General features: G+C 66.8%; 104 protein-coding genes (1 of these 104 running past the window's edge). 66 read left to right on the top strand and 38 right to left on the bottom strand.

Going from position 1 to position 111670, the window contains the following annotated elements:
- Nucleotides 1-50 precede the first annotated feature (50 nt).
- Together AC5P5M_RS16665 and AC5P5M_RS16660 are read right to left on the bottom strand one after the other, a co-directional pair.
- Complete coding sequence (locus AC5P5M_RS16665; protein WP_193396593.1) at nt 51-1766, bottom strand: M28 family metallopeptidase; 1716 nt, start codon at nt 1764-1766, stop codon at nt 51-53.
- 76 nt (nt 1767-1842) lie between these two features.
- Nucleotides 1843-2505, bottom strand: coding sequence for a DUF4097 family beta strand repeat-containing protein (locus AC5P5M_RS16660; protein ID WP_495206165.1), 663 nt, complete (start codon nt 2503-2505; stop codon nt 1843-1845).
- 50 nt (nt 2506-2555) lie between these two features.
- Between AC5P5M_RS16660 and AC5P5M_RS16655 the strand changes: the two genes are divergently transcribed.
- Together AC5P5M_RS16655 and AC5P5M_RS16650 are read left to right on the top strand one after the other, a co-directional pair.
- On the top strand, nt 2556-3899 hold the full coding sequence (locus tag AC5P5M_RS16655; RefSeq protein ID WP_495206167.1) for a murein hydrolase activator EnvC family protein: 1344 nt from the start codon (nt 2556-2558) through the stop codon (nt 3897-3899).
- A gap of 108 nt (nt 3900-4007) precedes the next feature.
- Entirely contained in the window at nt 4008-5432 is a 1425-nt protein-coding gene (locus AC5P5M_RS16650; protein WP_053520205.1) for a S41 family peptidase, read from the top strand.
- 39 nt (nt 5433-5471) lie between these two features.
- Here AC5P5M_RS16650 and AC5P5M_RS16645 read toward each other — a convergent pair whose 3' ends face one another.
- Complete coding sequence (locus AC5P5M_RS16645) at nt 5472-6164, bottom strand: rhomboid family intramembrane serine protease (RefSeq protein ID WP_053520204.1); 693 nt, start codon at nt 6162-6164, stop codon at nt 5472-5474.
- A gap of 226 nt (nt 6165-6390) precedes the next feature.
- Between AC5P5M_RS16645 and AC5P5M_RS16640 the strand changes: the two genes are divergently transcribed.
- Both AC5P5M_RS16640 and pnuC read left to right on the top strand, forming a co-directional pair.
- Nucleotides 6391-7812, top strand: coding sequence for an outer membrane protein transport protein (locus AC5P5M_RS16640; RefSeq protein WP_065175449.1), 1422 nt, complete (start codon nt 6391-6393; stop codon nt 7810-7812).
- A 105-nt stretch (nt 7813-7917) separates the two neighbouring features.
- The gene (pnuC, locus tag AC5P5M_RS16635) at nt 7918-8517 is read left to right on the top strand and encodes a nicotinamide riboside transporter PnuC (protein ID WP_065175455.1); all 600 of its coding nucleotides are present in this window, start codon (nt 7918-7920) and stop codon (nt 8515-8517) included.
- A 118-nt stretch (nt 8518-8635) separates the two neighbouring features.
- On the opposite strand, the gene putA is transcribed toward pnuC, so the two are convergent.
- Nucleotides 8636-11854, bottom strand: a complete 3219-nt coding sequence (putA, locus tag AC5P5M_RS16630) for a bifunctional proline dehydrogenase/L-glutamate gamma-semialdehyde dehydrogenase PutA (protein WP_053520202.1) — start codon at nt 11852-11854, stop codon at nt 8636-8638.
- A 273-nt stretch (nt 11855-12127) separates the two neighbouring features.
- Between putA and AC5P5M_RS16625 the strand changes: the two genes are divergently transcribed.
- From AC5P5M_RS16625 to AC5P5M_RS16600, 6 genes are read left to right on the top strand one after another with little or no spacing between them, the layout of a single operon-like run.
- On the top strand, nt 12128-12604 hold the full coding sequence (locus tag AC5P5M_RS16625; RefSeq protein ID WP_065182572.1) for a DUF2244 domain-containing protein: 477 nt from the start codon (nt 12128-12130) through the stop codon (nt 12602-12604).
- 11 nt (nt 12605-12615) lie between these two features.
- Nucleotides 12616-13563 carry a cytochrome c oxidase subunit II gene (coxB, locus tag AC5P5M_RS16620; protein ID WP_053519495.1) on the top strand — a complete coding sequence of 316 codons (948 nt, stop codon included), beginning with the start codon at nt 12616-12618 and terminating at the stop codon, nt 13561-13563.
- Between the two features lie 59 nt (nt 13564-13622).
- Entirely contained in the window at nt 13623-15230 is a 1608-nt protein-coding gene (gene ctaD / locus AC5P5M_RS16615) for a cytochrome c oxidase subunit I (RefSeq protein WP_053519494.1), read from the top strand.
- Nucleotides 15231-15238: 8 nt separating this feature from the next.
- Nucleotides 15239-15445 (top strand): hypothetical protein, encoded by a 207-nt coding sequence (locus AC5P5M_RS16610; protein ID WP_065182571.1) that lies wholly within the window; start codon nt 15239-15241, stop codon nt 15443-15445.
- Nucleotides 15442-16032, top strand: coding sequence for a cytochrome c oxidase assembly protein (locus AC5P5M_RS16605; protein ID WP_495206164.1), 591 nt, complete (start codon nt 15442-15444; stop codon nt 16030-16032). The genes AC5P5M_RS16610 and AC5P5M_RS16605 overlap by 4 nt, the downstream gene beginning before the upstream one ends.
- A 13-nt stretch (nt 16033-16045) precedes the next feature.
- A complete protein-coding gene (locus AC5P5M_RS16600) occupies nt 16046-16921 on the top strand; it encodes a cytochrome c oxidase subunit 3 (protein ID WP_197600599.1) in 876 nt (291 codons plus the stop codon).
- Nucleotides 16922-16942: 21 nt separating this feature from the next.
- On the opposite strand, the gene AC5P5M_RS16595 is transcribed toward AC5P5M_RS16600, so the two are convergent.
- Nucleotides 16943-17161 (bottom strand): twin transmembrane helix small protein, encoded by a 219-nt coding sequence (locus AC5P5M_RS16595; RefSeq protein ID WP_008264755.1) that lies wholly within the window; start codon nt 17159-17161, stop codon nt 16943-16945.
- A 57-nt stretch (nt 17162-17218) separates the two neighbouring features.
- Between AC5P5M_RS16595 and AC5P5M_RS16590 the strand changes: the two genes are divergently transcribed.
- The 5 genes from AC5P5M_RS16590 (at nt 17219) to AC5P5M_RS16570 (ending at nt 21578) form a co-directional block, all read left to right on the top strand.
- Nucleotides 17219-17932 carry an SURF1 family protein gene (locus AC5P5M_RS16590; RefSeq protein ID WP_197600600.1) on the top strand — a complete coding sequence of 238 codons (714 nt, stop codon included), beginning with the start codon at nt 17219-17221 and terminating at the stop codon, nt 17930-17932.
- Nucleotides 17933-17989: 57 nt separating this feature from the next.
- Nucleotides 17990-18559, top strand: coding sequence for a redox-active disulfide-containing membrane protein (locus AC5P5M_RS16585; protein ID WP_053519489.1), 570 nt, complete (start codon nt 17990-17992; stop codon nt 18557-18559).
- 10 nt (nt 18560-18569) lie between these two features.
- Nucleotides 18570-19733 (top strand): COX15/CtaA family protein, encoded by a 1164-nt coding sequence (locus AC5P5M_RS16580; protein ID WP_053519488.1) that lies wholly within the window; start codon nt 18570-18572, stop codon nt 19731-19733.
- Between the two features lie 4 nt (nt 19734-19737).
- Nucleotides 19738-20631: a heme o synthase gene (gene cyoE, locus AC5P5M_RS16575; RefSeq protein WP_053519487.1), complete on the top strand. Its 894-nt coding sequence runs from the start codon at nt 19738-19740 to the stop codon at nt 20629-20631.
- Between the two features lie 140 nt (nt 20632-20771).
- Nucleotides 20772-21578 carry a TraB/GumN family protein gene (locus tag AC5P5M_RS16570; RefSeq protein ID WP_253119761.1) on the top strand — a complete coding sequence of 269 codons (807 nt, stop codon included), beginning with the start codon at nt 20772-20774 and terminating at the stop codon, nt 21576-21578.
- A gap of 48 nt (nt 21579-21626) precedes the next feature.
- On the opposite strand, the gene AC5P5M_RS16565 is transcribed toward AC5P5M_RS16570, so the two are convergent.
- The 4 genes from AC5P5M_RS16565 to AC5P5M_RS16550 are packed head-to-tail and all read right to left on the bottom strand — an operon-like array spanning nt 21627 to nt 25881.
- On the bottom strand, nt 21627-22598 hold the full coding sequence (locus AC5P5M_RS16565) for a bile acid:sodium symporter family protein (RefSeq protein ID WP_053519485.1): 972 nt from the start codon (nt 22596-22598) through the stop codon (nt 21627-21629).
- Nucleotides 22599-22626: 28 nt separating this feature from the next.
- Nucleotides 22627-23127, bottom strand: coding sequence for a protein tyrosine phosphatase family protein (locus AC5P5M_RS16560; RefSeq protein WP_279942707.1), 501 nt, complete (start codon nt 23125-23127; stop codon nt 22627-22629).
- 27 nt (nt 23128-23154) lie between these two features.
- Nucleotides 23155-24894, bottom strand: coding sequence for a DNA primase (gene dnaG / locus AC5P5M_RS16555; protein ID WP_053519483.1), 1740 nt, complete (start codon nt 24892-24894; stop codon nt 23155-23157).
- A 60-nt stretch (nt 24895-24954) separates the two neighbouring features.
- Nucleotides 24955-25881: a YihY/virulence factor BrkB family protein gene (locus AC5P5M_RS16550; RefSeq protein ID WP_414487774.1), complete on the bottom strand. Its 927-nt coding sequence runs from the start codon at nt 25879-25881 to the stop codon at nt 24955-24957.
- A gap of 212 nt (nt 25882-26093) precedes the next feature.
- Between AC5P5M_RS16550 and AC5P5M_RS16545 the strand changes: the two genes are divergently transcribed.
- Complete coding sequence (locus tag AC5P5M_RS16545) at nt 26094-27032, top strand: hypothetical protein (RefSeq protein ID WP_495206163.1); 939 nt, start codon at nt 26094-26096, stop codon at nt 27030-27032.
- Between the two features lie 78 nt (nt 27033-27110).
- On the opposite strand, the gene AC5P5M_RS16540 is transcribed toward AC5P5M_RS16545, so the two are convergent.
- Together AC5P5M_RS16540 and rpsU are read right to left on the bottom strand one after the other, a co-directional pair.
- Complete coding sequence (locus AC5P5M_RS16540) at nt 27111-27557, bottom strand: GatB/YqeY domain-containing protein (protein WP_065175438.1); 447 nt, start codon at nt 27555-27557, stop codon at nt 27111-27113.
- Nucleotides 27558-27690: 133 nt separating this feature from the next.
- A complete protein-coding gene (gene rpsU, locus AC5P5M_RS16535) occupies nt 27691-27906 on the bottom strand; it encodes a 30S ribosomal protein S21 (protein WP_002808376.1) in 216 nt (71 codons plus the stop codon).
- Nucleotides 27907-28073: 167 nt separating this feature from the next.
- Between rpsU and tsaD the strand changes: the two genes are divergently transcribed.
- The 5 genes from tsaD to AC5P5M_RS16510 all read left to right on the top strand — a co-directional run bounded on the left by tsaD (nt 28074) and on the right by AC5P5M_RS16510 (nt 33894).
- The gene (gene tsaD / locus AC5P5M_RS16530) at nt 28074-29099 is read left to right on the top strand and encodes a tRNA (adenosine(37)-N6)-threonylcarbamoyltransferase complex transferase subunit TsaD (RefSeq protein ID WP_053519480.1); all 1026 of its coding nucleotides are present in this window, start codon (nt 28074-28076) and stop codon (nt 29097-29099) included.
- 124 nt (nt 29100-29223) lie between these two features.
- On the top strand, nt 29224-29577 hold the full coding sequence (gene folB, locus AC5P5M_RS16525) for a dihydroneopterin aldolase (protein ID WP_053519479.1): 354 nt from the start codon (nt 29224-29226) through the stop codon (nt 29575-29577).
- A gap of 65 nt (nt 29578-29642) precedes the next feature.
- On the top strand, nt 29643-30914 hold the full coding sequence (locus tag AC5P5M_RS16520; RefSeq protein ID WP_065175436.1) for a mechanosensitive ion channel family protein: 1272 nt from the start codon (nt 29643-29645) through the stop codon (nt 30912-30914).
- A 128-nt stretch (nt 30915-31042) separates the two neighbouring features.
- The gene (locus tag AC5P5M_RS16515) at nt 31043-33217 is read left to right on the top strand and encodes a glycoside hydrolase family 3 N-terminal domain-containing protein (RefSeq protein ID WP_495206162.1); all 2175 of its coding nucleotides are present in this window, start codon (nt 31043-31045) and stop codon (nt 33215-33217) included.
- A 161-nt stretch (nt 33218-33378) separates the two neighbouring features.
- Complete coding sequence (locus tag AC5P5M_RS16510; protein WP_445393909.1) at nt 33379-33894, top strand: hypothetical protein; 516 nt, start codon at nt 33379-33381, stop codon at nt 33892-33894.
- A gap of 45 nt (nt 33895-33939) precedes the next feature.
- Here the strand turns inward: AC5P5M_RS16510 and AC5P5M_RS16505 are convergent, their stop codons facing one another.
- Entirely contained in the window at nt 33940-35124 is a 1185-nt protein-coding gene (locus AC5P5M_RS16505; protein ID WP_164151070.1) for a PQQ-dependent sugar dehydrogenase, read from the bottom strand.
- Between the two features lie 169 nt (nt 35125-35293).
- Here AC5P5M_RS16505 and yiaA point away from each other — a divergent pair, with 169 nt between their 5' ends.
- Entirely contained in the window at nt 35294-35743 is a 450-nt protein-coding gene (yiaA, locus tag AC5P5M_RS16500) for an inner membrane protein YiaA (RefSeq protein ID WP_053519474.1), read from the top strand.
- Nucleotides 35744-35833: 90 nt separating this feature from the next.
- Here yiaA and AC5P5M_RS16495 read toward each other — a convergent pair whose 3' ends face one another.
- The 6 genes from AC5P5M_RS16495 to AC5P5M_RS16470 all read right to left on the bottom strand — a co-directional run bounded on the left by AC5P5M_RS16495 (nt 35834) and on the right by AC5P5M_RS16470 (nt 41847).
- Entirely contained in the window at nt 35834-36178 is a 345-nt protein-coding gene (locus tag AC5P5M_RS16495) for a hypothetical protein (RefSeq protein WP_053519473.1), read from the bottom strand.
- A 111-nt stretch (nt 36179-36289) separates the two neighbouring features.
- Complete coding sequence (locus AC5P5M_RS16490; RefSeq protein ID WP_065175432.1) at nt 36290-37588, bottom strand: APC family permease; 1299 nt, start codon at nt 37586-37588, stop codon at nt 36290-36292.
- Nucleotides 37585-38361: a L,D-transpeptidase family protein gene (locus AC5P5M_RS16485; protein WP_128988080.1), complete on the bottom strand. Its 777-nt coding sequence runs from the start codon at nt 38359-38361 to the stop codon at nt 37585-37587. The genes AC5P5M_RS16490 and AC5P5M_RS16485 overlap by 4 nt, the downstream gene beginning before the upstream one ends.
- A 27-nt stretch (nt 38362-38388) precedes the next feature.
- On the bottom strand, nt 38389-39234 hold the full coding sequence (locus AC5P5M_RS16480) for a MurR/RpiR family transcriptional regulator (RefSeq protein WP_065175430.1): 846 nt from the start codon (nt 39232-39234) through the stop codon (nt 38389-38391).
- Between the two features lie 73 nt (nt 39235-39307).
- Nucleotides 39308-40414 carry a dipeptide epimerase gene (locus tag AC5P5M_RS16475; protein WP_065182564.1) on the bottom strand — a complete coding sequence of 369 codons (1107 nt, stop codon included), beginning with the start codon at nt 40412-40414 and terminating at the stop codon, nt 39308-39310.
- Complete coding sequence (locus tag AC5P5M_RS16470) at nt 40411-41847, bottom strand: SH3 domain-containing protein (protein WP_495206161.1); 1437 nt, start codon at nt 41845-41847, stop codon at nt 40411-40413. Before AC5P5M_RS16470 ends, AC5P5M_RS16475 begins: the two co-directional genes overlap by 4 nt.
- 132 nt (nt 41848-41979) lie before the next feature.
- Between AC5P5M_RS16470 and AC5P5M_RS16465 the strand changes: the two genes are divergently transcribed.
- The 9 genes from AC5P5M_RS16465 to hglS all read left to right on the top strand — a co-directional run bounded on the left by AC5P5M_RS16465 (nt 41980) and on the right by hglS (nt 52654).
- The gene (locus AC5P5M_RS16465) at nt 41980-43440 is read left to right on the top strand and encodes a transglutaminase-like domain-containing protein (protein ID WP_495206160.1); all 1461 of its coding nucleotides are present in this window, start codon (nt 41980-41982) and stop codon (nt 43438-43440) included.
- Nucleotides 43441-43491: 51 nt separating this feature from the next.
- Nucleotides 43492-46491, top strand: a complete 3000-nt coding sequence (locus tag AC5P5M_RS16460) for a TonB-dependent receptor (protein WP_495206159.1) — start codon at nt 43492-43494, stop codon at nt 46489-46491.
- A gap of 58 nt (nt 46492-46549) precedes the next feature.
- Complete coding sequence (locus AC5P5M_RS16455; protein WP_495206158.1) at nt 46550-48100, top strand: serine hydrolase domain-containing protein; 1551 nt, start codon at nt 46550-46552, stop codon at nt 48098-48100.
- Nucleotides 48033-48746 (top strand): M15 family metallopeptidase, encoded by a 714-nt coding sequence (locus AC5P5M_RS16450; RefSeq protein WP_414487766.1) that lies wholly within the window; start codon nt 48033-48035, stop codon nt 48744-48746. The genes AC5P5M_RS16455 and AC5P5M_RS16450 overlap by 68 nt, the downstream gene beginning before the upstream one ends.
- Nucleotides 48747-48817: 71 nt before the next feature.
- Nucleotides 48818-49189 (top strand): hypothetical protein, encoded by a 372-nt coding sequence (locus tag AC5P5M_RS16445; RefSeq protein ID WP_414487765.1) that lies wholly within the window; start codon nt 48818-48820, stop codon nt 49187-49189.
- A gap of 227 nt (nt 49190-49416) precedes the next feature.
- Nucleotides 49417-49824 carry an EF-hand domain-containing protein gene (locus AC5P5M_RS16440; RefSeq protein WP_065175425.1) on the top strand — a complete coding sequence of 136 codons (408 nt, stop codon included), beginning with the start codon at nt 49417-49419 and terminating at the stop codon, nt 49822-49824.
- Between the two features lie 95 nt (nt 49825-49919).
- Entirely contained in the window at nt 49920-50672 is a 753-nt protein-coding gene (locus AC5P5M_RS16435; protein WP_495206157.1) for an HAD family hydrolase, read from the top strand.
- Between the two features lie 31 nt (nt 50673-50703).
- A complete protein-coding gene (locus AC5P5M_RS16430; RefSeq protein WP_053519656.1) occupies nt 50704-51192 on the top strand; it encodes a hypothetical protein in 489 nt (162 codons plus the stop codon).
- Nucleotides 51193-51292: 100 nt separating this feature from the next.
- Nucleotides 51293-52654, top strand: coding sequence for a 2-oxoadipate dioxygenase/decarboxylase HglS (gene hglS, locus AC5P5M_RS16425; RefSeq protein WP_111186630.1), 1362 nt, complete (start codon nt 51293-51295; stop codon nt 52652-52654).
- Nucleotides 52655-52761: 107 nt separating this feature from the next.
- On the opposite strand, the gene scpC is transcribed toward hglS, so the two are convergent.
- Entirely contained in the window at nt 52762-54276 is a 1515-nt protein-coding gene (scpC, locus tag AC5P5M_RS16420; protein ID WP_128988074.1) for a succinyl-CoA:acetate CoA-transferase ScpC, read from the bottom strand.
- A 318-nt stretch (nt 54277-54594) separates the two neighbouring features.
- On the opposite strand from scpC, the gene glnE reads away from it, so the two are divergent.
- Entirely contained in the window at nt 54595-57390 is a 2796-nt protein-coding gene (gene glnE / locus AC5P5M_RS16415; protein ID WP_495206156.1) for a bifunctional [glutamate--ammonia ligase]-adenylyl-L-tyrosine phosphorylase/[glutamate--ammonia-ligase] adenylyltransferase, read from the top strand.
- A 111-nt stretch (nt 57391-57501) separates the two neighbouring features.
- On the opposite strand, the gene AC5P5M_RS16410 is transcribed toward glnE, so the two are convergent.
- Together AC5P5M_RS16410 and AC5P5M_RS16405 are read right to left on the bottom strand one after the other, a co-directional pair.
- A complete protein-coding gene (locus AC5P5M_RS16410) occupies nt 57502-58068 on the bottom strand; it encodes a queuosine precursor transporter (RefSeq protein WP_053520117.1) in 567 nt (188 codons plus the stop codon).
- Nucleotides 58069-58169: 101 nt separating this feature from the next.
- On the bottom strand, nt 58170-59129 hold the full coding sequence (locus AC5P5M_RS16405; RefSeq protein WP_459062684.1) for a mitochondrial fission ELM1 family protein: 960 nt from the start codon (nt 59127-59129) through the stop codon (nt 58170-58172).
- A 126-nt stretch (nt 59130-59255) separates the two neighbouring features.
- Here AC5P5M_RS16405 and AC5P5M_RS16400 point away from each other — a divergent pair, with 126 nt between their 5' ends.
- Both AC5P5M_RS16400 and AC5P5M_RS16395 read left to right on the top strand, forming a co-directional pair.
- Entirely contained in the window at nt 59256-59846 is a 591-nt protein-coding gene (locus AC5P5M_RS16400) for a malonic semialdehyde reductase (protein WP_053520115.1), read from the top strand.
- An 85-nt stretch (nt 59847-59931) separates the two neighbouring features.
- Nucleotides 59932-60642 (top strand): YceI family protein, encoded by a 711-nt coding sequence (locus AC5P5M_RS16395; protein ID WP_074902043.1) that lies wholly within the window; start codon nt 59932-59934, stop codon nt 60640-60642.
- 103 nt (nt 60643-60745) lie between these two features.
- On the opposite strand, the gene AC5P5M_RS16390 is transcribed toward AC5P5M_RS16395, so the two are convergent.
- Nucleotides 60746-61147 (bottom strand): hypothetical protein, encoded by a 402-nt coding sequence (locus AC5P5M_RS16390; protein ID WP_111186627.1) that lies wholly within the window; start codon nt 61145-61147, stop codon nt 60746-60748.
- A gap of 181 nt (nt 61148-61328) precedes the next feature.
- Here AC5P5M_RS16390 and AC5P5M_RS16385 point away from each other — a divergent pair, with 181 nt between their 5' ends.
- Nucleotides 61329-62153 (top strand): hypothetical protein, encoded by an 825-nt coding sequence (locus tag AC5P5M_RS16385; RefSeq protein ID WP_495206155.1) that lies wholly within the window; start codon nt 61329-61331, stop codon nt 62151-62153.
- A 16-nt stretch (nt 62154-62169) separates the two neighbouring features.
- Here the strand turns inward: AC5P5M_RS16385 and AC5P5M_RS16380 are convergent, their stop codons facing one another.
- Nucleotides 62170-62967, bottom strand: a complete 798-nt coding sequence (locus AC5P5M_RS16380; protein WP_053520112.1) for a siderophore-interacting protein — start codon at nt 62965-62967, stop codon at nt 62170-62172.
- 59 nt (nt 62968-63026) lie between these two features.
- A complete protein-coding gene (locus AC5P5M_RS16375) occupies nt 63027-63584 on the bottom strand; it encodes a PadR family transcriptional regulator (RefSeq protein ID WP_053520111.1) in 558 nt (185 codons plus the stop codon).
- A 573-nt stretch (nt 63585-64157) separates the two neighbouring features.
- On the opposite strand from AC5P5M_RS16375, the gene aceE reads away from it, so the two are divergent.
- The 3 genes from aceE (at nt 64158) to AC5P5M_RS16360 (ending at nt 69167) form a co-directional block, all read left to right on the top strand.
- Nucleotides 64158-66845 carry a pyruvate dehydrogenase (acetyl-transferring), homodimeric type gene (gene aceE / locus AC5P5M_RS16370; protein WP_065175416.1) on the top strand — a complete coding sequence of 896 codons (2688 nt, stop codon included), beginning with the start codon at nt 64158-64160 and terminating at the stop codon, nt 66843-66845.
- Between the two features lie 356 nt (nt 66846-67201).
- Entirely contained in the window at nt 67202-68287 is a 1086-nt protein-coding gene (locus AC5P5M_RS16365) for an AAA family ATPase (RefSeq protein WP_495206154.1), read from the top strand.
- The gene (locus AC5P5M_RS16360; RefSeq protein ID WP_495206153.1) at nt 68256-69167 is read left to right on the top strand and encodes a hypothetical protein; all 912 of its coding nucleotides are present in this window, start codon (nt 68256-68258) and stop codon (nt 69165-69167) included. The genes AC5P5M_RS16365 and AC5P5M_RS16360 overlap by 32 nt, the downstream gene beginning before the upstream one ends.
- A gap of 201 nt (nt 69168-69368) precedes the next feature.
- On the opposite strand, the gene AC5P5M_RS16355 is transcribed toward AC5P5M_RS16360, so the two are convergent.
- Entirely contained in the window at nt 69369-69680 is a 312-nt protein-coding gene (locus AC5P5M_RS16355) for a hypothetical protein (RefSeq protein ID WP_495206152.1), read from the bottom strand.
- Nucleotides 69681-70378: 698 nt separating this feature from the next.
- Between AC5P5M_RS16355 and AC5P5M_RS16350 the strand changes: the two genes are divergently transcribed.
- The 3 genes from AC5P5M_RS16350 to AC5P5M_RS16340 all read left to right on the top strand — a co-directional run bounded on the left by AC5P5M_RS16350 (nt 70379) and on the right by AC5P5M_RS16340 (nt 73219).
- The gene (locus AC5P5M_RS16350; protein ID WP_495206151.1) at nt 70379-71518 is read left to right on the top strand and encodes a YncE family protein; all 1140 of its coding nucleotides are present in this window, start codon (nt 70379-70381) and stop codon (nt 71516-71518) included.
- A gap of 147 nt (nt 71519-71665) precedes the next feature.
- Nucleotides 71666-72580 (top strand): HNH endonuclease, encoded by a 915-nt coding sequence (locus tag AC5P5M_RS16345; protein ID WP_414487754.1) that lies wholly within the window; start codon nt 71666-71668, stop codon nt 72578-72580.
- 45 nt (nt 72581-72625) lie between these two features.
- Entirely contained in the window at nt 72626-73219 is a 594-nt protein-coding gene (locus tag AC5P5M_RS16340; RefSeq protein ID WP_414487753.1) for a hypothetical protein, read from the top strand.
- A gap of 60 nt (nt 73220-73279) precedes the next feature.
- On the opposite strand, the gene AC5P5M_RS16335 is transcribed toward AC5P5M_RS16340, so the two are convergent.
- On the bottom strand, nt 73280-73756 hold the full coding sequence (locus tag AC5P5M_RS16335) for a nuclear transport factor 2 family protein (protein WP_180875815.1): 477 nt from the start codon (nt 73754-73756) through the stop codon (nt 73280-73282).
- A 219-nt stretch (nt 73757-73975) separates the two neighbouring features.
- On the opposite strand from AC5P5M_RS16335, the gene AC5P5M_RS16330 reads away from it, so the two are divergent.
- Together AC5P5M_RS16330 and AC5P5M_RS16325 are read left to right on the top strand one after the other, a co-directional pair.
- Nucleotides 73976-74788, top strand: coding sequence for an alpha/beta fold hydrolase (locus tag AC5P5M_RS16330; protein WP_495206150.1), 813 nt, complete (start codon nt 73976-73978; stop codon nt 74786-74788).
- Between the two features lie 20 nt (nt 74789-74808).
- On the top strand, nt 74809-74979 hold the full coding sequence (locus AC5P5M_RS16325) for a hypothetical protein (protein WP_164972344.1): 171 nt from the start codon (nt 74809-74811) through the stop codon (nt 74977-74979).
- Here AC5P5M_RS16325 and AC5P5M_RS16320 read toward each other — a convergent pair.
- Nucleotides 74976-75680 carry a hypothetical protein gene (locus tag AC5P5M_RS16320; protein WP_495206149.1) on the bottom strand — a complete coding sequence of 235 codons (705 nt, stop codon included), beginning with the start codon at nt 75678-75680 and terminating at the stop codon, nt 74976-74978. The two genes, AC5P5M_RS16325 and AC5P5M_RS16320, sit on opposite strands and share 4 nt — an antisense overlap.
- A 178-nt stretch (nt 75681-75858) precedes the next feature.
- Between AC5P5M_RS16320 and AC5P5M_RS16315 the strand changes: the two genes are divergently transcribed.
- Together AC5P5M_RS16315 and AC5P5M_RS16310 are read left to right on the top strand one after the other, a co-directional pair.
- The gene (locus AC5P5M_RS16315; protein ID WP_227255455.1) at nt 75859-76455 is read left to right on the top strand and encodes a hypothetical protein; all 597 of its coding nucleotides are present in this window, start codon (nt 75859-75861) and stop codon (nt 76453-76455) included.
- 54 nt (nt 76456-76509) lie between these two features.
- The gene (locus AC5P5M_RS16310) at nt 76510-77478 is read left to right on the top strand and encodes a polysaccharide deacetylase family protein (RefSeq protein WP_193396614.1); all 969 of its coding nucleotides are present in this window, start codon (nt 76510-76512) and stop codon (nt 77476-77478) included.
- Between the two features lie 3 nt (nt 77479-77481).
- Here the strand turns inward: AC5P5M_RS16310 and AC5P5M_RS16305 are convergent, their stop codons facing one another.
- Both AC5P5M_RS16305 and AC5P5M_RS16300 read right to left on the bottom strand, forming a co-directional pair.
- Nucleotides 77482-78324 carry a class I SAM-dependent methyltransferase gene (locus AC5P5M_RS16305; RefSeq protein WP_495206166.1) on the bottom strand — a complete coding sequence of 281 codons (843 nt, stop codon included), beginning with the start codon at nt 78322-78324 and terminating at the stop codon, nt 77482-77484.
- Between the two features lie 561 nt (nt 78325-78885).
- Nucleotides 78886-79302, bottom strand: coding sequence for a hypothetical protein (locus tag AC5P5M_RS16300; protein ID WP_197600626.1), 417 nt, complete (start codon nt 79300-79302; stop codon nt 78886-78888).
- A gap of 85 nt (nt 79303-79387) precedes the next feature.
- On the opposite strand from AC5P5M_RS16300, the gene AC5P5M_RS16295 reads away from it, so the two are divergent.
- Nucleotides 79388-79672, top strand: a complete 285-nt coding sequence (locus tag AC5P5M_RS16295) for a hypothetical protein (protein WP_312555000.1) — start codon at nt 79388-79390, stop codon at nt 79670-79672.
- Between the two features lie 24 nt (nt 79673-79696).
- On the opposite strand, the gene dmeF is transcribed toward AC5P5M_RS16295, so the two are convergent.
- On the bottom strand, nt 79697-80671 hold the full coding sequence (dmeF, locus tag AC5P5M_RS16290; protein ID WP_053518816.1) for a CDF family Co(II)/Ni(II) efflux transporter DmeF: 975 nt from the start codon (nt 80669-80671) through the stop codon (nt 79697-79699).
- Between the two features lie 51 nt (nt 80672-80722).
- On the opposite strand from dmeF, the gene AC5P5M_RS16285 reads away from it, so the two are divergent.
- Nucleotides 80723-81007, top strand: coding sequence for a metal-sensing transcriptional repressor (locus tag AC5P5M_RS16285; protein ID WP_049417302.1), 285 nt, complete (start codon nt 80723-80725; stop codon nt 81005-81007).
- A 24-nt stretch (nt 81008-81031) separates the two neighbouring features.
- Here AC5P5M_RS16285 and AC5P5M_RS16280 read toward each other — a convergent pair whose 3' ends face one another.
- Nucleotides 81032-81409: a MerC domain-containing protein gene (locus AC5P5M_RS16280; RefSeq protein ID WP_164151030.1), complete on the bottom strand. Its 378-nt coding sequence runs from the start codon at nt 81407-81409 to the stop codon at nt 81032-81034.
- A 67-nt stretch (nt 81410-81476) separates the two neighbouring features.
- On the opposite strand from AC5P5M_RS16280, the gene AC5P5M_RS16275 reads away from it, so the two are divergent.
- The gene (locus tag AC5P5M_RS16275) at nt 81477-82802 is read left to right on the top strand and encodes a GTP-binding protein (protein WP_495206148.1); all 1326 of its coding nucleotides are present in this window, start codon (nt 81477-81479) and stop codon (nt 82800-82802) included.
- Between the two features lie 10 nt (nt 82803-82812).
- Here AC5P5M_RS16275 and AC5P5M_RS16270 read toward each other — a convergent pair whose 3' ends face one another.
- The gene (locus tag AC5P5M_RS16270; RefSeq protein ID WP_065182546.1) at nt 82813-84423 is read right to left on the bottom strand and encodes an ATP-binding cassette domain-containing protein; all 1611 of its coding nucleotides are present in this window, start codon (nt 84421-84423) and stop codon (nt 82813-82815) included.
- A 163-nt stretch (nt 84424-84586) separates the two neighbouring features.
- A complete protein-coding gene (locus AC5P5M_RS16265) occupies nt 84587-85486 on the bottom strand; it encodes a LysR family transcriptional regulator (protein ID WP_495206147.1) in 900 nt (299 codons plus the stop codon).
- 197 nt (nt 85487-85683) lie between these two features.
- Between AC5P5M_RS16265 and AC5P5M_RS16260 the strand changes: the two genes are divergently transcribed.
- Both AC5P5M_RS16260 and AC5P5M_RS16255 read left to right on the top strand, forming a co-directional pair.
- Entirely contained in the window at nt 85684-86862 is a 1179-nt protein-coding gene (locus AC5P5M_RS16260; protein ID WP_180875805.1) for a serine hydrolase domain-containing protein, read from the top strand.
- Nucleotides 86859-88043: an MFS transporter gene (locus AC5P5M_RS16255; RefSeq protein WP_262218507.1), complete on the top strand. Its 1185-nt coding sequence runs from the start codon at nt 86859-86861 to the stop codon at nt 88041-88043. The genes AC5P5M_RS16260 and AC5P5M_RS16255 overlap by 4 nt, the downstream gene beginning before the upstream one ends.
- Nucleotides 88044-88046: 3 nt before the next feature.
- Here AC5P5M_RS16255 and AC5P5M_RS16250 read toward each other — a convergent pair whose 3' ends face one another.
- Nucleotides 88047-89663 carry an EAL domain-containing protein gene (locus AC5P5M_RS16250; RefSeq protein ID WP_065182542.1) on the bottom strand — a complete coding sequence of 539 codons (1617 nt, stop codon included), beginning with the start codon at nt 89661-89663 and terminating at the stop codon, nt 88047-88049.
- Nucleotides 89664-89889: 226 nt separating this feature from the next.
- On the opposite strand from AC5P5M_RS16250, the gene cycA reads away from it, so the two are divergent.
- The 4 genes from cycA to AC5P5M_RS16230 all read left to right on the top strand — a co-directional run bounded on the left by cycA (nt 89890) and on the right by AC5P5M_RS16230 (nt 95675).
- On the top strand, nt 89890-91263 hold the full coding sequence (cycA, locus tag AC5P5M_RS16245) for a D-serine/D-alanine/glycine transporter (protein ID WP_164151019.1): 1374 nt from the start codon (nt 89890-89892) through the stop codon (nt 91261-91263).
- 61 nt (nt 91264-91324) lie between these two features.
- The gene (locus tag AC5P5M_RS16240; protein WP_197571260.1) at nt 91325-92101 is read left to right on the top strand and encodes a transglycosylase SLT domain-containing protein; all 777 of its coding nucleotides are present in this window, start codon (nt 91325-91327) and stop codon (nt 92099-92101) included.
- Between the two features lie 133 nt (nt 92102-92234).
- Entirely contained in the window at nt 92235-93587 is a 1353-nt protein-coding gene (locus AC5P5M_RS16235; RefSeq protein ID WP_495206146.1) for a hypothetical protein, read from the top strand.
- Between the two features lie 9 nt (nt 93588-93596).
- Nucleotides 93597-95675 carry a gluconolaconase gene (locus tag AC5P5M_RS16230; protein WP_495206145.1) on the top strand — a complete coding sequence of 693 codons (2079 nt, stop codon included), beginning with the start codon at nt 93597-93599 and terminating at the stop codon, nt 95673-95675.
- Here AC5P5M_RS16230 and AC5P5M_RS16225 read toward each other — a convergent pair.
- Nucleotides 95653-96057 (bottom strand): YciI family protein, encoded by a 405-nt coding sequence (locus AC5P5M_RS16225; RefSeq protein ID WP_065175397.1) that lies wholly within the window; start codon nt 96055-96057, stop codon nt 95653-95655. The genes AC5P5M_RS16230 and AC5P5M_RS16225 overlap by 23 nt on opposite strands.
- Nucleotides 96058-96238: 181 nt before the next feature.
- Between AC5P5M_RS16225 and AC5P5M_RS16220 the strand changes: the two genes are divergently transcribed.
- From AC5P5M_RS16220 to AC5P5M_RS16180, 9 genes are all read left to right on the top strand, one after another.
- Nucleotides 96239-96652 carry a YciI family protein gene (locus tag AC5P5M_RS16220; RefSeq protein WP_053518842.1) on the top strand — a complete coding sequence of 138 codons (414 nt, stop codon included), beginning with the start codon at nt 96239-96241 and terminating at the stop codon, nt 96650-96652.
- 51 nt (nt 96653-96703) lie between these two features.
- Entirely contained in the window at nt 96704-97126 is a 423-nt protein-coding gene (locus AC5P5M_RS16215; protein ID WP_164151011.1) for a VOC family protein, read from the top strand.
- Between the two features lie 38 nt (nt 97127-97164).
- Nucleotides 97165-97575 (top strand): VOC family protein, encoded by a 411-nt coding sequence (locus tag AC5P5M_RS16210; RefSeq protein ID WP_065175394.1) that lies wholly within the window; start codon nt 97165-97167, stop codon nt 97573-97575.
- Nucleotides 97576-97605: 30 nt separating this feature from the next.
- Complete coding sequence (locus tag AC5P5M_RS16205; RefSeq protein WP_053518847.1) at nt 97606-97962, top strand: DUF1428 domain-containing protein; 357 nt, start codon at nt 97606-97608, stop codon at nt 97960-97962.
- 45 nt (nt 97963-98007) lie between these two features.
- Nucleotides 98008-99276, top strand: coding sequence for an RNA polymerase sigma factor (locus AC5P5M_RS16200; RefSeq protein WP_065175393.1), 1269 nt, complete (start codon nt 98008-98010; stop codon nt 99274-99276).
- A gap of 54 nt (nt 99277-99330) precedes the next feature.
- Nucleotides 99331-100980 carry a M28 family metallopeptidase gene (locus tag AC5P5M_RS16195; protein WP_053518851.1) on the top strand — a complete coding sequence of 550 codons (1650 nt, stop codon included), beginning with the start codon at nt 99331-99333 and terminating at the stop codon, nt 100978-100980.
- Nucleotides 100981-101140: 160 nt separating this feature from the next.
- Complete coding sequence (locus AC5P5M_RS16190; protein WP_053518853.1) at nt 101141-102403, top strand: sensor histidine kinase; 1263 nt, start codon at nt 101141-101143, stop codon at nt 102401-102403.
- Nucleotides 102393-103160 carry a LytR/AlgR family response regulator transcription factor gene (locus AC5P5M_RS16185; RefSeq protein ID WP_053518856.1) on the top strand — a complete coding sequence of 256 codons (768 nt, stop codon included), beginning with the start codon at nt 102393-102395 and terminating at the stop codon, nt 103158-103160. Before AC5P5M_RS16190 ends, AC5P5M_RS16185 begins: the two co-directional genes overlap by 11 nt.
- Before the next feature lie 32 nt (nt 103161-103192).
- Nucleotides 103193-103537: a hypothetical protein gene (locus tag AC5P5M_RS16180; protein ID WP_053518860.1), complete on the top strand. Its 345-nt coding sequence runs from the start codon at nt 103193-103195 to the stop codon at nt 103535-103537.
- Between the two features lie 39 nt (nt 103538-103576).
- On the opposite strand, the gene AC5P5M_RS16175 is transcribed toward AC5P5M_RS16180, so the two are convergent.
- A complete protein-coding gene (locus AC5P5M_RS16175; protein ID WP_053518857.1) occupies nt 103577-104191 on the bottom strand; it encodes a hypothetical protein in 615 nt (204 codons plus the stop codon).
- Nucleotides 104192-104522: 331 nt separating this feature from the next.
- Nucleotides 104523-106634, bottom strand: coding sequence for a M13 family metallopeptidase (locus AC5P5M_RS16170; protein ID WP_065175391.1), 2112 nt, complete (start codon nt 106632-106634; stop codon nt 104523-104525).
- Between the two features lie 287 nt (nt 106635-106921).
- Here AC5P5M_RS16170 and AC5P5M_RS16165 point away from each other — a divergent pair, with 287 nt between their 5' ends.
- Nucleotides 106922-109873 (top strand): bifunctional diguanylate cyclase/phosphodiesterase, encoded by a 2952-nt coding sequence (locus AC5P5M_RS16165; RefSeq protein ID WP_231108686.1) that lies wholly within the window; start codon nt 106922-106924, stop codon nt 109871-109873.
- A 66-nt stretch (nt 109874-109939) separates the two neighbouring features.
- Here AC5P5M_RS16165 and AC5P5M_RS16160 read toward each other — a convergent pair whose 3' ends face one another.
- Nucleotides 109940-110821: a LysR family transcriptional regulator gene (locus tag AC5P5M_RS16160; protein ID WP_495206144.1), complete on the bottom strand. Its 882-nt coding sequence runs from the start codon at nt 110819-110821 to the stop codon at nt 109940-109942.
- 95 nt (nt 110822-110916) lie between these two features.
- On the opposite strand from AC5P5M_RS16160, the gene AC5P5M_RS16155 reads away from it, so the two are divergent.
- Nucleotides 110917-111327: a DoxX family protein gene (locus AC5P5M_RS16155; RefSeq protein ID WP_053520277.1), complete on the top strand. Its 411-nt coding sequence runs from the start codon at nt 110917-110919 to the stop codon at nt 111325-111327.
- A gap of 31 nt (nt 111328-111358) precedes the next feature.
- Nucleotides 111359-111670: the 5' end (the start) of a dioxygenase family protein gene (locus AC5P5M_RS16150; RefSeq protein WP_197600637.1), read on the top strand. It continues 477 nt past the right edge of the window; 312 of the gene's 789 nt are visible here — the first part of the coding sequence; its start codon is at nt 111359-111361; its stop codon lies beyond the right edge, outside the window.

Below are 111670 nucleotides of genomic sequence, written 5' to 3'. Positions count from 1 at the left end.
GTAGGGCGCCGCTCTGACCTCGATAGCGTTCAGTCGAGCATGGCGCGACGTTAGCGGGCCGGGGTCTTGGCCTTCATCATCGTGTCGCGGGCGGCTTTGAAGGGATTGCCTTCATACCAGTTCGGCCAGCGGTCGCCACCGGCAAGCTCCTTGCCGACGCCGTACATCAGCTGCAGGTCTTCGACAGTGCCGTCCAGCTTCCAGCTCGCCGCATCGAACTCATCCTTCGGGCCATGGTAGCGGTTGGCGCCGTAGTCGGCTGCTGCCTTGCGGCCGGCTTCCACCCCACCTTCGCGCAGATCTTCGCCACCGTCGGCGTACAGCGCCGGGACGCCTGCCTTGGCGAAATTGAAGTGGTCGGAACGGAAGTAGAAGCCACTCTGTACCGAGCTTTCGCCGTGCAGGGTGCGTCCCTGGGCCGCCGCCAGCGGCTTGAGGATGTCTTCCAGCTCGGAGCTGCCGAAGCCGGTCACCGTCACGTCCTTGGCGCGGCCGGCCACGGACATGGCGTCGATGTTGATGACGCCGGCGATCCTGTCCAGCGGGAACGTCGGATGCGCAACGTAGTACTTGGAGCCGAGCAGGCCGGATTCTTCCAGGGTCACGGCAAGGAACACCACCGAACGCTCCGGCTTCGGATCCTGGTGGGCCATCGCTTCGGCGACTTCCAGGATGCCTGCCACGCCGGTCGCATTGTCGATCGCACCGTTGTAGATGTTGTCGCCTTCCTCGCCCTCGTGCTTGCCCAGGTGATCCCAATGGGCCATGTACAGCACGGCCTCATCGGCACGCTTGGTGCCCGGCAGGACGCCGACCACGTTGCGCGACTGCTTCTGTGCGATACGGCTCTTGAGGTCGACGGATGCGGTGGCTTTCAGCGGCACCGGCTTGAAGCCGCGCTTGCTGGCGTCCTTGTAGGCCTGGTCAAGGTCCAGGCCCGCGGCGGCGAACAGTGAGCGTGCGGCGTCGGCGCTCAGCCAGCCCTGCACCGGGATGCGTGCTTCCGGATCGTCCTTGGCCGGCAGGTCGTACTGCGGTCCGGCCCAGGAGTTCTTCACCACGTCCCAGCCGTAGGAGGCGCCGGCCGTGTCGTGCACGATCAGGGCAGCAGCGGCGCCCTTGCGTGCGGCCTCCTCGAACTTGTAGGTCCAGCGGCCGTAATAGGTCATGCGCTTGCCGTCGAACAGGGTTTCGTCATCGACGTGGAACCCCGGGTCGTTGACGAACATGACGACCGTCTTGCCCTTCCAGTCCTGGCCGGCATAGTCGTTCCACTTCTGTTCCGGTGCATCGACACCGTAGCCGACGAACACCAGGTCGCTGGCATCGATGCTGATCTCGGCCTGGCCGGTACGCGTGCCGACCACCATGTCAGTGCCGAACTTCAGTTCGGTGGTCTTGCCGCCCTGGTTGATCTTCAGCACGGTGGACTCATCGGCCGTCGTTTCGGTCATCGGCACGTCCTGGAACCAGCTGTCGCCATTGCCCGGCTGCAGGCCGATACGCTGCATCTGGTCGCGGATGTAGTTGACCGTCAGCTCTTCGCCCTTGCTGCCCGGTGCTCGCCCTTCGAACTCGTCGGAGGCCAGGGTCTTGACCATCTCGGCGAAATCGGTGGCATTGATCTCCGGCGAGAACGCATGGCCCGCGGTCGCGGTGGACGGGGCGGTACTGTCGGTGCCGGCGCTCGGCGCCGGGGAGTCATTGCCTTTGCAGGCACTGAGCGCGGCCGCGGCGGCCAGGCACAGGAGGAGTTTGCGGGGCATCATCGGTTCCTGGGAAACAAGGGATGGCCGCATGGTGGTGCGGCCGGGAACGGGGAGTATCCCCGAATCGTTGGGCTCAGTCCGCCGGCGCGGTTTCGCTGTCGAACGGAATGGAATCGGCGCCGCTGACCGGGCCGATGCGCGCGGTGCGGTGCACGTACAGCACCACGTCCCGCTCGAAGTGCAGGGCGCCACTGACCACGGCGTTCGGGCCGATGATGACCCGCGGCTTGCGGACGGCCGTCAGCGAGACGCTGAAGCTGGGCTTGCGCACGCGCACGCCGCCGTCGACCTGGGAGCCGATGCCCACGGTGATATCGCCATTGACGGTTTCCACGTCCTTGCTGACGCGGCTCTCGACCAGGCCGATGCCACCGTTGACGGTCTCCACGCCGCCTTCGATCTGGCTGCCGCGATCACTGAAGATGCTGCCATTGACCGTGCTGACGTTGCCGCGGGCGATCACCTCACGGCCCAGGCGCACCCCGCCGTTGACCGTTTCGATGCTGCCGGTACGGGCGCGGTCGGCGACCTTCACCCCACCGTTGACGGTATCGATGCTGCCGGTTTCGCTGCCTTCACCGACGCGGATGCCGCCGTTGACGGTATCCAGCTTGCCGTAGCGCTGCCCGGCTTCGGCGGTGATGCTGCCGTTGACCTTGCTGATGTTGTCCTGTGCCCAGGCGGGACTGCTGGCCAGCAGCACGCCCAACAGCAGCGGAATGGATCGAATGTTCATGGGTCCCTCGGTGGATGTGCGGCTGGCAGGCCGCGTGCGTTGATGTCACCATTCCCCAATCGCCCCTGCAACTGCCTGAAGTCACTGGAAAGCCCTTGCGCAACAACGCCTTCCCCTCACGCCGACATCACATCGCCGCTGCCCGCGGCGGGCGCTGCCTGCTGCTGGGGCTGGCCTTGGCATTGGCGCTGCCGCTTCCGTCAGGTGCACAGAACACGCGCGAAACGGAGCGCAAGCTGCAGAAGCTGCGCAGCGAGCTGAAGGGCGTCGCGCAGGAGCGCCGCCAGCTTGAGGGCCAGCGTGGCCAGGCATCTCAGCAGCTGCGCGCGGCCGATGAGAAGGTGGCCCGCAGCGGCCGTGTGCTGGCCCAGACCGAGGCGGCGCTGCGCGAGCAGAACCAGGCACTGGCCGAGGCCGAGCGACGTCGCACGACCCTGCAGTCCAACCTGGCGCAGCAGCATCGCGAACTGGCCGGGTTGCTGCGCGCGGCCTATCAGCTGGGCAACCACGCCCCGCTCAAGCTGCTGCTGTCACAGGACACGGTGGCCGATGCCAACCGTGCACTGGCCTACCACCGGTACCTGCAGCGCGAGCGCGCGCAGCGCATCACCGCATTGACTGCCGATCTCAAGGAACTGGAGGCGCTGCAGGCACAGATTGCCGAACGCCAGCAGCAGCTGCAGGGGACCCAGCGCGAGCAGAAGCAGCAGGCGGTTGCGCTGGCGGCCGATCGTCGCGAACGTGCGCAGACCGTGGCCTCGCTGGACGAACGCTTCAAGGACCGGCGCGAGAAGGAACAGGCATTGGGGCAGGATGCCAAGGCACTGGAAACCCTGCTGGCCAATCTGCGCGCGGCCGCAGCGCGGGCCGAAGCCGAGCGTCGCGCGGCAGCGCGCCGGGCTGCCGCGGAGAAGGCCGCCGCCGAACGCGCTGCACGCCAGGCCGCCGCCGAAGGCCGACCGCCGCCGGCGACCAAGGTGCCGCCGGCCGTGGCATCGGCGCCGGCACCGAAGGTGGGGGGACTGGGGTGGCCGCTGTCGGGCAACCTGCTGGCACGCTATGGCGGCAAGCTGCCGGATGGCCGCACCAGCAGCGGCGTGCTGATCGGTGCCCCGGCCGGCAGCACGGTGACCGCGGTAGCCGATGGCACGGTCGTCTTCTCCGATTGGATGACCGGTTACGGCATGATCCTGATCGTCGATCACGGCAACGGCTACATGAGCCTCTATGCGCATAACGACACGCTGCTGAAGGATGCAGGTGCGCGGGTCAGCCGTGGCGATGCGGTCGCCAAGGTCGGCAACTCTGGCGGCCAGGGCGTGACCGCACTGTATTTCGAGCTGCGTCGTGGCGGGCAGCCGGTCAATCCGGACAGCTGGCTGCAGCGCCGCTGAACCCGGGGCCTGCACGGACTGCGTGGGTTCAACGGGAATTTAGCTGTGCTTCGCGCATAATCGGTGCCTGTGCCTTGGGCACGATGCCACCGTCGACAGGAGTGCTCCATGCGCGCAGCCCGTACCGCCACCCTCTTGCTGGCCCTGTTGCCAGCGCTGTCCTGGGCGCAGCAGACCGCGCCGGCCCCGACCGCTGCGAACAGCGGGCAGGCGGCGAGCAGCGAGGAGGCGGTGACCTCGAAGGTGCCGCTGGAAGACATCCGCCGTTTCGTGGCGGTGTACAACGCGGTGCGCGCGGCCTATGTCGACCCGGTCGACGACAACAAGCTGATGCAGTCGGCGGTCCGTGGCCTGCTGCTCGACCTCGACCCGCACAGCACGTATTTCAACAAGGAAGATGCGCAGGCCTTCGACGAGCAGGCCTCCGGTGCCTACGAGGGCATCGGCGTCGAGCTGCAGCAGCAGCCGGACAACGCCAGCATGAAGGTGATCGCGCCGATCGATGACACGCCGGCGGCCAAGGCCGGCATCCTCGCGGGCGATCTGATCATCGCCATCGATGGCAAGCCGATCAGTGCGATCGATGCCAGTGAGCCGCTGCGGGGCCCGGCCGGCAGCAAGGTGGTGCTGACCATCGTGCGCGACGGCCGGCCGAAGCCTTTCGATGTCAGCCTGACCCGGCAGACGATCCGCGTCACCAGCGTGCGCAGCCGCCTGCTGGAACCGGGCTATGGCTACATCCGCCTGAGTACCTTCCAGGCCGACACCGGTTCGGATTTCCAGAAGCATGTGCAGCAGCTGCAGAAGCAGTCCGGTGGAACGCTGAAGGGGCTGGTGCTGGACCTGCGCAGCAATCCGGGTGGCCTGCTGACCGCCGCTGTGCAGGTGGCCGACGATCTGCTGGACAAGGGCAACATCGTCAGTACGCGGGGCCGCATCAGCATCAGCGATGCGCGTTTCGACGCCACGCCGGGCGACCTGTTGAAGGGCGCACCGGTGGTGGTGCTGGCCGATGCGGGTTCGGCCAGCGCCTCGGAAGTGCTGGCCGGTGCATTGCGCGACAATGGCCGCGCACGCGTGGTTGGCAGCCGCACGTTCGGCAAGGGCTCGGTGCAGACCGTGCTGCCGCTGGACAACGGCGATTCGGTGAAGCTGACCACGGCGCGCTACTACACGCCCAGCGGCAAGTCGATCCAGGCCACCGGCATCGTGCCGGATGTGGAGCTCAAGCCTGCGCCGCGCCCTGAGGATGACGCGCTGCCGGCCAGCCTGAGCGACTACAGCGAAGCCACCCTGCCGGGTCATCTGCGCGGCGACGATGAAGGAACCGAAGGTTATCGGGCAGGCGCGGTGTTGCCGGGCGATGGCCCGATCAACGATGCGCTCGCCGAACTGAAGCATCCCGGCTCGGTGGCCGCGCGACTGAAGGCCGAAGCCGCGAAGGCGGAAGCGGAAAAGGCCGCCGACGCGGCGACCGCCAAGCCGGAAGCAAAGCCGGAAGCAAAGCCGAGCCCGGCCCCGGCAAAGCCCTGAGGTAGCGCCGGGCCACGCCCGGCGACGCCGGCCGGTTGCCTAGAACCCGTGCCGCTTGCGCAGGCGGCGCGCGATCGCTGCGCGCACGTACACGCCATACACCACGCCGAACACGAAGCCGCCGATGTGGGCCCACCAGGCCACCATGCCGAAGGTCGGGCCGATATAGGCGAACACCACCTGCAGTGCTGCCCACACGCCGATCAGCAGATAGGCCGGGGCGCGTACGAACTCCAGGAACAGGCCGAGGGGAATCACCACGCCCAGTCGCGCGCCCGGGAACAGGGCCAGGTAGGCGCCGATCAGGGCCGACACCGCGCCGCTGGCACCGATGATGATCTGGTCCGGGCTGCCCATGGTGTAGATCGCCACCAGGTTGGAGACCGCGCCGCCGACCAGGAACAGCAGCAACAGGCGCCATGGCCCCAGTACCCGCTCTGCCGGCAGGCCGAAGATCAGCAGGAAGACCAGATTGCCCAGCAGGTGCGACCAGTCCGCATGCAGGAACAGGGCTGTGAACAGGCGCAGCACGCTGCCGTCCTGCAGGGTGGCCCACCAGTCCAGCGGATGGGTCAGGCCGGTGGAGAGCGCGCCCCAGTCGAGCCACAGGCTGCCCCTGGCATCATCCGGCCGTGAGATTGACCACAGGAAAGCCAGCCACAGTGCCGCAAACAGCACGGGTGTGGCCCAGCGCAGGGCGGCCTTCTTGCGCGACGGAAGGGAAACGAACATGGCGACAAGCCTAGCGCGCCGGGCTCCGTGGCGGGGGCGCTCCTGTTCAGGTTTTGCGACGAAAAAAGCGCCGCCGCTGTTATTGTTTCATTAACGGCTCTGGGTAATACTCGCATACGGCGTCGTATGTCGGGAGGGGAATCCGGCGCGCTCCGATGGGCCCCAGGGCCTGCCGGGCGCAGGCGCACTCAGAGCAACATCACCGCTTACCGGAGAGAGAACTACGATGCAAACCGCTTCCACCATTGCCCGTCTGACCCTGCTGGCCGTCGGCGTTGCCGGTGCGCTGGCCGCCGCCGACGCCAACGCTGCTGCCTTCCAGCTGAAGGAAAACAGCGCCAAGGGCCTGGGCCGCGCCTTCGCCGGCTCCACCTCGACCGAAGGTGACGCCTCGGTCATCGCCACCAACCCGGCCTCCATGCGCCTGCTCGACGGTACCCTGCTGCAGGGCGACGTCAGCGCGATCAGCTTCGGTGCCAAGTTCCGCGGCCGTGGCGAATACGGCAACGGCGCGCCGATCTCGGGTGGCAACGGCGGCGACGCCGGCATGATCGCCCCGGTCCCGGCGGCCTACTTCCACCTGCCGTTCGGCGAGAACGAGAACATGCACTTCGGTGCCTCGCTGACCGTTCCGTTCGGCTTCAAGACCGAATACGACCGTGACTGGGTCGGCCGCTACAACGGCGTCAAGACCGAACTGCAGGCGATCGACCTGGGCGTCGCGTTCTCGTACGACGTCAACCCGTACCTGTCGTTTGGCGCTTCGGTGTTCGCCGAGCGCCTGAACGTCGACCTGACCAGCGCCGTCGACACCGGCACCGCGATCAATGCCACGGCCCAGCGTCAGGCTGCCGCCCGCGTGCTGCAGGCTGGTGGTACTCCGGCCCAGGCCGCTGCCGCTTCGCAGGCTGCTGCCCGCCAGGCGGCCCAGCTGGGCTTCGCTCCGGGCACTGCTGATGGCTACCTGCGCATCAAGGGTGACGAAGTGTCGGTCGGCTATACCCTGGGCATGACCGTCAGCCCGGTGGAAGGCACCAACATCGCCTTCAGCTACCGCTCGGAGGTCGAACACAAGATCACCGACGGCACTGCCGACTTCACCATTCCGCAGAATGCCGCGGCCTTCCTTGCCAATACCGGCACCTTCATCGACAGCAACGGCCGCGCCACCATCACCCTGCCGGCCAGCGCGACCGTCGGCATCACCCATCGGGTGAACGACCAGTGGCAGGTCATGGCTGAAGTCACCCGTACTGCGTGGAGCAAGTTCGACCAGGTCACCGTCGACTATGACTCCAACCAGCCGGACAGCGTGCTGCCGTTCCACTACCGCGATACCACCTTCGCGGCGATCGGTACCGATTACAAGGTCAACGACAAGCTGACCCTGCGCGGCGGCCTGGCCTACGATCAGACCCCGACCACCTACGAGCACCGTGACGTCCGCGTGCCGGACACCACCCGCAAGTGGCTGTCGCTGGGTATGACCTACGCAGCGTCGGACAAGCTGGAGTACAGCGTGGGCTACACCCACCTGTTCACCAAGGATCCGGACATCTACTCGACCTCGGCGACGGCCAACACCGTCATCGGCAAGTACAAGGTCAGTGGCGACGTGCTGGCCGCATCGCTGCAGTACAAGTTCTGATCCAGGCTTCGGCCTAATCCAGTACACGAAGGGCCCCGCGCAAGCGGGGCCTTTTGTTTGTGCAGCGCGCATCCACGCGGGCTGTGGATCTACGACAATGGCCGCATGAACCTGTCCGATCCGAACTTCCAGCTGGAGCTGGCCGCCAACGTAGCGGTCGCGGGCTCGATCCTGCTGGCGGGACGCAACAACGTCCACACCTGGTGGCTGGGCATCGTCGGCTGCGCGTTGTTCGCCGTTGTCTTCGAGCGCTCACACCTGTTCGCCGACATGGTGCTGCAGTTCTTCTTCATCGCCATCAGCGTGCTGGGATGGTGGCAATGGCTGCGTGGCAACCACGGCGCACCGCTGCCGATCACCTCGCTGCGCCCGCGCACGGGAATGTGGCTGCTGCCGACGGCGGCCCTGGCCACGTTCGGCTACGGCTGGATGCTGACCCGCCTGACCCACGCCTATGCGCCCTACGTCGATTCGGCGGTACTGGTGCTGAGCGTGATCGCGCAGATCCTGATGATGCGCCGCAAGCTGGAATCGTGGTGGGTGTGGCTGCTGGTCAATACGATCGCCGTGCCCCTGTACTACAGCCGTGGCCTGCACCTGACGTCGATCCTGTACGTCGGTTTCTGGATCAATGCACTGGTGGCGTTGCGCCACTGGCGCAATCTGATGCGTGCCGAGGCCACGGCGGCACCTGGCTCCCTGTAGAGCCGAGCCCACGCTCGGCTGCGCCGGAAAAGCCAAGCGCGGGCTCGGTTCTACAGCAAGCGAGGCACAAAAAACCCCGCTTCCGCGGGGTTTTTCGTTGACCACATCAACCCGGTGATCAGTCGCCCAGCGTCAGCAGCGAGGCGTTACCACCAGCGGCCGTGGTGTTCACCGTGACGGTCTTCTCGGTGGCAAAGCGCAGCAGATAATGTGGGCCACCGGCCTTCGGTCCGGTGCCGGACAGGCCCTGGCCGCCGAATGGCTGCACACCGACCACTGCACCGATCTGGTTGCGGTTGACATACACATTGCCGACCTGGATGCCGTTGGTGATGCGATCGACGGTCTCGTCGATGCGCGAGTGCACGCCCAGGGTCAGGCCGTAGCCGGTGGCATTGATCTGCTCGATCACCGCGTCCAGCTGCTCACCCTTCCAGCGGATGACGTGCAGGACCGGCCCGAAGATCTCCTTCTGCAGCTGGCCCAGGTTCTTCAGTTCGTACGCGCGCGGTGCGAAGAAGGTGCCGTGGGCAGCCTCGGCGGACAGTTCAGCCGCAGCGATCAGGCGCGCTTCGCGGTCCATGCGTTCGGCATGGTCCTGCAGGATCTTCAGCGCATCGGCGTCGATCACCGGGCCGACGTCGGTGGACAGCAGGCCGGGGTCGCCGACCTTCAGTTCCTTCATGGCGCCGGCCAGCATGGTCATCACCTTGTCGGCGATGTCGTCCTGCACGAACAGCACGCGTGCGGCCGAGCAGCGCTGGCCGGCCGAGGTGAAGGCCGAACCGATCGCATCCTTGACCAGCTGTTCCGGCAGCGCCGAGGAGTCGGCGATGAAGGCGTTCTGGCCACCCGTCTCGGCGATCAGCACGCCGATGGCGGCATCACGCGCGGCCATCGCGCGGTTGATCGCACGTGCGGTGTCGGTGGAGCCGGTGAAGGCCACGCCCGCCACGCGCGGATCGGCGGTCAGCGCCGCGCCGACGGTGGCACCATCGCCCGGCAGGAACTGCACCACCTCGGCCGGCACGCCGGCGTCATGCAGCAGCTTCACGGCGTAGTAGCCGACCAGGTTGGTCTGCTCTGCCGGCTTGGCGATGACGCTGTTGCCGGCAGCCAGTGCGGCGGCCACCTGGCCCAGGAAGATCGCCAGCGGGAAGTTCCACGGGCTGATGCAGACAAACACGCCACGGCCGTGCAGCTGCAGCTCGTTGGATTCGCCGGTGGGGCTCGGCAGCTTCTCGGCATGTCCGAACTGCTCGCGTGCCTGCTTGGCGTAGTAGCGCAGGAAGTCGACCGCTTCACGCACTTCGGCGATGCTGTCGGGCAGGCTCTTGCCGGCTTCCTTCACGCACAGCGCCATGAACTCGGGCATGCGTGCTTCGAGCTGGTCGGCGGCGTGCTCGAGAATGGCGGCGCGGCTTGCTGCCGGGGTGCGGTTCCAGGCCGGCTGCGCGGCCACGGCATTGGCCAGCGCCTTCTGCACGGTGGCGGTATCGGCGGGCAGCCACTGGCCGACCACTTCGCGGGTATCGGCGGGGTTGGTTACCGGTTGCGGCGCGCCTGCGGGGGTCGCACCCGGCACCAGCGGCGCGGCCTGCCACGGCTTCACTGCCGCGTTGAGCTGCCCGGCCAGGGCGCGCAGTTCGTTGTCGTTGGCGAGATTGGCGCCCATGGAGTTCTTCCTGTCGTGGTTCTGGCTGCGCAGCAGGTCAACCGGCAGCGGGATCTTGGGATGCGGAATCGATTCGAACGAGGACACCATCTCGACCGGATCGCGGATCAGATCGGAGATCGGCACGCGTTCGTCGGTGATGCGGTTGACGAAGCTGGAGTTGGCGCCGTTTTCCAGCAGGCGCCGCACCAGATACGGCAGCAGATCCTCATGCGATCCGACCGGTGCATAGACGCGGCAGGGAAGGCCGAGACGATCGGCCGGCACCACTTCGGCGTAGAGATCGTCGCCCATGCCGTGCAGCTTCTGGTGCTCGTACACGCCGCCGTTGGCAATGCTGCGCACGGCCGCGATGGTGTGCGCGTTGTGGGTGGCGAACATCGGGTAGATCACATCGGCATGCGTGAACAGACGCTTGGCACAGGCCAGGTAGGACACGTCGGTGTTCTGCTTGCGGGTGAACACCGGGTAGCCCGGGTAGCCCTCGATCTGCGCGCGCTTGATCTCGGCATCCCAGTAGGCGCCCTTGACCAGGCGCACCTGCAGGCGGCGACCGGCACGGCGGGCCATGTCGGCCAAGTGGTCGATCGTGTACGGGGTGCGCTTCTGGTAGGCCTGCACCACGACGCCGAAGCCGTCCCAGCCGGCCAGCGAGGCGTCGCAGAACACCTGCTCGATGATGTCCAGCGACAGCTCGAGGCGGTCGGACTCCTCGGCGTCGACGGTGCAGCCGATGCCGTAGCTCTTGGCCAGCTGCGCCAGTTCCAGCACGCCCGGCACCAGGTCCTTCAGCACGCGCTCGCGCTTGGCATGTTCGTAGCGAGGGTACAGCGCCGACAGCTTGATCGAGATGCCCGGTGCGTTGTTGACGTCGCCGTCGGGACGGCCGCCGCGTGCCTTGTGGTCACCGCCGATGGCGTGGATCGCACGACGGTAGTCTTCCAGATAGCGCAGCGCATCCTTCATGGTCAGGGCACCTTCGCCCAGCATGTCGAAGGAATAGCGATAGCTGGCGTTGTCGCCCTTGTGCGAACGCGCCAGCGCCTCGCTGATGGTGCGGCCCATGACGAACTGATGGCCCATGATCTTCATCGCCTGGCGCACGGCCAGGCGGATCACCGGCTCACCCACGCGTCCGACCAGGCGCTTGAACGCGCTGGGTGCGTCGGCACGGGTGGCATCGTTCATCTGCACCAGCTTGCCGGTCAGCATCAGGCCCCAGGTGGAGGCATTGACCAGTACCGAGTCACTGCCGCCCAGGTGCTTTTCCCAGTCGGCGTCGGCCAGCTTGTCGCGGATCAGTTTGTCGGCGGTGTCCTGGTCCGGAATGCGCAGCAGCGCTTCGGCCACGCACATCAGCAGCACGCCTTCCTCGCTGCCCAGATCGTACTGGCGCATGAAGGCTTCGATCGCGCCCTGGTCCTTGGCGCGCACGCGCACGCGGCCGACCAGATCGGCGGCCAGCGCCTGCACCCGGGCCTGTTCCTCGGCGGGCAGGCGGGCCTGCGCCAGCAGCTCACGGACGTGGCTGGCCTCGTCCTTCAGCCAGGCGTCGGTAATGGCCTGGCGGAACGGGTTGGGGGACGCCGGCAGTTCCGGCGACAGCAGCGCGCCATGACGCGGGGCGTCGTGGGCGGCAAGGGAGGAGGAGGGTGCGTTCATGCCGGTCCGGCCAATGGAAAACTTGGCGATTTTAATCATTTTTGCGCCCTCCGGAAGTGCCCCGCGGCCGCCTTCGTGAATGCTGATAGCCCCTAACGGTGGTGGATTCAGCGTGTTCAGCACGTGCGACTCTATTTGTGCTGAATTCGTCATTTGCGGCGCCGGGCGAATGCTGTATTGCAGCATGGCAAAAAGTGTGAATGCACCCTTGCTACCGGTGAGACGGCGGGGCTACCATCGAGACGTTTCCCGCGGCAGGAACGCGGTTGCGACATGATCGAGGTGCTTCCAGCTCCAGATGGGTCAGGTACGCAGCTGCGGCTGCGTCCCCCACGGGCGCTCGATGCCCGGCAGTTCGTCCTGTTGTTCACCGTGTTGTCGGGAGCGATGTGGCTGGTCTCCGCCCTGGGGTGGTTGGCCGGCAATGCATTCGCCCCCCTGTTCGCGCTGCTGTACAGCCTGTTGCTGGCAGCCGCGTTACGTGCCCTGTGGCGCAGCGGCGAACGGCAGGAGGAAATCCGGGTAGTGCCGGCGTATGTGGAGGTCATCCCCGTACCCGGTGGATTGCCGGTGTTCCGGGCTCACCCGCATTGGGTGCGCCTGCTCGCCGACGATGAGAGGGTCCGGCTTGCGTCCAGCGGCCGGCAGGTGGAGGTGGGGAGTTTCCTCGCGCCGGCCGAACGTCAGACGCTCGCAGAGACACTTGAAGGCTTGCTCGCCGCCAGCGATGGCGGCAACCGACGACGCTAAGGGTCTAGGCAATGAAGCAAAGCAGCAGGTGGGGCACGAAGTGCGTTGCAATGGCCGCCGCAGTGGTGGCCGGGGGATGGGTTCCGGCGATGGCATGGGCCCAGGCGGCCGATCCCAAGCCGTGGCAGCTGAACATGGGCAAGGGGGTAACCCAGACCTCGCGCCTGGCCTGGGAGTCGAACAATCTCTCGCTGATCGTCTGCACGGTGATCGGCGTGATCGTGTTCGGGGCGATGGCCTACGCCATCTTCAAGTTCCGCAAATCCAAGGGGGCGGTCGCAGCCACCTTCAGCCACAACACCAAGGCCGAGATCATCTGGACGGTGATCCCGGTGATCATCCTGGTGGTGATGGCATGGCCGGCCACGGCCAACCTGATCAAGATGTACGACACCCGCGATGCCGAGATGACGGTGAAGGTCACCGGCTACCAGTGGATGTGGAAGTACGAGTACCTGGGCGAGAACGTCACCTTCACCAGCCGCCTGGACCGCGAGTCGGACCGCATGCGGCAGAGTGGCAAGGTGCCGACGCGCGAGAGCCATCCCCACTACCTGCTGGATGTCGACAACCGGCTGGTGCTGCCGGTCGATACCAAGGTCCGTTTCGTCATCACCTCCGACGACGTGATCCACGCCTGGTGGGTGCCGGCGCTGGGCTGGAAGCAGGATGCCATTCCCGGCTTCATCAACGAGGCCTGGACCAGCATCGAGCAGCCGGGCGTCTATCGCGGGCAGTGCGCTGAACTGTGCGGCAAGGACCACGGATTCATGCCGATCGTGGTCGAGGCCGTGTCCAAGGAGGAGTTCAGGCAGTGGCTGGCGCAGCGCAAGCCGGCACCGCCGGCCGCAGCCCCGGCCGAACCGGCTGCGCCTGCGGCGGAGACGCCTGCCGCGCCGGCCGAACCTGCCGCCGCCGAAGCGGGTGCCGCCCCTGCCACCGCGGCCAGCGGCGCGTGATGTAAATCCCGCGGCCGCCTGCGGCCGTGGCGACAACCGATTCTGAGAGGTGTTTTGCAATGGCGCACTCGGCAGTTGGGCACGACGACCACCACCACCACCCGGGTTTCTTCGAGCGTTGGTTCTTCTCGACCAACCACAAGGACATCGGCACCCTGTATCTGCTTTTCAGCTTCATCATGTTCATCATCGGCGCGGCGATGAGCGTGATCATCCGCGCCGAGCTGATGCAGCCGGGCCTGCAGTTCGTCAGGCCGGAAACCTTCAACCAGCTCACCACCGTGCACGCACTGGTGATGATCTTCGGCGGAGTGATGCCGGCCTTCGTCGGCCTGGCCAACTGGATGGTGCCGTTGCAGATCGGTGCGCCGGACATGGCCCTGCCACGCATGAACAACTGGTCGTTCTGGCTGCTGCCGGTGGCCTTCAGCCTGCTGCTGCTCACCTTCCTGCTGCCCGGAGGTGCGCCGGCCGGTGGCTGGACGCTGTATCCGCCGCTGTCGCTGCAGGGCGGCTACAACGTGGCCTTCACTGTGTTCGCCATCCACGTGGCCGGCATCAGTTCGATCATGGGCGCGATCAACATCATCGCCACCGTGCTCAACATGCGCGCGCCGGGCATCGACCTGCTGAAGATGCCGATCTTCTGCTGGGCCTGGCTGATCACCGCCTTCCTGCTGATCGCGGTGATGCCGGTGCTGGCCGGTGCGGTGACCATGCTGCTGACCGACAAGTTCTTCGGCACCAGCTTCTTCAACGCCGCCGGTGGCGGTGACCCGGTGATGTTCCAGCACATCTTCTGGTTCTTCGGCCACCCCGAGGTGTACATCATGATCCTGCCCGCCTTCGGCGTGGTCAGCGAGATCATTCCCACCTTCAGCCGCAAGCCCCTGTTCGGCTACCAGGCGATGGTGTACGCCACGGCTGCGATCGCCTTCCTGTCGTTCATCGTCTGGGCCCACCACATGTTCACCGTGGGCATGCCGCTGGGCGGCGAGATCTACTTCATGTTCGCCACCATGCTGATCTCGATCCCGACCGGCGTGAAGGTCTTCAACTGGGTCAGCACGATGTGGCGTGGCTCGCTGACGTTCGAGGCGCCGATGCTGTGGTCGGTGGCCTTCGTCATCCTGTTCACCATTGGCGGCTTCTCCGGTCTGATGCTGGCCATCGTCGCCGCCGACTTCCAGTACCACGATACCTACTTCGTCGTTGCCCACTTCCACTACGTGCTGGTGACCGGTGCAGTGTTCGCGCTGATTGCCGCGGTGTACTACTGGTGGCCGAAGTGGACCGGTCGCATGTACAGCGAGAAGTGGGCCAAGGTGCACTTCTGGTGGTCGATCGTGTTCGTCAACCTGCTGTTCTTCCCGCAGCACTTCCTCGGCCTGGCCGGGATGCCGCGCCGTATTCCCGATTACAGTGTGGCGTTCGCCGACTGGAACCTGATCAGCTCGATCGGCGCATTCGGTATGTTCGTCACGCCCTTCATGATGGCGGCGATCCTGCTGTCCTCGCTGCGCAATGGCGAGAAGGCGGCCGATCGGTCCTGGGAAGGTGCGCGTGGCCTGGAGTGGACGCTGCCGTCGCCGGCACCGGCCCATACCTTCACCACCCCGCCGATCCTGCGCCCGGGCGATCTGGCGCATGACGACATCACGCATTGAGGTGGGGCATGCATAACGAGAGCCCGCTCCAGACCTGTAGAGCCGAGCCCGGCTCGGCTGTCGAAAAGCAGCCGGGCAGGGCCCGGCTGTACGGTGGCGAGACTCAGGGCATCGAACAGCAGCGCCGGCGTGCCCGGCGCACGGCAGTCGTGGTGGGCGCCATCGCCGTACTGGTCTATGCCACCTTCATTCTCAGCGGGGTGATCGGACGATGAGCCCGACACCGGCCAGCACACCGTCGCCCAGCGCCGGCCTGCCGCGCCTGATCGGCGTTGCCGTGGCCGTGTTCCTGCTGACCTTCTCGCTGGTGCCGCTGTATCGCATCGCGTGCGAGAAGGTGTTCGGCGTGCGCCTGGAGCGCGGCCCGGGCAGCGAGGCCAGCGTGGGGGCTGCCACCGCAAAGCGCACCGTGCGGGTGGAGTTCGATGGCGGGGTCAATTCGCGGCTGCCATGGGCATTCCATCCCGAGCAGCTGACCATGGACGTGGTGCCCGGTGAGTTGAACGAGGCGCTGTACTACGCCCGCAATGACGGCCCACAGGCGATCGTCGGCAGTGCGGTGCCCTCGGTCGCGCCAGCACGTGCCTCCGGATTCTTCAGCAAGACCGAGTGCTTCTGCTTCACCGCGCAGACGCTGCAGGCCGGCGAGAAGCGCGACATGCCGGTGCGCTTCATCGTCGATCCGGATCTGCCGCCGGACATCAAGACGATCACCCTGTCCTACACCTTCTACCGCAACGACGCGCTGTCCGATCGGCTGGCTCCGGCCGCCACTTCGGAAGGCGCGCACGCCGCTCCCTGACCCGGATAACGACATGGCCCAGACACCGACCGACGCCAACGTGTACTTCGTCCCGGCCCAGAGCAAATGGCCATTCGTGGGCTCCATCGCGATGATGGTGACCATGGTGGGCGTGGCCAGCTGGCTCAACGATGCCAGCTGGGGGCGCTGGACGTTCTACATCGGCATCGCGATGCTGGTGCTGACCCTGTTCTGGTGGTTCAGCGACGTGGTGCGCGAATCGCAGGCCGGCAACTACAACCGCCAGGTCGATGGTTCGTTCCGGATGGGCATGGTCTGGTTCATCTTCTCCGAGGTGATGTTCTTCGGCGCATTCTTCGGCGCACTGTTCTACACCCGCCACCTGGGCCTGTCCTGGCTCAGCGGCGAGGGCCGCGGGGTGATGACCAACGAGCTGCTGTGGCAGGGCTACTCCGCGGGGTGGCCCACCAACGGCCCGGCGGCGATCGGCGGGGCCTTCCAGACCATTCCGGCCTGGGGCCTGCCGCTGATCAATACGCTGATCCTGCTGACTTCCGGCGTGACGCTCACCATCGCCCACCATGCGCTGAAGGCCGGCCACCGTCGCCAGCTGCTGGTCTGGCTGGGCCTGACCGTGGTGCTGGGCCTGGGCTTCCTCGCCCTGCAGGCGGAGGAGTACATCCACGCCTACAAGGAGCTGAACCTGACGCTCGGCTCGGGCATCTACGGGTCGACGTTCTTCATGCTGACCGGTTTCCACGGTGCGCACGTGCTGCTGGGCACGATCATGCTGATCGTGATGTGGCTGCGCTCGGCGAAGGGGCATTTCACCCGCGACAACCATTTCGCGTTCGAAGCCGCTGCGTGGTACTGGCACTTCGTCGACGTGGTGTGGCTGATGCTGTTCCTGTTCGTCTACGTGCTGTAAGCGCCGATGCCGGTGGCGTACTCAGCCACCGATGCCGTGCGGTTTGATCCAGCCCATGTAGATGCTCACGATCACCAGTACGATCAACGCCACCGACACCGCGATGCGGCGCGTCAGTGCGTTGACCGTGCGCTTGGTCTGGCCCCGGTCGACCAGCAGGTAGTACAGCCCGGCGCCCAGGTTCCAGACGATGACGATCAGAAACGCGATCACCAGCAGGGTCTTCAGCGAATCACTCATGCGCGGCTCGAGGGCAGGGTGGATGTGCCTATCTGACCGCGTTTGCGCGGACTTGTCATGATGCGCCAGCACACGCGGGTGATCGGCTGGCTGCTGGCGCTGGTGGCGATCACGGGATTCACCGCGCTGGGCCTGTGGCAGCTGCAGCGCATGCATGCAAAGCAGGCCATGCTGGATGCGCAGGGCCCCGCTGCGGCGCAGGCACTTCCGCTGGCGCAGGCACTGGCGGCGCCGGGCGCGCTGCATGGCGTGGCCGACCATGGCCGCTTCCTGCCGGGCGTGGTGCTGCTGGACAACCAGACCCGGCACGGCCGGGCCGGGGTGAAGATCTATCGCCCCTTCCGCAGCGACGGCGGCAGCGTGCTGCTGGTCGACCTCGGCTGGCGCGCGCTGCCCCCCGACCGCACGCTCCCCGACCTGCCGCCGCCGCCTTCGCCGGTGGCCGTGCGCGGGCTGCTGGCGCCGCCGCCGTCGGCAGGGTTGGCGCTGGGCCCGGCGTTCTCTGCAACCGGTGAGGCGCAGCGCTGGCTGGCCAGCCGGCTGCCTGCCGAGGGCCTGGCGACGGCGCTGGGGCTGCCCGCACTGCCGGAGCGCGTGCTGCGGCTTGATCCGGCGCTGCCCTTCGGTGATGAACGCGACCTCGATCTGCTGCCGAACACGCTGCCCCCGCAGCGCCACCTGGGTTACGCCGTGCAATGGTTCGGCCTGGCGCTGACCGTGCTGGTGGTTGCGCTGGTGCTGGAAGGGCGCAGCAGGCGCGTTCCACGCTAGCGCCGGCCCGACTTCGGGCGCCCGGCATCCCCTGTCCAACCATGAGAAAATGCCCGCATGAACACTGCTACATCCCCGCAGGCGCGCGGTTCCGGTCGCCGGACCCTGGTGTTGTTGTTCGCCGTGTTCTTCGGGGCAATGGCGCTGGCGGCCGTGCTGCGCTTCTCCGGATGGCAGCCTACCGGCCACCGCAACAGTGGACAGCTGCTCAAACCCCCGGTGGACCTGCGCCAGCAGCCACCGACCCTGGCCGACGGCACGGCCTATCCCTGGAATCCGGAAGCGCGCACCTGGCGCCTGCTGGTGGCACCGGCCGGTGCCTGCGACGCGCAGTGCGTCACTTTGTCGCAGGGACTGGGCAAGGTGTGGCAGCTGTTCGGCCATAACGCCGATAATGTCGAGATCCTGTGGCTGGGTCCGCCACCGGCGTCGATCGCCTCGCTGCCCGCGCTGCGGCCGCTGGCACCGTCGCCAGCGCTGCGCGCGGCCCTGCCCGGCGTCGATGATCCGGCTGGCCTGCCGGTCTACGTGATCGATCCGAACGGCTTCGTGATCATGCGCCACGCCCCGGGCAGCGACCTCGGGGGCCTGCGCAAGGACATGGCCACGTTGCTGAAACTGAAGTGAGTCCTGTTTGATGAGCCTTTCCGCGCGTCCGGCGCTGCACCGCAATTTCCACCGCCTGGCGTGGTTCGCCATGATCATGACCGCGAGCACGATCATGTTCGGTGCCTTCGTCCGTCTGTCCGATGCGGGGCTGAGCTGCCCGGACTGGCCGACCTGCTATGGCCGCGCGACCTGGCCGCAGCACATCGAGGAGACGGTTGGCCACCCGGCCGCCGATATCCGTCCGCTGGAAACGCACAAGGCCTGGCGCGAGCAGGTTCACCGCTTCCTGGCCGGCGCGCTGGGCATCGAGATCCTGACCCTGGCCCTGCTGGCCACGCGCAGGCGCCGGTTCGGAACCACGGCGGTCGTCACCGCCTGCGTGCTGGTGGCTGCCGGCATACCGTTGTACATGATGGGCTGGCATGCAACGGCCAGTGCCCTGGCCCTGAGTGGTGAGGCGATACTGCTGATTGCCGCCTTGCGCTGGAACAACATCGATCTGGCGCGCGCGGCGGTACTGACCCTGGCGGTGGTGATCTTCCAGGCCCTGCTGGGCATGTGGACGGTGACGCTGCTGCTGAAGCCGATCGTGGTGATGGGCCACCTGCTGGGCGGCATGCTGATGTTCGGCCTGCTGGTGTGGCTGGCGTGGCGGGCCACGCATCTGCCGATCACGCTGGCCGAGGCGCCCAGGCTGAAGTGGCTGCTGCGTGCCGCCGTGGTCGTGCTGGTCACCCAGATCGCACTGGGCGGCTGGGTCAGTGCCAACTATGCGGCGCTGGCCTGCGGCGGCGGCAGCGCCTCGCTGGACAACTTCCCACGCTGTGCCAACCAGTGGTGGCCGCAGCACAACTTCGTCGAAGGCTTCACCCTGTGGCGTGGCATCGGCGTGGACTACGAAGGGGGCGTGCTCGATGGCGCCTCGCGCATCGCCATCCAGCTGGCGCATCGCCTGTTCGCCATCGTGGTGGCTGCCTACCTGCTGTGGCTGGGCGTGCGTCTGTTCCGCCTGCCGAGCATGCGGGGCTGGGCGACTGCGCTGATCGTGTTGCTGGTGCTGCAGGTCACCCTCGGCATCCTCAACGTGAAGCTGGCGCTGCCGCTGGAAGTGGCGGTGGCGCACAACGGCGTGGCCGTTGCCCTGTTGTTCGTGCTGGTCAGCCTGCTGGCCCGCCTGCGTGCCCCGGACTGATCCGATGTTCTCCAATTACCGCCAGTACTGGGACCTGACCAAGCCCAAGGTCGTCGCCCTGATCGTGTTCACCGCCCTGGTGGGCATGGTCCTGGCCATTCCAGGCGTGCCCAGCTGGGAACAGGTACGCGCGGGCCTGCTCGGCTTCCTCGGCATCTGGCTGGCGGCCTCGGCTGCGGCTGCGATCAACCAGCTGCTGGATGCGCACATCGATGCGCAGATGGCGCGCACCTCGTGGCGGCCGCTGGTGGTCGGCAAGGTCAAGCCGTGGCAGGTGCTGGTGTTCGCCGGCGCGCTGATCGTGCTGTCGATGACGATCCTGGTGCTGTGGGTGAACGTGATCACCGCCGTGCTGACCTTCGCTTCGCTGATCGGTTATGCGGTGATCTATACGGTCTACCTCAAGCGTGCGACCTCGCAGAACATCGTCATCGGTGGTCTGGCCGGCGCGATGCCACCGATGCTGGGCTGGGCCGCCGTCACCGGAATGCAGGGCTCTTCGGACTGGGCGTACTCGTCGCTGCTGGTGCTGATCATCTTCATCTGGACGCCGCCGCATTTCTGGGCGCTGGCGATCTTCCGCCGCGAGGACTACGCCAAGGCGAAGATCCCGATGCTGCCGGTGACCCACGGCGTGGTGCATACCCGCAGGCAGATCATGGTGTATTCGGTGGTGCTGGCCCTGGTCTGCCTGCTGCCCTATCTGGTGGGCATGAGCGGACCGTTCTACCTGGGCGGTGCGATCGTGCTCAACGCGGTGTTCCTCTGGTATGCGTGGCGCATGCTGGATCCGCCGGATGAGCTGTTCTCGATGAAGATGTTCCAGTACTCCATCGTCTATCTGATGGCGCTGTTCGCCTTCCTGCTGATCGACCACTGGATCCTGCCCTGGTTGTAAGGCGCCACCTGTAGAGCCGAGCCCATGCTCGGCTGAGGTGGGGTGGAAGAGCAGTCGAGCGTGGGCTCGGCTCTACACTTGATCTCTTCCAGCGGCGTCGCCATTGCTGTTCCTGACCTCAAGGAAAGGAGCGAGCAGGGATGCATTCGATTTTCCGCTGGACCACAGCGCTGCTGCTGGCGCTGGGCATGGCCCTCAGTGCGCATGCCGACGACACCGTCGCGCAGATCCGCCAGTACGCCGGTGATCACCGCCTGCTGGTACTGGGCGAATTCCATGGCACGCGTGAGACGCCGGTGCTGGTGCGCCAACTGGTGGACGACTACAGCCGCAACGGCCCGGTCCTGCTGGCGCTGGAACTGCCGCGCGCCGAGAACCCCACGCTACGCGATTACCTGGCTTCCGATGGCGGGGCCGCGGTGCGCCAGCACCTGCACGGCCGCGCGTTCTGGACCGTGCGCGACGACCAGCATGATGGTCGCCGCAGCCGCGACATGCTGGCGATGATCGAAGGCCTGCGTGTGCTGAAGGCGCAGGGCCGCGCGATCGAGGTGGTCGGCTACGACGTCAACCACAGTGACGGCAGCAGCCAGGCCCGCGATGACCGCATGGCCGCCGAACTGCGGCGCCTGTACCGGCGCCTGCCCGATGGCGCACGCATGGTCGTGCTGACCGGTAATGTCCACGCCATGCTGCAGCGCCCGGCCGACGCTCCGCCGGAAATGCAGACCCAGCCGATGGCATCGGCACTGCGCGATCTGGATGTCTACAGCGTGCGGCTGGAAGCGTTGCGCGGCCACTTCTGGGGATGCATGGACCGCTGCAAGGCGTTGGCCCTGCTCGAATGGCCAGCCCGTGAGCCGGAGGTCAACACCCATGCCAGCCGAGAATACGACCTGTGGGTGTGGATGCCGCAGCTGAGCGTTGGCACGCTGGTGGATCAGTAGATCCACGCCATGCGTGGATGGTTTTCCCACAACAACCCGCGCGCCCAATCAGGACTTGCGCCGCGCATATCGCTGCGCGATCACGCCGCAGACGATCAGCTGGATCTGGTGGTAGATCATCACCGGCAGCACGATGGCACCGAGGCTGCCCCCGGCGAACAGCACCTTGGCGATCGGCACGCCAGTGGCCAGGCTCTTCTTGGAGCCGCAGAACACGATGGCGATCTCGTCCTCGCGGTTGAAGTGCAGGCGACGGGCGATGAAGGTGATCAGCGGCATGGCGATACCGAGCAGGACGGCAGCTACCACGGCCACTGCCAGCAGCGACAGCACAGGGGTCTTGCTCCAGAGCCCTTCGGTGACGGCTTCGCCGAACGCCGAATACACGACCAGCAGGATGGTGGCCTGGTCGGTGTAGCGCAGCAGCGCGCGCTGCTTCTCGACCCAGCCGGCGATCCACGGGCGCAGCAGGTGGCCGGCCACGAACGGCACCAGCAGCTGCAGCATGATGCCGCCGATCGCATGCAGCGGGTCGTGCACGCCGCCGGAGGTGCCGGCCAGCGCGGTCAACAGCAGCGGTGTGAGGAACACACCGAGGATGCTCGACAGCGATGCGCTGCAGACGGCCGCCGGCACATTGCCGCGCGCCATCGAGGTGAAGGCGATGGACGACTGCACGGTGGAGGGCAGGGTGCACAGGAACAGCACGCCCAGGTACAGCTCCGGGGTCAACAGCCAGCCCGACAGCGGCTTGAACATCAGGCCCAGCATCGGAAACAGCAGGAAGGTGCAGGCGAGAATGGTCAGATGCAGGCGCCAGTGCAGCATGCCGCCGATGATCGATTCGCGCGGCAGGCGCGCCCCGTGCAGGAAGAACAGCGCGGCGATGGCGACCGTGGTGACATCGTCCAGGACGATGGCGGCGGCGCCCTTCATCGGCAGCAGCGACGCCAGGCCGACCGTGCACAGCAGGGCCAGGGTGAAGTTGTCCGGTCGCAGGCGCGACCACCAGCGGGTCATGGGGGGCAGACTCCTTGGTGTGGAGGGTTCAGGGCGAGGTGACCGGTGTGGCCAGACGCTGGCGGGTGGCCGCTTCCAGCGACTTCAGGCCGGCGCGCTGGCCCAGCTGAAGCGCCTGTTCCGGGCTGGCATGTTCGTAGCGTGCATTGACCAGTCCGAGCACGGCACCGGCGCGGTTGCCGGACGCGCAGTGCAGCAGCACCGGCCCCTGGCTCTGCTGCAGGGCCTGGTGCACGGCGCGCACATTGGCCGCATCCAGGCCCTCGGCGCCGGCCACCGGGATGCGCACATAGCGCAGGCCCAGCGATTCGGCCGCGCGGGTTTCATCGAAACCACGGTCCTCGTCGGGCTGGCGCAGGTCGATCACGGTGCGTACGCCTTGCGCAGCCAGTTCGCGCAGGTGTGCGGCACTGGGCTGGCCGCCGGCATACAGGCCGGGGCGGGCTTCATTGAGCGGGGCATCTGCGGCCAAGGCCGCCAGCGGCAGGCAGAGGGACAGCAACAGCAGGCAGGTCAGGCGCAGCAGCATGGTCCTCTCCGTTAAAACGTTCCGCCGCTACCGGCCCAGGCTGGCGCGGGCCTTGAGCAGCTCGCGCAGTTCGTACTTGTCAGTATCGTCCAGTCCCTGCTGCCGCTGCTTTGCCAACAGCTCTTCCAGACGTTGCTGCAACAGTTGTTTCTCCAGCTGGGCCACGGCGTCGTGCAGTTCCTGGGTCCAGATCGCTTCGCTGCCGGGCAGGGTCTGGGCGGCCAGCGTGTGCAGCGAGGCCTGCTCCTCACGCCCGTCGAAATGCTCCAGCAGCGCGCCGGTGCTGATATCGGGACGCTGTTCGACCAGCGCCAGCAGCTCCAGCAGCAGCTCCACACCCGGCAGGCGCAGGCCCTGGAAGTGATGCTTGCCGCCCAGGGTCAGCGCCAGCGACGGCTGCTGCAGCAGCACGGCGATCGCACCCCGCACCAGGCTGCGCTTGGCCACCGGCTGGATCGACCGTGCCGGAGGGCGCTGCGGCATCGCCGTGCGGGTATTCTGCGTGGCCGCACCGAGCCCGGTCAGCTGCGCCAGCTGCTGCTTCATCAGGTCACCGAACGCGCCATCGGGAATCTGCGCCAGCATCGGTCTGGCCCGCTCGGCCAGGCGTGCCCGGCCGTCCAGCGTGCCCATGTTGATCTCGCGGGTCAGCTCGTCGAAGAAGAACTGCGATAGCGGCGTGGCCTGCTTCAGGCGTTCGTTGAAGGCCTCAGCGCCTTCCTTGCGCACGATGGTGTCCGGGTCCTCGCCGTCGGGCAGGAACAGGAAGAAGGCCTGGCGGCCGTCCTTCATGCGCGGCAGCACCGACTCCAGTGCCTTCCAGCCGGCGCGGCGGCCGGCGGCATCGCCATCGAAGCAGAAGAACACGTCCGGTGCGTTTCGGAACAGCAGCTCGGCATGGTCGGGCGTGGTCGCGGTGCCCAGCGTCGCCACCGCCTGGGTGACGCCGAACTGGAACAGCGAGACCACGTCCATGTAACCCTCGACCACGATCAGCCGCTCGATCTTCTGGTTCGCCTGGCGCACCTGCCACAGGCCGTACAGTTCGCGGCCCTTGTGGAACAGCGCGGTTTCGGGCGAATTGAGGTACTTGGGACCGTCGTCCTTCTCGAACACCCGGCCACCGAAGGCGATCACCCGTCCACGGCGGTCGAAGATCGGGAACATCACCCGGTCGCGGAACTTGTCGTAGACGTGCCCCCGGTCGTTCTTGGAGAACAGGCCGGCACGGTCGAGCAGCTTCATCCGCCGCTCGTCCTTGCCCAGCGCATCGCGCAGGCCGCTGTAGCCGTCGGGCGCATAGCCGATCTGGAAGCGGGCGCGGTTCTGTTCGTCCACGCCACGGCCGTCAAGGTAGGCGCGGGCCTTGTCGCTGCCCTCCAGGTTCTTCTGGAAGAAGCGCGCCGCTGCATCCAGTGCCGAATAGAGTTCGCGGCTGTCGTCCTGCTGCTGGGCGCTGCGCGGGTTCTCGCTGCGTGGCACGTCCATGCCGGCGCGCTTGGCCAGCTCATCCACCGCGTCGAGGAACTCAAGGCGGTCGTAGTTCATCAGGAAGCTGATTGCGGTGCCGTGCGCACCGCAGCCGAAGCAGTGATAGAACTGCTTGGTCGGCGAGACGGTGAACGAGGCCGAGCGCTCGTCATGGAACGGGCAGCGTGCCGCGTACTCCTTGCCCTGTCGCTTCAACGGCACGCGGCTGCCCACCACCTCGACGATGTCGGTGCGGGCCAGCAGGTCGTCGATGAAAGCGTCGGGGATACGGGCCATGGGCAGCAGGGCAGGGCGCGGCCGCTGGGGCGCGCAGCAGGGGCGGCAGGTCCCCCTAGTTTACTCGCTGGCGATGGTCGGGCCGGCCTGTTGTTCGCTGCTGCCGCCGGCGCTGGCGGCAGCCCGCTGTGCCCGGGCACTCAGGCGCTCGTCGATCACCGCGGTCATCAGGGCGCCGACGAAGAACACCGCGGTAGCGTAGTAGATCCAGACCAGCGCGATCACCAGGGCGCCCATCGAACCGTAGGCGCTGCCGGGTGCCACGGTGGCGATGTAGACGCCGATGCCGTAGCGCCCCAGGGCGAACAGGAGCGAGGTGATGGCCCCGCCGATGAAGGCCTGGCGCCAGGCTACGCGACGGTCGGGCAGATAGTGGTAGAGGAAGGCGAAGGCCAGCGTGTACAGCAGCAGCGTGGTCACGTAACCGATGGCCGGCAACACCGATGGCAGCTGCGCGAATACCACCTGCAGGGCGGTGGTGGCGGTCATCGACAGGATCAGCAGGAAGCCCAGCGCCAGCACCACGCCGAAGGAGAACACGCGCTTGCGCAGCCAGGCCTGGACGCCTTCCAGGCGCTGGCCGCTGGTATGGAAGATGCGGTTGAGTGCGTTCTGCAGCTGTGCGAACACGGCGGTGGCGCCGACGAACAGCAGCAGGGTGCTCCACAACCCGGCCAGCGAGCCCATGCTCGGCTGGCTGTTGGCGTTGTGCAGCACGGTATCGGCCACGCTGGCCACGCTGCTGCCGGCCACCGAGCCGATCTGGCTGATCAGCGCCTGCTGCGCGGGCGGGTACAGCGAGGCGGTCAACCACAGCAGCAGCACCAGCAACGGCGCCATCGACAGCAGGGAATAGAACGAAACCGATGCGGCCTGGGTCAGGACGTCGATTTCGACGAAGCGCTTGGCCACGGCCATCGGGAAGCTGTCCTGCAGCTTCTCCAGGCGCGATCGGACGATGGGCAGGAAGGTGCGGGGATGCGACATCTACGGCGTCGGCTGGAGCGGTACAGGCTTCCTTTTCTAGCAGATGCCGGCGTTGCGGCAGGTGAAGTGGAAGCGCGGTCGCAGAATGCAGCGAAGTCCGCGTTATCCTTCTGCCCGGACCGAGGGCGCGCTGGGGCTGCCGCCGCGGTATCCGGGCCCACCGCCGGTGTGCGGGGCCACGACAATCCAACTTCTCTGCAAAAGGACGCGTTATGAAAGGGATGGTCTGCACCACGATGGTGTTGCTGCTGGCGACGAGCGGTTCGGCCGCTGCGGCGTCCACGGCCTGCGAAAAGGCCTTCAAGACGGTAGGGGATCCGCGCAATGGCGCGATGTACATGGCCGACCTGACGGTGCCCGGTCTGAAGGTGCAGAGTGCACTGGACCAGCTTCGCAAGATCGGTGCCGATGACCAGTTCGAGGTGGGCGGCCAGCTGGTGGAAGGCGATACCGGCAACCAGTACCTGATCCAGACCAAGGGCCTGCGCACGCCGCTGGTGCTGATCGGCACCGCCGACCGCAGCGGCCGGGTCACCCTGGCCACCAAGCTGGCCCGCGGCCAGACCATCGCCCAGGAGGATGCCCGCAAGTCGATGTGCGACATGCTCGACAAGGTCAAGGGGGGCAGCCAGGGGGACGCGCTGGCCGCCGCTGCGCGCGCGCAGTATCCGACTTCCGTGGCGGAGGACGTGACCGCGCCGGACCTGTCCAAGAAGATGGGCAAGGAGGTGCGCGATACGATGGCGGCCTACAACGCTGCGGGCAGCTTCAAGGACCTGCTGCTGGGCACCACCACCAACAAGGAAGACCTGGGCGACCGTTCGGCCACCTTCCTGCCGGTGTATGCCAAGTACATCGGTCGCCGCTACCGGATCGACGGCCAGATCTACACGGTCAACTCGAACAGCTACTCCAGCCGTCCGGGTGAGGTCGGATCGATCAACTACCTGGTGACGCCGACCCGTGGCCTGTTGCGGATCCGCCAGAATGACACCTTCAACAACAACAACTACACCATCCGTTGCGAATTCGCTCCGGACCAGGCGGCCAACTTCGCCATGCTGCGCGAGCGCGACTGGGCCAAGCTGGAAGGCGAGGTCAGCGCGGTGGAAGGCAGTTCCATGACCCTGCGCAACTGCCGCCAGGTGTAAGCGCTGGCCTGGCCGCTGCAGCAATGACAAGGCCCGCGTGAAGCGGGCCTTGTCGTGTCCGGCAGGGGCGGTGGCGGATCAGCCAGCCAGGGCCTGCTTGACCAGCTTGGACACCACGCCCATGTCGGCCTGACCGGCGAGCCTCGGCTTCAGCGCCCCCATCAGCTTGCCCATGTCGGCCGGGCCGGTGGCACCGGTTTCGGCAATGGCGGCCTGGATGGCGGCGGCGATCTCGGCCTCACCCATCTTGGCGGGCAGGTAGGCCTCGATGACCACGATCTCGGCACGCTCGATCGCGGCCAGGTCTTCACGGTTGGCCGCTTCGTACTGGCTGACCGAGTCCTTGCGCTGCTTGACCATCTTGTCCAGCACGGCGATCACGGCGGTGTCGTCGAGCTCGATACGCTCGTCCACTTCCTTCTGCTTGATCGCGGCGTTGATCAGGCGGATCACGCCCAGCTTGTCCTTCTCGCCCGCCTTCATGGCGGCCTTCATGTCATCGGTGAGCTGCTGCTTCATGCTCATGGGAGACCTCGTGGTGGTAGTGGGGCAGGGCGGTTGCCCGGGCCCGGAAACGCAAAAAGCCGGCGACGCTCGCGCGTGCCGGCTTCGGCTTCACCGCGGAAGGACGAACCCGCCGCAATGAAGATGCGTCCGATCAGTACAGGCGCTGACGCTTGGTGACGTCGCGCGACGAGCGGCGCAGCTGACGCTTCACAGCAGCGGCGGCCTTGCGCTTGCGCTCCTGGGTCGGCTTTTCGTAGAACTCGCGCTTGCGGGTTTCGGCCAGCACACCGGCCTTTTCGCAAGTGCGCTTGAAGCGGCGAAGAGCAAACTCGAAGGGCTCGTTCTCGCGGACTTTGACGCTGGGCATGGAATCTCCGGGACACAGTAGAACCGGGTCACGCCCGGCGAGCCGCACATTATAGCGGCGAATCAACAAACTGCAAGCACGCAAGCCTGAATGCGGGCCAGCAATACGGATGCAGTGGGATCTGCACGTCACCCCGAGGGGGCGGCAGGGGCGTCATAATAGCAGGCATGCGAGTCCTTGGCATCGAATCTTCCTGTGATGAGACCGGCGTGGCGGTGTACGACACCGACCTGACCGGCAGCGCGGCCCTGCGCGCCCATGCGGTCTACAGCCAGATCGCCCTGCACGCCGAGTACGGCGGTGTGGTGCCCGAGCTGGCCAGCCGTGACCACGTGCGCAAGCTGCTGCCGCTGGTCCGGCAGACCCTGGCCGAGGCGGGCCTGGGCGTGGACGACATCGATGGCGTGGCTTATACCGCTGGCCCCGGGCTGGTCGGTGCGCTGCTGGTCGGTGCCGGGGTGGCCCGTGCCCTGGCCTGGGCACTGGAGGTGCCGGCCGTGGGCGTGCACCACATGGAAGGGCACCTGCTGGCGCCCTTGATGGAGGACGATCCGCCGCAGGCCCCGTTCGTGGCCCTGCTGGTGTCCGGTGGCCACACCCAGCTGGTGGCGGTCGATGCCATCGGCCGCTACCGCCTGCTGGGCGAGACCCTGGACGATGCGGCCGGCGAAGCCTTCGACAAGACTGCCAAACTGATGGGGCTGCCCTATCCCGGCGGCCCGCAGCTGGCCAAGCTGGCCGAACAGGGCACCCCGGGGGCCTACCGTTTCGCGCGGCCGATGACCGATCGCCCGGGTCTGGATTTCAGCTTCTCCGGCCTGAAGACCCAGGTGCTGATGGCCTGGCGTGACAGCGACCAGAGCGACCAGACCCGCGCCGACATCGCGCGCGGTTTCGAGGATGCGGTGGTGGAGACCCTGTCGATCAAGTGCGAACGCGCGCTGGAAGCAGCCGGCACCAATGTGATCGTGGTGGCCGGCGGTGTCGGTGCCAATACGCGGCTGCGTGCCCGCCTGCAGCAGATGGCCGAACGCCTCGGGGGGCGTGCCTGCTTCCCGCGGCCGGCGCTGTGCACCGACAACGGCGCGATGATCGCTTTCGCCGGCGCCCTGCGCCTGCAGGCCGGGCAGCACAACCCGCCGAACGTTGACGTGACCCCGCGCTGGGACATGGCGACGCTGCCCGCGGTGTGACCCGCGGCGCACCCATCCACACAGGCTGCGACCGTAGCGGCGGACGTGCCGGGATCCGGTCGTTTCAGGCAGTGGTGGTTCCGTGCCGTTACCATGACCGTCTGTTTTCCGGCTGGTAACCGCAATGGACAAGGTTTTCATCGAGGGGCTGACGATCGACGCCCTGATCGGCATCTACGATTGGGAACGGCGGATCCGGCAGGACCTGGTGTTCGACCTGGAGATGGGTTTCGACAACCGGCGCCCGGCAGCGACCGACGATATCGCCCATACCCTCAACTACAAGGCGGTCAGCAAGCGGCTGGAGCAGTTCGTGCGCGAATCGGAGTTCGGCCTGGTCGAGACCCTGGCCGAGCGTTGCGCGCAGATCGTGCTCGACGAGTTCGATGTGCGCTGGCTGCGGCTGAAGCTGAGCAAGCCGGGAGCGGTGCGCGGCGCGCGCGCGGTCGGCGTGATCATCGAGCGCGAACGCGGCTGAAACAGCAGCGTCGGCCGGCGGCCGGCAACTTCTTCATGCGAAATGACTGAAACAGGAGACGACTGATGGTGGATGCGGTGGTGGCGGTACAGTGGATGGAGCGGCTGCAGAACACACTGGAACCCTATCCCGGCGCCTACCTGGCGTTGATGATTTCGGCCCTGCTGCTCGCGGCGGGCCTGGCCAACTGGGTGACCAAGCGCATCCTGGTGCGCGGCCTGCGCCGTCTGCTGCAGCGCCTGCCCGGTGCCGAATCCGGGCGTGGCAGCCATCTGATGCGGGTCATCTCGCGGTTGTCCAACGTGGTGCCCAGCCAGGTGATCGCCTCTGGCATCACCCTCATTCCCGATCTGCCGCCCGGGCTGGTCAGCGTCATCGTCAAGCTGTGCATCGTGTGGGCGGTGCTGACCGTCTCGCTGGCCTTCTCGCATGCGCTGGATGCGGCCAACAGCCTGTACGAGCGCAAGCCGGATGCGCGCAACAAGCCGATCAAGGGCTACCTGCAGGTGGTCAAGATCGTGATCTTCGTGGCGGCCGGCCTGGCGATCATCTCCACCCTGCTGGGCGTGGCGCTGGGCCCGCTGGTGACCGGCCTGGGTGCGGCCACGGCCGTGCTGATGCTGATCTTCCAGGACACCATCCTCTCGCTGGTGGCCAGCGTGCAGATCAGTGGCGATGGCCGCGTGCGCATCGGCGACTGGATCGAGATGCCGAGCCAGAACGCCGATGGTGATGTCATCGACATCGCCCTGCACACCATCACCGTGCAGAACTTCGACAAGACCATCACCACCATCCCGACCAAGAAGCTGGTGACCGAGTCGTTCAAGAACTGGCGCGGCATGCAGGAGGCCGGTGGCCGTCGCATCAAGCGCGCGCTGTACCTGGACCAGCACAGCGTCGGCTTCCTGGACGAGGGCGACCTGGCCTTCCTCGGTGAGTTCGCCCTGCTGCGCGACTACCTGCGCGACAAGGAGCAGGAGCTGGGGCAGTGGAACGGGCGCCTGCGCGAACAGGGCGTGGCGGACGTGAACAGCCGCCGGGTGACCAATCTGGGCACGTTCCGGGCCTATGTGGAGCGCTACCTGCGCAGCCACCCGGGTATCCACACCGACATGACCCTGCTGGTGCGACAGCTGCAACCGACCACCGAGGGCCTGCCGCTGGAGCTGTACTGCTTCACCCGCACTACCGCCTGGGCGGAGTACGAGGCCGTGCAGTCGGACATTTTCGACCATCTGCTGGCGATCCTGCCGGCCTTCGGCCTGAGGGTGTTCCAGGCGTCCAGCGACGCCATGTTGATGGCCGGGCAGCGCCAGTCGGCCCGCTCGGAGTAAGCTGCCGTGCCGCCCGCGGGACCGTACGGACCCCGCTGGTGGATGAAACTGAATGCCGAAACCTCTCGCCAAATGGCCCGGGATCGCTAGAATGCCGGGCTTGTAAACGTTTTCATCAAGGACTGCCGGTGGCCTCCGAACGCATCGAATCCCTCATTGCCCAGATGACCGTCGAGGAAAAGGTCGGCCAGCTGGGTGTTTTCGCGGACATGGTCCGCCCGTTCGCCCCGGACGTGAACCCGGAAGCCAACGTGCGCAATGCCGACCAAGTGCTGCAGCAGGTGCGCGAGGGCAAGGTCGGCTCGCTGTTCAACGGGGTGGGCGCCGAACTGGGCCGCCGCATCCAGCAGGTCGCGACCGAGGAGAGCCGGCTGGGCATCCCGGTCATCCTCGCTGCCGACGTCATCCACGGCATGCGCACCGTGTTCCCGATCCCGCTGGGCGAGGCCGCCAGCTTCGAGCCGGACCTGGCCGAGCGCACCGCCCGCGCCACTGCGGTCGAGGCCACCGCCGCCGGCCTGCACTGGACCTATGCGCCTGCCGTGGACATCGCCCGCGACCAGCGCTGGGGCCGTGGCGCCGAAGGCGCAGGCGAGGACGTGGTGCTGGGCTGTGCCTTCGCCGCCGCCCGTGTGCGCGGCTTCCAGGGCAGCGACCTGCGTGCCGCCGATTCGCTGCTGGCCACGCCCAAGCATTTCGCCGCCTATGGCGCGGTGATGGCCGGCATGGAATACAACATGGTGGACATCTCGCCGCAGACCCTGCGCGACGTGCACCTGCCGCCGTTCAAGGCGGCCTTCGATGCCGGTGCGATCACGGTGATGTCCTCGTTCAACGACATCAACGGCGTGCCGGCCAGCGCCAATGCAGAACTGCTCACCGACATCCTGCGTGGCGAGTGGAAGTTCCCGGGTGTGGTGATCTCCGATTACACCGCCGACATGGAACTGGTGGCGCACGGCTACGCCGCCAATGACCGCGACGCCACCGCCAAGGCCTTCACCGCAGGCCTGGACCTGAGCATGCAGAGCGGCTTCTATGCCGAGCACCTGCCAGGCCTGGTGGAAAGCGGCGAGGTGCCGATGGCGGTGCTGGATGAGGGCGTGCGCCGCATCCTGTGGCTGAAGGAAACCATCGGCCTGTTCGACGACCCGTACCGGTCGCTGGACCCGGCCCGCGAAGCGGACGACTCGCACATCGCCGCACATGATGAGCTCTCGCGCGATGCCGCGCGCCGTTCGATCGTGCTGCTGAACAACCGTGACAACGTGCTGCCGCTGCAGAAGACCGGGCAGAAGATCGCGCTGATCGGCCCGTTCGTGCAGGACCGCGAAAACATCGAAGGCTGCTGGACCCTGTTCGGCGACAAGCAGCGTTATGTGGACCTGGAAACCGGTGTGCGTGCCGCCATCGGTGACGCGTCGCTGCTGGAGATCGTGCCCGGTTGCGATCTGGAAACCGCGATCCCCGGGGGCACCGAAGCCGCCGTGGCGGCTGCGCTGCGTGCCGACGTGGTGGTGTTGGCGCTGGGCGAGCCGCAGCGCTACAGCGGCGAAGCGCAGTCGCGCGTGGAGATCACCTTGCCGCCGGCGCAGCAGGCACTGGCCGAGGCGGTGGCAATGACCGGCAAGCCGCTGGTGGTGCTGCTGCGCAATGGCCGCGCGCTGGCCCTGCAAGGTGCGGTGCGCAATGCGCAGGCCGTGGCGGTCACCTGGTACCTGGGCACGCAGACCGGTCATGCGGTGGCCGATGTGCTGTTCGGCGACTACAGCCCGTCCGGCCGCCTGCCGGTCAGCTTCCCGCAGGTGTCCGGCCAGCAACCGTACTTCTACAACCATCCGCGTACCGGCCGCCCCGAACTGCCGACGATGTCGGAGTTCAAGGCACGCTGGCGCGAGATTCCCAACGAGCCGCTGTATCCGTTCGGTCATGGCATCGGCTACACCACCTTCGCCTATGGCGTGCCGCAGCTCAGCACGGCACAGCTGGGCTGGGACGACACCCTGACCATCACCACCACGCTGACCAACACCGGTACCGTGGCCGGCGAGGAAGTGGTGCAGCTGTACATCCATGACCGCGTGGCCAGCCGCGTGCGGCCGGTGCGCGAGCTGAAGGACTTCCGCAAGATCGCACTGCAGCCGGGCGAATCCACCGATGTGGTGTTCACCCTGCATCGCGAGCAGTTGGCGTTCACCGGCCGCGATGGCGTGCTGCGTGCCGAGCCGGGCCTGTTCGAGCTGTGGGTGTGCGCGTCGTCAGCGGCTGGCGAGCCGGTGCAGTTCGAACTGCTGAAGGGCTGAACGGGAACGGTAGCGCCGGGCCATGCCCGGCGTCGTCACCCACACTCCGGGCATGGCCCGGCGCTACCATCGCGGTGGGTGTGCGCGTCGTCACCCATGGCAAACACGCCGGGCCTGACCCGGCGCTACCATCGGGGTTCGTGATCCGATGGAGCCCGACCATGCGCAAGAGTGCTTTCCTTGCCCCCGCGCTGCTGCTGGCAGCCTGTGCACAGCCGGCGCCGCCGACCGCACCGGAGGCAACGCCCGCTGCCGCACCGCCGGCCGAACCCGTGCAGGCAGCACCGGCAGCACCTGCGGCACCCGCGAGCGAACAGACCGAAGATGCGCGCGCGCGCATCGAGACACTGCTCGGTGATGCGGCGCAGTACGAGAAGGTCTTCGATGCCTTCAGAACGGCGGTGGTCGGCGGTGATCGCGCGGCGGTCGTCGAGGAAATACGTTTCCCGTTGAACATCAGCGGCGGAAAGACGATCGCCGGACCGGGCGAATTTCAGCGCAGCTACGAGAAGATCATCACGCCGGCCGTGGTCAAGGCGGTGTCCGCACAGGATTTCGGCAAGGTGTTCGTCAACCAGCAGGGCGTGATGATCGGCGATGGCCAGGTGTGGTTGAGCGGCCAGTGCCTTGATGCGGCCTGCACCCGGACCGAAGTGAAGGTCATCACCATCCAGTGAGCGTGCGGGGTGACGGGCTCTGGCCCGCCACCCTGCGTTACCTGATCAGGTCTTCGGCGTGAGCTTGAGCAGGCGCGCCTTGCTACCATCTTCAAGCAGCCACAGCGCGCCATCGGGCCCCTGTTCCACTTCACGGATGCGCTCACCCATGTTGAAACGTTCCGCCTCGCGCGCGTTGTCGCCCTCGAAGGCTACGCGCACCAGTGATGTGGAGGACAGGCCGCCGATGAAGCCGCTGCCCTTCCACTGCGGGAACAGGGTGCCGCTGTAGATGACGAAGCCCGCAGGCGAGATGACCGGCGTCCAGGTCACCTTCGGCGCGGCGAACTCCGGGCGCGTGTCATGGTCGGGAATCGGCCGGCCGTCGTAGTGGTCGCCGTTGGAGACCACCGGGTAGCCGTAGTTGGCGCCCCGCACGATCAGGTTCAGCTCGTCTCCGCCCGCCGGCCCCATCTCATGCGCCCACAGCTTGCCGTTGGCATCGAAGGCCATGCCCAGGATGTTGCGATGGCCGAGCGACCACACCTGCGCAGCCACGCCGCCCTGTGACGCGAACGGATTATCCGCCGGCAGGCTGCCGTCGTCGTTGAGGCGGATGATCTTGCCGAGGTTGCCGCCCATGTCCTGCGCGGGGTCGAACTTCTGCCGTTCGCTGGAGCTGATCCAGAGCTTGCCGTCCGGACCGAATACCAGGCGATGGCCGTAGTGGCCCTGCCCGCTGACCTTCGGTGTCTGCCGCCAGATCACCTTCAGATCCTTGAGCTGGCCACCGCCGTCGGCGTCCAGGGCGAGCGTGGCGCGGGCCACCGCGGCGCCGCGGGTATCCAGCGTGCCTTCCTCGGCATAGCTGAGGTAGATCACCTGGTTGCGGGCAAAGTCCGGGTGCAGGATGACGTCGCCGAAGCCGCCTTGGCCACCATAGGCGACCTTCGGTACGCCGGTGATCTCATGCTTCTGGCCGCTTGCCACGTCCAGGTGCTGCAGCTTGCCGCGCTTTTCGGTGACCAGCAGACTGCCATCGGGCAGGAAGGTCATTGCCCACGGTTGATCGAAACGGCTGACTTCCGTGGCGGTGAACGGCCGCTGGTCGGTTGCGGCCGCAGCCGCAGCCGGTGCAGCAGCGGTGGCGGCAGTACCGGCCGTAGCGGATGCAGGATCGGCGGCGTTGCAGGCAGTGGTGGCGAGAATCGGCGCCAGGCCGAGGGCAAGCAGCAGGGGCGTGCGGGTCATGGGAATCTCCAGGGCGGGGATGCGGATGGCCAAGCGTTCCCTTGTATACCACTGCGGGTGTGACCGTCGTGGCCCGAAGGTCCTGCTACCCCCTGTGCGACGTGGGGCGGATCGTCTAGGGTGGGCACGCCCGGGCAATGCATGCCCGTCTGTCTGCCAAGGATCTGCAATGCACACTGTTCCGACCCACAAGCCATCTCCCGCCTTCGTCGCCGCTTCGTGGGTGGCGCTGCTGCTTGGCGCGGTGGCTTATCTGATCGGCCTGTTCAACGCCGAAATGGCCCTGAACGAGAAGGGCTACTACCTGGCGTTGCTGCTTTATGGCCTGTTCGCGGCGGTATCGCTGCAGAAGAGCGTGCGCGACCGCGTGGAGGGCATCCCGGTCAGCGGCCTGTACTACGCGCTGTGCTGGTTCGCCCTGCTGTCGGCGCTGCTGCTGTTGCTGGTGGGCCTGTGGAATGCCACGTTGCTGTTGAGCGAGAAGGGCTTCTACGCCATGGCCTTCGCACTTGCGCTGTTCGGCGCGGTCGCGGTGCAGAAGAACACCCGCGACCTGATCGCCGCCAACGGCGGCAATGCACGCGGTCAGGCCGTGCCGCCGCTGCCGGAACACGACTGACGCCCGGATTGCGCAGAGCCGGGACCAGCCCGGCTCTGCCGCAGTGCCGAAGGACAGCCGGGCATGGACCGGCCGCAGCGGGGCGTGCCCTCAGGTGCCGCGCGGTACGCCCCGGTCCAGGCGCTGGTCGAGGTTGACCGCTTCTTCCCAGCCGCGGCGGACGGCGTTGCGGGCCTGCGCCCATTCCAGCCGGCTCTTGCCGCGCTCGCTCGCCCAGCGGGACTCGAGTTCGGCCTCCACCTCTTCGTACGCGCGGATCATGTCCTGCGCACGGGCAGCGTGGCCGATGCGATAGGCCGGCTCGTAGTCCTCGAAGAACAGCTGGTTGTCGTAATAGGGTTCCGCGGTGTAACGCTCGCGCCAGAAGTCGGAAACGGCCTGGCGCGGTGCGCTGTCATCCGGCACGCGGCCGGGGATCTGGTACTCGGGGCTCATCGATCGGGCTCCGTGGTGGATGAGCTTCGATCATGCCGCCAGGGCGGTTAACAGTCCGGTCCGCTCGCGTGAAGGGAAGGTGTCCTCCATCCGCGCCGTCGCTGCCGATCATCAGGCGCCTACGTCCTTGCGCGGCAGTTTGTAGATCACTGCGCCGATGGCGAAGGCGACCAGTGCGGCGGCGATGTTCTGCCAGCTGGCACTGGCGAACAGGGCCAGGCAGAGCAGCAGGGCCAGGACCGGAATCAGCGGCCCGCCCGGCAGCTTCAGTGCGCCCGGCCGGTCGGCGTAGCGCTTGGCCAGCACCAGCACGGCCGCCGCGGTTCCGATATAGGCGAACAGTCGCGTGGTCATCGACAGCAGCGCCAACTGCACGAACGAACCGGACAGCGCCAGGCCGAGGGCGATCAGCCCCTGGCAGAAGATCGCGGCAGCCGGTGTGCGGAAGCGCGGATGGACCTGCGCGAGGATCTTCGGCCCGTAGCCATCGCGGGCAAGCGCGAACAGGAAGCGCGGGCCCATCATCATCGTATTGCTGTTGGTGCCGAGGATGGAGATGGTCGCACCGACGGTCAGGATCAACGCCAGTGCCTCACCGCCGAATCCGGCTGCGGCATCGGCCAGCGGTGTCGGCGACGACGCAAGCCCGGCCAGGGTGCCCTGCGCCACCACCTGCACCGCGCCGTAGATGACGGTGACGGTGATGATCATGGTGATCAACGCGAACGGAATGTCGCGACGGGGATTGCGGTACTCGCCGGCTGCCGCCGGGATGTTCTCGAAACCAGCGTAGGCATACAGCAGCAACAATGCGGCCTCACCCATGCGCTGCAGGTCGTGCGGGTCCGGGCGCTGGCCGGAGAACGCCAGCTGCGGATCGATGTAGAACGCGCCGATGGCCACGAACAGCAGCAGCGGCAGCATCTTGCCGATCACCAGCACGATGCCGGTGCGGGCCGCCGAGCGCACGCCGATGATGTTCACGCCGGTCAGGAAACCCAGCGACAGCACGATCACGGCAAGGCGACCCGTGCCGGCCCCGGCCCAGGGCCAGAAGCGCGCGACCGCATCGGCTAGTGCATTGCTGAGTGCGGCCGCCGAGCTGATACGGGTCAGCCAGATCATCCAGCCGATCTCGAAGCCGGCGAAGCGGCCAAAGGCTTCGCGGGCATATAGATAGCTGCCGCCGGGTTCATCGAAGTAACTGGCGGCCTGCGCGTAGCACAGCACCAGCAGGGCCACCACGATGCCGGCGGCGACCACGCCCCACAGGCTGAAGGGGCCCAGCAGGGCGACGGTGGCCGCCGGCAGCAGATAGATGCCGCTGCCGATCACGTCGTTGATCGACAGGCCGACGATCTGCCAGCGGCTGACCGCGCGCTGCAGCTGCGGTTCGTCCGGGGCGCTCAACGCAACGCTCCGGTCAGGGCCGGCAGCTGCCACGGCCCCTGCAGGTTGTCGTACTCCGTCTTGGGCAGCAGGACGAAGACCGCGCGCGTGTCCGGCTTCAGCCAGGCCAGCAGGGCCGTCATGTGGCGCGGCTCCATTGCCGTACAGCCGGCCGTGGCCTCGCCCGGTTTGCGCCAGAGGTGGGCGAAGATGCAACTGCCCTTGCCCGGCCTGCGGCTGCTGTTGTGCTCGATCACGAAGCCCTCGCGGTAGCGAACATCGCCCTTGTTGTGCAGGTCCAGCCGCATCGGTTCGGTGGAGCCTTCCACTGCGGCGGTACCTACGTCCGCCGCATCGACGATGCGGTTGTAGTAGCGCGAGGCGGGTACATCCATGCAGTAGTGGCTGGCCGTCATCGGCAGATACGGCATCGCGCTGGCGATCGTCGGCGCGTAGCCGAACGCGGGGCCGATATCGAAGACGCCGGCCGGACTGCGCCCGTCGCCTTCCGTTTTCTGCGGCCCCTGGTTGTGCAGCGACGCACGGCCCACGCCCCACGCGCTGCCCTCACGCCCCACGGCCACGGTGAAGGCCGGGCCGTGCGGGCGCCACGTGTCGTCGCTGCTCCTGCGCTCATAGGCCTGCAGCCGGCCCTGGGTGGCATCCCAGCTGTCGGTGACCACCACGATGGCCTGCAGACTGCGCGCCATCGGCGGCAGCGGGGTGAGCGCGCCGGCCGGCAGCGCGGTGGCCAGAGCGGTGACAGCGAGGGCGGTACGCAGCAGCGGCAGCATCGTGGACTCCAGTGAACCAGGGGTCGATCAGGCGTCGATCAGGTGTTCGATCCGTTCCAGGTTCACCCCGAGCTGGCGGTGGCGGTCCGGGTTGGCATGGCACAAAAGCACGAAGACGAAGTCGAGCAGGGACTGCAGTGAAGCACGGTACAGCAGCTGCGCCACGTGCGGTGCGGGGTCATGGGCGCAGACCACCAGTGACTGGTCGGCATGTGCGCGCAGTGGGTTGGCGGTGTGGCGGGTGATCGACACCACCTTCCCGCCCACGTCCTGGAACTGCCGCGACAGCTGGAACAGCTGCGGCAGCTTGCCGAACTCGGAGAACACCAGCATGGCATCACCGGCCCGCGCCGCTGACAGGTTGGCCATCATCAGGATCGGATCGGCATGGTGCACGGTCAGCATGCCCAGCAGCGACAGTCGCATGGCGAACTCGCGCGCGTACAGGCCGTCATCGCCAAGGCCGTACACGAACACTTTGGGCGCCCTGTCGAGCAGTCGCACGATGGCCTCCACATCAGCCTGCGCATTGGCCAGGCTGGTCTCTTCCTCGGCGGCTGCCCGGCTCAGGCGCAGGCGCCCGGCGATGTCGGCGTAGTCATCGGCGCTCGGCGACGGCGGGCGTGCCTGCGGATCGTGGCCGGCGCGCGCCACGTCCTGGCCGATCGAGTACTTCAGGTCCGGGTAACCCTTGAAGCCCAGCTTCTGGCTGAACTTCACCACGCTGGACTGGCTGATGCCCAGCGCGCTGGCCAGCTGCTGCGACGAGTAGTCGCGCAGCAGGTGCGCGTTGTCGAGGATGAAGTCGGCGATGCGGCGTTCGATGGCCGACATCTGCCCGCGCTCGGAGCGGATTTTCACCAGGGGTGGCATGGGGCTCAGCGTGGGTCCGGTTGCAGGAAGGGTAAGCGGGATCAACGGTCGGCGGTAGCGCCCGTGCAGCGGCCTACCAGCGCGGCGGCGTGATCATCTCCAGCCCGCGCACCTCGGTGATTCCCAGCCCCGGCGCATCGCTGATGGTGATCTCCGACTCGTTGAAGTTGACCCCGCCGCTGACCGGGTCGAACTGGCCCAGCGAAGGGCCGTCCAGGTCGACCTTGGTGATCACATCACTCCTGGCCACGGCCAGGTGCACGGCCGCGGCCACGCTGATGCTCGATTCGATCATGCAGCCGATCATGCACGGCACGCCGTAGATGCCGGCGATGTCGGCGATGCGGATGGCATTGGACAGGCCACCGGTCTTCATCAGCTTGATGTTGATGATGTCCGCCGCGCGCTGCTGGATCAGGTCCATCACCTGGCTGGGACTGAACACGCTCTCATCGGCCATGACCGGCGTGTTGACCCGGTCGGTCACGTACTTCAGGCCACTGATGTCGGCGGCCTTCACCGGCTGCTCCAGCAGCTCCAGCACCACGCCGGCATCCTCCAGCGTGCGCATCGCGTGCACCGCCTGCTTGGCGGTCCAGCCCTGGTTGGCGTCCAGGCGCAGCAGGGCGCGGCCTTCAACCGCCGCGTGGATCGCCTTGACCCGCTCGATGTCCAGGCCGATGTCCTTGCCGACCTTGATCTTCAGCGACTCGAAGCCACGCTCGATCGCCGACAGCGAATCGGCCACCATCTTGTCGATGTAGTCCACGCTGATGGTGATGTCGGTGGTGATGACCGGGTCGCCGCCGCCGAGCATCTGGTACAGCGGCGCACCATGCAGCTGCGCCCACAGGTCGTACAGGGCGATCTCCACTGCGGCCTTGGCGCTGGTATTGCGCTCCATCGACGTCTGCACCAGCCCGCACAGGCGGTTGAGGTTGGCAACGTCCTGCCCGATCAGGCGTGGAGCGATGAAGTGGCGGATCGCTTCGATGATCGAGCCATGCGTATCACCGGTGATCACCGCGGTGGCCGGCGCCTCGCCGTACCCGGTGTGGCCGCTGTCGGTGCGGACCAGCACCACCACGTCCTCCACGGTTTCCACGGTGCGCAGGGCGGTCTTGAAGGGGGTCTTCAGCGGCACGCGCAGCATGCCCAGTTCAATGGCGGTGATCTTCATTCAGGGGTCTTGGCCCGCAGGCGCTGGATGTTGGTGATGCGGTCGATGTAGCGGACCGTGTCGCTGGCCATCATCGGCTCCAGCGGCGTGACCGAAACACCATTGAGATGGGCCTGCACACGCGTGCCGTCGGCGCCGAACCAGCTGCCGCCGGCCGTATCGTGGATGACCCAGGTGCGGCCGTCGACGTGGCCGATGGCCATCATCACATGGCCGGGGATGTAGACCAGATCACCGACCTGCAGGCCGGTGACGGCACGTTCGCGCGCGGCCTTGCCATCCCTGCTGGTGAACGGCAGGCGATCCAGTGCCGGGCTGATCGCCTGGGCGCTGGTATTGCGCGGCAGCAGCACGCCGAAGCTGCGGTAGATTTCCGAAACGAAGCCGCTGCAGTCGCGGGTATCGTAGTCATGGCCCCAGCCATAGCGCTCACCCAGGAACTTGAACGCCTGCTGCAACAGCCGGCGAGGGGTCAGCGGCAGGTAATCGGCGGCCGTGTCCTGCGAGCGCGGCAGCAGTGCCGGAACCAGCTTCAGTCGTCCATCGGCCTCGCGCACCGGCAGCTGCACCACCCATGAGGCGTGGGCCTGCTGGCCGTTGACCGGCGTGGCCGCAGGCCAGTCGGCCAGCACCGGCAGGCGCACGCCCATGTCCAGCTGCAGGCGCGAGACGCGCGGCTCTTCCGGCGTGTAGACGGTGTGCGCGGTGGCGCCGGTGACGATGCGGTACGGGCCGGCGCTGCCATAGCCGAGCACGCTGGTCTTGTCGCCGGTGGCCACGGCGTCCGTTTCGATCCATGCGCTGTAACGCTCGCTGTGCACGAACAACCAGCGGCCATCGCTGCTGCGATGGACCACGGCGACCTTGTCACCGGGGAACAGCGCCGATTCCTGGAAACGATCGATATCGGTATCGCCCACCGTGCTGAAGACCCGCTCGCGGGTCGGGAAGGTGCGCAGTGCGGCACGCTTCACCACCAGCCCGTAGTCGGGCGCCACCTGTGCGGGAATCGCATCCAGGCCGAGGTTGGCTTCGATGGCCTTGCGCACTGCCGGTGCGATCGCCTGCCCCTTGGCGTTGTAGAGCGTACGCGTGGGCCAGCTCGACAGCGCCGTGATGCTGCTGCGTACCTGTGCCGCATCCAACTGGGCGGGCAGGGCGGCGATGTCCTGGATATGGACATCCTCTGCGCGCATCCGTGCGTTCTGCGCCTGGATCTGTGCGCGGTCGAGGATCGGCGCATCGGCATCGTCCAGCCGGGCGGCCCAGTAGTCCGGGGTCAGGTAAGCCTCGTGCAGACCGATCACATACGGCAGCGGCGCGCCCGGATCGGGCGCGGCAGCCTGCACGAAGGCCGGTGCGGCGAACAGGCACAGGGCCAGGGTCAACCGGCGCGGCCACTGCCGGCGCGGTTCGCGGGAAGCCAGGATCATGCGCAGCACACCCTCCTCGAATGCCTTAAGGAATATTTATTCCTTTCGCCTGCGAAAGCAAGAATAAATTATTGACCGGTCCTCCGGCCCGTGTTACACAGCCGTTACCACCCGCGCTTGGGAAGTGTCGCTGTGGATCCTGCCGTTCGCAAACCGCGTCTGCCTGCCGCCGCCGGCCTGTGTGCCGCGCTGCTGCTGTGGGCGTCGGCCACGCACGCGGCAGACGCGCGCAACAGCCGGCAGCTGCAGGTGATCGACCTGATCGACAGCGGGCGCTTCAGCGACGCCCAGGCGCTGCTGGCGACCGGGCGCGATGCTGCCGAAGACGCATTCCAGCGCGAGCGCATGCGCCGCATCCGCCTGGATTTTTCCCTGGACGAAGCGGCGGCCAAAGCGGCGGTGCGTCGCTGGATTCCGGATCTGACCGACGAGGAGTTCGCGCGCTGGGACCAGCTGGGGCTGATCGAGCACCTCGATATCGATGGCAGGCGCGCGTACTTCAAGCGCGCGCCCTCGAACCTGTTCCTGCTCAGCGATGAAGCGCGTGCACGCCGCCGCGCCGATGCACCGATGCCGTCTCCGAGCCCGAATGAAGTGCTCAACGCGCACCACGCACGTGTCGTTGCTGCTGCCGGTCAAAGCGGCCAGGGCTCGGTGCTGCCGCAGCGCATCGCGTTCACGCAGTCGCTCACGGTCAAGGCCGATGCGGTCCCGGCGGGCGAAACCGTTCGCGCCTGGATTCCCTATCCGCGCGAGATTCCGGGCCAGCAGGAGCGCGTGCAATGGCTTGGCAGTACACCGGATAAAGCACGCGTGGCACCCGCCGGTACCCTGCAGCGCACCGCCTATCTGGAAGCGAAGGCCGTCGCCGGGCAGCCCACGCGCTTCGAGATCCGCTATGCCGTCACCCTGTTCGCCCGCCACACGGCAATCGATCCGGCCCGGGTGCAGCCGACACCGGCCGACGCCGCGCTGCAGCCTTACCTGGGCGAACATTTGCCGCATGTGCGTTTCACGCCGGCATTGAAACTGTTTTCCGACCAGGTGCTGCAGGGCGAAACACGCCCCTACGAGATCGTGCGCAGGCTGTTCGCGGCGGTCGATCGCATCCCATGGGCCGGCGCACGCGAGTATTCCACCCTCAGCAACATCAGCGACTACGCGCTGCGTGCCGGCCATGCCGACTGCGGCCAGCAGACGCTGCTGCTGATCGCGCTGCTGCGCATGAACGGCATTCCCGCGCGCTGGCAGTCGGGCATGGTGTTCTCCGACGATGGCAGCGGCTACAACAACCTGCATGACTGGGGACAGGTCTATCTGGCGCCGTATGGCTGGCTGCCGATGGATGTGACCACCGGTGCACTGGCCAGCGATGTACCTGCGCTGCGCGATTTCTACCTGGGTGGCCTCGACGGCTACCGCATCGCCTTCAACGACGATTTCGGCCAGCCGTTCGTGCCGGCCAAACAGCATTTCCGCTCGGAAACGGTCGACTCGCAGCGCGGCGAGGCCGAGTGGGCAGGCGGCAACCTGTACTTCGACCAATGGAGCTACGACTTCCAGTGGCAGGTACTGCCCGCCGGGCAACGCTAGCGCGACACACCACCATCGGCACCATTCAATTCTTGCAGGAGAGAGCAGGGGATGAAGGCATACAACATCAAGCGGGCGGCGCTGTGCGTCGCCCTGGGTACCTGTCTGGGCGTGATCGCGCCCGGCGCCTTCGCGCAGGATGGCTCCGTCGCCGGCCGGCTGGTCAGCGATGCCGGCCAGGTTCCCGCCGGCGCCACGGTCACGGTGCGCAATCCGGCCACCGGCTTCGTCCGCTCGGTACAGGCCGATGCCAACGGCAGCTATCGCATTCCGCTGCTGCCGGTGGGCACCTATGAGATGGAGGTGAGCCTGCCCGGCGGCGGTGCCAGCCGCGTCGGCCAGGTCACCGTCGGCCTGGGCAGCGCAACCACCGTCAATGTGCCGCTGGGTGCGGTCAGTACCCTGGGAACGGTGGAGGTGCGCGCGCCGCAGGTGGTATCGATGGTGGATGTGAAGTCCACCGAATCGGCCACCAACATCACCCGCGAGGAGCTGTCGCGCCTGCCGGTGGACCGTGACATCACCGCCGTCGCGCTGCTGGCGCCGGGCGCAGTGAAGGGCAAGGGCTCGCTGGGCGGACAGGGCATTTCGTTCGGCGGCTCGTCAGTGGCCGAGAACACCGTGTACATCAATGGACTGAACGTCACCGACTTCTACAACCGGGTGGGCTTCTCGTCAGTACCGTTCTCCTTCTACCAGGAGTTCCAGGTCAAGACCGGAGGCTATTCGGTGGAGTTCGGGCGCAGCACCGGTGGCGTCATCAACGCCGTCACCCGCTCGGGCAGCAACGACTTCAAGGCCGGTGCCGAGCTGGTGTTCGAACCCCGCGCGTGGCAGTCGCAGGCCCGCGACCGCTATGACGGCCAAGGCAGCCGTTACATCACCGCCAGCCGCGACGACTACAGCCGCAGTGCGCTCAACGTGTTCGCCTCCGGTGCCCTGGTCCAGGACCGGCTGTTCTTCTTCGGCATGTACGAGGCCCGTGACTACCGGCCAACCTCGACCAACGATGCCGGTACACGCCTGAGCCAGGGCAAGGCCGATGACCCGTTCTGGGGCGGCAAGATCGACTGGCAGATCACCGACAACCAGATGCTGTCGCTGTTCGGCTTCTCGGACAAGAGCAAGACGCTTACCGATGTCTACAACTACGACTATGCCAGTGGCCAGACGGTAGGCGAGCGCAGCAACCAGATCTACAACACAGTGGGCGGCAGGAACTGGTCGGGCACCTACAGCTGGCAGGTCAGCAACGACCTGACCATGAAGCTGATGTATGGCGAGAACAAGCGCAACCGCGCGCAGAGCTCGTTGATGGACGAAAACTGCAACCGCGTGTTCGACAACCGTACCGCCAGCCAGGGCGTGCCCTCGCAGCTGCAGGGCGACCGCAGCTGCACCAGCAGCTCGCTGCTGGAATCGGCACTGGATACGCGCAAGGCCGCACGCGCCGACTTCGAGTGGACCCTGGGCGACCATCTGCTGCGCTTCGGCCTGGACCGCGAAGAGAACACCTCCGACTACAGCCGCGCCTATCCCGGTCCGGGTGGTTTCCGCTACGACATCTACTACCGCACGCCGGGCAGCTCGCTCAATGGGGGCATCGTGCCGGCCAGTGGCCTGGTCGCGCGCACCCGCCGGTATGAAGTGGATGGCTCGTTTGAAACCATCAACTCGGCGTATTACCTGGAAGACAACTGGCAGGTCACCCCGAACCTGCTGCTGAACATGGGCCTGCGCCTGGAAGCCTTCGACAACAAGGGCGGCGACGGCAGCAGCTACATCAAGATCGACGACATGCTGGCCCCGCGCCTGGGCTTCGCGTGGGACGTGCGCGGTGATGGCACCACCAAGGTGTTCGGCAACCTTGGCCGTTACTTCCTGCCGGTGGCCAACGTCATCAACATCAAGCAGGCCGGTGGCTTCCTGGACGAACGCACCTGGTACGAATTCCTCGGCTATAGCGGTGCCGCCAACAACGTGCCGAACCTGGGGGCGCAGATCGGGCCGGTCGACAATTCGCAGGGTGATGGCAGCGTGCCGGACCTGCGTGCCGAAGTGAACCGGGACATGGACCCGGTCTACCAGGACGAGGCGATCCTCGGCTTCCAGCAGATGATCAACGAAGCCTGGTCGGTCGGTGCCAGCGTGACCTATCGGCGCCTGCACAACGCCATCGATGACATGAACATCACCGCCACCGGCCAGTGCGGTGCCATCGACAGCGTCTGGATCATGGGCAATCCCGGGCGCAGCAATACCGTCTGGGGCGATACCAACTGCGACGGCAGCAACGATGGCTGGATCAGCATCGATACGTCGAAGGAAGGCTGGGCGCTGTATGACGATGACGGCAACTATGTTGGCCAGCGCGGCTGGGTGAAGCCCAGGCGCGACTACAAGGCGCTGGAGCTGCAGGTCGATCGCGCCTGGGATGGCAAGTGGGGCTTCAATGCGTCCTATACGCTGGCCTACGGCCGTGGCAACGCCGAAGGCCCGGTCAACTCCGATACCGACTTCGCCGATGCCGGTCGTACCGAGAACTTCGACAACCCCTGGGTGAACTACGGCGGCTATGGCTACCTGGCCAATGACCGACGGCATCAGTTCAAGTTCCGTGGCAGCTATGCGTTGACCGAGAACCTGAGCGTGGCGGCGACGCTGGGCGTGCAGTCGGGCAGCCCGATCACCCGCTTCGGCGCCGGCAATCCGTTCGACGACACCGACTTCCACAGCTATTACGTGTGCGTCTCCAACTGCCAGGCGAGCGTGCCGTCCGAGCGCGTGTTCGTGCATTCCCCGCGCGGTGGCGATGGCCGCACGCCGTGGACCTACGACCTCGACGTCAGCGTGTCGTACAAGGTGCCGATCCCCACCGACCTGCGCCTGAAGCTGGCGGTGTACAACGTACTCAACCAGCAGCGTGTGGTGACGGTGGACCAGGATTACGAGCCGCAGGACAGCATCGGCACGCCGAACCCGCTGTATCGTTATGGCACCGGCTTCCAGTCGCCGCGCTATGCGCAGCTGACGGTGACCTGGAGCTACTGACGCTGTGCCCGCGCCGCTCGAAGGGGCGGCGCGGGCAATGACACAAGGGAGCGGGCCTGTGCTTCAGCTGATCGTCCTTGCTGCACTTGCCACCTCGCCTGCTGCGCCGGCGGAGCCCGCGCGCTTTGATGCCGATATCGCCACCGTTGTCGCACGCGAGCACCTGCCTGGGGTGGCGGTGGCGGTGGTGGACCAGGGACAGGTGGTGTACCGCCATGCCGAGGGCATGCGGGGCGATGGCGGTCGCATTGACGAGGACACGCTGTTCAAGATCGCCTCCAACAGCAAGGCGATGACCGCCGCGCTGCTGGCACGGCTGGTGCAGCAGGGCCGGCTGCGCTGGGATGACCCCGTGCAGCGGCATCTGCCCGGCTTCCGTATGCACGACGCCTGGGTGGGGCAACAGATGCAGGTGCGTGATCTGCTGATCCACAACAGTGGCTTGGGGCTGGGCGCCGGTGACCTGATGCTGTGGCCCGAGCCCAATGCCTTCACCCGCGCCGACATCATCGCCGGGCTTGCGCATCTGAAACCCGTCATCAGCTTCCGCAGCGGCTATGCCTACGACAACCTGATGTACGTGGTCGCCGGTGAAGTGGCTGCTGCCGCAGGGGGCAAGCCCTATGACCAGCTGATGCGCGAGCAGGTGTTTGAGCCGCTGGGCATGGCCCGTTGCCAGGTCGGCCGCTGGTCGGTGCGCGACGTCGGCAACGTCGCCCAGCCGCATGCGCGGCGCGACGGCCGCACGACGGTGGTCAACGCCGATGGTGAGATCAGCGCCGATCTGCCATCGATGGCAGCCGGCGGCATCCGCTGCTCGCTGCGCGACATGACGCGCTGGATGCAGGTCCTGCTGGATCCCGACCTTGTGCCGGACTGGCTGGACACGCCACAGCGGCGGGCACTGTGGACGCTGCACATGCCGATGCCGCTGGGTGACCTGCAGCGGCGCTGGGACAACGCACACGTGCATGGGTATGGCTACGGCTGGCGCCTGTCGGACATCGATGGCCACTGGAAGGTGGCGCATACCGGCACCCTGTCCGGCATGTATTCGTCGCTGGCCCTGCTGCCCGACCGTGGCATCGGCGTAGTGATCCTGATCAATGGCGAGGGCGAGCAGGCACGTACGGCGCTGATGCAGTCGATGCTGAAGGCGTACACCGCGCCGCAGGACCGCAGGCGTGCCGCCGACTACCTCGATGAACTGGAGCGCGCGCAGGCGTCCAAGCGTGCGCAGGGGCATGTGGCGCCTTCGACGGCAGGTGCGCGCGCCGTATCCGGCACGGCCTTGCCGCAGTGGCAGGGCCGCTATGCGGATCCATGGCTGGGAACCGCCTGGCTGTGCCCAGGCCCCGACGGCCTGCGGTTCCGCGTGGAGAAATCGCCTCGCCTGCAGGCCCGGGTGATGCAGCTGCAGCAGCGTTGGCTCCTGCGTTGGGACACGCTGGGTGAGGACGTGCAGGCGTGGCTGCAGCCCGGCGATGGCCCGGTGCCGTCCCTGCAACTGCGCGCGATCGACCCGGACATCGACTTCAGCTATGACTTCCAGGATCTGCATTTCACTCGCACTGGCGACTGCACTGGCGAGCCCCGCGCACGCCAGTGAGGCGCCGCGCATATCTTCGGCCACCGATGCGTCGCAGGCCGGACTGGTGGAGATCCGCACGGTGTCGCCGGGAATCGAGCTGGACATCCGCTATGCCGGCGCCGGCAACTTCACGGGCGCACGCGTGCCTGGCTATGAAGCGCCGGCCTGTTATCTGCTGGCGCCGGTCGCGGCCGCACTGGCACGGGTGGAAGCGGATCTGCGCGCGCAGGGCTTCGCTCTGCGCATCTACGACTGCTATCGCCCGGTGCGCGCGGTGCAGGCGTTCGTGGCCTGGGCACATGACCCCGCGGAGCAGTCACGCAAGTCACTGCAGTATCCGGATCTGGAAAAGCCGCAGCTGTTGAGCGAAGGCTACATCGCCGAGCGCTCGGGCCACAGTCGCGGCGCCACCGTGGACGTCGGCCTGCTGGCGTGCCGGCGCGACACGTGCACGCCGCTGGACATGGGCACCGATTTCGATTTCTTCGGTCCGCGGGCGCACACCGCGGCCGAAGGACTCAATGACGCACAGCGGGCCCACCGTGCCCGTCTGCTGCAGGCGATGGCCCGGCATGGCTTCAGCAACTATGCGCAGGAGTGGTGGCACTACACGCTGCAGCCCGAGCCGGACCCGATGACCGCCTACGACGTGCCCGTTCGATAGCAGCACCGGCGGGTCCGCGCCGCCGAGACCCTCCGTCGTACACTGGCCGCCTTTCCCCTCCTGCGCACCCGATGAATCTTCCCCTGCATTTCGGCCTGCTCGGTACCCTGGAAGCTGGCGCCATCGCATTGCTGGTTGGCCTGCTGGTGTACCTGCTCTGGCATCGGCTGTGCCGCCTGCTGCACTGGACGGTAGGCCATGCCATCGGCTGGTCGTGCGTCATCGCCGTGGTGATCTCGGCCGGCATCGATGCATGGAAGCTCTTCTACATGGGAATCGTGCGGCTGGAGTCGCCGCTGTATGCGCGGTTGTTCCTGGCCACCATCCACGATCCGAACGAACTCGGCAGCCGCGTGGTGCTGGAGATTGCCGGAGCGCTCGGCGGTGTGGCGCTGGGATGGGTGTTGTTCAGTTCGCGGTCATCGTCCCAGAACGTCGACTGACGCAGGTTTTTCGTTGCCTGCGGGTTAAATCCAAGGGCGTTGAATGTTCGCCTTATGGGCCGATCACTCCACCCTAACCACCGCGCTAATGCATGCACGCCGGGCAGTGGTTAACCGCGCGTGTGGATGCCGGTCGCGGCGCAAAATCGATTCAGAAACGGGGTGGCAGGGTAGGTGCCGTGCGGAAACAACAGGCCGCGCAACACCACCCCAAGGAGACATCCCTGATGACCATTCGCAACCGCAAGCCCCTGATCGCCCTGATTGTCGCCGCCGGCAGCGTACTGGCCATTCCGGCCATGGCACAGACCGCGCAGCAGCAGGCCGCACAGGCGCAGAATGATGCAGCGCAGGCCCAGCAGGCCGCCGCGCAGGCAGGCCAGGCCGCGAACCAGGCCACTGACGCAGCGGCTGCCGCATCGGCGCAGGCCAGCGGCGGGGGCCAGACCTGGGCCAGCATCGATACCGACGGCAACGGCACCATCAGCAAGTCCGAGGCACAGGTCAACGCCGGCCTTGCCCAGGTGTTCGACCAGGCCGATGCCAACAAGGACGGCGAGCTGAGCGCCGATGAGTACAAGGCCTATGTGGCCGCCCAGCAGGCCGGTGCCGGCGGCGCCGCACAGGGCCGCTGATCCACCGTTGATTCGGGACAACCGGTGCATGGGTACCCGGGCGGCGCCAGCCGCCCGGGTTTTTTTCGCCCTCGCCGCGCCTGTATCCTTGTCCGATGAACGCCTCCACGCCTGCGCCCGCGCGCGCCATCGGCCTGGTCGGTTTTGACGGTGACGACACGCTGTGGAAGAGCGAGGACTACTACCGCAAGGCCGAGCAGGACTACCTTGACCTGCTGTCGCGCTACATCGACGTGCACGACACCCAGACCGCCCGTCACCTGCTGGAAGTGCAGCAGCGCAACCTGGGTGTGTTCGGTTACGGCGTGAAAGGCATGGCGCTGTCGATGATCGAGGCGGCCATCGACATCACCGGCCAGCGCATCGAGGCCAGGGACATCCAGCGCATCCTCGACATCGGCCACGACACCCTGCGCCATCCGGTCGAGCTGATCGACGGTGTGCGTGAATCGGTGGCGGCCATCGCCGAGCACTATCCGGTGGTGCTGATCACCAAGGGCGACCTGTTCCACCAGGAAGCGAAGATCAACGTCGCCCGGCTGCATGAACTGTTCCCGCGCATCGAGATCGTCTCGGAGAAGGACCCGGCGACCTATGCCCGCGTGCTGGCCGAGTTCGACCTGCCGATCGAGCGCTTCGTGATGGTCGGCAATTCGCTGCGCTCGGACATCGAGCCGGTGGTCACGCTCGGGGGCTGGGGCATCCATACGCCCTATGCGGTCACCTGGGCGCACGAGACCCAGCATGGCGTGGCCGACGACGAGCCGCGCATGGTCAGCGCCGATACCGCCTGGGACTGGCCGGCCGCACTGGCCGCGATCGAAGCCAAGGCGAGCGTCGCGGCCTGACAGGGCGCGACGGCTGCGGCAGAATCGGGGCATGAATGCTCGCCTGCTCACGCTGCTGATGCTCCTGCTGCTGGCGCCGGCCACCGTGCTGGCACAGCAGACGGCCGAACGCTCGGCAGCCTATGAGGTGGACACCGGCGACCGCTGGATCGACGCCCAGCTGCGCGACATCAACCACTACGCCGAGCGCTACCCCGATGCCTTCCTCGACGAGGTCTCGCGCTATGCCGATGTGCCGCGTGGCTATGTCAGTGCGCTGTTCAGCACCCACGGCTGGCAGGCGGGTGACCTGTACTTCGCCTGCTTCTGGGCCAAGGCCAGCGGCCAGACCTGCCGCGACAGCGTGCGTGCCTTCAGCCGTGACCCGGCCGGCGGCTGGCAGGCCGTGGTGAAGCGGATGCCCAAGGCACCGGACAACCTGCACTACCGCGCCGTGCGCCACGCCATCGTGGCCAGCTATGAGCATTGGGACCGGCCGATCACCCTGGATGCCACCCTGAAGCGCCAGCTCAACCGGTAGCGCCGGTCCGCTCCATGCTGCTCTGCATATCGCCGCCGGCCCCGCGCTCCGGCGACAATACGGGTCCGAGCTGTTCCCCGTTCCCGTAATCGAGTGACTGATGAGCGCCTCTTTCGTTTCGCCTGATGTGATCCGCCGCCTGTTCGCCCAGGCCATGTCCCGCATGTACCGCACCGAAGTGCCGCTGTACGGCACGCTGGTGGAACTGGTGGAGCGGATCAACGCGCAGGTGCTGGCGCAGGACCCTGCATTGGCTGCGCAGCTGCAGCGCAACGATGAGCGCGGCCGGCTGGACGAGGAGCGGCACGGCGCGATCCGCGTCGGCACCGTGCAGGAGCTGGCCACCCTGCGCCGCCTGTTCGCGGTGATGGGCATGTTTCCGGTCGGCTACTACGACCTGTCGGTGGCCGGTGTGCCGGTGCATTCCACCGCGTTTCGCCCGCTCACCGGTGCGGCGCTGGCGCAGAATCCGTTCCGCGTGTTCACCTCGCTGCTGCGCCTGGAACTGATCGAGGACGAGGCCCTGCGTGCGCAGTCGGCGCAGATCCTGGCCCGCCGCCGCATCTTCACCGATGCCGCCCTGGCCCTGATCGACCAGGCCGAGCGCGATGGCGGGCTGTCGCAGCACGACGCCGAGCGCTTCGTGGCGGAGGCGCTGGAGACCTTCCGCTGGCACGGTGACGCCACCGTCGACCTGCCGACCTACCATGCGCTGCACCAGGCACACCGGCTGGTGGCCGACGTGGTCAGCTTCCGTGGCCCGCACATCAACCACCTGACCCCGCGCACGCTGGACATCGATGCCGCGCAGGCAGCGATGATCGAGCAGGGGATGGCCGCCAAGGCGGTCATCGAAGGTCCGCCGCGCCGCGCCTGTCCGATCCTGCTGCGGCAGACCAGTTTCAAAGCGCTGGAAGAAGCCGTGCATTTCCCCGATGAGCAGGGCGGTGATGCCGGCACCCACACCGCGCGGTTCGGCGAGATCGAGCAGCGTGGCCTGGCCCTGACGCCGAAGGGGCGCGCGCTGTACGACCAGCTGCTGGCGCAGGCGCGCAACAGCGAAGGTGCCGGCAGCACCGGTGGCGACTATGGCCAGCGCCTGCAGGCAGCGTTCGCAGCGTTCCCGGACGACCATGACACCCTGCGCCGCGAGGGTCTGGGCTACTTCCGCTACCAGCTGACCGAGGCCGGCCGCGCCGCGCCTGGCGGGATCGGTGACCTGCCGGCGGAAGCCCTGATCGCGGCGGGGCTGGTGGTGGCCGACCCGATCGTCTACGAGGATTTCCTGCCGGTCAGCGCCGCAGGCATCTTCCAGTCGAACCTGGGGGGCGAAGAGCAGCGCGCCTATGCCGCACATGCCAACCGCGAAGCGTTCGAGCAGGCGTTGGGCGTGCCGGTGAACGATGAGTTCGACATCTACGAGCGCCTGCAGGCCGAATCACTGGCGAGCCTGCGCGGTTGATGCGTTGGCGCTACCAGGGACAATGCAAGGGTAGCGCCGGGCCGCGCCCGGCGAAACGGCGAAGGATGCAGCGGTAGCGCCGGGCCATGCCCGGCGAACCCTATGCCTCAACCCTTCATCGTGCCCGTATCGAGCCACCGCTGGTGCCAGGACAACGCTTCCGGCAGCAGGTGCGGGGTGTGCTTGCCATAGCTCTCACGGCTGGCGCGGTCGAAGTAGTCCTGCAGCTGCGGGCGGAAATCCGGGTGCGCGCAGCGGTCGATCAGCACCTGCGCACGCTTGCGCGGGGTCAGGCCGCGCAGATCGGCCAGGCCCTGCTCGGTGACGATCACCGAGACATCGTGTTCGGTGTGGTCGACGTGGCTGGCCATCGGCACGATCGCCGAGATAGTGCCGTTCTTCGCCGTGGACGGGCTGAGGAACGCCGACAGGAACCCGTTGCGGGCAAAGTCACCAGAGCCGCCGATGCCGTTCATGATCCGCGTGCCCATCACGTGCGTCGAATTGACGTTGCCGTACAGGTCCACCTCGATCATGCCGTTCATGCCGATGCAGCCCAGCCGGCGCACGAGCTCGGGATGGTTGGAGATTTCCTGCGTGCGCATGATGATGCGCTCGCGGTAGAAGTCGATGTTCTCCTTGAACGTCTCGTTGGCCTGCGGGCTCAGCGCGAAGCCCGTGCACGAGGCATAGCTCAGCACGCCGTCGCGCAGCAGGTCGAGCATGCCGTCCTGGATCACCTCGGTGAACGCGGCCAGATCACGGAAACCACTCCTGGCCAGGCCTGCCAGCACCGCATTGGGGATGTTGCCCACGCCGGACTGCAGCGGCAGCAGGTTCGGCGGCAGCCGGCCGTGCTTCACTTCGTGCTTGAGGAAGTCGATCAGGTGCGCGGCGATCTGCTCGCTGGTCGCATCGATGGGGCTGAACGGGCTGTTGCGGTCCGGGCCGTTGGTGCGGACCACCGCCACGATCTTGTCGGGGTCGCAGCGCAGCGCGGTATCGCCGATGCGGTCGTTGGCGTTGACCAGCGGAATCGGCTTGCGATGCGGCGGCAGCGCGGTGCCGTAGTAGATGTCATGCATGCCATCGACGCCGGCCGGCTGCCACTCGTTGACCTCGACGATCACCTTCTTCGCCAGGTCCAGCCAGGTCTTGTTGTTGCCGACCGAGGTGGATGGCACCAGCGAGCCGTCCTCGCGGATGGCCGAGACTTCCACCACGGCGGTGTCGATCTCGCCGTAGAAGCCGAACCAGACGTGCTGGGCAACGTGGCTGAGGTGGATGTCGATGTAATCCAGCTTGCCTTCATTGATGCGGTTGCGCGCATCCGGGTCGCTCTGGAAGGGCATGCGCATGGCGATGCCATCGGCCTTGGCCAGCGCACCGTCCAGCTCCGGCGCGGTGGAGGCGCCGGTCATCAGCTTGATCTGGAAGGGCTGGCCCTGGGCATGCACCGCTTCGATGCGGCGCGCCAGTTCCACGGGGACGGCCTTGGGATAGCCCGAGCCGGTAAACCCGCTCATGGCCACGGTTTCACCCGGCTGGATCAGCGCGGCTGCGGCCTCGGCGGAGACCACGCGGTCGCGGAGACGCGCGTTGGCGATGCGATCAACAGACATGACGACAGTGTTTCTGGGGGGAGCCTCGATTATCGGCCATCCCCCGGCGTACGGGGGGGCTACCTTCGTGGAATGGCTTTTCGCGGGCGGGGCTATCCATACCCGCCGGTTCTGTTTTGCAGTGCAGCGTGCAAAGTCCTTTCGCAGCCCGCAGGATGGCCCTGCATCCCGACGTGGGGGAGGGAGCAGAGCCCGCTGGCAGTTCGCTGCAAGCGGGCTTTTTTATTGCCCGCTGCCCAGGATGAATGCGCGCGATGGACGGCGGCGCAGCGACTTCCCGCCGTTGGCAAAGGCGCCCGGCGCCGCGAGAATCAACGCATGACCCTCGCCCCCGCCGAACTGCCCGCCGCGCTGCAGCCCCTGGTTGATCGTGCCCTGTCGCGCCTGGCCCAGGTGGTTCCGGAACCGATCCCGGCCGACCTGCGGCCCCTGCTGACCCAACTGGCCATCGCCAGTGACTTCGCTCTGGACACGCTGGTGCGGCAGCCCGGCCTGTTGTCGCAATTGGCCCTGCCGGAGTGCCCGCCGTTGCCGGCGCCGGTGCTCGACCCGGTGCAGCCCGGCGAATGGCCGGCGCAGCTGCGGCGTTGGCGTACGGCGATGTCGACCCGCCTGGTCTGGCGCGATCTGGCCGGGTTGGATGACGTGGCGCAGACCCTGGCCGGCGCCACCGCCCTGGCCGAAGACTGCCTGCGGCTGGCGCTGGATGCCCTGCAGCAGGAATTCGCACAGCGCCACGGCGTGATCCGTGATGACGAGGGCCGCGTCGAGCAACTTGTCGTATTTGGCCTGGGCAAGCTCGGCGGTGGCGAACTCAACTTCAGCTCCGACATCGACCTGGTCTACGCCTACCCGCAGGGCGGTGAATCGGACGGACCGCGTCCGCTGGCCGCCGAAGAATACTTCGCGCGGCTCGGCCAGCGCCTGGCCAAGCTGCTGGATGAAACCACCGTCGATGGCTTCAGCCACCGCGTCGACCTGCGCCTGCGCCCGTTCGGCAGTGCCGGCCGCGTTGCGCTGTCGTTCGCTGCGATGGACCAGTACTTCCAGCGGGAGGGCCGCGACTGGGAGCGCTACGCCTGGTTGAAGGCACGTGCCGTGGCCGGTGATATCGCAGCCGGTGAGGCGTGGCTGCAGACGCTGCGCCCGTTCGTCTATCGACGCTATCTAGACTTCACCGCGCTGGACGGACTGCGCGAGATGAAGGCTGCGATCACGGCTGAAGTCGCCCGCCGCGAACTGCATGAAGACATCAAACGCGGTGCCGGTGGCATCCGCGAAATCGAATTCCTGTGCCAGGCACTGCAGCTGATCCGTGGCGGCCGCGAACCGGCCCTGCGTGAACGTCGCCTGCTGGTGGCGCTGCAGGCGCTGGTGGCGGCGGGCCAGATCGCGCCCGAAGACGGCGCATCGCTGGAGCAGGCCTACCTGTTCCTGCGCCGCCTGGAGAACCGGCTGCAGATGCTGCGCGATGCGCAGACGCATGTGCTGCCCAGCGATGCGATCGACCGCGAGCGCATCGCCCTGGGCCTGGGTTACCCGGATTGGGAGGCGCTGCGCGCTGCACTGGCCGTGCAGCAGCAGCGGGTCAGCACCGAGTTCGCTGCATTGCTGGCACCGCGCAAGGGCCAGGCGGCGCCGGATGCGCTGGCCAACTACTGGCGCAGCCTGCCGGGTGGCAGTGACGCGCCGTTGCTGGCCGAAGCCGGTTTCCTCGATGCGAACGGCGCCGATCAGTCGCTGCGCGATTTCGCGCAGAGCACCGGCGTGAAGTCGCTGTCCGACGCCGCGCGCGCGCGGCTGGACCGCGTGCTGCCGGCGCTGCTGCACGCCGCCACGCGCTCGCCGCAACCGGATGCCGCACTGAAGCGCGTACTCGGCCTGCTGCAGGCGGTGCTGCGCCGGACCAGTTATCTGGCCCTGCTGGACGAACAGCCCAGTGCGCTGGCGCGGCTGGTGGATGTGCTGGCGCGCAGCGCGCTGCTGGCCGAGCGCCTGGCGGCCTATCCGTTGCTGCTGGACGAACTGCTGGACGTGCGCGTGTCCGGCCCGATGCCGGATGCGGCCGGCATGCTGGCCGAATGCCAGCAGGCGCTGACGGTCGAAGACCCGGAAGCCGCGTTGCGCTGGCTCAACGAAACCCGGCTGGCCCTGAGTTTCCGCATGGCGATGGCCACGCTGGACGGCCGCCAGGGCGCGGTCGACAGCACCCGCCAACTGGCCGAGCTGGCGCAGGCAGTCGTGGTCACGGTGCTGGCCATGGCCGAGTCCGACATGCAGGCCGCCCACGGCGGCATTCCCGGCGGGCGCTTTGCGATCATCGGCTATGGCAGCCTGGGGGGCCTCGAACTCGGCTTCGGTTCCGATCTGGACCTGGTGTTCCTGCACGATCATCCGGCGGGCGTGGAGGCCAGCGATGGCGCGCGCGCGCTGGAGCCGGGACGCTGGTACGCGCGGCTGGCACAGAAGGTGATGGCCCTGCTCGGCGCGGTCACCGCCGCCGGTCGGCTGTACGACATCGACGTGCGCCTGCGGCCGGACGGCGGCAAAGGCTCGCTGGTCTCGTCCCTGGCCAGTTACACCGAATACCAGCGCGAACGCGCGTGGACCTGGGAGCATCAGGCGCTGGTGCGCGCGCGCGGCGTGGCCGGTGATGCCAGCCTGCTGGCCGACTTCGAGCGGGTGCGTGCGCAGACCCTGGGCCGTGCACGCGACCCCGCCACCCTCTATGCCGATGTGCTGAAGATGCGAGGGCGCATGCGCACCGAACTGGACCGCAGCGATGCCGCGCGCATCGACCTGAAGCAGGGCGCCGGTGGCGTGGTGGACCTGGAGTTCCTGCTGCAGACCGGTGTGCTCGAGCGCAGTGCACAGGTACCGGCGCTGCTGTCACCCCGCGATACGCCGTCGTTGATCGATGCATTGGCCGCAGCGGAATTCCTGCCGGTCGCCACCGCGCAGGCACTGCACGCTGCGCATGCCACTCTGCTGGATGTGGGCTTGGCCTGCACGCTGGACCGTCGCCCGCGGCTGGCACCGACCACACCGGCCATCGAAGCGGCCTGCGCAGCAATCAGTGCGGCCTGCCGGGCGGCCGGCCTGCCGTTCGGCTGATCGGCGGCGAGGCCGCCGGGCATGGCCCGGCGCTACCCGAACAGGCGCGCTGCGCCATGCCGGCGTCATCCAAACAAACGCAACGGTAGCGCCGGGCCATGCCCGGCGGAATCACCGCGCGCTTTCCGCGCGCAGCGGCGCCATCTTCCACAGCAGCGCGCGGAACGGCGCCAGCAGGCACACGCCGATGGCCAGCTTCACGGCCAGATCGCCTGCCGCCCAGCTCACCCACGGCAGGCTGGAACCGGCAAAGGCGATCGACCAGAAGATCGTGGTGTCCACCGTCGCGCTGCAGGTGGTGGCTACCATCGGCGCACGCCACCAGCTGCCCCGGCGCAGGCGGTCGAATACGGTGATGTCCAGCAGCTGCGCCACGATGAAGGCCGAGCACGATGCGATGGCGATGCGCGGCGTCGCCACCCAGACCGACAACAGCACCGCCACCGCGAAACCGATCCAGGCCACGCGCCGGGCGGGTCCCGGGCCGAAGCGGCGGTTGATCAGATTGCTCACCAGGAACGCGACGGGATAGCTGAACGCACCCCAGGTCAGCCAGTCGTTGATCGGGTACTGCACCAGCACGTTCGACAGCAGCACCACCGCGCCCATCGCCAGCACGGCCAGCACCAGGGCGCGCGGGGTCAGCGGGGCAAAAACGGGGGCAGGACGCACGGACATGGCGAGCCAGGAGGACAAGGGGAATCCCCCATTATCCGCGCGGCCAAAGGCAAATCCAAAACCACCCGTTCAGGAACACACCAGCCGTCAACGGTGGGGCGTTACCCCAATGCCAGCCTCGCCCTGACCTCGGCGGCGATGCGCGCGGTTTCGCGCAGTGGTTCGATGCGGTCGTACTGCCAGTCCAGCCAGCGTGTCTGCAATCGCCCGCGCTCGTGCAGCTGCTGCTGGAAGCGGGCGAGGCGTCCCTGCGCGGTCTCCGCCAGCGCCACCATCACCGGCATGCGCGTGGCGCAGGCTTCAGAGAGCAGGTTCACCGAATCGGGCGATACCACCACCCGGTTGGCCCAGCCGAGCAGGCCGCCATACGGATTCACCCCGTCGCCGCCGTCGCCCCAGATCACGTGCGGCAGGTCGGCGAAGGTCGCGCGCAGGATCTCGGCCAGTGCCGGCGGGGTGCGTCGCGAGGTGGTGGCCAGCAGGCTGCCGCCTTCGTTGCGGATCTGCGCGGCCAAGGCGCGGAACACACCGACCATCGCCGTTTCGTCCCACGGCGCCAGCGGCGTCGGGCCGCCGACCAGCAGTGCAGTGCGCGGACCGGGCAGGGTGCTGAAGCCGGCGAACGCGGCCCGTCCCCAGGCCAGCCAGTCGTCATCGACCGGGTTGAGGCTGCCGATCAAGGTCAGCACATTGCTGCCGCGCAGGCGATCGTGCTCGGGTACCACCACCACGTCCCAATGCCTGGCGCCGATGCGCGGGTCGAGGATCTGCACCACCTGCGTGCCGCGGGCGCGCAGCACGCGCAGCGCACCGGCGGCCTGGCGGCCACAGCCGATCGCCAGCGCAGGGGGCTCGGCAGCCAGTGCCGCGAACGCATCGCCGTAGCCGTTGGCATCCCCGGGCAGGCGCCGCGGGGTGACCCAGCGCCAGGGCGCCCGAGGCTGTAGTACCACGGGTCGATAGGTGCCCTGGCGCAGCGCCGAGGCCAGCGCGACCGCTTGGCGGACATTGCCTGCACGGCCGTCGGTGACCGTCCACGGTGCGCTCGATCGTTTCACCATTGGCATTAATTCGTTTCAGCCCTGCTGGGTGTTGCAACAGTCGCGACACTCTACACTGCGGCTGGTCGTTTCGCCCCGCGTTGCCCGCGGGCACTGACTCCCCTTCGCCGCCCTGGAGATGCACCGATGTCCCACGCGCTTGACGCCGCCGCACTGGATCAGCTGTTCCGCACCGCCCGCACCCAGAATGCCTTCCTCGACACCCCGGTGGACGACAGCCTGCTGCAGGAACTGTACGAGCTGGTGAAGTGGGGCCCAACCGCGGCCAACGCCAGCCCGGCGCGCTTCGTGTTCGTGAAGTCGGCCGAAGCCAAGGCCAAGCTGGCCCCCGCGCTGTCCGAAGGCAACCATGACAAGACCATGGCCGCACCGGTCACCGTCATCATCGGTTTCGACCTGGATTTCCACGAGAAGCTGCCGTACCTGTTCCCGCACGCCGACGCCAAGTCCTGGTTCGACGGCCCGCAGGAAGGCCGCCACGAGGCCGCCATCCGCAACGGCAGCCTGCAGGGCGCCTACCTGATCCTGGCCGCGCGCGCGCTGGGCCTGGATGCCGGCCCGATGTCCGGCTTCGACCCGGCCAAGGTCGATGAAGCCTTCTTCGCCGGCACCAGCATCAAGTCGAATTTCCTGGTCAACCTGGGGTACGGTGACCCGGCGGGCCTGTTCCCGCGCCTGCCGCGTCTGTCGTTCGACGAAGCGGCGCGCATCGCGTAAGTCGCTGTATCGGTTTCGGGCCCGCCGGTTGCGGCGGGCCATTGCTGCACCCTGTACCCACCCTACGATCCGGAGAGTTCCTCAGATGAGCGCCACCCGTAAACTGCTGCTGCCGCTGGCCCTGACCCTGGCCATTGCCGCCTGCTCCAAGCCGGCCGATACCGCTGCCCCGGCCGCTGATGCCGCCGCTCCGGCCGCCACCGAACAGCCGGCCGCCACCCCGGCTGCCGATGCTGCCGCTGCCGCGCCCGCCGCCGAAGCGATCCAGATCGCCTCGGGCACCTACAAGCTCGACCCGAGCCACACCGACGTGCTGGCGCAGTGGAGCCACTTCGGCTTCTCCAACCCGAGCGCGCACTTCGGCAACGCCGAAGGCACCCTGGTGTACGACGCCGCCGACGTGACCAAGTCCACCGTGGAAGTGAAGCTGCCGCTGAGCGGCCTCAACAGCTTCACCGCCAAGTTCGACGAGCACCTGAAGAGCGCCGATTTCTTCGACGCTGCCAAGTTCCCGGCGGCCACCTTCAAGAGCACCAAGGTGGAATCGGCCGGCACCAACAAGCTGACCGTCACTGGCGATCTGACCATCAAGGACATCACCAAGCCGGTGACCCTGGACGTCACCATCAACGGCGGCGGCGAGCACCCGATGGCCAAGGTTCCGGCCGCCGGCTTCGATGCCACCACCACCCTCAAGCGCAGCGATTTCGGCGTGGGCGCCTACGCCCCGAACGTCAGCGATGAAGTGAAGATCCGCATCACCACCGAAGCCACCGGCGAGAAGCCGGCCGCTTGATGCACCCCGCTCACTCGTCGTGAGAAGGCAGAAGGCCCGCTGCGAAGCGGGCCTTCTTTTTTAGCGCCGGGAACGCGCGTTGGCCGCTACCGGGTACGTGCGCTCAGCGCAGCGCGCCCAGCCACGCTGCACACGCCTCGCTCGGACTCTGCTTGGCCTTCACCGTCATGCCACTCAACCGCACGAAGGTCTGCGCGGCCTGCGCCACCACCTGACGTGCGATCAACGCGGCCTGCCTAGTCGCCGCCTGCTGCTTGCGCAGCTGCACGATATGCACCGACGGCCGGCCCACCGGCGCGTACTTCTGGTCGCGGCGCAGCACATCGGCCACCTGCGCCACTTCGTACTCGGCCTGCAGGAACCGGTGTTCGGCGTCCAACAGATCCCGCAGCGGTGCACGCAGGGCGGCCGGATCAGCGAAGGCCGCCAGCGCGCCATCACAGGCGGCGTCGTCGTTGAAGCGGGAGCGCAGCGCATCGACGCCGGCCAAGGTCAGTTTGCCCACAGGGGCCTCGTTGCAACTGGAAAGGAGCGCGATTGTCGCATCTGCCCGGGTCGATCCGATGCCGGCGTCATGCGCCGCTCCGTGGGACAAGGGGTCTGACCCCGTGGCATGGGCCGAAGAGCCACCGAGGGTGAACCCGGTCCTACAATCGCCTGCTGTTTCATCCACGGAAGGTAAGGCCATGCAGGACGTGCAGTACTGGTTGAACGAATTCTGGGCCGGGTTGAGCGTGCTCGATCTGGCAGTGGGCAGCGTGCTGGGCGCGCTGCTGGGCCTCATGGTCGGCCTGGCCGGCTGGTACGCGCTGCGCCGCCGCGGCTGGTTGCAGCGGCGCAGGCGCTGGCATCACTGGCTGCTGGCCAGTTACGCGCTGCTGTTGCCGCTGGGCACCGCCTTCTTCGGCCTGCAGCTGGGTTTCACCGCGGGCGCTCACCGCGCGCTGCTCCAGCAGATGGACCATTTCCAGCCGCATCTGCAGACGCTCGTGGCCCAGTGGAGCCACGGGTTCACCGACTCGCTTGACGACCCGCGCATGCGCGATGCGCTGCAAAGCGAAGGCACGGTGGGCGATGTGGCCGAAGCGGTCGCCTCGGCCTACCTCAGCGAACACCCGCTGCCGGTACTGGATCGCCTGGGTGACGGCGTACTGGCACGCGCCAGTGGCTGGGTGATCGGCAAGGTGCGCGAAGGCGTGCTGCGCGGCCTGGTGGAAGACACCCTGGTGGACAAGGCCGGTGTACTGGGCGTGGAGCCGACGGTGGTGCGCGAAGCGCTGACGATGCGCGTGGACGAACTGCTGCACACCCGCGGCGTGTTGCGGCTGGTGAAAGCGCAGATCAACGGCATGATGCCGGGCGTGTACTTCGGCCTGCTGCTGCCGTGGCTGGTCGTTGTGCTGCTGATGGCGCTGGAGATCTGGGCCGCGCACCGGTTCGGATGGCGACAGCAACGCATCCCGGTGGCTGCCTGCTGCAGAGCCGGGCCATGCCCGGCTCACGCAGATTGAGGCCAGCGCGGCGCGCTCAGTCGCCGTCGGTATCGTCCGGGTGCGCCTTCCAGTAGCCGGTCGAGCGGATCCAGTCGCGCGGCACGCCCAGATGGCCTTCGATGAACTTGCGCATCATCCGTGCGCGACGCGATTCGGTGGCGATCCAGTAGAACGTGTCGCCCTCCGGTGCCTCGAAGTCGGTCAGCATGTCTTCCAGCAGCGTGCTGCTGGCCGCCGGGAAGCCATTGCGCTCCAACCAGTGAATCTGCACGTTCTCGTACTGCGGCAGGTCCTGGCGCTCGGCTTCATCGCTCACTTCGATGAAGGCCTGCACCTCGGCGCCCTCCGGCAGCACGTCCAGCCAGCGGGCAATGGCCGGCAGCGCGGTTTCATCGCCAATCAGCACGTAGGCGTCGTAGCTGTCGGCCACCACGAACGAGCCGCGCGGGCCGCCGATCACCAGCGTGTCGCCCGGCTGCGCCCGTTCAGCCCACGGCCCGGCAATGCCCTGGTCGTGCAGCACGAAGTCGATGGCCAGTTCGCCGGCGTCGTGGTCCCACCAGCGTGGGGTGTAGTCGCGTGCCGGAGACGGCTGCTTGCCGTCCGGGTAGCTGCGGCCTTCGGCCGTCAGCACCGGCAGCACCATTTCGCCGCTGGCGTTGGGGAAGAACAGCTTGATGTGGTCGTCGGCGCCGGGCGAATCGAAGCCGGCCAGATCATCGCCGCCCAGCACGACGCGGCGCATGTGCGGGGTGACCACCTCGGTGCGCAGCACCGTCAGTTCGCGGAATCTCACATCCAGGCGCAGGCGCGCGTTGTGATGCTCAGTCATGGGAATACCTGTAAAGGTGTCGCGCAGGGGGCGCGGCGTAGGGGGAGACCTGGCTGGAGTCAGTCTGGCTGGGTCGTTGAAGAGGTGGGCTCGCTACCGGTGGTGCCGTTGATCAGTGCCGATGCCTGCGACAGCAGCGCCGCCACCTGCTCGGCCTCGCCTTCGGCCCAGCGGCCGTGGTGATGCACCAGCGCCCGCTTGAAGTCACGCAGGGCGCTGGCCAGCGGCGGCGGCAGCGATGCCTTGGTGATCTCGCGGGCGCGGTCGAAGGCCCGTCGCTGGGCCAGGCGCACCTGGGTGCGCTGCACCTTCAGCTCGAACTCGCCGGCGGCGGTGATGCGGAACACCCGGCGGCCATCCACTTCCTCCGATGCCACCCAGCCGGCCTGCTCGAAGCTCGCCAGCAGCGGGTACATGGTGCCGGCGCTGGGTGTGTAGGCCTGCAGGAACTGGTTGCTGATCAACTGCATCAGCTCGTAGCCATGGCGCGGTTGCTCGCCGATCAGGGCCAGCACCAGCAGACGCAGGTCGCCCCGGCTCAGCACGCGTGGCTGGCCATGGCGGCGGGGCACGGCCGATTCGCTGGAACGGGTTCTGGGGGAAGGGGAACGGCTCATTTCGATATATCGGTAACGAGTATCGAAACGATATATCGATAGGGCAGGCGCCGGCAAGCGTCGATCCGGCCACAACCGTGCCGCGTTTGGGCCACGTACACAGAAAGGGCGCCCTTGCGGTGCGCCCCGGGGACCACTGTGGAAGGGAGCGAGGCAGCCAGACGGCGGGCCGTTGCGGCAGTGCCAACACTCGCCGTCACCTTGCGCGGCAGGCGCAGCCCGGTCCAGAGCCGGGCGCGACACCGCATCAGTCATTCAGCTGCGGTGCCCCCGGCGTAGGCCCACACGCGGTCGGCCGTGCCCTACAACGGTCATCGCCCTGGGTAACACTTCGTTCTGCACATGCGCCAGGCGGGCAATCGCGACGTGTCTGAAGCGGTCCGAGGCCCGCCGCAGCGGCCTGCAGCGCGCCTGCTGGCCCGCCGAAGACAGGCGGGACATGCCTTGCGGACACTGGCTGCATGCGTCCATACGCCAGCGTAGCCAAGTGACGAAAGCCCTTGGTGCGCTACACTTTGCGGTCTAGATATCTATACAACAGTCGCGCGCGTGCGTGCGGTTATGGGAGCGCTAATGAACTGGTTGAACGAGGTGCTGAACAACGACCCGAATCCTGTGGAAACCCAGGAGTGGATCGAGTCGTTGAAGGCCGTTATTGATGTCGAGGGCTCCGAGCGCGCGCATCAGCTGCTGGAAGGCATGGTGGAGCTGACCCGTCGTTCGGGCGCCTACCTGCCGTTCTCTCCCACCACCGAATACGTCAATACCATCGAGCCGCAGTTCGAGGCCAAGAGCCCGGGCAATGCCGAGCTGGAATGGCGCATCCGTTCGATCATCCGCTGGAACGCGATGGCCACCGTGGTCCGCGCCAACCGCAAGCCGGGCGACCTGGGCGGCCACATCGCCTCGTTCGCCTCCGGCGCCACCCTGTACGACGTGGGCTTCAACCACTTCTGGCGCGCCCCGAGCGACAACCACCCCGGCGACCTGCTGTTCATCCAGGGCCACAGCGCCCCGGGCATCTACGCCCGCGCCTTCCTGGAAGGCCGCATCAGCGAAGAGCAGCTGGACAAGTTCCGCATGGAAGTGGACGGCGGTGGCCTGTCCTCGTACCCGCACCCGTGGCTGATGCCGGACTTCTGGCAGACCCCCACCGTGTCGATGGGCCTGGGCCCGCTGGCCGCCATCTACCAGGCGCAGTTCATGCGTTACCTGGAAAACCGTGGCCTGATCGAGAAGTCCGACCGCAAGGTGTGGTGCTTCATCGGCGACGGCGAGTCGGACGAGCCGGAAACCCTGGGTGCCATCGCCCTGGCCGGCCGTGAAGGCTTGGACAACCTGATCTTCGTGGTGAACTGCAACCTGCAGCGCCTGGACGGCCCGGTGCGCGGCAACGGCAAGATCATCCAGGAACTGGAAGGCGTGTTCCGCGGCGGCGGCTGGAACGTCATCAAGCTGCTGTGGGGCGGTTACTGGGATGCCCTGCTGGCCAAGGACACCAACGGCGTCCTGAAGAAGCTGATGATGGAAACCGTCGACGGCGAATACCAGAACTGCAAGGCCTTCGGCGGCGCGTATACCCGCGAGCATTTCTTCGGCAAGTACCCGGAGACCGCCGCGATGGTCGCCGGCCTGTCCGACGACGACATCTGGCGCCTCAACCGCGGTGGCCACGACCCGCACAAGGTGTACGCCGCCTACCACCAGGCCGTGAACACCAAGGGCATGCCGACCGTCATCCTGGCCAAGACCGTGAAGGGTTACGGCATGGGCAGCGCCGGTGAAGCGCTGAACCCGACCCACCAGACCAAGAAGCTGGACGACGAAGCCGTCAAGCATTTCCGCGACCGCTTCAACATTCCGGTGACCGACGAGCAGCTCAAGGACGGCCAGGTGCCGTTCTACAACCCGGGCCCGGACTCGCCGGAAGTGCAGTACCTGCAGGAGCGCCGTGCCGCCCTGGGTGGTTACCTGCCGCAGCGCCGCCGCAAGGCTGACAAGAGCTTCAACGCACCGAAGCTGGAAACCTACGAGCGCCTGCTGAAGAGCAGCGGCGAACGCACCTACTCCACCACCATGGCGTTCGTGCAGAGCCTGAACATCACCCTGCGCGACAAGGAGCTGGGCCCGCACATCGTGCCGATCGTGGCCGACGAAGCTCGCACCTTCGGCATGGAAGGCCTGTTCCGCCAGATCGGCATCTACGCGCCGTTCGGCCAGAAGTACAAGCCGGTGGACGCCGACCAGCTGATGTTCTACCGCGAAGACCAGAGCGGCCAGGTGCTGCAGCAGGGCATCAGCGAGCCGGGCGCGATCAGCTCGTGGATGGCCGCCGGTACCAGCTACTCGGTCAGCAACGTGCCGATGCTGCCGTTCTACATCTACTACTCGATGTTCGGCTTCCAGCGCGTGGGCGACATCGCCTGGCAGGCCGCCGACATGCGTACCCGCGGCTTCCTGCTGGGTGGCACCGCCGGCCGCACCACGCTGAACGGTGAAGGCCTGCAGCACGAAGATGGCTTCAGCCATCTGGTGGCCGGTGGCATCCCCAACGTGCGCAGCTACGACCCGACCTTCGGCTACGAAGTGACGGTGATCCTGCAGCACGGCACCAAGGCGATGATGGAAGACCAGGTAGACGAGTACTACTACCTGACCCTGATGAACGAGAACTACGCCCACCCGGACATGCCGGAAGGCGCAGCCGAGGGCATCGTCAAGGGCATGTACCTGCTGACCGACGCCGGCAAGCCGAAGAAGGGCGAACTGCGCGTGCAGCTGCTGGGTTCGGGCACCATCCTGCGCGAAGCCATCGCCGCCGCCGAGCTGCTGGACAAGGACTTCGGCGTGACCGCCGATATCTGGAGCTGCCCGAGCTTCAACGAACTGCGCCGCGACGGCTTCGATGTGGAGCGCCACAACCGCCTGCATCCGGAAGGCGAGCAGCGCAAGGCCTACGTGACCGAGTTGCTGGAAGGCCGCCAGGGCCCGGCGATTGCCGCTACCGACTACGTGCGTGCGTATGCGGACCAGATCCGCGCGTTCGTGCCGATGTCGTACACGGTGCTGGGTACGGATGGTTTTGGTCGTTCGGATACCCGTGCGAACCTGCGTCGCTTCTTCGAGGTTGACCGGTACTACATCGCGCATGCCGCGATTGCGGCGCTGGCGAAGGAAGGGAAGATGACCGCGAAGGATGTGGCCCGGGCGATCAAGCAGTACAAGATTGATCCGGAGAAGGCTAATCCTGTTGGGGTTTGATTTAGAAACGACGATGAGAGATAAAGGAAAGGCGGCCTAGGTCGCCTTTCTTCTTTTGGTGATCGCGCATATGTGGATGTGGAAGACAAAGAGCCGGCAGGCGAAGGATGGCCAGAATGATAAATAGATACCCCCCCGCGAATTACATACGGCGGGTCGAAATAGACGACCTCTTTGGTGAAGCCAATGTAAAGCTTGTCGCTCCATGGATGTCAGATCCAAGGATTCTGGTCCTATATGGAGACAACGGAACCGGAAAGACGACAATATTGAATATTGTTCGAAGCCTAATCTCTAGTGAGGCAGCCGGTGGGCATAGAAGTAGACTCTCCGAAATTCCATTTTCTCGAGCCTGCGTGCACTTGGAGGGAGGCGGATATATTGAGGCAAAAAAGAAAGATGGATTGACCGGTCCGTATGATCTTTCTGTTCGAGCTTCGAGGAATTCTGAGTCAGTTCATTTTTATATAAAGCTCAGAAACGGACAGGTTCAGCATGAGTATATGGGTAAGGATGGGCGGAGCAGATTTAACTCTCTGCTGTCTGAAATAGAATCAATAATACCGTCGGTGGTTTATCTAGATGACAAGAGAACTTTCTCTGGTTCACCTCGTCAAAGTAGATCTGTTGGCCGTACGATTTTGGATGGACGACTGTTTCGGTCTGTAGAAGAAGTGGAAGGGAAAGGGGACGACCCAGTTACGCAGTGTATTGAAGAGCTAACGAATGCCGTTCGTCGAGAAGCATTTATTCTCTCGAATAGAGGTAATAAGGATGCGCAATCAATTTATACGGATTTGGTGAAGGGGTTTACTTCATTCCCGGAATCAAAAGTGGATGGTTCCATTTTTGAAGTCACGAGTGTGCTGGAGAGCTTGGAAGAGAAGAGTAATTATTTTTCTCGATATGGACTTGCAGCAAAAATAGATCATCGTGAAATGATCGAGGCGTTGGAGGATTCGCCTGAGTGGAAGAGGGTTTTTGTTAACTCCCTCGTCGGGCCTTATGTGAAGACACTTTCGGCCAGGCTGGGAGCTGTCGAGGCTCTTCACAGGAAAATTGATATATGGGTAAACAGTCTTAATGATTTCATGGTCTCGAAGTCATTTGCATTTAGCGTCGGTGAGGGCGCTGTTATTAGCTCGGCTTCGGGACGGAAACTCTTTGCATCATCACTGTCTTCCGGTGAGCGACACCTCATTCTCCTGCTGACCAAAGCCTTTCTCCTGGGAACAAAAGGAGGAGTAATGATCGTGGATGAGCCGGAGCTGTCACTTAATTCATCTTGGCAACGAAGACTGATTGGAAGCTTGTTGGATATGTTTGCTGGCGGCGGATGTCAGTTGATTGTTGCTTCGCATTCTCTTGAAATCTGCAGCCAATATGAAAATCAAATAATGGAGCTTAGGGATGAGTGGGGCACGGAAGAGAAAGATTGGTGAATTGGTTTTCTATTACAGGCGGAACGCTGATAGCTACGGGACGAAAGATCTGTTCGTAGAGGGTGGCAGCGACAAGCTTCTTATGGATCGGTACTTTTCCGCTCGAAATGTTTCGGATAAGTTTAGTCGAGTTGCTGTCTATTCGATGGATAGCATAGATTTCTCGGGAACCGATTTCTCCACGTTTGGACTCCCCGCGCCATCCGCGCGAAGTTGCGTAATCGCCCTAAGGAAAATTCTGGGCGATTCGGGGGCGAGCTTAAGAAATCTAGCATTTCTAGTAGACAGAGATATTGAGGATGTTCGCCCAACTCCTCATGTTAAAGATATTCTTTTGACGGATTCTGGCGCGCTGCCGGTTCATTTGTTTGATAATAATGCCGAGGAGCGAATTTGTGGGCTGATTCTCGATGGAAGAATTGATGTTTCTGTCTTTAAGCGATCTGTCAATAAGATCTGCAGGGGGGTGTATACAGTTCGCGCAGCCGCTATGGTGAAGCATGCGCCCGCCCGGATAGTATCTCCGAAGGGGTTTATTCGCGGTGATGTGGCTGCAGGCTATGATCTTGATGTTGAAGGCTATCTGGCGCGATGTCTTTACGCGGGAGGCTGTCATGAACGATATGATGACGTTTATAAGGCCGTCGGGGAGATTGATCTCCTTCTAAATGGCTTAGAACTGAGGCCTTTCTCCTTCATAAATGATCACGACCTATATGTGACGCTAAAAGAAATCTTTGATCTGGCGGGTGATAAGGCGAATCGTTCGGCTAAGGATATCGAGGGCTTAATACTGATGACATATGACCACTCTGAGCTTGAGCGGCATAAACTATTTGAAGGGTTAGATCGTTGGCTTTCCGTGGGTCCCTCGGTCTAGTCGATTGTATGTTTCTTGAAGATGCTTGTTTTTAATATGTGTTTTTTTTGATCGCCTGGTATTTTGGGTTGTCCCGTGCAAAAAATTCCAATAGGTTGGTGGCGTTTCCGAGTGATTCGGGGTCTGAATCCAAGAGATTGGTCGCTAGCCATGCACCTGCAACCGCTCAGTAACCTGCGCAGTCAACGCCACACAAGCCATCTACAACCCCTCCATCACCCGATCCCCCACGTATTCCTCGGGCGCGCCATTCTGCCGCGTGCGCTCCGCAGCCAGCATCAGCTCTGCCACCACGCGCAATCCCGCCAACGCGCAATCTGCATCCGCCAGTTGAAGACAACGCCCAGGCAACTGATGCCGCTCGGGCCACGGCTGGCCATCCGCGGCCGCACCCTTTCCGATGCGGCGCAGGGTGGAGACAAATCCGTTGGGATCGGTGGGTGCGTCGCGCTCGGGCTCGGTATTGGCCGGATCGTACTGCGCGTGCAGGGAACGGAAATCCGATTCGTTCATGGCAATGCTCCGTACAGGACAGAAAGCAACGCCACCGATGGAGGTGGCGGGACGGTGCGTGGCTCGAAAACCGGGATGATGTAGCGTCATTGAACCGGCGAGTCCTGAGACTCCCACGCACCGCCCGCCATGAAGGCCGACGGATTGCCAGCCGGCACCCCAAACGAGGTGCCGACTGGCAAGCGTAAACAACTGACGCGTACATCATCTCGGGTTTTCGACGCCCGGCCACCCGTTGTCGGTGGCGCGCCAATCTGCTCACGCCTGCGCCCTGAAATCCAATTGGAATTTGCGGAGGAAACACGCAGTTCCACAGAGCGGAACTATTGTCGCAGATGGCCGGCGTGCCGTATGCGACGACAATCTCCGCAATCGAACTTCAAGGAAGCTTTCTGCGACAGGAAAGATCGTAATCAGCCTGTGCGCCCGCACAGAACGCAACCGCCTGCCGATCGCGCAGGGCCTTCCGAAATCCTCCGTCCACACCGGAATGGGGCCATCGTCACCGCCCCACAGCCGAAAAGGCGAGCCAAAAGCGACACTCCGGCCGTCGTCCTCGGCGCCACGTCTCTCCCCAGCCTGCTACCATTCCCCCGCAACCCAGCCAGCCCACCCCGCGCAGACACACCCGGGGCGGGCCGTCGCCGTACGGCCCAGCGAGCCAGGACACCCTTCCGTGCCCTTTCAAGGATGCTCGCATGTTCCGTCATTCCGCTTTCCGCTCGGCCGCCCTGGCCCTTGCCATCTCGCTCAGCGTCGGCGCCCCGGCGGCCTTCGCCGATAACGCGCCCGCCGCCAGCACCCCCGCTGCCGTGCAGCGCCAGGCCATCGCCAAGGGCCTGTACGAACTGGCGTACAGCCCCACCCAGAACGCCGTGTTCGTTGCGTCATCCGGTGGCTTCGGCGATGACGCCGGCCCGTCGCAGGTGCTGCGCCTGAACCCGGCCACGCTGGCCGTGGAAACCCGCATCCCGCTGGAGCGCAAGGCGTTCGGCGTGGTGCTGGATGACGCCCACAACCGCCTGTACGTCGGCAACACCGTTGATACCTCGGTAACCGTGGTCGATACCGCCCAGAACAAGGCCATCGGCATCGTGCAGCTGATGGAGAAGAAGGTCGGCAAGGACGGCAAGGCCGCCTACACCCACGACCTGCGCGAGCTGGTGGTCGACAGCCCGGCCAACCGTCTGTACGTCACCGGCCATTCCAGCGAAGGCAGCGTGCTGTTCGTGGTCGATACCACCACGCTGAAGGTGATCAACACCATTCCGGGCTTGGGCAACGCCAAGGCGCCGGGCCTGGCGCTGGATGCCGCCAACAAGCGCGTGTATACCAGCAACCTGCTGGCCGACCTGGTGGTGGTCGGCACCGACGACAACAAGGTGGTAGCCCAGCACAAGATCAGCGCCGAGCAGCCGATGAACATCGCACTGCACCCGGACGGCAAGCGCCTGTTCGTGACCGACCAGGGCTCGGAGATGATCCGCAGCTACATGACCAAGAGCAGCGCGGGCTTCACCAGCAAGCACCCGGGCCAGCGCGTGCTGGTGCTCGACCGCACTACCGGCAAGGAACTGGCCAGCATCCCGACCGACGCCGGCCCGCTGGGCATCCTGCTGGACGCACCGCGCAAGCGCCTGTACGTGACCAACCGCGACGGCGGCACGGTGACCGCGTACGACAGTGACAGCTACCAGAAGGTGGCCACCTACCCGGTGCCGACCCACCCGAACAGCCTGGCGCTGGATGCCAAGAACAACGTGTTGTACGTGAGCATCAAGAACGGCGAGAAGGATGCCAAGGACGCGAACGAGAGCGTGGCGCGCATCCAGTTGTAAGCGCAACACGCGATAGGTCAAAGGCAGAGGCAGGGCGATCCCCTGCCTCTGTTCCTTTGGACGAAATCGTGCCGATTACGACATTGCTAGGTAGTATCCCGTCAGGCGGCCAGGAGGCTGCGTCATCTGGACGAGACGGGGGCAGGAATGAGGTATTGGTGGGTCAATCAAAAGAAGACGTTCGACGCATCGTTCCAGGGCGGCTTTCTGTGGTCCCCAAAGAAAAAGAAGGGCGGGTACTCCAGTCCCTTCTATGACCATATGACGCAGGTCCAGCCCGGCGACATGGTCTTCGCATTTGCGAACAAGCGGATCAAAGCCCTTGCGGTGGTAACGGACCCGCACCACTCCCAGGACCGACCAGACGCGTTCGATGTGCCGGATAGTGAGTGGGGCAAGGACGGTTGGGCCGTCCCTGTGACGTACCGCCTGCTCGAGGCACCGCTGCTGGTGAGCGAGCATATGGATCGTCTCGATCCTCATCTCCCGGACAAGTATTCGCCCCTCAAGCGAAACGGCAAGGCGAACGAGGCGTACCTCTGCCCGGTGCCGCAGCGCATGGCAGATGAACTCCTAGCACTGATGAGGGTTGATGTTGATGAGGTGTCGCAGTGGCGGGAGGACGTGCCGATCAACCGCGCTATCGAAAAGATTGAGAATGATCGCGAGCTCTCGGTAACTCAAAAGAAGCAGTTGATTACCGCGCGCCTGGGACAGGGGAAGTTCCGCAACAACGTGAAGGCCATTGAGCTCAGGTGCCGCGTCACGGGAACCAGTGATGTCAACTTTCTTATCGCAAGCCACATCAAGCCGTGGGCGGATAGTGACAACGCCGAGCGTCTCGATGGCAACAATGGCCTAATGCTTGCGCCGCATGTCGATCGACTATTCGATCGGGGGTTTATCTCGTTCGATGACGAGGGTGGACTTATCGTGAGCCCCAAGTTGCCCGCAACGCTGTTGCAGGATTGGTCGCTCGAGCAGCGACGGGCGCAGCAGCCGTTCAATGCAGCGCAGCGGCGGTACCTCGACTACCACCGTAACCGGCGGTTCCAAAGGTAGAACGAGAGCTCGGCACCGCTGTTTCGCATCTCAGGGAGATAACGCATGGATGGCATCATCAATCGACTGGTGGACTTGAATGGTGGGCAATTGCTCTTCCCACTCATCTTGTGCGCTATCGCTGTTCTGCTGTTCAAGTGGATTGCAAGTAATGCGCAGTCGAAAGGTACATCGCGAAAGGAGTTCCTTGAGCTATTTCAGCGTGCGGATGGCAAGGACGACCTTTGGCTCTCCGTTGCTGTGCGACATCACTTTGGCGCCTATCTGCCGGTGTCGCTGATTAAGGAACTCTCCCGGTTGGACCAGCCGGCGCGCGCAATCATGGAGATCGCTGATGCGTGGGAACTCATCGATCTGGACGACACCACGGGTGAGCTGACATGGCGCCATCGGCGGCATTCCACTCCACAACGAAGAAGGTATCTCGCTTGCGCATTCATGGCGGGCTACTGCATTACGGCCATGGTGGCCATGCTACTGGCGTACTTCTTGCTGGTCGGCGATTTCTCGCTGCGTGCATCTGCCCCGTACTGGCTATGGGTTGCGATTGCTGGCGTGTTGGCGGGGTGGTGCCTCCATCGGTACCTGCTGTTCAGTGCAGGCAGCGCAGCGATTGAGCGTTGGCTCGGAATGACCTGAGGCCGCCACTCAACTGCTGGGGTGGATCGAAGGGGCAGGCCTGTAAGCGCCCCCCAAACCTCAATCCACCCCGCGGTGGTCATAGCTGATCACCCGCTCCACCTGCCAGGTGCCGTCCACGCGTCGCCACACCTGCACGAAGCGCGCCTGCCCCACCCACCGCTCCACACCGTCCTTGCCGCGTTCGTAGAAGCGATGGTCGCCCATCTCCAATGCACGCTCTTCGTGCAACGGGAACACCTGCAGCGAACGGTCCACCAATTCGCGGCGCAGGCGCCAGCCGCCCTGGCGCGCGCTGTCGCACATGCGGGCCACGCTGCGCCGGAAGTCCTCGCGGCTGCTGGCCGACTTGCCGTCCTTGTCGTGGAAGAACTCCATGTCCTCGGTGGTCATCGCCGCGGCCCGATCGGCATCGCAGGCCTCGAACGCCACCGCGAACAGCTGGGTATCGGCCTGGCGGATCTGCTCGCGCAGGGTATCGGACGGGGCAGGGCTGGCGGCAAGGCCGGCGGCGAGCAGGGGCAGGGCGAACAGCATGGCGCGTCTCCGTGGATGTCGGGCGCACATTGGCACGCTGCGGGGGCGGTCAGCGCACGGGTGCGACGAAGCCGCGTCTGCCGGGTACGAACGGCCGGATTCCGGGTGCGGGTGCCGGGCGCCAGGCGTGTAGGGCATGTCATGGCGCGGGCGGATTCCCTCACGGTCGCCACAGGCGCCGCTGCCTAGGCTGGTGCCATCCTTTCATCAGGAGTTCCCATGCCTGCTTCCCCCATCCGGCTGCACATCGAAGACACCGGCGGCGAGGGCCGCCCGGTCATCCTCATCCATGGCTGGCCGCTCTCGGCCGAGGCGTGGAAGGATCAGGTGCCGATCCTGCGGGATGCGGGCTATCGCGTGATCAGCTATGACCGGCGTGGCTTCGGCCGCTCCGAGAAGCCGACTGACGGCTATGACTACGACACGCTGGCGGCCGATCTGGCCAGCATCATCGAGCAGCGCGATCTGAAGGAGGTCACGCTGGTCGGTTTCTCGATGGGTGGCGGCGAGGTGGCGCGCTACATCGCCAATCACGGCGAGGCGCGCCTGCACAGTGTGGTGTTCGCGGCTGCGGTGCCCCCTTACCTGCTGCGCACCGACGATAACCCGGAGGGCCCGCTGACCCAGGACAAGGCGGACGAGATGCGCACCGGCCTGGAACAGGACCGCGAAGCCTTCTTCGATGGCTTCACCCGCGATTTCTTCAGCGCCAACGGCAAGCTGATGGTCACCGAGGCCGAGCGCCAGGCGGCGATTGCGCTGTGCCACCAGTCCGACCAAGCGGCGGCGCTGGGTTGCATGAAGGCGTTTGCCACCACCGACTTCCGTCGCGATCTGCAGAAGGTGAGCGTTCCCACCCTGGTGCTGCACGGCGACAGTGATGCCACCGTGCCACTGGAGGGCTCGGGCAAGCGCACCCAGCGCGCCATACGCGGCAGTGAGCTGGTGGTGCTGCAGAACGCGCCGCATGGCTGCAACACCAGCCACACCGACGACTTCAATCTGGCGCTGCTGAACTTCCTCAAGCAGTAACCGGCCTCTACACTCGTCGCATGCGCCAGACCCGCACGCCACCGTGGAAGAAGCCCAACCCGAAGGGCCAGAAGTCGCAGCCGCTGTCGCCTGCACAGAAGGAGGCGGCGCGGCAGCGCGCGGAGGAGAACGGGCGCCCCTATCCGAATCTGGTCGACAACATGTGGGCGGCCAAGCTGCCGCGCGGTTAGCGCGGCGTTGGGCGGCCCGCTGGTGCAGGGGCGTGCAGGGGCGTCCAACCGCGTTCGCGCCAGGGCGCGAACGTGCGTGGGTGGACCTGCACCGCACCCGCGGCCAGAGCGCCCCGCGCTGTCAGTGCGGCCTGCAGCTGGTGTGTCTGCATCGGCTGTGCGAACGCGACCTGCAGCAGGTCACCCTGTTGCCGTACCTGCACCGGCAGAACGTCGCGCGACTGGATTGCCAGCGGTGGACGGCCGATGGTGTAGTCCATCTCGACCGTGCGTGCGCCCTGTGCGATGACAGGCTGCCACGCCTGCAACAGCGCGGCGTGCCGGGATGCGGGCAGGCGCACCTGGGCGATGCTCGCCGGGTAGCCGACGGTGCTTTCAACCATGACCTGGAAGCGTGCGCCGTCCGGCATGGCGACGGCCCATACCGCTGCCGTGGCGAAGATCGGTATGCAGCCGATGAAGTACCACGCGCGGGGAACCGGTGCGGCAACGTGGTAGCTCCACTGCGGATGACGACGTTGCAGGCGCCGTAGTGCCTTGCGTTCGCGACGGCGCGGTGGTGTGGCCGTAGGCAGCAGGGATTGCGTGACTGGTGGCAGCTTGGCGCGCTGGGTCTGGATGACACGCGACACGGCGTAGGCCGCCCCTGCGATCATCAACAGGCCGGTGCCGTAATGCACCAGCAGGTACAGCGTCAGCATCCAGCGCACTCCATGCAGCGGTTCTTCCTCGGTGGATATCGTACCGCCGAGCACACGTGTTGTCGCATCCGCCAGCCGACAGCCGTGATCGGCTTGGTTACGATGACAGACCGCCGACACGAGTGTAACGATGACATCCACTCCGTTCCCTCAGGGCCGCACGCGCGCCCCGGGACTGATGTTGCTTCTGCTGCAGGTGGTCGCCGTGCTGGGCCTTGGCCTGGCCGCAGGCTATTTCCATCACCGTGTGGATCTGTTGCTGGAGCCGGTGACGGCTGCCTGCGGTGGCCCGGACCCCGCGGCGCGACTGCGGATGGCTGAAGTGTTGATGGCGCGTGCCGGCGCGCTGGATGATTGGCAGCCACTGCGGTGGTTGCCGGTAGCGGGCATGGTGCTCGCACTGCTGGGTGCGATGGCCATCTGCGTGCATTGGTGGCACCGGGTACGGCGGCCCCTGCGCACCACCGCGCTGGGGCTGATGGCTCTGCATGCCAGCGCCATGGCGCTGGCGGCGTGGACCCTGCATCTGTACGAAGACGCGTGGAACAGCGTGGTCAGGCTGTCTCCGACGGCGTGTCTGGTCGATCTGACCCAGCAGGGACGCATGCCGCTGGAGCAGGCCCAGGAAGTGGTCTTCCATATTTTCACCCGCGCGCACGCGCCGCTGCAGCGCAATCCGGATGACCTGGCCCTGGTGCTGGTGGCGCTGCTGACGGCCGCGATGGTGGGCGGTGTTGCGCTGTGGCGGGCCGCGGCTGCGGAAGAGGGGCGCTGACGGCGCTCGCGCGCTGGGCTACAGTCGGCGTTCCTGCCGACACAAGGATGGTCCATGCGTACGTGGCTGTGTGCCCTGCCGTTGCTGCTGTTGTCGCTGGCGGTGCACGCCGCGGAGGTGGACCGGCGCATCGCGGTGACCATTGATGATCTGCCGTGGGCGCGCGTGGACACCATCCTGCCTGCGGATCTGCAGACGCGCCATGCGGCGTTGATGGCGCAGCTGCGCCAGGCCGATGTGCCGGTGGTGGGCTTCGTCAACGAGAACAAGCTGGAGGTTGATGGCCAGGTGCAGCCGGCGCGGGTGCAGATGCTGCGCGATTGGCTCGACGCGGGTTATGGGCTGGGCAACCACACCTATTCGCACATGGACCTCAACGCGCAGGGCGTGGCTGCCTTCCAGCAGGATTTCCTGCGTGGCGAACAGGTGCTGCGGCCACTGCTGGCCGAGCGCGGCCAGCGGCCACAGTGGATGCGCCATCCGTATCTGCGTGCGGGCCGGACGGCCGAGGACCGCGCGGCAATGGACGGATTCTTCCGCGACCACGGGTACCGCGTGGCGCCGGTGACGGTGGACAACGGCGAATGGGTCTGGGCCTTCGCCTACGCCAACGTGATGAATGAACAGCCGCCGTCCGCAGCCCGCGAGGCTACGCTGGCGCAGCTGCGCAAGGGCTATGTGCCGTACATGCTCAACAAGCTGGACTACTACGAGCGGCAGTCGCAGGCGCTGCTGGGCTATGCCTTGCCGCAGGTCTGGCTGATGCATGCCAATGAACTGAACGCGGCCACCTTCGCCGAACTGGTGGCGGCCACCCGGCGGCGCGGCTACCGCTTCATCACGCTGGAAGAAGCCATGCGTGACCCCGCCTATGCGCGCGGCGCGGAAGGCTACAACGGCCGCTACGGCCCCAGCTGGCTGCATCGCTGGGCGATGGCCGAGAATAAGCCGAAGGACTTCTATGCCGGCGAACCGGTGGTGCCGGCGTGGGTGATGACGCTGGCGAAGGTGGATTCGGAGTAGCGCTCAGCGCTTGACCGCCAGCACGCCGTCCAGCGCGAGCTCGGCCTTGAATCCGGCCTTTTCCAGGCGCTTGGCCACTTCGCGCGGCACATCGCGGCCGCTGGTGAGCTTGTTGGGCGCGCCGGTGTAGTGGAACAAGCGGCCGCCCTTGCGCAGGACGCGGGCGAGATGGTCGTAGAACACCTGCGAATACAGTTCGCCTGCGATGCCGAAGCGCGGCGGGTCATGCAGGGTCGCATCGACGCTGTTGCTGGCGATCTGCTCGATCTGCTGCGAGACGTCGCCCTGGCTGAAGTGCAGGCGACCACCGGCAGCGGCCGAGTCGGGATCGGGCGACCACGGGTTGAGCGTGCGCAGCCACATCACGTCGGCGTTCTTCTCGAACGAGCGGATCTGGCCGACGCCGGCCTCCAGTGCGCAGGCGGCGAAGTAGCCGAGCCCACCGCAGGTATCAAGCAGCGCCTTGCCCGCCGGTGCAACCAGCTCGACCTTGCGGCGCGCGTCCTCGAACGGCGACAGCTTCGAGGTGGGCAGCATCTTGATGCCGTCGATTTCGAAGGTCGGCGCACCCCACTCGGTAGGCACCAGTTTGATCAGTGAACCGCTGTAGCGTGAGATGGGAGCGAAGTCTTCGCCCTCCCAGTAGTACAGCGTGCGGTCCTTCAGCTTGCCCGGCCACGGGTAGTGCTGGCCGCGGAAGCTGAAGCCGTCAGCATCCAGCGTGACCGTGTCCTGGCTGCGCCCCAGGTCAAGCGAGCCCTGCCACTCGGGTGCACCCTTGTCATGGGCACGACGCAGGGCGTCGGCGCTGTCGCGGGTCAGCAGAGGGCCGGTGTAGTGGGGCACGGCAGGCATCGGGTGGTTCGGGGGAGGGCATGGTACCGCAGCTGCCATGAAGGATAGAAAGAGCGGTGTTGGATCCCAACGCAGCTGCCGGGGGCATTTTCACGAGTGCATACCCAGCCCGCCGCCGGCCCTTCAATCGTCCCTTCCCCCTGAGACGGTTCCATATCCATCGAGGCGCAGAAGGCCTGATGATAGAGCTTGGTGGCTTCCGACTGGTCACTGTATCGATAGATCAGGCGTCCAAATCCATCTGGCTTGAGATGCTGGTCAACCTGGATGTGTGCTCCGTCGAAGTCTGGCCAGGTTGTACGACGAACGATGATGATCTCGCCCTTGGAGTCCAACTCCGTTCTGTCGACACTCAAGGGTGTTTCTGCGAACGCAGGTACAGCCATGGCCGCCGCTAAACATAGCATCCGCGCGCGTCTGCTCATGTGTGAGTCTCCGTTTCATGGTTGCGGAGACAGTAGGCTCAACAATATCCGGCATCTTGATTGTGACCGAAGTTGTGCCTGGTCGAATTTGAAACTTTCCTCATCCGCTTGAATCCCTGCACTTCGATCAATCGCACTTCACCGCATACACCGGCCCGGCACCGATCAGCATCAGCGCCATGTAGTCACTGTCACTGGCCTTGCCCTTCAGCGTGGCGCCGCTGTTGAAGTGGAAGAGGCCGAAGCCGCCGGCCATGCGGATCACGGCGCTGTCGATCTGTGCCGCATCGTCGCGGAAGTAGCGGCTGATCTCGCTGGAGGTGGCCTTGTGCAGCCCGTTCGGGTCGCGCTGCCATTGCCCATCGCGATTGAAGGAAACGAAGTACTGGCTGCCTTCGCGCTCGATGCGGAAATCGGCGGTCTTGCGCGGGCTGGTGGCGAAGCAGCCTTGCAGGGCATCGGAGGAGAACGGCAGCCGCGCATCGCCGCCGCAGGCGGTGAGCAGCAGGAGGGCACCGGGCAGCAGCAGGCGAAGCGCGCGCATGGGATGTCCCGACGAGGCAGGTGCGGCTAGTGTAGGCAGCAGCCGGGCGTGGCCCGTACAGAAATTCGGCAAGAGGACGCGTGCAATGGCACAGGGCAAGGCACCGTGGTGCGGAGTGGCCAGTGGATTGGGCCTGGTCGTGGGGTGGGCTGCAGGCACGCTTGCGGCACAGGCGGCGGTGGCCGCGGGAGGCAATGGCCTCGCCGCGGGCCTGGGGGTGGGTGTGCTGGGCTCGGCACTGGTGGGATGCGGGCTGGCGGTGGCATCGCGGGTGCGGGGCGAGCGTTGGCCCTGGATCGGTATCGTGGGCGCGGTGCTGAGTGCGCTGCCGTTGCTGATGTACCTGCTGCGGATGATGCTGAAGCTCTGAAGCCCGGGCGAGGGCTCGGCGCTGTCAGGACGGGCTGTGATGGATCTCGACCGTCACGTGCACCAGCTCCTCGTGGATCGCCAGCGCCTGGCGCACGGTATCGGCATCAAGGCGGGCGTCGCTGGTCACCACGCTGGCGCTGACCGCGTACTTGCCCCGGCCCACCTGCCAGACGTGCAGGTCGGCCAGGCGTGCCGGCCATGGGCCCTGCTCGATCACCTCGCGGACCTCGGCCACCACCGGCGCGTCCATCTGCGCGTCGAGCAGGATGCGGCCACTGTCACGCAGCAGGCCGACCGCCCACACCGTGACCAGCACGGCGCCGACCAGACCCATCACGGGGTCCAGCCAGGTGAGGCCCAGCAGTTTGCCGCCGAGCAGTGCGACGATGGCCAGCACCGAGGTGGCCGCGTCGGCCAGCACGTGCAGGTAGGCCGAGCGCAGATTGAGATCGTGGCCATGCGAAGGGGCATGAACGTGATCGTGGTGATGCCCGTGATGATGCGCGTGGTCGTGCCCATGCGCATGATGCGCGTGGCCGGGGCTGTCGTGCAGCCACCACGCACAGAGCAGATTCACGCCCAGGCCGACCACGGCGATGGCGATGGCTTCGTCGTAATGGATCGGCGCGGGAACCCACAGCCGCTGCACGGACTGCGCGGCCATCAGCGCGGCGACACCCAGCAGGGCAATGGCGCTGGTATAGCCCGCCAGGATCTCGATCTTCCAGGTGCCGAAGGCGAACCGCGGGTCGTGCGCGTAGCGCCGTGCACAGCGGTAGGCGAACACCGAAAGGCCCAGCGCGAGTGCGTGCGAGCTCATGTGCCAGCCGTCGGCCAGCACGGCCATGGAGTTGAACCACCAGCCGCCGACGATCTCCACCAGCATCATGCCGACGGTCAGCCACAGGGCGCGGCGGGTATTGCGTTCGGCAAGGGGATTGCCATCGTCGAAGCGATGGTCGTGGCGACGGGCAGCGGCGAGTGTGTCCAGATGCATGGAGTGACCGGCGGGTGGAGTTGATACCCCCATAGGGTATACGATCCACCCATGGCACATGTACACAGAAATCGAAAACAGCTGCTGACCCGGGTGCGCCGCATTGGCGGCCAGGTGGCGGCATTGGAGCAGGCGCTGGACAGGCCCGAGGGTGAAGCGGGCGACTGTGCGGACGTGCTGGTGCAGGTTGCGGCGGTGCGTGGTGCGGCCCACAGCCTGTTGATGGAGTTGCTGCACGAGCACCTGCAGGAGCATGTGGTCGGGGCTGAAGACCCGCAGCAGCGGGCGGCGGAGGCCGAGGTGCTGGTCGAACTGTTGCGGCGTTACGGGAAGTAACGCCGAGCGGGCCGTCGGCGATGCTCAGCAGTGGCGGTGCCGGCGCCGCGCGTTCCAGATGTGGGTGGCGGCCAGCAGCAGGCTGCCGGTGACGGTCAGCGGCGTTTCCCAGGCATGCGAAGGCAGCTCGAGCGCGCCGGCCAGCAGCAGGCCCAGGCCGAGACCGGCCGCGGTCCAGGCCATGACGGGCAGGCGATGGCGGCGGTCGGCCCGCCACAGGGCGTAGCCGGTGAGCGGCAGGGCGATCGCCACGAACAGCAGATGCACCCATTCGGCCTGGGCCCAGGCGCCGAACAGTGGCAACGCGGCGGCAAGCAGGGGCAGCGCCAGGCAGTGCAGCAGGCACAGGCTCGACAGGGCGAGGGCTCCGGCATCGAGCAGTGCGGGGGAAGGGGACTTCATGGGGAGGTTCCTTGCGTAACAATTGTTATACAGTAACATTTCTTTCCCGCAGCCAGACCGCTCCGACATGAACACTGTTTCCCGCGCCGACCGCCGCCTGCCCGTCACCGTGCTGTCCGGCTTTCTGGGGGCCGGCAAGACCACCCTGCTCAACCAGATCCTGCGCAACCGCGAGGGCCTGCGCGTGGCGGTCATCGTCAACGACATGAGCGAGGTCAACATCGATGCGCAGCTGGTGCGCGACGGTGGCGCCGAACTGCGCCGCACCGAAGAGACGCTGGTGGAATTCAGCAACGGCTGCATCTGCTGCACGCTGCGCGAGGACCTGCTGCAGGAAGTGCGGCGGCTGGCTGACAGCGGCCGCTACGACTACCTGCTGATCGAATCCACCGGTATCGGCGAACCGATGCCGGTGGCCGCGACCTTCGCGGTGCGCGATGAGCAGGGCTTCAGCCTGAGCGACATCGCCCGGCTGGACACGATGGTCACCGTGGTCGACGGCAGTGCCTTCCTGGCCGACTTCGGATCGACCCTGCGCCTGGCCGAGCGTGGCCAGCAGGCGGGACCGGACGACGACCGCGGGGTAGTCGACCTGCTCTGCGAGCAGGTCGAGTTCGCTGACGTGATCGTGGTCAGCAAGATCGACCAGGTGGATGAGGAAGTGGTGCAGGACACGCTGGCCGTGCTGCGCGGCCTCAACCGCGATGCGAAGCTGCTGCTGTCCAGCTTCGGTGATGTACCGCTGACGGAACTGCTCGATACCGGCCGCTTCGACTTCGAGCGGGCGCAGCGCGCACCGGGCTGGGTGAAGGAGCTGCGTGGCGAGCACACGCCGGAAAGCGAAGAGTACGGCATTGCCAGTTTCGTCTACCGTTCACGGCGGCCGTTCCATCCGGCCCGTTTCGCGCGCGCGTTGCGCAGTGGCATGCCCGGCGTGATCCGCAGCAAGGGCTGGTTCTGGCTGGCCAACCGCATGGACTGGGTGGGCGAGTTGAACGCGGTTGGCGCGGCAACGCGCACGCAGGCCGCAGGGTTCTGGTACGCCGCGCGTGATCGCGTACGTGCAGGCCTGGAAGACACCACGCCGCTGCTGCCGCCGACGCCCCTGCCGTACAGCGATGTGGGCTGGGCGCGCCAGCAGGCCAACTGCTGGAGCGCTCCGCTGCCGGGCGTGGAGGACTTCCCGGATCGCGCCGCGCATGCCGCGATGGCGCGGCTGTGGCATCCGCTATGGGGGGACCGTCGGCAGGAGCTGGTGGTGATCGGCGTGCACATGGATGAACGCGCGGTGCGCGCGGAACTGGACGCGTGCCTGCTGGATGACCAGGAGCTCCGCGCCGGCCCGCTGCTGTGGCAGCAGTTGCCTCAGTCGTTCCCGGTGTGGAAGCGCTGACGGGAGGGGTTCAAGGGCGTGGGTCGTGCCATTGCCAACCGTCTGCTGTTACCTGCAGTACCTGCGTGGGCCGCAAGGCCTGCAGCAGGTGACGGTCGTGGCTGACCATCATCAACGCACCCGGCCATGCATCCAGCAGCTGTTCCAGCGCCTGCAGTGCCCCCAGGTCCAGGGCATTGCCGGGCTCGTCGAGCAGCAGCAGCTGGGGTGCCGGGTCGGCATACAGCACGCTGGCCAGTGCGCCCTTCACCCGTTCGCCGTCGCTGAGGCTGCTGGCGGGACGCTGGATGCGCTGCGCATCCAGCCCCAGCAACGCCAGGCGCGTGCGCAGCTCGCCAGGATCGGCGGCGGGGTTGGCGGCCTGCACGCTGTCCAGAATGCTGCGCGTACCGCACAACCCCAGCAGCTGCTGGTCCAGCAGGGCCAGCGGCGCCAGGCGCTGCACGGCGCCACTGCGGGCGGGCAGGTGATCGGCCAGCACACGCAGCAGGGTCGATTTGCCACTGCCGTTGTCGCCGATCACGGCGATGCGTTGCCGGCGACGGATCTCCAGCTGCAACGGCAGGCTGCAACCGTACGGCAGTACGAGATCAGTCGCCTGCAGCAGGCGCGTACTGCCACGTTCGCCCTCGCCTGCAAACAGGGCCAGCTCGGGTGTGGCCTGCACGGCCGATGAAGCGGCGCGCAGCTGCGCGGCACTGGCCTGCAGGCGCTCGTTCTGGATCTGCTGCGCACGCCCGTGGCTGGCTTCTGCGCGCTGCTTCTGCCGGCCGAGCAGGATCGGTGCCTGGTTGGCCTGCTTCGCCTCGCGTGTGCCGCGTGCCTGCCGCTGCTGTTGGCGTTCGTGCTGCTCGCGCGCGCTGCGTTGCTGCCGCCGGTGCTGCGCACGTGCGTGGTCAAGCTGTGCGTCCGCTGCGTCCCGCTCGGCGGCGCGTGCCTCGGCATAGTGCTGCCAGGGTCCGCCGTAGCGACGCAGGCCGTGCGCGTCCAGCTCGACGATCTGCTGCATGTGCGACAGCAGCTCGCGGTCGTGGCTGATCACCAGCAGACCGCCGGTCCACTGCTGCAGCTGCGCGTAGAGCTGCTGCCGATGGCGGGCGTCGAGGTGATTGCTGGGCTCGTCCAGAATCAGCCAGTCGGCGCCACTGGCCCAGGCGCCGGACAGCGCCACCTGCATCGCCTGGCCACCGCTGAGGCGGGCCGCCGGCTGCGCAGGATCGAGATCGTCCGGTAGCTGTTGCGCCTGCCAGTGCTGTGCCAGCCGCTCGCGCAGATCCCAATGCTCGCCAATGCAGGCGAAGTCGGCCTCGTCGATGCTGCCAGCCTCGATCCGCGCCAGTGCGGCCAGCTGCGGGCCGACGCCGGCCAGTTCGCCGACGCTGCCACGGGGTGGGTGGCCGGGCGTGGGCAGCAGGAACACGTTGCCGCTGCGGTGCACGTCGCCGCTGTCCGGCGTGATCTGCCCCGCCAGCAGGCGCGCCAGCACGCTCTTGCCGGCACCGTTGGCGCCGACCAGGCCGGTGGCGACCGGTTCAAAGGAAAACGACAGGTCTGAAAACAGCGACCGGCCATCGGCCAGTCGATACGACACGCGATCGAGCGTGAGGAAATGTGCGGTCATGCGACCTCCATGGATGCCGTGTTCTCCCCTGCGCACAGGGGCGGGAAGCGTCGGGCCGTCTAGTTCGAAGACGGCGGCATCAATGGCGCATCGGTCGCGAGCCTCAAGGAGGAATGAGCGGCCAGTATAGCGCCGGCGGCTGAACGGTCGCGCCGCGGCGTGGCTACGGCACGGTGTCCAGGCGCGCGCCGACGAAGTCGATGAACACGCGCAGCTTCGGCAGTACGTGGCGCCCCGAGGGCCACAACAGGTGGAAGGTGCCGCAGGAGTGCACGTACTCGTCCAGCACTGTCACCAGGCGCCCGTCGGCCAGCGTATCGCGCACTGAATGCACGGGTACGAAGGCCAGGCCGACATCGCGCAGGGCCAGGGCCACGCGGGCTTCGATGGTGTTGGAGACCATGTGCACGGGCAGTTCCTGCACGGGTTCGCCTTCGGGCCAGTGGATCGGCCATGGCTCCAGCTTGCCGCTGCTGGGGAAGCGGTAGTGCAGCAGCGTGTGCTGCAGCAGGTCGGCCGGGGTGCGGGGCGTGCCACGCCGCTGCAGATAGGCAGGCGAGGCAACGACACGCCGGGGAAACACCCCCATCCGACGCGCGTTCATGCGCGAATCGCTGGGCTCACCCACGCGCAGCACTGCGTCGAAGCCTTCTTCGATCACGTCCACCAGGCGGTCACTGAAGTCCAGGTCGAGGCGGATGTCCGGATACGCCGCCATGAATTCGGCCATCAGCGGCAGGGTGAGGTCGCCGACCAGCGGCAGGCTGATGCGCAGGGTGCCACTGGGCGTGGCATGCGGTTGCGCCAGTTCGGTACGCGCGGCATCGCGCTCGTCGAGGATGCGCCGGCAACGGGCCAGGAACAGCTGGCCCTCCGCGGTGAGGGTGATGCTGCGCGTACTGCGGTGGAACAGGCGTACGCCCAGGGCCTGTTCCAGCCGGGCCACGCACTTGCCCGCCGCGGAGGCGGAAATGCCCTGCAGGCGCCCGGTTTCGACGAAGCTGCGGGTGTCGGCGGCATGCACGAAGGTCTGCAGGTTGGCGAGATTGTCGAGAACGGACATGGGCGTGGCAGGCTGGGCAGCGGCGGGGGGAATGCAACAGCGTGATGCAGCGCGTTGACGCGCGATGATGGCCTTCCGGTTCCGGGCATCATGCCCATTGCGGACTCCCCGGTCCATGATGCGCGGAGCGGCAACCGGCTTTTTGCCGGCGTCCAGGCTGCCTAAGGTGGCGGCCTCTCCTCCCACGGACTGCCGTCATGAATGCCGCTCTTTCCCCAGTGACTGAACCCGCCCTGCCGTCGGTGCAGCGCCTGCTGCAGCAGGTGCACCCTCATCGGCTGGTCGGTGCGGTCGTGCAGGTGCGTGTGCACGGGGTGCTGCGCCACGCCAGCGCCACCGGCCTGGCCGACCGTGAACGCGGCGAACCGATGCGCCGTGACCATCTGTTCCGCCTGGCATCGGTGAGCAAGCCTCTGCTGACGGTGGTGATCCTGCGCCTGGTCGCCGAGGGCGTGCTTGATCTGGATGCGCCGGTGCAGCGCTGGCTGCCCGATTTCCGGCCGGCGCTCGCCGACGGCAGCACGCCGGCCATCAGCCTGCGCCAGCTGCTCAGTCACAGCAGCGGCCTGGGCTACCGCTTCCTGGAAGCCGATGCGCACGGCCCCTACGCGCGGGCCGGCGTCAGTGATGGCATGGATGCCAATCCGCTGTCGCTGGCCGACAACGTGCGGCGTATCGCACAGGTGCCCCTGCTGTTCCCGCCGGGCAGCCAGTGGATGTATTCGCTGGGCGTGGACGTGGCCGGGGCGGTGGCCGAAGCCGCAACCGGCGAGACCCTGCAGGCGTTGTTCGAGCGCCTGCTGGCGACGCCGCTCGGCCTGCGCGACACCGCCTTCGCAACCGGCGACGCGAGCCGCCTGGCCACGCCCTATGTCAGCGACGACCCGCTGCCGCACCGCCTGCGCGAGGGCGAGGTCGTGCCGGTGTTCCCGGAAACGGTCGGTATCGAGTACAGCCTGGCCCGGGCCACCGATGCCAGCCGCTATCCATCGGCCGGCGCGGGCCTGGTCGGCACGGCCGACGACCTGATGACCGTGCTCGAGGCGCTGCGCGACGGGCAGGCGCCTGCGCTGCTGCCGGCCCCGCTGCTGGCGCAGATGGGCACGCCGCAGGTGGGTGAGGCGGGGCCGCCGGAGCCGGCAGGCTGGGGCTTCGGCCTGGGATTTGCCGTGCTGCGCGATGCGGTTGCCGGCGCAACGCCGCAGGCGCCAGGCAGCTGGCGCTGGGGCGGTGCCTACGGCCACAGCTGGTTCGTCGACCCGGCACGGGGCCTGAGCGTGGTGGCGCTGACCAATACGCTATACGAGGGCATGGACGGTGCATTCGTGGATGAACTGCGCGATGCGATCTACGCCGATCTGGAGGCTGCACGATGAGTGGCCACGCGATCGATGCGGCAGCCCCCGCGGGTGCGGCCTCGCGTCTGCCCTGGGCCGGCCTGCTGGCGCTGGCCGGCGGTGCCTTCATCACCCTGCTGACGGAAACACTGCCGGCCGGGGTGCTGCGGCCGATGGGCGCCAGCCTGGGTGTGAGCGATGCGGCGGTGGGTCAGCTGGTCAGCGTGTACGCGCTGGGTTCGGTACTGGCGGCGCTGCCGATGACCGCGCTGACCCAGCGTTTGCCGCGTCGTCCCCTGTTGCTGGCCGCGATCGCCGGCTTCGTGCTGGTCAATACGCTGACCGCGTTGAGCAGCAGCTACGCGCTGATTCTGGCGGCGCGCTTCCTGGCCGGCGTCAGTGGCGGCCTGCTGTGGTCGCTGGTGGCAGGTTACGCCGCGCGCATGGTGGTGCCTGAGCTGCAGGGACGCGCCATCGCGGTGGCGATGATCGGATCGCCGTTGGCCCTGTCACTGGGCGTGCCAGCCGGTACCCTGCTGGGCCAGCAGATCGGGTGGCGCTGGGCGTTCGCCCTGATGAGCGTGCTGGCAGTGCTGCTGCTGGTCTATGCGCGCCGGGCCCTGCCGGCCCTGCCCGCAGCTGGTTCCGGACGGCGTGTGTCGCTGGCTGCGGTATGGCGCATGCCGGGCGTGCGCAGCACCTTGCTGGTGATGGCGCTGTACGTACTCGCGCACAACGTGCTGTACACCTACATCGAGCCTCTGGCCTTGCAGGCCGGTGCGGGGGCCTGGCTGGACCGCCTGCTGCTGGCGTTCGGCATGGCGGCCCTTGTCGGTATCGCGATCGCTGGCTGGGGTGTGGACCGCCACCTGCATGCGCTGGTCTGGAGCACGGTGCTGGGCTTCATCGCCGCCGTCATGGCGCTGCTGTTGTGGCCGGTGAGCGCGACCGCACTGCTGCTGGCGACGATCGTGTGGGGTGTGGCGTTCGGCGCGGTGCCGACCCTGTTCCAGACGGCACTGGCGCGGCGCGCCGGCGCGGCGGCCGACCTTGCACAGTCGATGCTGGTGACCGGCTGGAACCTGGCCATTGCGGCCGGCGGCGTGGCCGGCGGCCTGGTGCTGCAGTCCGGCGACGCGCGCCATCTGGGCTGGCTGCCGCTGCTGTTGCTGGCGGCAAGTGCGGCGTGGCTGATCGCACGCCCGAAGGCCTGGGCGTAACGCTTACGGCAGTGGCTCCTGTTCGATCGGTACGCTGCGCGGGTTCTGCATCTGTTCGCGCGCTGCGCCGTAGCGCTGCTGCCGCTTGTGGTGGAACGCCACGAATTCGTCGCGTGGCAGCGGCCGGGAGAACAGCCAGCCCTGCCCGAACTGCACCTTCTGGCCGTGCAGATAGGCCAGCTGTGCTTCTGTCTCCACGCCTTCGGCCACGACCCACAGGCCCAGCTCGCGTGCCATACCGATGATGTGCGGGGTGACCGGGCTGGTGGCACTGTCGGTGCCGATCGCATCGACGAAGGACTTGTCGATCTTCAGCGCATCCAGTGGCAGCTGTGCCAGGTACTGCAGGCTGGAATAGCCCACGCCGAAATCGTCGATGGCGACGCTGTGCCCGGCGCGGCGCGCCGCGGCCAGCATCGTGCGGGCGCGGTCCAGGTCGAGGAAGCCGCGCTCGGTGGCCTCCATCCAGATCTGCTGCGGCAGGATGCCGCTGCCGGTCATGTGCTTGGCGATCATCTTCAACGCGCGGCCGCTGCTGATGTCTTCGGCCGCCAGGTTGATCGCCACGTGCGCGCTGCGATCGCCGACCAGCAGTTCGCGCAGGTCGCGCACCACGTTCTCGATCACCAGATCGGTGACATCGCCGATCATGCCGGCCTCTTCGGCCAGCGGAATGAACAGGTCCGGACGCACCTGGGTGCCGTCCGGACGCTGCCAGCGCACCAGCGCTTCGGCGCCCACGCAGATGCCGGTGTCCAGTTCGATGATCGGCTGGTAATGCAGGTACAGCTCGCGACGGCGGATGGCGGTGGCCAGTTCACCCCGCAGCGACAGCCGGCGGCGCGACAACCAGATCACCAGGCCGGCACCGGCGGCGGCCAGCAGCACGCCCAGCGGCACGAACAGCCACGCCTGCTGGCGGAAGCTGGCGGTGAGCGCGGTCCGCGGGGTGGTGGCGATGGCCAGCCATTCTTCATTGCGAGCGGTGGCGTACAGCGTGTTCTGGTCCAGACCAATGCCGGGATCGCGCAGCAGGCTCTGCAGCAGCGCCGGATCCATGTCGTTCTGCCGGGCCAGCAGGCGGCCGTCGGGGCTGGCCAGGGCCAGCCGCACGTTCGGATCAACGATGACATCGACGAAGCGGCGGGGATCGACCAGTACGTCGTAGGAGCCATACAGGATCGACAGCACCTTGCGGCGGCCGCTGGTCTCGGGACGCACATCGACCGCGATGCCGGCGCCGTCGCTGGTGACGTGGTCCGGCCTGGGCTGGTTCACGTCGGACAGGAACGGCCCCCATGAGGTGCACCGCAGTTTGCCGCCTTCGAAATAGCCCAGCTGATCGGCCGAAGGGGTGGTCATCACCAGCGTCTGCATGCGCCGGATGTGCTCCGGGCTGCAGGCGGGGAGTGCGGTGGCCTCGGCGGATTTCAGTGCGGCCAGCGCTTCCTGGTAGGACAGGTCCGCACGCCGCAGGGTGCGTTCGGCGATGTCATGCAGGCGCTGCTGCTCCACGCTCACGGCGCGGTCCCACGTGGCGTAGGCCATGACGGCGATGGGAATGGCCGCCGCCAGCAGCGCCAGCGCGGTTCCCCCGATGATGATCCGCAGTCGGCTCACGTCCGGGGCTCCAGCAAGGCAGGCAGGGCAGGGCGCATGGTCGGGCCGATCCTTGGGCAGATGCGGCTATCTGAGCATGCCGCCGCGCCGGGCGGAATGGGACGAATCAGGTATTCGGTCACATTGTGGTGAAAGCGGCCAACTTTGCCGGATTCAGCCCGTCCCCAGCTGGCGCAACCGGCCCGGGAGGACTACCGTCGGACGCTTCGCCCGCCGATTCCGCGCCATGACCGACCCTGCCCAGCCCCCCGAGCATCTGCGCCGCAGCCTGTCCAACCGCCACCTTCAGCTGATTGCCATCGGCGGTGCCATCGGCACCGGTCTGTTCATGGGATCGGGCAAGACCATCAGCCTGGCCGGCCCGTCCATCGTATTCGTTTACCTGATCATCGGCGCGATGCTGTTCTTCGTCATGCGCGCGATGGGCGAACTGCTGCTGTCCAACCTGCAGTACAAATCCTTCATCGATTTTTCCACCGATCTGCTTGGGCCCTGGGCCGGCTTCTTCTGTGGATGGACCTACTGGTTCTGCTGGATCGTCACCGCCATCGCCGATGTCATCGCCATCGCTGCTTACGCACAGTTCTGGTTCCCCGGCCTGGATGCGTGGATTCCGGCACTGATGTGCGTGCTGTTGCTGCTGGGGTTGAATCTGGTGACAGTGAAGCTGTTCGGTGAGATGGAGTTCTGGTTCGCGCTGATCAAGATCGTGGCGATCTGCGCGCTGATCATCACCGGCGCCGGCCTGGTGGCGTGGGGCTTCACCTCGCCCAGCGGGCACACCGCCTCGCTGGCCAACCTGTGGAACGACGGTGGCATGTTCCCGATGGGACTGGTCGGCTTCTTTGCCGGTTTCCAGATCGCGGTGTTCGCCTTCGTCGGCATCGAGCTGGTGGGAACCACCGCCGCTGAAACCGCCGACCCGGAGCGCAACCTGCCCAAGGCGATCAACTCGATCCCGGTGCGCATCATCATCTTCTACGTGCTTGCGCTGGTGGCGATCATGGCAGTGACGCCGTGGCGGCAGGTGGTGCCGGACAAGAGCCCGTTCGTGCAGCTGTTCGTATTGGCCGGGATCCCTGCCGCCGCCAGCCTGATCAATTTCGTGGTGCTGACCTCGGCAACGTCCTCGGCCAACAGCGGCATCTTCTCCACCAGCCGCATGCTGTATGGCCTGGCGGAAGAAGGCCACGCGCCGCGCGGCCTGTCGAAACTGTCGCGCGCGGCGGTGCCGGCCCGCGGGCTGCTGTTCTCCTGCCTGTGCCTGCTGGGCGGCACGCTGCTGATCTACCTGATCCCGAATCTGGTGACCGCCTTCACCCTGGTGACGACGCTGGCGACGGTGCTCTTCATCTTCGTCTGGTCGCTGATCCTGGTGGCTTACATGGTCTACCGCCGCCGTTACCCGCAGCGCCACGAGGCCTCGATCTTCAAGATGCCCGGTGGCGTGGCGATGTGCTGGGCGTGCCTGGTGTTCTTCGCGGGCGTGCTGGTCCTGTTGAGCCTGCAGGCCGATACCCGCCAGGCCCTGATCGCCAGCCCGGCGTGGTTCGTGCTGCTGGGCGTGGGCTACGCGCTGCGCGGCCGGATGGCCCGCTAGGGGCGCGGCCGCCACCGCATTCACCCATCGTTAGCGGGGGCGGCCGGATGATCCGGCCGCCATGACCCGCCGCCCCGTCCTCGCTGCGCTGATGCTGCTGCCCCTCCTGTGGGCCGGGACGGCGGCTGCGCGCACGGTGTACCGCTGCGTGCAGGGCAACACCGTCAGCCTGGCCACCGCGCCGGAACCCGGTTCGCGCTGCACCGCGCGAGATATCGACGACAACGCCATCCAGACCCCGAACCTGTGGGGCAACATGGGGGTGTTCAGCGGCGTGCTGTACGAACGTGAGCAGGACGGCCGGCTGGTCTATTCCACCCGCAATCTGCCGGGCTCGCGGGTGTTCCTGAAATTCACCGTGGCCACGCCGCCGGGCGAGCCTGCGCATGAGGGCCTGGGCCGGGTCGGCAAGCCGCAGCTGGCGCCGCACGCGCGGCAGTTCAGGGCGGCAGCGAAGGCGACCGGTGTTGATGATGCCTGGCTGCGTGCCATCGCCCACGCCGAAAGCAACTTCGACGCGCTGGCGGTGTCCAGCAAGGGCGCCCAGGGCGTGATGCAGCTGATGCCCGAGACCGCACTGGAGTACGGGGTGAGCGACCCGTTCTCGCCACAGCAGTCGATCGACGGTGGCGCGCGCTACATGCGCGCGCTGCTGCGCCGCTACAACGGCGACCGCACGCTTGCCGCGGCCGCGTACAACGCCGGCATCGGCGCGGTGACCCGCTACAAGGGCGTACCGCCCTACGCGGAAACGCTGGCCTACGTGGACAAGGTGATGGCGTTGTACACGCGCTATCGCGAGGCGATGGGCATCCGCATCGAGGTGCCGGCAAAGTAGCCACTCGTCGGACGGTGATTGTGGGCGCCCCTCGGCCGCGGCAGGATGGCGCTGCACGGGTGGGCGGGGGAGCGCCGGCCCGGGCGTCGAGGGACAATCCGGCCTGCAGCATCGAATCCACAGGGGGATGTGCATGAAGCCTATCAGGAGCGTGGTCGCGGCATTGCTGTTCGCGATCGCATGCAATGGCTGTGCCAGCAAGAACGTGTTGTATCGCGATGCCGAACGACGACAGGACGCAACCGCGCTGTTCCTGGACCGTGAGGGCAGTCTCTACCCCGCAGCCAGCGTGGCGGTGCCGGTGCAGCAGATGCTGGAAGGGGCACGCCCGTCGTCGGCGGAGTTCGCGACGCTCCGGCATCTCTACCAGCAGTCGGCAGTGCCAGGTGCCGCCTCGGCAGCGGCGTGGCGCAGCCTGCTTGCCGATACCGGGGTGACGCCCGACGCCGCCTTCACCGACACCTGGCAGCAGATCCAGCAGGTGCTGCGTGCGCGCGCCTCGCAGCAGCTGGATCGTGCGGCGGAGGACGGCCGTGTGGTGGTGCTGCTCGTGCACGGCTACAACAACGACTACCGCGAGGCAGCCGCCTGGTACGAACGGGTGGAGCGTGATTTCCGCGAGCGCGGGGCGGCCAGCGGGCAGACGTTGTCATTCGTGCGCGTGTACTGGGATGGCCTGCATGGCAATGCGTTCCGGATCTGGGGCGCCGCCCAGCTCAACGGGCCCTACGTGGGGCTGGAGCTGCGCAGGGTGCTGGCGGGTGTGGACAACAGGGACATGCCGTTGCGGGTGTTCACCCACAGCTCGGGTGCGTACGTGATGAACAACGCATTGGGCAACGGCTCTTCGCCGCTGCGCGGCATGCAGGACGCTTACTACCGTCGCGCTGCCGGTCTGGATGGCTATGGATTCCCGCCGCTGCGCAACCTGCGCATGGCGATGCTGGTACCGGCGCAGCCGCCGACGGCGATGGCCAACTACCATCATCCGCGCCTGGAGCAGACCTTCGGCACGATCCCCGACCGGTTGATCCTGGGCCTGAGCCGGCACGATTTCGCCACCGGCAAGGGCCGCCGGCTGGGATCGTGCAGGATGGCGGGCAACACCTGCATGGCCACCCACATCCGCTATTCCTGCGCAGCGGTACGGCGCGACCTGCGCAGCAGCGAATCGCACGGGCGAAAGCAGGTGTGGGCCGTCGCGTTTCCGCAGCCCGCGCTGAGATCGCATCCCCATGCGGTAGCGTCCTATATGCAGGATGGCGACTGGAAGCTGTTCGCGGACGCGCTGCTGCTCGACACCGCGCTGGAGCCGGCCAACCAGGCTGCGCTGTGCGAGCGCAGGGTAGGGCCGCTGAAGCACAGCGATGCCTGGCCTGACGAAATCAAAGTGCGCGCTGCAACAGCACCCGATCGTGCGGCTGAGGCCGATGCGGGTTGGCATGGGTGGCACTACTGGCTAAGTTCGTCGCTCCCCGTTGAATGATGGAACACGATGGCGCGGCGATACTGGATGGCGGCGGTTGCGGTGGCAACCGCCGGTGCATTGGCAGCGACCTTCTGGCTGCCGGACGAACCCCACCCCGACACACCTGCGGGACCAGCGCCGACGCCGCTGGCATGGACCGCGCAGATCGAACTGCTGGCCGGTGATGGCCATCCGGGCGATCGGGATGGCGCCTCCGCGCAGGCGCGCTTCGCCGACCCCTACGCGCTGCTGCGGCTGGCCGATGGCAGCGTCTACTTCACCGATGGCGGCGACAACAACCGTATCCGCCGCCGCCTGCCCGATGGCCGCGTCGAGACCGTGGCCGGGCAGGGCGAGGGTCGCGTCGATGGCCCGGCATTGCAGGCACGCTTCCACACGCCGTCCGGCATCGCCGCCGATGCACAGGGCAATCTGTACGTGGCCGACACCGGCAACCATGCGATCCGCCGCATTGGCGTCGATGGCCAGGTGACCACGGTGGCCGGCGGCGAGCAGGGGTACGCCGACGGTCCCGGCGCGCAGGCACGTTTCGATGCGCCGATGGGTATCGCCGTGGATGCGCAGGGGCAGATCTACGTGGCCGATACCTGGAACGACCGGATCCGGGTGATCGGCACCGACGGCAGTGTGCGCACCCTCGCCGGGGGCGATCGGCCTGGTTTCATCGACGCGGCAGGAGGCGAGGCGCGGTTCGATACACCGGTGGCGTTGGCCTTCGACGCGCACGGGGTCCTGCTGGTGGCGGATCTGTTCAACAACGCGGTGCGTCGTGTCGGTGCCGATGGCACGGTCAGCACGTGGGTCGGCAGTGGCGGGGTCATCAACGGGCCGCTGTCGCTGACCGCGACCCATGATGGCGTGCTGTACGTGGGCGACCTTGAGGGACGCGTGGTGCAGGTCACCGCACAGGGCCACCAGATCGCACTGGTGGGCAATGACCGACTGCCGCGGCTGGCGCGCCCCAGCGGCCTGGCGCTGGATGCGGATGGCAGCCTGCTGGTGGCCGACGCGGCCGGATACCGGCTGCATCGGCTGCGGCCGCTGCCGGTGGGCGAGCTTCCGGCCCCTGCGCTGGTTGGACCTGCCGCTGATGCAGCACTGCCGGACACGGCCGGGCGCTGGCCGCTGGCACCGCAGGAGGGCTGGCACGAGGTGGTCGGCACGCTGGGCGAGGTGCGGGGCAATTTCAGGGGGGAGAGCCGGCACCATCTGCACGGCGGCTTCGATGTGCGCGGCGATGTCGGCCAGACCGTGCTGGCCATTGCCGAGGGCAAGATCAGCAGCCCGGTGGCCAGCTGGAGCCTGGGCGGGCAGGGCGAAGGGCTGGCGGTGGACCGGCTGAAGTACATCCACATGCGGGTGGGCCGCACGCCGCGCGGGGAACCGTTCGACGCGCGCTGGCAGGCGCTGTATGACGACCAGGGCGCGCTGGAACGCATCCGCGTGCGCCGGGGCACGCGCATCCACGTGGGCGATCGCCTGGGCAGCATCAACAGCCAGGCGCACGTGCATCTGGCGGTGGGTACCAGCGGCTTTGAAACCAACGCGGTCGCGCTGGGGTTCCGCAACTTCGCCGATCACTTCGCGCCGCGCATCACCGATGTGGCGCTGCTGGACGCCAACGACCAACCGATGACGGCGGGGAGCGACGGCAGCGTGATGGTCGCGCGGCAGGGACGGGGCGTGCAGATCGTGGTCGAGGCCTGGGACCAGGTCGACAACAACCTGGCCCGGCGCAGGCTGGGCGCGTACCAGGTGGGCTACCAGATCCTGGATGCGGCCGGTCGGCCGCTGCAGGGCTACGAGCAGCCGCGCTGGAACATCGTGTTCAACCGCATGCCGCCGCAGAATGCCGCCGTAAAGGTTGCCTACGCACCGGACAGCGGCATCACGGTGCACGGCAGCGCCGTCACCCGTTTCCGCTACCTGGTCACCAACACCGTGCGCGATGGCCTGATGGAGACCGGCCGCTGGCAGCCGGCAGCCCTGCCGCCGGGGGACTACATCGTGCGTGCCAGCGTGCGCGACTACAGCGGCAACGAGGGCATCGGCAAGCGCGAGGTCAGAGTACGGCTGCTGCCATAGCGGGCGGGGCGCCGCAGCGCTCGCGCTCGGCGTCCATGTCCTCCAGCGGGCGCACTTCGATGCTGCCGAAGCGTGCCCACGGGAACTCGCGCGCGATGCGCATCGCCTCGTCACGGTCGCGCGCGACAATGAGATTGAAGCCGGCCAGCAGCTCGCGGGTTTCGGCGAACGGGCCATCCAGCACCCGGCTGTGGCCATCGCGGACGCGCAGGGTCTGCGCGGTATCCACCGGCTGAAGTTTCTGCGCCAGCAGCAGCGTGCCTTCGGCCTGCAGCCTGTCGGCGTGGGCCAGGCAGTCGCGCATCAAGGTGTTGAACGCCTCGGTCGGCAGGGCCTGCAGCAAGGCAGGTTCGATGTAGATCAGAAGCAGGTACTGCTGCATGGCGCGATCCTGGCGGGGGCGGACCTGCATGATCGCGCAGGTTTGCGCCGGGGCATGTTGCAGCGCGGGAGACCGGTGCCCGATGCCCCCCTAAAAAAAACTTTCAGAATTTGTCGATTCCCCGTCCCCTCGTTCGTTGTAACAGTGAAGGGCGCGCACCTGCGCCCCACGGGAGACCCACATGAAAGTCATGGTGATCGTCAAAGCCAACGCCGATTCCGAAGCCGGACGCCTGCCCAGCGAGCAGGAGCTGACGGCCATGGGCGCCTACAACGAACAGCTGGTTGCCGCCGGCATCATGCTGGCCGGTGAAGGCCTGCATGCCACCGCGCGTGGCCGCCGCATTCACTTCGGCGGCGCTGGACCGCAGGTCGAGAGCGGCCCGTTCGCGCCCGTCGCCGACCAGATCGCAGGCTTCTGGCTGTGGAATGTCCGCTCGCTCGACGAGGCCGTGGAATGGGCCAGCCGCGCGCCCTTCGGCAGTGGTGGCACGCTCGAGGTGCGCCCGCTCATCTCCGCCGAAGACTTCGGCGAAGCCTTCACCCCCGAATTACAGCAGCAGGAACAGCGTCTGCGCGAGCAGCTCGAAGGCTGAGCCCCGCCGCGCCGCGAACACTCGACATCTTCAACCGAACGGAGCACCCCGATGAAACTGATTCCCTTCCTTGGCTTCAGCGGCCAGGCCCACGAGGCGATGGCCTTCTACGCCAAGGCCCTGGGTGGCCAGGTCACCTCGGAAATGAAGTACCGCGACATGCCCCCCTCCGACGGCTCGCCGGGGTGCAACGAGATGCCGGCCGACACCCTTGACCACGTGGCCCACAGCCAGCTGGAAATCGGCAGTGCCATCCTGATGGCCGCCGACGGCCCCGGTGCCGGCGACGGTGGCTCGACCACCATCAATGTCGATGTCGACAGCATCGAGGAGGCCGAGCGCGTGTTCGCCGCGCTGGCCGATGGGGGCCAGGTGCAGATGCCGATCGCCGAGACGTTCTGGGCGCACCGCTGGGGCATGTTGACCGATCGCTACGGCAAGCCGTGGATGGTCAACTGCATGAAGCAGCCCTGATCGCCCGCCTTCTTTCCATTTCCCAGGGAACCTGAGCAATGAGCACACCGCAACCGCAGATGATCTTCGTCAACCTGCCCGTGCAGGATCTGGACAAGTCCAAGGCCTTTTTCGCCGCACTGGGCTACCACTTCAACCCGGCGTTCACCGATGAGAACGCGGCCTGCATGGTGGTCAGCGACAGCATCTTCGTGATGCTGCTGGTCAAGCCGTTCTTCCAGCAGTTCACCACCAAGGCGATCGCCGACGCGCAGGCGCAGACCGAGGTGATCACCTGCCTGTCCGCCGACAGCCGCAACGCAGTGGACGTGATGGTGGACAAGGCACTTGCCGCCGGTGCCACTGAACCGCAGCCGGCGCGCGACTATGGTTTCATGTACCAGCGTGGCTTCCAGGACCTGGACGGACATCTCTGGGAAATCGCCCACATGGACGGCGAGCCGGGCTGAGCGGCCACGCCCGACGACAGGAGAACGCTCATGGCTTACGTCGATGCCTATGTGCTGCCGTGCCCCGAGGACAAGGTCGCGGCCTACCGCCGCCTTGCCCGCAAGGCCGGTGCGGTGTGGAAGGATCACGGTGCGCTTCAGTACATGGAATGCGTGGCCGACGACGTGGAGCCCGGCACGTCGACCTCGTTCCCGCGTGCGGTGAAGGCCAAGCCGGGCGAGACCGTGATCGTGGCCTTCGTGGTGTTCCGATCGCGTGCGGCACGTGACCGCATCAACGCGAAGGTGATGGCCGATCCGCGCCTGGCCGGCATCGGCCCGAAGGACATGCCGTTCGATACCCGGCGGATGTTCTGGGGCGGTTTCAGGCCCATCGTCGAAGCGTGACTGCCGGTGCTTGTGCGGCGGGAACGTGCATGCTGTGATCGGCGCATGCACGAGCCCTCCCTGACCCAGCGCCTGGAGACTCTCTGGCGGATGGAATCGCCAGTGTTGATCGCGCGCCTGGCGCGGCTGCTCGGCGGTGATGTCGGCCGCGCCGAGGAACTGGCCCAGGACACCTGGCTGGCTGCGCTGGAGCGTTGGCCGGAGCAGGGCATCCCGGACAATCCTGGAGCCTGGCTGATGACCACTGCGCGCAACCGGGCCATCGATGTACTGCGCCAGCACCAGCGGGTGGCGCAGCAGCATGCGCAGTGGGGCGAGGCACTGCATCCGGCCGCGCTGCCGGCACCGGACGACAGCACCGCGCTGGAAGACGATCTTGGCGACGATCTGCTGCGCCTGATGTTCGTGGCGTGCCATCCGGTACTGCCCGCGGACGCGCGCGTGGCGCTGACCCTGCGCCTGCTCGGCGGGCTGACCACGAGCGAGATCGCGCGCGCGTTCCTGCAGCCGGAACCGACCATCGCCCAGCGCGTGGTGCGCGCCAAGCGCACGCTCGCGCAGAAGCAGGTGCCCTATGAAGTGCCGCGTGCCGAGGCGTTGCCCGCGCGCCTGGCCTCCGTGCTGGAAGCGATCTACCTGGTGTTCAACGAAGGCTACGCCGCCAGTGCCGGCGATGACTGGATGCGACCAGCGCTGTGCGAGGAGGCGCTTCGCCTGGCGCGCATTCTCGCCCACCGCATGCCGGCCGCCGCCGTGCTGGGACTGCTGGCACTGATGGAACTGCAGGCCTCGCGCGCCGCGGCGCGGGTGGATGCGCAGGGCCGGCCGGTGCTGCTGGACCAGCAGAACCGCGCACGCTGGGACTGGCTGCAGATCGAACGCGGGCGGCAGGCGCTGGCGCGCGCGCTGTCGGCCGGCGGTAGCGACGATCCCTACGTGCTGCAGGCCTGCATTGCCGAGTGCCATGCAACGGCGCGCCAGGCCGACCAGACCGATTGGGCACGCATCGCCGGGCTGTATTCGCGGTTGCTGCAGATCCAGCCTTCGCCTGTGGTGGCGTTGAACCGGGTGGTAGCCATCCTGCGCAGTGAGGGCGCGTTCGCTGCCTGGGCGCATCTGCAGCCGCTGCTCTCCGATGACCGTCTGCGTGACTACGCACCGTTGCAGGTCGTCCGTGGCGAGGTGCTGCAGCACCTGGGTCGGGTCGAAGACGCCCGGCAGGCGTTCCAGGCCGCTGCCGCGCTCACCGACAACGTGCGCGAACGCGATCACCTGCTGGCGCGGGCCCATCCGACAGTGCCAAAAGCGCCTTAAATCCCTCGGGCCCCTTTTGTACACTCGGCTGGGATTTCCCTGCTGGAGAGAGCAATGAAGCGAGTAGCACTGGGCGTGCTGGCCCTGTCGGTGTCGGGCGCGCTGATGGCGGCCACGCCGAAATTCGATGGCGCGCGGATTTCCGCCGACGTGAAGGAACTGGCCTCGGACGCCTATGAGGGCCGTTCGCCGGCCACGGCGGGCGAAGCGAAGACCATCGCCTACCTGAGCAAGCAGTTTGCAGACGCCGGGCTGCAGCCGGGCGGCGACCTGAAGGATGGCAAACGCCTGTGGACCCAGGCCGTGCCGCTGCGCAAGGGCGACATCGTCGGGACGCCGCAGCTGGCCCTGCATCAGGGTGACAGGACCATCGCGCTGGAGCAGGGCAAGCAGATCGCCGTGCGCGCGGCCATGAACGGCGCCAGCACGGTGGACATCAGCAAGGCGCCGCTGGTCTTCCTCGGCTACGGCGTGAAGGCCCCGGAGCGCAACTGGGACGACTTCAAGGGCGTGGACCTGAAGGGCAAGATCGCGGTCGTGCTGATCAACGACCCGGACTTCGAGACCGGCAAGGGCGACTTCGACGGCAAGGGCATGACCTGGTACGGCCGCTGGCCCTACAAGTACGAGGAAGGCGCACGCCAGGGCGCGCTGGGCGTGCTGATCGTGCATGAGACCGCACCGGCCTCGTACGGCTGGGCCACGGTCGCCGGCTCCAACACCAACACCATGTTCGATGTGGTGCGCGACAACCCGGCCGACAGTCACCCTCTGCTGGAAGGCTGGATCCAGCGCGACCTGGCCGTGGACCTGTTCCGCGCGGCCGGCCAGGATTTCGAGGCACTGAAGAAAAAGGCGCAGCAGCGCGACTTCACGCCGGTCACGCTGACCGGCGCCAGCCTGGACGCGAAGTATGCGGTGAAGACCGAAGTGATCACCTCGCACAACGTGGCGGCGCGGCTGGAAGGCAGCAGTCACCCGGACGAGACCGTGATCTACAGCGCCCACTGGGACCACATCGGCGTGGGCGAGCCCGATGCCCGCGGCGACCGCATCTTCAACGGTGCGCTGGACAATGCCAGTGGCACCGCTTCGCTGATCGAACTGGCCCGTGGCTTCGCCAAGGGCAAGCAGCCGCAGCGCTCGCTGCTGTTCCTGGCGGTCACCGCCGAAGAAAAGGGCCTGCTGGGTTCGGAGTACTACGCGACCCACCCGTTGTATCCGCTGGAGAAGACCGTGGCGGTGATCAACATGGATGGCATGGCGCCGTTCGGCCCCTCGCGCGACTTCGGCATCTACGGTGCCGCGCGCTTCGAGCTGCTGGACCAGCTGAAAGAGGTGGCCAAGGGCTGGGACATCCGCTATACGCCCGATCCGAAGCCGGAAGCGGGCCTGTTCTTCCGCTCTGACCATTTCCCGTTCGCCAAGCGCGGCGTGCCGGCGCTGTCCTGGTCGGCCGGACAGGACTGGGTGGACGGGGGCGTGGCTGCTGGCAGGAAGGCGTCGGAGGACTACACCGCCAAGCGCTACCACCAGCAGGGCGACGAGTGGCAGCCGGACTGGGTGTTCGCCGGCGCCGCCCGCGACCTGGAGGTGCTGTACACCCTGGGCAACCAGCTGGCGAACTCGCGCAGCTGGCCGAACTGGAGCAAGGACGAGTCGTTCCGCGCCGTGCGTGACGAAAGCGCGGGGCAGCGGAAGTAAGGGAAGGCGGGGCGCTGCCCCGCCCCCCCGGTAGCGCCGGGCCACGCCCGGCGTTTCCGGGAGGGGTTCCATCGCGGCTTTCCCGCACTTCGTCGCAGGCCGCTTGTCTGCCCGGCAGGCCGCCCTATGCTCGGCTTACCCCTTTCACCAAGGCGCCGCCGTGTTCGCCAGCCTCACTCTCATTTTCCGTCATCTGTTGGCCTGGGCCGCGGCGCTGGTCGTGGCCGGCATGGTCTGGAGCGGCATCTTCAGCGGCATGAACGATGGCCCGGGCTGGATCTTCGGCCTGCTGGCGATGTTCCTGATGATTACCGCGCTGGGCAGTGCGATCAGCCATGTGCGCCGGGTCTGGCTGGTGGCCGGGCGCCTGGACGCGAGCACGCTGTCCGGGCGCCAGCGTCGGCAGGTGGAACTGCCGATGGATGCCGGCCAGGCCTTTGCCGTGGTCGAGGCGGCCGTGGCCGAGCTGCCCCGGGTAGAGGACGTGGAAAGCGCGGCCGGCAGCCTGCAGGTGCGCGCCTACGTGCGCCGCGTCGACCCCTGGAACGGCCGCCAGCCCTCGCGCTGGAACCTGCCCGCGCGGCTGGCGATCAAGCGCAACGGCGTGCTGGCCACGGTCACGCCCGGGCAGGGCACCAGTACCGTCACCCTGCTGTTCGAGCCCGATGCGGGCTGGTGGGCCGATCTGCTGGCGCTGGACGAAGGCAGCAACTACGAGAATGCCGAAGCGGTCACCCGTGCGATCAGCCGTCGGGTGGCCGACCAGCGCCGCACCGAGCAGGCCGCCGCGGAGCAGACCCAGGTGGAAAAGGAGCTGTCGGTGGCGCGCCTGAACCTGCTGCACGCGCAGGTCGAGCCGCACTTCCTGTACAACACGCTGGCCAATGCCCAGGTGCTGACCCGCACCGATCCGGCGCGGGCCGAGCAGATGCTGGGACACCTGATCCAGTACCTGCGCAGTTCGTTGCCGCAGGTGGACGAATCGATGTCGACCCTCGGCGTGGAGCTGGAGCGTACCCGCGCGTACCTGGAGATCCTGCGGATCCGCATGGGCGCAAGGCTCGCGGTGGAGGTGCAGGTGCCGCCGGAACTGCATGCGGTGAAGCTGCCGGCGATGGCGCTGCAGACGCTGGTCGAGAACGCGATCAAGCACGGCCTGGAGCCCAAGCCCGGAGGTGGAACGATCTGGATCCTGGCGCGCGGCTTCGACGACCACGTGACGGTGACCGTGGCCGATGATGGGCTCGGCTTCAGCCAAGGCACCACCAGTGGCACCGGCATCGGCCTGAAGAACCTGCGCGAGCGGCTGCGCCTGACCTGCGGCGAGCAGTCCGGCGTAGCGATCGTCGCCAATTTCCCCAGCGGCGTTGCTGCGACCATGACATTGCCGCCATCCAGCAAGGAGCGCAGCCATGCCGCTTGAAGCCCTGATTGCCGAGGACGAGGAACTGCTGCGGCAGTCGCTGGTGGACCAGCTGCGCCGGCTGTGGCCGGAGCTGAAGCTGGTGGCCGAGTGCGAAGACGGCGCCAGTGCACTGGAGCAGCTGGCCGAGAAGCAGCCGGACATCGCGTTCCTCGACATCCGCATGCCGGGCATCACCGGCATCGAGGTCGCGCGTGCACTGTCCGAGCTCAGCCCGCGCACGCAGGTGGTGTTCGTCACCGCCTACGACCAGTACGCCATCGATGCCTTCGAACAGGGTGCGATGGACTACCTGCTCAAGCCGGTCAGCGATGAGCGCCTGCTGGCCACGCGCGAGCGCATCCTCGCGCGGTTGCCCTCCACGCGCCACGATGATGCGGTGCTGGAACGCCTGCTCCAGCGTCTGGGACCGGGACAGAACGGTGACCGCCCGCCGCTGGCGTGGATCACCGCCAGCAATGGCCGCGAGACCCAGCTGATCATGCTGGAGGACGTGGTCTACTTCCGCGCGGACAACAAGTACACCACCGTGATCACCGCCGCCGGCGAGAGCCTGCTGCGCACCCCGCTGCGCGAACTGCTGGAAGTGCTCGATCCGCAGCACTTCCGCCAGATCCACCGCTCGACCATCGTCAACATGAAATCGGTCGCTGCGGTCAGCCGCGACGATACCGGGCGCGGTGTGCTGCGCCTGCGCCAGCGGCCGGAAACGCTGGTGGTCAGCCAGCCCTTCATGAGCCTGTTCCGCGGCATGTAGCCGCGACGTTGCATCTGCCCCGAGGAATGACCATGCCCCGTCTGCTGCTTGTGTGTGCTGTGCTGCTGGCACTGGCCGGCTGCGAAAAATCCAGTAATTCCTCGATTACCCGCGCGCGCGCCAACGGCGTGGACACGCTGTACAGCAAGGGCACCGTCGTCGATGGTCAGGCGCGGTTCCAATGCATCGCCAGCAGCAGTGGCAGGTGCCACTATCTCGTGCTGGATCCGGCCTGCAGCACCGAGGCCACCTGCGCCACGCCGCCCCTGCGGCGTTTTTCGGTGGCCGTAGGCCAAACCGAAACCATGCGAGGCCTGCCCGAGGGCTTCCACCAATGCGTCAGCCAGGACCCGATAGAACAATGCCACCGTGAGTGATCACGGTGGCATTGTGGACCCCCCCGTTTTCCGCAAGGGTCAGTAGGCAGGCTGCAGCGTCAGTTCGTGATGGTGTTCGGTTTCGCCTACATGGTTCAGCCGCCCGACCAGTTCGGAGTGCTGCTTCATCCGTCCGATCTCGGTCATGATGCGGATGTCCTCATGGCGCAGCTCGCGCCTGGCGGTGACCGCCTGCTTGTAGTCCAGCACTTCCGGGTAGTGCTCGGCCAGGTCCAGCGCCTCGGCCACATGCTCGACGCTGTCGGCCTTGGAACTGATGCGGGCCCGGCTGTTGAAGGCTTTCATCCAGCGCTCGAACCCGGCCTGCTGGTCGAACATGTTGGCCATGAACCAGATCACGAACAGGATCGAGACCCATGAGCCGAACACGATCACCACGCGGGTGAAGGTGATATGGAAGTCGTCACGCCACAGGTAGTTGGCGATCAGGCCCAGAATCACCAGCGACGCCGCCTGCCAGCCGATGATGGAGGCGATCAGCCACTGGCACTTGGCCTGGGCCAGCACCGCCACTTCATCGCGGATCTGCTGCTCGCTGAGATTGCGCCAGTGCGCGACCTGTTTGTCGAACGGGCTGCTGTAGAGCTCGTTGTCGCGAAGCAGAATTCCCAAACCCTTGAACAAAGCAATCATGGCTGGCTCCTTGTGGAACGTGCGTCGATCAGCGTTGGACGGTGTGGCGGGTTCAGTTCTAGCACTTCCAGCGAGCGGTGCAATGGGCGGAACGCCAAGCGGCGTAAGGGTCTTGTCCGGCCGGGTGAAGTTTTGTGCGATGCAGCACAGTGCCCGCACCCTGCGACAGGATGTCGCAGGGTGAAACGTGCTGCGGGCGCACATGAAACCGGGGATGAGCAGGGATCCCGGCAATCGGCCTCGTCTTCGGCCTGAATCGGCACCGACCGCGCAGCCTGCCAGGCCCGGTGCGGATGAAAACGGGCGCCTCGCGGCGCCCGTTTCCCTCATCTCACCAGACTTTGACCCGCTTGTCGGGGGCCAGGTACAGCTTCTGGCCCTCCTTCACCTCGAACGCCGGGTACCAGGCGTCGATGTTGCGCACGGTGAGCGCGCGGAACTGGCCCGGCGCGTGCACGTCGGTCAGCAGCGAATTGCGCAGCGCCTGCTCGCGGCTCTTGCTGCGCCATGCCTGGGCGAAGCCGAGGAAGAAGCGCTGGTCCGGGGTGAAGCCTTCCAGGGTCTGGCCCGGCTTGCCCTGCAGCGACAGCTGGTAGGCGTCGTACGCCGTTCCCAGACCGGCGACGTCGGCGATGTTCTCGCCCAGCGTCAGCTTGCCGTTGACGTGCACGCCGGGGAACGGCTCGTAACTGCTGAACTGGGCCGCGAGCGCGTCGCCGGCGGCGTTGAACTGCTTCAGGTCCTCGGCGGTCCACCAGTTGTGCAGCTTGCCGGTCTCGTCGAACAGCGCGCCGGCATTGTCGAACCCGTGGCTGATCTCATGGCCGATCACCGCACCGATCGCACCGTAGTTCACCGCATCATCGGCGGCCCCATCGAAGAACGGCGGCTGCAGGATCGCGGCCGGGAACACCAGGCGGTTCTCCAGCGGCACGTTCATCGCGTTGATGGTCTGCGGCAGCATCGCCCACTCACCGTGGTCGACCGGCTTGCCCAGCTTGGCGATGTTGCGCTGGTACTCGAACAGCTCGGCGCGCTGTGCATTGCCCAGCGGATCGTCGCGGCGGATTTCCAGACCGCTGTAATCGCGCCATTTTTCCGGATACCCCATGCCCACGGTCAGGCCGGCCACCTTTGCCTTGGCGCTGGCCTTGGTCTGCGGCGACATCCACGACAGCGCGTCGATGCGCCTGGCGAACGCGGCGATGATGTTCTTCGCCATTTCGTCCGCGCGCTCCTTGGTCCTGGCGTCGAAGTGCTTCTCGACATAGCGCTTGCCGATGGCCTCACCGACGGCGTGGTTGGCATCATCCACCGCGCGCTTCCAGCGATCGCTCTGCTGCGGCGTGCCGCTCAGCGCGGTGCCGTGGAAGGCGAAGCGGGCATCGGCGAACTTCTTCGGCAGGTACGCCGCGGCGCGATCCAGCGCATGGAAGGCCAGGTAATCCTTCCAGACCTCCAGCGGCTCGGTGGCCACCAGCCTGGACAGCCCGGCCACCGCCCTGGGCTGCCAGACGATGAAGTCCTGCTGCTTGCCCAGTGCAGCGGCATCGAGGAAGGCGGTCCAGTCCATGCCCGGGGCCTTGGCGTTGAAGTCAGCCTGGGTCCAGGGGTTGGCACCCTTGGTCACGTCGTTGGTTTCTTCCTGGGTGGCGTGCGCCTGCGCGATCTTCGTTTCCAGCGCAACGATGCGCTGCGCCTTGCCGGCCGGGTCGGCGCTGCCGGCCAGCTGCAGGAGCTGCGCGATATAGGCCTGGTACTGCTTGCGCAGTTCGGCCATGCGGCCGTCGCCCAGATAGAAGTCGCGGTCGGGCATGCCAAGTCCGCCCTGCACCAGATACGGCGCGGTGCGGTCCGGCTGCAACAGATCAACCGAGACCCACAGGCCGAACAGGCGGTCGGTGTAGAAGTTGGTGGCATTGAGCAGGTCGACATCGGCGCGCATGTCGCCGCCCAGCGCGCGGGCCAGGCCGGCCTTGTCAGTGATCGCATCGATCGCCTTCAGCTGCGGCTGCACCGGCGCGATACCGCGCTGCTCGATGCCGGCCTCATCCATGAAGGCGGCGTAGTAATCGCCGATCAGCTTGTCCTCGCCGCTGGCCTGGGCATTGCCGGCAGCGCCTTCGAGGATGGCGCGGGTGTCGGCCTGGGTCTTCTCCGCGATGACGTTGAAGCTGCCGAAGCGCGAGCGGTCGGCGGGGATCTGGGTGTTCTTCACCCAGGTGCCATTGGCGAAGCCGAAGAAATCGTCGCCGGCGGCGATGCTGCGATCCATGCCGCTGGCATCGAAGCCGAAGCTGCCCAGCATCGGCTTGGCGGCTGCGGGGGCGGATGCGGCCGGCGCGGCGGTACTGGCCGCCGGATCGGCGGCGCGGTCGCAGGCGGCCAGGGATAGGCTGGCAGCAATGGCCAGTGCCAGGGTGGGACGGCGCAGCTTGGACATGGACTTCTCTTGCGGCGGGAAAACGCCAAGTCTAATCCGCTCCGATGCGATGGGTCGCACCGTTGTGGCGCAAGGCTGTGCACGATCTGGCTGAACGCGGTGCGGCGATCTTCACGCCGTCACCGCCGTGGTGCATGCTGCATGCCGGACCCCTGCGCGGACGCAGGGCGGTGATCCGGCGTGGCGGGCCCGGCGGTCAAGAATGGCAGTCGCCGGCCGCTGAGGTCGGGGATGTGGAGGAATCGTTCGCGCATGAAGCCAGCCGACTGGACAGGGAACACCCACCGATGCCCGCGCTGAAACGCGCGTTGGCCCGGCCACTGCGCGCCATCACCTGGGGCGGGGTGGTGCTGGGCGTGCTGCTGGTGGCCGGTCTGGCGATGATGCTGGTCAATGACCACCATCGGCGGTTGGAAGCGGCGCAGCGGCAGAGCCGGGCACTTGCGGTCGGCAGCGAGCGCCTGCTGGCATTGCAGCTGCGCAATCTGGAGCGGGCGATGGGCGGCATTTCCGCCGACGCCGCCGAGCTGTTCCGGAGCGTGCCGGCACAGGCACCGCGGCTGCTCGATGCGGCCGTGGCCGGCGTGCTGCAACGGCACGCCGAGCTGCACAGCATCGTGGTGCTAGACAGCTACGGACGTGCGCTGACCGCGGGCCAGGGCGACCTGCAGCTGCCCCTGTGGACCGATCCGCAACGGCGCGGCCCTGGCAGTGCGCTGTACATCGGGCCGCCGCAGCGGGGCAGCGACGATGGCTGGGTGGTGCCGCTGGCGCTGCCGCTGGACGACGACCGCTGGCTGCTGGCGCGCCTGCGCTGCGGCGAACTGCAGCGCATCATCGGCGGGCTGGACGTGGGCCCGAACGGCCTGGTGTCGATCAGTGATGCCGAAGGCTACATGTTGGCGCGCGTGCCCGATCCGCATGGCACGGTCGGACACCGCTACGAGCTGCCCGGGCGCGATCTGCTCGGCAGGCAGGCGGTGATCGAACTGGGGAACATGCCCGGCGTGGTCGACGGCGTGCCGCGCATCACCACCATCAGTACGCTGGAACGCAACCCGCTGGCGGTGCAGGTGGGCCTGGCCGAAAAGGACGTGCTGGCGCCGTGGTGGCCCTACCTGCAGGCATCGGTGGCCATCGTGCTGGTCTATGTGGCCGTGCTGCTGGTGCTGTTGTTCGCCGTCCGGCGAACGATCCGCCGGCAGCAATCGATGGCCGAGGAACTGCAGGCCGGCAATGCGGAACTGCGGCTGGCCCACCAGGTCGGGCGGGTCTGCACCTGGTATGTCGATGAGGACGCTGCACTGCTGCGCTGGTCACCGCTGGCACGCGAGATCTTCGGCGTACAGACCGACGCGCTGCCGGTGGCCGATTTCTTTGCCCGGGTGCACCGCGATGATGCCGCACGGCTGCAGAAGGCGTTTGACCAGGCATTTGCCGGCAACGCGGTGATGGATGAGGTATTCCGCCTGGTGCTGCCGGGGGGGGCGGTGCGCTGGGTCGGCGCGCGGGGCCAGCGCGTGCCGGTGGCCGATCGCCAGCGGCGCATGATCGGCGCGCTCACCGATCTCAGCGAGCGGTATCAGGCCCGTGAACAGATGAACCAGGTCGAACGGCGCTTCCGCCTGCTGTTCGACCGCAATCCTGCGCCGTTCTGGGTGTTCGATCCGGACACGCTGCGCTTCATCGAGGTCAACGATGCGGCCGTGCGGCAGTACGGCTACAGCCGTGAGGAATTCCTCACCATGAGCATCCTCGACATCCGGCCGCGGGAAGGGTGGGACGAGGTCAAGGGAGCCATCGCGCGGGCGCGCGTGGGCGACCTTCCCGATGCTGCCGTGCGCCTGCACCGGCGCAAGGATGGCAGTGTGTTCGAAGTGCGCGCGCATTTGTCCCGGCTGGATTTCGATGGCCAGCCGGCCTGCCTGGTACTGGCCGAGGATGTCAGCGAGCGGATGGCCTATGAGCGCGACCTGGCTTACCAGGCGCGGCACAACCCGGCGACCGGGCTGCTCAACGTGCGCGCGCTGACCGAGCAGCTGGATGCCCAGGCGGAGGGCTATACCATCGCCTTCGTGCAGCTGCGTGGCCTGCAGCTGGTGGCCGACACGCTGGGCCGGGAGATCGGCGATGCGGTGCTGCAGTCGATGGCCTCGCGCCTGGCTGTGCTGGCGGCACGTTACGGCGCGCTGGCCTTCCAGCCGGCGGAAGATTTCGTGTTCGCCATCGGCGCCGCGCATGACACCCGGCGCGTACTCGACGATCTGCTGCAGATCGTGTCGGCACCAATGCGTGGCAAGGATTCGCTGCACCAGTTCGAGCCGCGCATCGGCGTGGCGGTTCACACGGCAGATGATGGCCACAGCGCCGAGCAGGTGATCGGCATGGCGGCACAGGCGGCGCACGCCGCGCGCGCCGAAGGGGATGTGGTGGCCTGGTTCGACGCTGCGGTGACCACGCGCCTGGCTGATCGCCTGCGCCTGGCCGGGCGCATCCATGCGGCGATCGACAGCGAGTTCCAGCTGTACTTCCAGCCGATCCGGCACGCCAGCGACGGCAGTCCGGCGGCACTGGAGGCATTGCTGCGCTGGCCGCAAGCCGATGGCAGCTTCATTCCTCCCAACGAGTTCATCCAGCTGTGCGAGGACACCGGCCTGATCCTGGCCCTGGGGCGCTGGGTGATCCGTGCGGCGGCCCAGGCGCAGCGGCGCCTGGTGGAGGCGGGTTGGGGCGATCTGCCGATCGCGGTGAACGTGTCGGCCGTGCAGTTCTTCAACAGCGACCTGGTGGCCGAGTTCACCCGTGCCCAGCAGGACTTCGGCCTGGCCCGCGGCGCGCTGCATGTGGAGCTGACCGAGAGCAGCCTGATGCGCAAGCCGGCGCAGGCGATGCAGACCATGCAGCGCCTGCACGAGCAGGGCATCTGCGTGTCGCTGGATGATTTCGGTACCGGCTACTCCAGCATGTCCTACCTGCAGCACCTGCCGCTGGACATCCTCAAGATCGACCGCAGCTTCGTCGCCGACGTGGAGACCAATCCGCGCAACGCATCGATCTGCAGGGCGCTGCTGTCGCTGGGCCACAGCATGGGCCTGACCATCATTGCCGAAGGCGTGGAAACGCCGGGGCAGCTCGACTGGCTGGCCGCGCACGGCTGCGACCAGGTGCAGGGCTACCTGCTGGGACGTCCGGCCCCTCTGGAGCGGATCATCGGCATGCTGGACGAGGTCGCTGTCTAGCCCATGTTGCGGCTCGCCGGGCACGGCCTTGCGCCCGCGTGTCACGGGTGTTGTCCAGTGGCGCGGTCAGATCCCGGCCTCCACCAGGTAATCGATGAAGCTGCGCACCTTCGGCGCCAGGTGGCTGCGACTGGTGTAGACGGCGAAGATGCCGATCGGCGCCGCTTCCCAGTCCGGCAGGATGCGCACCAGGCGGCCGTCGGCCAGCGCCTCCTGGAGCAGGAAATCCGGTTGCAGGATCACGCCCATGCCAGCAATGGCCGCCTCGCGCAGCACGTCGCCGTTGTTGGCGCGCAGCACGCTGTTCACCGTGACCTGGACGTCGCCTCCGGGGCCGTGCAGTGGCCACTGGTCGCCGCCGGCCCAGTAGCTGTAGCCCAGGCATGCGTGATCCTGCAGTGCCTGCGGCGTGGCCGGCGTGCCGTGCGCAGCCAGGTAGGAGGGCGCCGCGCACAGACTGATCCGCGATTCGCCCAGGCGACGCGCGATCAACGTGGGCCCGGGCTCGCGGGTGATGCGGATGGCCACGTCGTAGCCTTCTTCGACCATGTCCACCAGGCGGTCGGACAGGGCCAGGTCCAGTTCCACCTGCGGGAACCGCTCGCGGAAGCCGGCCAGCAGCGGGCCGAGACGGGCGATGCCCCAGCTGACCGGCGCATTGATGCGCAGCAGGCCGGACGGTTCCAGTGCCTGTGCGCCGATGCTGGCCTCCAGTGCGTCGAACTCCGCCAGCAGGCGCACGCACTGCGCGTAGTAGGCGGCGCCGGCACTGGTCGGGCTGACCCGGCGGGTGGTGCGGTGGAGCAGCCGCGTCGACAGGCGCTTCTCAAGCGCCGCAACCTGCCGGGTGACGCCGGCGGTGGACATATCCAGTGCCTGGGCGGCCGCACTGAAGCCATTGCGCTCGACCACGGCCACGAACGCACGCATGGCGTCCAAAGTGTCCATTGTTGCGCCTTATGAAATAAATACGGTCGAATCATCGTATTTATCGGCATCGGTCGGCGCAATAAGCTGTGCTTCTTCCCTTTCGAGGCCCCGCCATGACGACCTCTGCTGCTTCCGCTCCCCCGCTGGCGCCCTATGGCGCGACGCTGCTACGCCTGGCCCTCGGCGTCCTGTTCCTGATCCATGGGCTGACCAAGCTGCTGGTGTTCACCCCGGCCGGCACCGCGGCGTTCTTCGAGTCGCTCGGTCTGCCGGGTGTGCTGGGTTACCTCACCCTCGCGGCAGAACTGGTGATTTCCGCAGCCCTGCTGCTCGGAATCTACGCGCGCTGGGTCGGGCTGGCCGGTGTGCCCCTGTTGCTGGGCACCATCGTCACCGTGCACGGCGCGAACGGCTTCGGCTTTGCCAATGCCGGCGGTGGCTGGGAGTACCCGGCCTTCTGGGCGCTGGCGCTGGTGGTGCTGTTCCTGGTCGGTGACGGTCGCTGGACCCTGCGTTCGCGTTGAGCGCTGGCTGATACTGCAAACGGAGAATTCCATGTCCCGCCTGCCTTCGCTGTACATCTCGCACGGTTCACCGATGACTGCGCTGCAGCCGGGCGAGGTGGGCGTGCGCCTGGCCGAACTGGCGCGCGACCTGCCCACGCCGCGCGCCATCGTCATCGCCTCGGCCCACTGGCTGGGGCGGCAGCCGTTGGTCGGCGCCCACCCGCAACCGCCGACCCTCCATGACTTCGGCGGCTTCCCGCGCGCGCTGTTTGAACTGCAGTACCCGGCACCGGGCGATCCGGCGCTGGCCGAAGACATTGCCGGGCGCATCGCCGCGGCAGGCCTGCCGGTGGCCATCGAT

The sequence above is a fragment of the Stenotrophomonas sp. YJH_SMC_106-19 genome, assembly GCF_059368375.1.
The sequence above is the reverse complement of the archived record's forward strand: the minus strand, read 5'-3'. Positions and strand labels throughout refer to the sequence as shown.

Coding starts and splice junctions, on each gene's coding strand:
- AC5P5M_RS16485 (WP_128988080.1), bottom strand. CDS start 38,361: ATGCTGCCGCTGCTGCGTACCGCCCTCGCTGTCACCGCTCTGGCCACC.
- AC5P5M_RS16160 (WP_495206144.1), bottom strand. CDS start 110,821: ATGGACACTTTGGACGCCATGCGTGCGTTCGTGGCCGTGGTCGAGCGC.
- AC5P5M_RS16640 (WP_065175449.1), top strand. CDS start 6,391: ATGCAAACCGCTTCCACCATTGCCCGTCTGACCCTGCTGGCCGTCGGC.
- folB (WP_053519479.1), top strand. CDS start 29,224: ATGGACAAGGTTTTCATCGAGGGGCTGACGATCGACGCCCTGATCGGC.
- AC5P5M_RS16545 (WP_495206163.1), top strand. CDS start 26,094: ATGAAAGGGATGGTCTGCACCACGATGGTGTTGCTGCTGGCGACGAGC.
- yiaA (WP_053519474.1), top strand. CDS start 35,294: ATGCACACTGTTCCGACCCACAAGCCATCTCCCGCCTTCGTCGCCGCT.
- AC5P5M_RS16185 (WP_053518856.1), top strand. CDS start 102,393: ATGCCGCTTGAAGCCCTGATTGCCGAGGACGAGGAACTGCTGCGGCAG.
- AC5P5M_RS16310 (WP_193396614.1), top strand. CDS start 76,510: ATGCGTACGTGGCTGTGTGCCCTGCCGTTGCTGCTGTTGTCGCTGGCG.
- AC5P5M_RS16565 (WP_053519485.1), bottom strand. CDS start 22,598: ATGACCCGCTGGTGGTCGCGCCTGCGACCGGACAACTTCACCCTGGCC.
- AC5P5M_RS16280 (WP_164151030.1), bottom strand. CDS start 81,409: ATGAAGTCCCCTTCCCCCGCACTGCTCGATGCCGGAGCCCTCGCCCTG.
- cyoE (WP_053519487.1), top strand. CDS start 19,738: ATGTTCTCCAATTACCGCCAGTACTGGGACCTGACCAAGCCCAAGGTC.
- AC5P5M_RS16205 (WP_053518847.1), top strand. CDS start 97,606: ATGGCTTACGTCGATGCCTATGTGCTGCCGTGCCCCGAGGACAAGGTC.
- AC5P5M_RS16315 (WP_227255455.1), top strand. CDS start 75,859: ATGTTGCTTCTGCTGCAGGTGGTCGCCGTGCTGGGCCTTGGCCTGGCC.
- AC5P5M_RS16410 (WP_053520117.1), bottom strand. CDS start 58,068: ATGTCCGTGCGTCCTGCCCCCGTTTTTGCCCCGCTGACCCCGCGCGCC.
- AC5P5M_RS16450 (WP_414487766.1), top strand. CDS start 48,033: ATGACTTCCAGGATCTGCATTTCACTCGCACTGGCGACTGCACTGGCG.
- AC5P5M_RS16220 (WP_053518842.1), top strand. CDS start 96,239: ATGAAAGTCATGGTGATCGTCAAAGCCAACGCCGATTCCGAAGCCGGA.
- AC5P5M_RS16255 (WP_262218507.1), top strand. CDS start 86,859: ATGAGTGGCCACGCGATCGATGCGGCAGCCCCCGCGGGTGCGGCCTCG.
- AC5P5M_RS16170 (WP_065175391.1), bottom strand. CDS start 106,634: ATGTCCAAGCTGCGCCGTCCCACCCTGGCACTGGCCATTGCTGCCAGC.
- AC5P5M_RS16360 (WP_495206153.1), top strand. CDS start 68,256: ATGAGTGGGGCACGGAAGAGAAAGATTGGTGAATTGGTTTTCTATTAC.
- AC5P5M_RS16600 (WP_197600599.1), top strand. CDS start 16,046: ATGGCCCAGACACCGACCGACGCCAACGTGTACTTCGTCCCGGCCCAG.
- AC5P5M_RS16300 (WP_197600626.1), bottom strand. CDS start 79,302: ATGCGCGCGCTTCGCCTGCTGCTGCCCGGTGCCCTCCTGCTGCTCACC.
- AC5P5M_RS16590 (WP_197600600.1), top strand. CDS start 17,219: ATGATGCGCCAGCACACGCGGGTGATCGGCTGGCTGCTGGCGCTGGTG.
- AC5P5M_RS16240 (WP_197571260.1), top strand. CDS start 91,325: ATGACCCGCCGCCCCGTCCTCGCTGCGCTGATGCTGCTGCCCCTCCTG.
- AC5P5M_RS16595 (WP_008264755.1), bottom strand. CDS start 17,161: ATGAGTGATTCGCTGAAGACCCTGCTGGTGATCGCGTTTCTGATCGTC.
- AC5P5M_RS16440 (WP_065175425.1), top strand. CDS start 49,417: ATGACCATTCGCAACCGCAAGCCCCTGATCGCCCTGATTGTCGCCGCC.
- AC5P5M_RS16385 (WP_495206155.1), top strand. CDS start 61,329: ATGCAGGACGTGCAGTACTGGTTGAACGAATTCTGGGCCGGGTTGAGC.
- AC5P5M_RS16475 (WP_065182564.1), bottom strand. CDS start 40,414: ATGAAGATCACCGCCATTGAACTGGGCATGCTGCGCGTGCCGCTGAAG.
- AC5P5M_RS16610 (WP_065182571.1), top strand. CDS start 15,239: ATGCATAACGAGAGCCCGCTCCAGACCTGTAGAGCCGAGCCCGGCTCG.
- AC5P5M_RS16665 (WP_193396593.1), bottom strand. CDS start 1,766: ATGCCCCGCAAACTCCTCCTGTGCCTGGCCGCCGCGGCCGCGCTCAGT.
- AC5P5M_RS16660 (WP_495206165.1), bottom strand. CDS start 2,505: ATGAACATTCGATCCATTCCGCTGCTGTTGGGCGTGCTGCTGGCCAGC.
- AC5P5M_RS16270 (WP_065182546.1), bottom strand. CDS start 84,423: ATGACCGCACATTTCCTCACGCTCGATCGCGTGTCGTATCGACTGGCC.
- AC5P5M_RS16550 (WP_414487774.1), bottom strand. CDS start 25,881: ATGTCGCATCCCCGCACCTTCCTGCCCATCGTCCGATCGCGCCTGGAG.
- AC5P5M_RS16180 (WP_053518860.1), top strand. CDS start 103,193: ATGCCCCGTCTGCTGCTTGTGTGTGCTGTGCTGCTGGCACTGGCCGGC.
- AC5P5M_RS16570 (WP_253119761.1), top strand. CDS start 20,772: ATGCATTCGATTTTCCGCTGGACCACAGCGCTGCTGCTGGCGCTGGGC.
- ctaD (WP_053519494.1), top strand. CDS start 13,623: ATGGCGCACTCGGCAGTTGGGCACGACGACCACCACCACCACCCGGGT.
- AC5P5M_RS16650 (WP_053520205.1), top strand. CDS start 4,008: ATGCGCGCAGCCCGTACCGCCACCCTCTTGCTGGCCCTGTTGCCAGCG.
- AC5P5M_RS16265 (WP_495206147.1), bottom strand. CDS start 85,486: ATGTCCGTTCTCGACAATCTCGCCAACCTGCAGACCTTCGTGCATGCC.
- AC5P5M_RS16505 (WP_164151070.1), bottom strand. CDS start 35,124: ATGACCCGCACGCCCCTGCTGCTTGCCCTCGGCCTGGCGCCGATTCTC.
- AC5P5M_RS16345 (WP_414487754.1), top strand. CDS start 71,666: ATGAGGTATTGGTGGGTCAATCAAAAGAAGACGTTCGACGCATCGTTC.
- AC5P5M_RS16495 (WP_053519473.1), bottom strand. CDS start 36,178: ATGAGCCCCGAGTACCAGATCCCCGGCCGCGTGCCGGATGACAGCGCA.
- AC5P5M_RS16340 (WP_414487753.1), top strand. CDS start 72,626: ATGGATGGCATCATCAATCGACTGGTGGACTTGAATGGTGGGCAATTG.
- AC5P5M_RS16460 (WP_495206159.1), top strand. CDS start 43,492: ATGAAGGCATACAACATCAAGCGGGCGGCGCTGTGCGTCGCCCTGGGT.
- AC5P5M_RS16400 (WP_053520115.1), top strand. CDS start 59,256: ATGTCCCACGCGCTTGACGCCGCCGCACTGGATCAGCTGTTCCGCACC.
- AC5P5M_RS16480 (WP_065175430.1), bottom strand. CDS start 39,234: ATGCCACCCCTGGTGAAAATCCGCTCCGAGCGCGGGCAGATGTCGGCC.
- AC5P5M_RS16325 (WP_164972344.1), top strand. CDS start 74,809: ATGCGCCAGACCCGCACGCCACCGTGGAAGAAGCCCAACCCGAAGGGC.
- AC5P5M_RS16520 (WP_065175436.1), top strand. CDS start 29,643: ATGGTGGATGCGGTGGTGGCGGTACAGTGGATGGAGCGGCTGCAGAAC.
- AC5P5M_RS16230 (WP_495206145.1), top strand. CDS start 93,597: ATGGCGCGGCGATACTGGATGGCGGCGGTTGCGGTGGCAACCGCCGGT.
- hglS (WP_111186630.1), top strand. CDS start 51,293: ATGAGCGCCTCTTTCGTTTCGCCTGATGTGATCCGCCGCCTGTTCGCC.
- AC5P5M_RS16625 (WP_065182572.1), top strand. CDS start 12,128: ATGATCGAGGTGCTTCCAGCTCCAGATGGGTCAGGTACGCAGCTGCGG.
- aceE (WP_065175416.1), top strand. CDS start 64,158: ATGAACTGGTTGAACGAGGTGCTGAACAACGACCCGAATCCTGTGGAA.
- AC5P5M_RS16395 (WP_074902043.1), top strand. CDS start 59,932: ATGAGCGCCACCCGTAAACTGCTGCTGCCGCTGGCCCTGACCCTGGCC.
- AC5P5M_RS16560 (WP_279942707.1), bottom strand. CDS start 23,127: ATGCTGCTGCGCCTGACCTGCCTGCTGTTGCTGTCCCTCTGCCTGCCG.
- AC5P5M_RS16375 (WP_053520111.1), bottom strand. CDS start 63,584: ATGAGCCGTTCCCCTTCCCCCAGAACCCGTTCCAGCGAATCGGCCGTG.
- AC5P5M_RS16605 (WP_495206164.1), top strand. CDS start 15,442: ATGAGCCCGACACCGGCCAGCACACCGTCGCCCAGCGCCGGCCTGCCG.
- AC5P5M_RS16445 (WP_414487765.1), top strand. CDS start 48,818: ATGAATCTTCCCCTGCATTTCGGCCTGCTCGGTACCCTGGAAGCTGGC.
- putA (WP_053520202.1), bottom strand. CDS start 11,854: ATGAACGCACCCTCCTCCTCCCTTGCCGCCCACGACGCCCCGCGTCAT.
- tsaD (WP_053519480.1), top strand. CDS start 28,074: ATGCGAGTCCTTGGCATCGAATCTTCCTGTGATGAGACCGGCGTGGCG.
- AC5P5M_RS16580 (WP_053519488.1), top strand. CDS start 18,570: ATGAGCCTTTCCGCGCGTCCGGCGCTGCACCGCAATTTCCACCGCCTG.
- AC5P5M_RS16295 (WP_312555000.1), top strand. CDS start 79,388: ATGGCACAGGGCAAGGCACCGTGGTGCGGAGTGGCCAGTGGATTGGGC.
- AC5P5M_RS16405 (WP_459062684.1), bottom strand. CDS start 59,129: ATGGTGAAACGATCGAGCGCACCGTGGACGGTCACCGACGGCCGTGCA.
- AC5P5M_RS16200 (WP_065175393.1), top strand. CDS start 98,008: ATGCACGAGCCCTCCCTGACCCAGCGCCTGGAGACTCTCTGGCGGATG.
- AC5P5M_RS16285 (WP_049417302.1), top strand. CDS start 80,723: ATGGCACATGTACACAGAAATCGAAAACAGCTGCTGACCCGGGTGCGC.
- AC5P5M_RS16470 (WP_495206161.1), bottom strand. CDS start 41,847: ATGATCCTGGCTTCCCGCGAACCGCGCCGGCAGTGGCCGCGCCGGTTG.
- pnuC (WP_065175455.1), top strand. CDS start 7,918: ATGAACCTGTCCGATCCGAACTTCCAGCTGGAGCTGGCCGCCAACGTA.
- AC5P5M_RS16380 (WP_053520112.1), bottom strand. CDS start 62,967: ATGACTGAGCATCACAACGCGCGCCTGCGCCTGGATGTGAGATTCCGC.
- AC5P5M_RS16275 (WP_495206148.1), top strand. CDS start 81,477: ATGAACACTGTTTCCCGCGCCGACCGCCGCCTGCCCGTCACCGTGCTG.
- AC5P5M_RS16350 (WP_495206151.1), top strand. CDS start 70,379: ATGTTCCGTCATTCCGCTTTCCGCTCGGCCGCCCTGGCCCTTGCCATC.
- scpC (WP_128988074.1), bottom strand. CDS start 54,276: ATGTCTGTTGATCGCATCGCCAACGCGCGTCTCCGCGACCGCGTGGTC.
- AC5P5M_RS16155 (WP_053520277.1), top strand. CDS start 110,917: ATGACGACCTCTGCTGCTTCCGCTCCCCCGCTGGCGCCCTATGGCGCG.
- rpsU (WP_002808376.1), bottom strand. CDS start 27,906: ATGCCCAGCGTCAAAGTCCGCGAGAACGAGCCCTTCGAGTTTGCTCTT.
- glnE (WP_495206156.1), top strand. CDS start 54,595: ATGACCCTCGCCCCCGCCGAACTGCCCGCCGCGCTGCAGCCCCTGGTT.
- AC5P5M_RS16215 (WP_164151011.1), top strand. CDS start 96,704: ATGAAACTGATTCCCTTCCTTGGCTTCAGCGGCCAGGCCCACGAGGCG.
- AC5P5M_RS16540 (WP_065175438.1), bottom strand. CDS start 27,557: ATGAGCATGAAGCAGCAGCTCACCGATGACATGAAGGCCGCCATGAAG.
- AC5P5M_RS16355 (WP_495206152.1), bottom strand. CDS start 69,680: ATGAACGAATCGGATTTCCGTTCCCTGCACGCGCAGTACGATCCGGCC.
- AC5P5M_RS16210 (WP_065175394.1), top strand. CDS start 97,165: ATGAGCACACCGCAACCGCAGATGATCTTCGTCAACCTGCCCGTGCAG.
- AC5P5M_RS16165 (WP_231108686.1), top strand. CDS start 106,922: ATGCCCGCGCTGAAACGCGCGTTGGCCCGGCCACTGCGCGCCATCACC.
- AC5P5M_RS16175 (WP_053518857.1), bottom strand. CDS start 104,191: ATGATTGCTTTGTTCAAGGGTTTGGGAATTCTGCTTCGCGACAACGAG.
- AC5P5M_RS16435 (WP_495206157.1), top strand. CDS start 49,920: ATGAACGCCTCCACGCCTGCGCCCGCGCGCGCCATCGGCCTGGTCGGT.
- AC5P5M_RS16320 (WP_495206149.1), bottom strand. CDS start 75,680: ATGCTGACGCTGTACCTGCTGGTGCATTACGGCACCGGCCTGTTGATG.
- AC5P5M_RS16510 (WP_445393909.1), top strand. CDS start 33,379: ATGCGCAAGAGTGCTTTCCTTGCCCCCGCGCTGCTGCTGGCAGCCTGT.
- AC5P5M_RS16585 (WP_053519489.1), top strand. CDS start 17,990: ATGAACACTGCTACATCCCCGCAGGCGCGCGGTTCCGGTCGCCGGACC.
- AC5P5M_RS16335 (WP_180875815.1), bottom strand. CDS start 73,756: ATGCTGTTCGCCCTGCCCCTGCTCGCCGCCGGCCTTGCCGCCAGCCCT.
- AC5P5M_RS16235 (WP_495206146.1), top strand. CDS start 92,235: ATGAAGCCTATCAGGAGCGTGGTCGCGGCATTGCTGTTCGCGATCGCA.
- AC5P5M_RS16195 (WP_053518851.1), top strand. CDS start 99,331: ATGAAGCGAGTAGCACTGGGCGTGCTGGCCCTGTCGGTGTCGGGCGCG.
- cycA (WP_164151019.1), top strand. CDS start 89,890: ATGACCGACCCTGCCCAGCCCCCCGAGCATCTGCGCCGCAGCCTGTCC.
- dmeF (WP_053518816.1), bottom strand. CDS start 80,671: ATGCATCTGGACACACTCGCCGCTGCCCGTCGCCACGACCATCGCTTC.
- coxB (WP_053519495.1), top strand. CDS start 12,616: ATGAAGCAAAGCAGCAGGTGGGGCACGAAGTGCGTTGCAATGGCCGCC.
- dnaG (WP_053519483.1), bottom strand. CDS start 24,894: ATGGCCCGTATCCCCGACGCTTTCATCGACGACCTGCTGGCCCGCACC.
- AC5P5M_RS16330 (WP_495206150.1), top strand. CDS start 73,976: ATGCCTGCTTCCCCCATCCGGCTGCACATCGAAGACACCGGCGGCGAG.
- AC5P5M_RS16225 (WP_065175397.1), bottom strand. CDS start 96,057: ATGCAGCAGTACCTGCTTCTGATCTACATCGAACCTGCCTTGCTGCAG.
- AC5P5M_RS16430 (WP_053519656.1), top strand. CDS start 50,704: ATGAATGCTCGCCTGCTCACGCTGCTGATGCTCCTGCTGCTGGCGCCG.
- AC5P5M_RS16645 (WP_053520204.1), bottom strand. CDS start 6,164: ATGTTCGTTTCCCTTCCGTCGCGCAAGAAGGCCGCCCTGCGCTGGGCC.
- AC5P5M_RS16260 (WP_180875805.1), top strand. CDS start 85,684: ATGAATGCCGCTCTTTCCCCAGTGACTGAACCCGCCCTGCCGTCGGTG.